111 protein-coding genes, 3 tRNA genes, 1 other RNA gene and 2 pseudogenes (2 of these 117 only partly in view) are annotated in these 112459 nt (G+C 61.2%); 47 read left to right on the top strand and 70 right to left on the bottom strand.

What is annotated here, in order from left to right; genetic code table 11:
- The 5 genes in view from BWR18_RS07060 to BWR18_RS07040 are tightly spaced (at most 3 nt apart) and all read right to left on the bottom strand, a layout consistent with a single transcriptional unit that may run on beyond the window.
- Positions 1 to 7 carry the 5' end (the start) of a trans-sulfuration enzyme family protein gene (locus BWR18_RS07060; protein ID WP_254684948.1) on the bottom strand. The gene continues 1181 nt to the left of window position 1, outside the view, so only the first 7 of its 1188 coding nucleotides appear in the window; the start codon lies at positions 5 to 7; its stop codon lies off the left edge, out of view.
- The gene (locus tag BWR18_RS07055; RefSeq protein WP_076627322.1) at positions 4 to 327 is read right to left on the bottom strand and encodes a hypothetical protein; all 324 of its coding nucleotides are present in this window, start codon (positions 325 to 327) and stop codon (positions 4 to 6) included. The genes BWR18_RS07060 and BWR18_RS07055 overlap by 4 nt, the downstream gene beginning before the upstream one ends.
- A complete protein-coding gene (locus tag BWR18_RS07050; protein ID WP_076627321.1) occupies positions 327 to 854 on the bottom strand; it encodes a gamma carbonic anhydrase family protein in 528 nt (175 codons plus the stop codon). Before BWR18_RS07050 ends, BWR18_RS07055 begins: the two co-directional genes overlap by 1 nt.
- The gene (gmk, locus tag BWR18_RS07045; RefSeq protein WP_076627320.1) at positions 851 to 1501 is read right to left on the bottom strand and encodes a guanylate kinase; all 651 of its coding nucleotides are present in this window, start codon (positions 1499 to 1501) and stop codon (positions 851 to 853) included. Before gmk ends, BWR18_RS07050 begins: the two co-directional genes overlap by 4 nt.
- A 3-nt stretch (positions 1502 to 1504) precedes the next feature.
- Positions 1505 to 2419 carry a YicC/YloC family endoribonuclease gene (locus BWR18_RS07040; protein ID WP_076630175.1) on the bottom strand — a complete coding sequence of 305 codons (915 nt, stop codon included), beginning with the start codon at positions 2417 to 2419 and terminating at the stop codon, positions 1505 to 1507.
- Between the two features lie 214 nt (positions 2420 to 2633).
- Between BWR18_RS07040 and BWR18_RS07035 the strand changes: the two genes are divergently transcribed.
- Positions 2634 to 3296, top strand: a complete 663-nt coding sequence (locus BWR18_RS07035; protein ID WP_254684947.1) for a PAS domain-containing protein — start codon at positions 2634 to 2636, stop codon at positions 3294 to 3296.
- A 59-nt stretch (positions 3297 to 3355) separates the two neighbouring features.
- Here BWR18_RS07035 and BWR18_RS07030 read toward each other — a convergent pair whose 3' ends face one another.
- Positions 3356 to 4729, bottom strand: coding sequence for a class II 3-deoxy-7-phosphoheptulonate synthase (locus BWR18_RS07030; protein WP_076627318.1), 1374 nt, complete (start codon positions 4727 to 4729; stop codon positions 3356 to 3358).
- 177 nt (positions 4730 to 4906) lie between these two features.
- Between BWR18_RS07030 and BWR18_RS07025 the strand changes: the two genes are divergently transcribed.
- The gene (locus tag BWR18_RS07025; RefSeq protein WP_076630174.1) at positions 4907 to 5911 is read left to right on the top strand and encodes a GlxA family transcriptional regulator; all 1005 of its coding nucleotides are present in this window, start codon (positions 4907 to 4909) and stop codon (positions 5909 to 5911) included.
- A 313-nt stretch (positions 5912 to 6224) separates the two neighbouring features.
- Here BWR18_RS07025 and BWR18_RS07020 read toward each other — a convergent pair whose 3' ends face one another.
- From BWR18_RS07020 to BWR18_RS07010, 3 genes are all read right to left on the bottom strand, one after another.
- Positions 6225 to 6950 carry an RlmE family RNA methyltransferase gene (locus tag BWR18_RS07020; RefSeq protein ID WP_076627317.1) on the bottom strand — a complete coding sequence of 242 codons (726 nt, stop codon included), beginning with the start codon at positions 6948 to 6950 and terminating at the stop codon, positions 6225 to 6227.
- Positions 6951 to 7070: 120 nt separating this feature from the next.
- Positions 7071 to 8195, bottom strand: a complete 1125-nt coding sequence (locus BWR18_RS07015) for a Ppx/GppA phosphatase family protein (protein WP_076627316.1) — start codon at positions 8193 to 8195, stop codon at positions 7071 to 7073.
- An 84-nt stretch (positions 8196 to 8279) separates the two neighbouring features.
- Positions 8280 to 8942, bottom strand: a complete 663-nt coding sequence (locus BWR18_RS07010; RefSeq protein ID WP_083957659.1) for a sulfotransferase family 2 domain-containing protein — start codon at positions 8940 to 8942, stop codon at positions 8280 to 8282.
- 205 nt (positions 8943 to 9147) lie between these two features.
- Here BWR18_RS07010 and BWR18_RS07005 point away from each other — a divergent pair, with 205 nt between their 5' ends.
- The 10 genes from BWR18_RS07005 (at position 9148) to BWR18_RS06960 (ending at position 16633) form a co-directional block, all read left to right on the top strand.
- Entirely contained in the window at positions 9148 to 9444 is a 297-nt protein-coding gene (locus tag BWR18_RS07005) for a virulence factor (protein WP_076627314.1), read from the top strand.
- A 31-nt stretch (positions 9445 to 9475) separates the two neighbouring features.
- Positions 9476 to 10417 (top strand): 5,10-methylenetetrahydrofolate reductase, encoded by a 942-nt coding sequence (locus tag BWR18_RS07000; RefSeq protein WP_076627313.1) that lies wholly within the window; start codon positions 9476 to 9478, stop codon positions 10415 to 10417.
- 153 nt (positions 10418 to 10570) lie between these two features.
- Positions 10571 to 11650: a methyltetrahydrofolate cobalamin methyltransferase gene (locus BWR18_RS06995; RefSeq protein ID WP_076627312.1), complete on the top strand. Its 1080-nt coding sequence runs from the start codon at positions 10571 to 10573 to the stop codon at positions 11648 to 11650.
- Positions 11651 to 11841: 191 nt separating this feature from the next.
- A complete protein-coding gene (locus tag BWR18_RS06990; protein ID WP_076627311.1) occupies positions 11842 to 12120 on the top strand; it encodes an STAS domain-containing protein in 279 nt (92 codons plus the stop codon).
- Positions 12117 to 12482, top strand: coding sequence for a response regulator (locus tag BWR18_RS06985; RefSeq protein ID WP_076627310.1), 366 nt, complete (start codon positions 12117 to 12119; stop codon positions 12480 to 12482). Before BWR18_RS06990 ends, BWR18_RS06985 begins: the two co-directional genes overlap by 4 nt.
- Before the next feature lie 8 nt (positions 12483 to 12490).
- On the top strand, positions 12491 to 14575 hold the full coding sequence (locus BWR18_RS06980; protein WP_254684946.1) for a chemotaxis protein CheA: 2085 nt from the start codon (positions 12491 to 12493) through the stop codon (positions 14573 to 14575).
- Positions 14572 to 15030, top strand: a complete 459-nt coding sequence (locus BWR18_RS06975) for a chemotaxis protein CheW (protein ID WP_076627308.1) — start codon at positions 14572 to 14574, stop codon at positions 15028 to 15030. Before BWR18_RS06980 ends, BWR18_RS06975 begins: the two co-directional genes overlap by 4 nt.
- A 26-nt stretch (positions 15031 to 15056) precedes the next feature.
- Complete coding sequence (locus BWR18_RS06970) at positions 15057 to 15893, top strand: CheR family methyltransferase (protein WP_254684945.1); 837 nt, start codon at positions 15057 to 15059, stop codon at positions 15891 to 15893.
- A gap of 9 nt (positions 15894 to 15902) precedes the next feature.
- Positions 15903 to 16289 (top strand): response regulator, encoded by a 387-nt coding sequence (locus BWR18_RS06965; protein ID WP_076627306.1) that lies wholly within the window; start codon positions 15903 to 15905, stop codon positions 16287 to 16289.
- 65 nt (positions 16290 to 16354) lie between these two features.
- Positions 16355 to 16633 (top strand): hypothetical protein, encoded by a 279-nt coding sequence (locus tag BWR18_RS06960; RefSeq protein ID WP_157598673.1) that lies wholly within the window; start codon positions 16355 to 16357, stop codon positions 16631 to 16633.
- A gap of 19 nt (positions 16634 to 16652) precedes the next feature.
- Here the strand turns inward: BWR18_RS06960 and BWR18_RS22050 are convergent, their stop codons facing one another.
- From BWR18_RS22050 to BWR18_RS06925, 7 genes and pseudogenes are all read right to left on the bottom strand, one after another.
- A complete protein-coding gene (locus BWR18_RS22050) occupies positions 16653 to 17024 on the bottom strand; it encodes a chemotaxis protein CheD (RefSeq protein ID WP_438873647.1) in 372 nt (123 codons plus the stop codon).
- A 137-nt stretch (positions 17025 to 17161) separates the two neighbouring features.
- Positions 17162 to 18196: a chemotaxis protein CheB gene (locus BWR18_RS06950; RefSeq protein WP_076627303.1), complete on the bottom strand. Its 1035-nt coding sequence runs from the start codon at positions 18194 to 18196 to the stop codon at positions 17162 to 17164.
- Positions 18197 to 18361: 165 nt separating this feature from the next.
- The gene (gene comE / locus BWR18_RS06945; RefSeq protein ID WP_076627302.1) at positions 18362 to 18916 is read right to left on the bottom strand and encodes a sulfopyruvate decarboxylase subunit beta; all 555 of its coding nucleotides are present in this window, start codon (positions 18914 to 18916) and stop codon (positions 18362 to 18364) included.
- On the bottom strand, positions 18913 to 19419 hold the full coding sequence (gene comD, locus BWR18_RS06940) for a sulfopyruvate decarboxylase subunit alpha (protein ID WP_076627301.1): 507 nt from the start codon (positions 19417 to 19419) through the stop codon (positions 18913 to 18915). The genes comE and comD overlap by 4 nt, the downstream gene beginning before the upstream one ends.
- 19 nt (positions 19420 to 19438) lie before the next feature.
- Positions 19439 to 20413 (bottom strand): zinc-dependent alcohol dehydrogenase, encoded by a 975-nt coding sequence (locus tag BWR18_RS06935; RefSeq protein ID WP_076627300.1) that lies wholly within the window; start codon positions 20411 to 20413, stop codon positions 19439 to 19441.
- A 54-nt stretch (positions 20414 to 20467) separates the two neighbouring features.
- Positions 20468 to 21774 (bottom strand): annotated as a pseudogene (gene hisD / locus BWR18_RS06930) (histidinol dehydrogenase).
- 203 nt (positions 21775 to 21977) lie between these two features.
- A complete protein-coding gene (locus BWR18_RS06925; RefSeq protein WP_076627299.1) occupies positions 21978 to 24203 on the bottom strand; it encodes an NADP-dependent isocitrate dehydrogenase in 2226 nt (741 codons plus the stop codon).
- Positions 24204 to 24536: 333 nt separating this feature from the next.
- Here BWR18_RS06925 and BWR18_RS06920 point away from each other — a divergent pair, with 333 nt between their 5' ends.
- A complete protein-coding gene (locus BWR18_RS06920; protein WP_083957658.1) occupies positions 24537 to 24881 on the top strand; it encodes a hypothetical protein in 345 nt (114 codons plus the stop codon).
- Here BWR18_RS06920 and BWR18_RS06915 read toward each other — a convergent pair.
- The 15 genes from BWR18_RS06915 to BWR18_RS06845 all read right to left on the bottom strand — a co-directional run bounded on the left by BWR18_RS06915 (position 24878) and on the right by BWR18_RS06845 (position 42700).
- Entirely contained in the window at positions 24878 to 25432 is a 555-nt protein-coding gene (locus BWR18_RS06915) for a pyridoxamine 5'-phosphate oxidase (RefSeq protein WP_076627297.1), read from the bottom strand. The two genes, BWR18_RS06920 and BWR18_RS06915, sit on opposite strands and share 4 nt — an antisense overlap.
- On the bottom strand, positions 25425 to 26465 hold the full coding sequence (locus BWR18_RS06910) for a lipocalin-like domain-containing protein (RefSeq protein ID WP_076627296.1): 1041 nt from the start codon (positions 26463 to 26465) through the stop codon (positions 25425 to 25427). Before BWR18_RS06910 ends, BWR18_RS06915 begins: the two co-directional genes overlap by 8 nt.
- The gene (locus BWR18_RS06905) at positions 26455 to 28797 is read right to left on the bottom strand and encodes an ABC transporter permease (protein ID WP_254684943.1); all 2343 of its coding nucleotides are present in this window, start codon (positions 28795 to 28797) and stop codon (positions 26455 to 26457) included. Before BWR18_RS06905 ends, BWR18_RS06910 begins: the two co-directional genes overlap by 11 nt.
- Positions 28798 to 28820: 23 nt before the next feature.
- On the bottom strand, positions 28821 to 29492 hold the full coding sequence (locus tag BWR18_RS06900; RefSeq protein WP_076627294.1) for an ABC transporter ATP-binding protein: 672 nt from the start codon (positions 29490 to 29492) through the stop codon (positions 28821 to 28823).
- On the bottom strand, positions 29489 to 30790 hold the full coding sequence (locus BWR18_RS06895) for an ABC1 kinase family protein (protein WP_368073643.1): 1302 nt from the start codon (positions 30788 to 30790) through the stop codon (positions 29489 to 29491). The genes BWR18_RS06900 and BWR18_RS06895 overlap by 4 nt, the downstream gene beginning before the upstream one ends.
- A 156-nt stretch (positions 30791 to 30946) precedes the next feature.
- Positions 30947 to 31036, bottom strand: a tRNA-Ser gene (locus tag BWR18_RS06890).
- Between the two features lie 58 nt (positions 31037 to 31094).
- A complete protein-coding gene (locus tag BWR18_RS06885; RefSeq protein ID WP_076627292.1) occupies positions 31095 to 31814 on the bottom strand; it encodes an alanyl-tRNA editing protein in 720 nt (239 codons plus the stop codon).
- Positions 31811 to 34237, bottom strand: a complete 2427-nt coding sequence (locus BWR18_RS06880) for a DUF3772 domain-containing protein (protein ID WP_076627291.1) — start codon at positions 34235 to 34237, stop codon at positions 31811 to 31813. Before BWR18_RS06880 ends, BWR18_RS06885 begins: the two co-directional genes overlap by 4 nt.
- A complete protein-coding gene (locus BWR18_RS06875) occupies positions 34237 to 35271 on the bottom strand; it encodes a cysteine synthase A (RefSeq protein WP_076627290.1) in 1035 nt (344 codons plus the stop codon). The genes BWR18_RS06880 and BWR18_RS06875 overlap by 1 nt, the downstream gene beginning before the upstream one ends.
- 68 nt (positions 35272 to 35339) lie before the next feature.
- Positions 35340 to 36446: an NUDIX domain-containing protein gene (locus BWR18_RS06870; protein ID WP_076627289.1), complete on the bottom strand. Its 1107-nt coding sequence runs from the start codon at positions 36444 to 36446 to the stop codon at positions 35340 to 35342.
- 4 nt (positions 36447 to 36450) lie between these two features.
- Positions 36451 to 36891, bottom strand: a complete 441-nt coding sequence (locus tag BWR18_RS06865; RefSeq protein WP_076627288.1) for a TrgA family protein — start codon at positions 36889 to 36891, stop codon at positions 36451 to 36453.
- A gap of 18 nt (positions 36892 to 36909) precedes the next feature.
- Positions 36910 to 38118 carry an SAM-dependent methyltransferase gene (locus BWR18_RS06860; protein WP_076627287.1) on the bottom strand — a complete coding sequence of 403 codons (1209 nt, stop codon included), beginning with the start codon at positions 38116 to 38118 and terminating at the stop codon, positions 36910 to 36912.
- 75 nt (positions 38119 to 38193) lie between these two features.
- Positions 38194 to 39591 carry a cryptochrome/photolyase family protein gene (locus BWR18_RS06855; RefSeq protein WP_172839417.1) on the bottom strand — a complete coding sequence of 466 codons (1398 nt, stop codon included), beginning with the start codon at positions 39589 to 39591 and terminating at the stop codon, positions 38194 to 38196.
- Positions 39592 to 39689: 98 nt separating this feature from the next.
- Entirely contained in the window at positions 39690 to 40916 is a 1227-nt protein-coding gene (locus BWR18_RS06850) for an aminotransferase class V-fold PLP-dependent enzyme (RefSeq protein ID WP_076627285.1), read from the bottom strand.
- Between the two features lie 89 nt (positions 40917 to 41005).
- Entirely contained in the window at positions 41006 to 42700 is a 1695-nt protein-coding gene (locus tag BWR18_RS06845; RefSeq protein ID WP_076627284.1) for a BCCT family transporter, read from the bottom strand.
- A gap of 445 nt (positions 42701 to 43145) precedes the next feature.
- On the opposite strand from BWR18_RS06845, the gene BWR18_RS06840 reads away from it, so the two are divergent.
- On the top strand, positions 43146 to 44987 hold the full coding sequence (locus BWR18_RS06840) for a BCCT family transporter (RefSeq protein ID WP_076627283.1): 1842 nt from the start codon (positions 43146 to 43148) through the stop codon (positions 44985 to 44987).
- A gap of 77 nt (positions 44988 to 45064) precedes the next feature.
- Here the strand turns inward: BWR18_RS06840 and BWR18_RS06835 are convergent, their stop codons facing one another.
- The 7 genes from BWR18_RS06835 to BWR18_RS06805 all read right to left on the bottom strand — a co-directional run bounded on the left by BWR18_RS06835 (position 45065) and on the right by BWR18_RS06805 (position 50402).
- Complete coding sequence (locus BWR18_RS06835) at positions 45065 to 45481, bottom strand: HIT family protein (protein ID WP_076627282.1); 417 nt, start codon at positions 45479 to 45481, stop codon at positions 45065 to 45067.
- Positions 45482 to 45540: 59 nt separating this feature from the next.
- The gene (locus tag BWR18_RS06830; RefSeq protein ID WP_076627281.1) at positions 45541 to 45924 is read right to left on the bottom strand and encodes a GNAT family N-acetyltransferase; all 384 of its coding nucleotides are present in this window, start codon (positions 45922 to 45924) and stop codon (positions 45541 to 45543) included.
- Positions 45925 to 46223: 299 nt separating this feature from the next.
- Positions 46224 to 47210, bottom strand: coding sequence for an acryloyl-CoA reductase (acuI, locus tag BWR18_RS06825; RefSeq protein WP_076630173.1), 987 nt, complete (start codon positions 47208 to 47210; stop codon positions 46224 to 46226).
- 85 nt (positions 47211 to 47295) lie between these two features.
- On the bottom strand, positions 47296 to 48399 hold the full coding sequence (locus BWR18_RS06820; RefSeq protein WP_076627280.1) for a dimethylsulfoniopropionate demethylase: 1104 nt from the start codon (positions 48397 to 48399) through the stop codon (positions 47296 to 47298).
- The gene (locus BWR18_RS06815; RefSeq protein ID WP_254684942.1) at positions 48399 to 48908 is read right to left on the bottom strand and encodes a DinB family protein; all 510 of its coding nucleotides are present in this window, start codon (positions 48906 to 48908) and stop codon (positions 48399 to 48401) included. Before BWR18_RS06815 ends, BWR18_RS06820 begins: the two co-directional genes overlap by 1 nt.
- Entirely contained in the window at positions 48905 to 49612 is a 708-nt protein-coding gene (locus BWR18_RS06810; protein ID WP_076627279.1) for a DUF1326 domain-containing protein, read from the bottom strand. The genes BWR18_RS06815 and BWR18_RS06810 overlap by 4 nt, the downstream gene beginning before the upstream one ends.
- Before the next feature lies 1 nt (position 49613).
- The gene (locus tag BWR18_RS06805) at positions 49614 to 50402 is read right to left on the bottom strand and encodes a DUF2182 domain-containing protein (RefSeq protein WP_076627278.1); all 789 of its coding nucleotides are present in this window, start codon (positions 50400 to 50402) and stop codon (positions 49614 to 49616) included.
- Positions 50403 to 50471: 69 nt separating this feature from the next.
- Between BWR18_RS06805 and BWR18_RS06800 the strand changes: the two genes are divergently transcribed.
- The 11 genes from BWR18_RS06800 (at position 50472) to BWR18_RS06750 (ending at position 58619) form a co-directional block, all read left to right on the top strand.
- Positions 50472 to 51227 carry a FadR/GntR family transcriptional regulator gene (locus BWR18_RS06800; protein WP_076627277.1) on the top strand — a complete coding sequence of 252 codons (756 nt, stop codon included), beginning with the start codon at positions 50472 to 50474 and terminating at the stop codon, positions 51225 to 51227.
- 73 nt (positions 51228 to 51300) lie between these two features.
- Positions 51301 to 52704 carry a selenium-binding protein SBP56-related protein gene (locus BWR18_RS06795; protein WP_076627276.1) on the top strand — a complete coding sequence of 468 codons (1404 nt, stop codon included), beginning with the start codon at positions 51301 to 51303 and terminating at the stop codon, positions 52702 to 52704.
- Entirely contained in the window at positions 52704 to 53357 is a 654-nt protein-coding gene (locus BWR18_RS06790) for a hypothetical protein (protein WP_076627275.1), read from the top strand. Before BWR18_RS06795 ends, BWR18_RS06790 begins: the two co-directional genes overlap by 1 nt.
- 70 nt (positions 53358 to 53427) lie before the next feature.
- On the top strand, positions 53428 to 54117 hold the full coding sequence (locus tag BWR18_RS06785) for a lysophospholipid acyltransferase family protein (protein ID WP_076627274.1): 690 nt from the start codon (positions 53428 to 53430) through the stop codon (positions 54115 to 54117).
- A 37-nt stretch (positions 54118 to 54154) separates the two neighbouring features.
- On the top strand, positions 54155 to 54505 hold the full coding sequence (locus tag BWR18_RS06780) for a DUF4345 family protein (protein ID WP_076627273.1): 351 nt from the start codon (positions 54155 to 54157) through the stop codon (positions 54503 to 54505).
- 52 nt (positions 54506 to 54557) lie between these two features.
- Positions 54558 to 54950, top strand: coding sequence for a DUF4345 family protein (locus tag BWR18_RS06775; protein ID WP_076627272.1), 393 nt, complete (start codon positions 54558 to 54560; stop codon positions 54948 to 54950).
- 77 nt (positions 54951 to 55027) lie between these two features.
- Positions 55028 to 55379, top strand: a transfer-messenger RNA (tmRNA) gene (ssrA, locus tag BWR18_RS06770).
- 87 nt (positions 55380 to 55466) lie between these two features.
- Positions 55467 to 55895, top strand: coding sequence for an ester cyclase (locus BWR18_RS06765; protein WP_076627271.1), 429 nt, complete (start codon positions 55467 to 55469; stop codon positions 55893 to 55895).
- Positions 55896 to 56058: 163 nt separating this feature from the next.
- A complete protein-coding gene (locus BWR18_RS06760; RefSeq protein ID WP_076627270.1) occupies positions 56059 to 56787 on the top strand; it encodes a rhodanese-like domain-containing protein in 729 nt (242 codons plus the stop codon).
- Positions 56784 to 58040: a chromate efflux transporter gene (gene chrA / locus BWR18_RS06755; RefSeq protein WP_076627269.1), complete on the top strand. Its 1257-nt coding sequence runs from the start codon at positions 56784 to 56786 to the stop codon at positions 58038 to 58040. Before BWR18_RS06760 ends, chrA begins: the two co-directional genes overlap by 4 nt.
- Before the next feature lie 75 nt (positions 58041 to 58115).
- Positions 58116 to 58619 (top strand): SspB family protein, encoded by a 504-nt coding sequence (locus tag BWR18_RS06750; protein ID WP_076627268.1) that lies wholly within the window; start codon positions 58116 to 58118, stop codon positions 58617 to 58619.
- A 4-nt stretch (positions 58620 to 58623) separates the two neighbouring features.
- Here BWR18_RS06750 and BWR18_RS06745 read toward each other — a convergent pair whose 3' ends face one another.
- Positions 58624 to 59193, bottom strand: a complete 570-nt coding sequence (locus BWR18_RS06745; RefSeq protein ID WP_157598671.1) for a hypothetical protein — start codon at positions 59191 to 59193, stop codon at positions 58624 to 58626.
- A 152-nt stretch (positions 59194 to 59345) separates the two neighbouring features.
- Between BWR18_RS06745 and fumC the strand changes: the two genes are divergently transcribed.
- Genes fumC through BWR18_RS06730 form a run of 3 tightly spaced genes read left to right on the top strand, consistent with a single transcriptional unit; the run spans position 59346 to position 61122 of the window.
- The gene (fumC, locus tag BWR18_RS06740; RefSeq protein WP_076627266.1) at positions 59346 to 60737 is read left to right on the top strand and encodes a class II fumarate hydratase; all 1392 of its coding nucleotides are present in this window, start codon (positions 59346 to 59348) and stop codon (positions 60735 to 60737) included.
- Positions 60734 to 60910 carry a DUF4169 family protein gene (locus BWR18_RS06735; protein WP_076627265.1) on the top strand — a complete coding sequence of 59 codons (177 nt, stop codon included), beginning with the start codon at positions 60734 to 60736 and terminating at the stop codon, positions 60908 to 60910. Before fumC ends, BWR18_RS06735 begins: the two co-directional genes overlap by 4 nt.
- The gene (locus tag BWR18_RS06730) at positions 60907 to 61122 is read left to right on the top strand and encodes a ribbon-helix-helix domain-containing protein (RefSeq protein ID WP_076627264.1); all 216 of its coding nucleotides are present in this window, start codon (positions 60907 to 60909) and stop codon (positions 61120 to 61122) included. The genes BWR18_RS06735 and BWR18_RS06730 overlap by 4 nt, the downstream gene beginning before the upstream one ends.
- A gap of 206 nt (positions 61123 to 61328) precedes the next feature.
- Here BWR18_RS06730 and BWR18_RS06725 read toward each other — a convergent pair whose 3' ends face one another.
- From BWR18_RS06725 to BWR18_RS06710, 4 genes and pseudogenes are all read right to left on the bottom strand, one after another.
- Positions 61329 to 62222, bottom strand: coding sequence for a fructose bisphosphate aldolase (locus BWR18_RS06725; RefSeq protein WP_076627263.1), 894 nt, complete (start codon positions 62220 to 62222; stop codon positions 61329 to 61331).
- Positions 62223 to 62307: 85 nt separating this feature from the next.
- Positions 62308 to 63647 (bottom strand): annotated as a pseudogene (locus tag BWR18_RS06720) (cytochrome P450).
- Positions 63644 to 64864, bottom strand: coding sequence for a hypothetical protein (locus BWR18_RS06715; RefSeq protein ID WP_076627261.1), 1221 nt, complete (start codon positions 64862 to 64864; stop codon positions 63644 to 63646). The pseudogene BWR18_RS06720 and the gene BWR18_RS06715 overlap by 4 nt, the downstream one beginning before the upstream one ends.
- A 140-nt stretch (positions 64865 to 65004) precedes the next feature.
- Positions 65005 to 65757 (bottom strand): cytochrome c biogenesis CcdA family protein, encoded by a 753-nt coding sequence (locus BWR18_RS06710; RefSeq protein ID WP_076627260.1) that lies wholly within the window; start codon positions 65755 to 65757, stop codon positions 65005 to 65007.
- 94 nt (positions 65758 to 65851) lie between these two features.
- Between BWR18_RS06710 and BWR18_RS06705 the strand changes: the two genes are divergently transcribed.
- The gene (locus tag BWR18_RS06705) at positions 65852 to 66082 is read left to right on the top strand and encodes a sulfurtransferase TusA family protein (protein WP_076627259.1); all 231 of its coding nucleotides are present in this window, start codon (positions 65852 to 65854) and stop codon (positions 66080 to 66082) included.
- Between the two features lie 48 nt (positions 66083 to 66130).
- On the opposite strand, the gene BWR18_RS06700 is transcribed toward BWR18_RS06705, so the two are convergent.
- The 9 genes from BWR18_RS06700 to purC form a co-directional block, all read right to left on the bottom strand.
- Positions 66131 to 68845, bottom strand: a complete 2715-nt coding sequence (locus BWR18_RS06700) for an Rne/Rng family ribonuclease (RefSeq protein ID WP_076627258.1) — start codon at positions 68843 to 68845, stop codon at positions 66131 to 66133.
- Between the two features lie 415 nt (positions 68846 to 69260).
- The gene (locus BWR18_RS06695) at positions 69261 to 70757 is read right to left on the bottom strand and encodes a hypothetical protein (protein ID WP_076627257.1); all 1497 of its coding nucleotides are present in this window, start codon (positions 70755 to 70757) and stop codon (positions 69261 to 69263) included.
- 111 nt (positions 70758 to 70868) lie between these two features.
- Positions 70869 to 71672: an endonuclease/exonuclease/phosphatase family protein gene (locus BWR18_RS06690; RefSeq protein ID WP_076627256.1), complete on the bottom strand. Its 804-nt coding sequence runs from the start codon at positions 71670 to 71672 to the stop codon at positions 70869 to 70871.
- 71 nt (positions 71673 to 71743) lie between these two features.
- Positions 71744 to 72424: an HAD family hydrolase gene (locus BWR18_RS06685; RefSeq protein ID WP_076627255.1), complete on the bottom strand. Its 681-nt coding sequence runs from the start codon at positions 72422 to 72424 to the stop codon at positions 71744 to 71746.
- A 111-nt stretch (positions 72425 to 72535) separates the two neighbouring features.
- A complete protein-coding gene (locus BWR18_RS06680; protein ID WP_076627254.1) occupies positions 72536 to 73870 on the bottom strand; it encodes a sigma-54-dependent transcriptional regulator in 1335 nt (444 codons plus the stop codon).
- Positions 73871 to 73890: 20 nt separating this feature from the next.
- The gene (locus tag BWR18_RS06675; protein ID WP_076627253.1) at positions 73891 to 75672 is read right to left on the bottom strand and encodes a sensor histidine kinase; all 1782 of its coding nucleotides are present in this window, start codon (positions 75670 to 75672) and stop codon (positions 73891 to 73893) included.
- A gap of 37 nt (positions 75673 to 75709) precedes the next feature.
- Positions 75710 to 76378 carry a phosphoribosylformylglycinamidine synthase subunit PurQ gene (purQ, locus tag BWR18_RS06670; RefSeq protein WP_076627252.1) on the bottom strand — a complete coding sequence of 223 codons (669 nt, stop codon included), beginning with the start codon at positions 76376 to 76378 and terminating at the stop codon, positions 75710 to 75712.
- Between the two features lie 127 nt (positions 76379 to 76505).
- The gene (purS, locus tag BWR18_RS06665) at positions 76506 to 76736 is read right to left on the bottom strand and encodes a phosphoribosylformylglycinamidine synthase subunit PurS (RefSeq protein WP_076630171.1); all 231 of its coding nucleotides are present in this window, start codon (positions 76734 to 76736) and stop codon (positions 76506 to 76508) included.
- A gap of 41 nt (positions 76737 to 76777) precedes the next feature.
- A complete protein-coding gene (gene purC / locus BWR18_RS06660; protein WP_076627251.1) occupies positions 76778 to 77539 on the bottom strand; it encodes a phosphoribosylaminoimidazolesuccinocarboxamide synthase in 762 nt (253 codons plus the stop codon).
- 150 nt (positions 77540 to 77689) lie between these two features.
- Between purC and BWR18_RS06655 the strand changes: the two genes are divergently transcribed.
- The 3 genes from BWR18_RS06655 to bmt all read left to right on the top strand — a co-directional run bounded on the left by BWR18_RS06655 (position 77690) and on the right by bmt (position 81100).
- Positions 77690 to 78007, top strand: coding sequence for a DUF1476 domain-containing protein (locus tag BWR18_RS06655; RefSeq protein ID WP_076627250.1), 318 nt, complete (start codon positions 77690 to 77692; stop codon positions 78005 to 78007).
- Positions 78008 to 78171: 164 nt separating this feature from the next.
- Positions 78172 to 80046: a phosphatidylglycerol lysyltransferase domain-containing protein gene (locus tag BWR18_RS06650; RefSeq protein ID WP_083957656.1), complete on the top strand. Its 1875-nt coding sequence runs from the start codon at positions 78172 to 78174 to the stop codon at positions 80044 to 80046.
- A gap of 37 nt (positions 80047 to 80083) precedes the next feature.
- Positions 80084 to 81100 (top strand): betaine--homocysteine S-methyltransferase, encoded by a 1017-nt coding sequence (bmt, locus tag BWR18_RS06645; RefSeq protein WP_076627248.1) that lies wholly within the window; start codon positions 80084 to 80086, stop codon positions 81098 to 81100.
- Here bmt and BWR18_RS06640 read toward each other — a convergent pair.
- Both BWR18_RS06640 and BWR18_RS21600 read right to left on the bottom strand, forming a co-directional pair.
- Positions 81097 to 82173: a PA0069 family radical SAM protein gene (locus BWR18_RS06640; protein WP_076627247.1), complete on the bottom strand. Its 1077-nt coding sequence runs from the start codon at positions 82171 to 82173 to the stop codon at positions 81097 to 81099. The genes bmt and BWR18_RS06640 overlap by 4 nt on opposite strands.
- Before the next feature lie 9 nt (positions 82174 to 82182).
- The gene (locus BWR18_RS21600; RefSeq protein ID WP_157598670.1) at positions 82183 to 82320 is read right to left on the bottom strand and encodes a hypothetical protein; all 138 of its coding nucleotides are present in this window, start codon (positions 82318 to 82320) and stop codon (positions 82183 to 82185) included.
- Between the two features lie 60 nt (positions 82321 to 82380).
- Here BWR18_RS21600 and BWR18_RS06635 point away from each other — a divergent pair, with 60 nt between their 5' ends.
- The 3 genes from BWR18_RS06635 to BWR18_RS06625 are packed head-to-tail and all read left to right on the top strand — an operon-like array spanning position 82381 to position 84281.
- The gene (locus BWR18_RS06635; RefSeq protein ID WP_076630170.1) at positions 82381 to 83082 is read left to right on the top strand and encodes a corrinoid protein; all 702 of its coding nucleotides are present in this window, start codon (positions 82381 to 82383) and stop codon (positions 83080 to 83082) included.
- A gap of 30 nt (positions 83083 to 83112) precedes the next feature.
- Positions 83113 to 83658: a thioredoxin family protein gene (locus BWR18_RS06630; RefSeq protein ID WP_076627246.1), complete on the top strand. Its 546-nt coding sequence runs from the start codon at positions 83113 to 83115 to the stop codon at positions 83656 to 83658.
- Positions 83659 to 83684: 26 nt separating this feature from the next.
- Positions 83685 to 84281, top strand: a complete 597-nt coding sequence (locus BWR18_RS06625) for a DUF1638 domain-containing protein (RefSeq protein ID WP_076630169.1) — start codon at positions 83685 to 83687, stop codon at positions 84279 to 84281.
- 86 nt (positions 84282 to 84367) lie between these two features.
- Here BWR18_RS06625 and BWR18_RS06620 read toward each other — a convergent pair whose 3' ends face one another.
- A complete protein-coding gene (locus BWR18_RS06620; RefSeq protein WP_076630168.1) occupies positions 84368 to 84772 on the bottom strand; it encodes a SufE family protein in 405 nt (134 codons plus the stop codon).
- 137 nt (positions 84773 to 84909) lie between these two features.
- Here BWR18_RS06620 and BWR18_RS06615 point away from each other — a divergent pair, with 137 nt between their 5' ends.
- Positions 84910 to 85443, top strand: coding sequence for a hypothetical protein (locus BWR18_RS06615; RefSeq protein WP_076630167.1), 534 nt, complete (start codon positions 84910 to 84912; stop codon positions 85441 to 85443).
- A gap of 21 nt (positions 85444 to 85464) precedes the next feature.
- On the opposite strand, the gene rnd is transcribed toward BWR18_RS06615, so the two are convergent.
- From rnd to purM, 3 genes are all read right to left on the bottom strand, one after another.
- Complete coding sequence (gene rnd, locus BWR18_RS06610; RefSeq protein ID WP_076627245.1) at positions 85465 to 86625, bottom strand: ribonuclease D; 1161 nt, start codon at positions 86623 to 86625, stop codon at positions 85465 to 85467.
- 66 nt (positions 86626 to 86691) lie between these two features.
- A complete protein-coding gene (purN, locus tag BWR18_RS06605) occupies positions 86692 to 87282 on the bottom strand; it encodes a phosphoribosylglycinamide formyltransferase (RefSeq protein ID WP_076627244.1) in 591 nt (196 codons plus the stop codon).
- Positions 87279 to 88325, bottom strand: coding sequence for a phosphoribosylformylglycinamidine cyclo-ligase (gene purM, locus BWR18_RS06600; protein WP_076627243.1), 1047 nt, complete (start codon positions 88323 to 88325; stop codon positions 87279 to 87281). Before purM ends, purN begins: the two co-directional genes overlap by 4 nt.
- Before the next feature lie 115 nt (positions 88326 to 88440).
- Between purM and BWR18_RS06595 the strand changes: the two genes are divergently transcribed.
- Positions 88441 to 88517 (top strand) — tRNA-Ile (locus tag BWR18_RS06595).
- Between the two features lie 15 nt (positions 88518 to 88532).
- Here the strand turns inward: BWR18_RS06595 and BWR18_RS06590 are convergent.
- Positions 88533 to 88979 (bottom strand): DUF4442 domain-containing protein, encoded by a 447-nt coding sequence (locus BWR18_RS06590; protein WP_076627242.1) that lies wholly within the window; start codon positions 88977 to 88979, stop codon positions 88533 to 88535.
- 77 nt (positions 88980 to 89056) lie between these two features.
- Positions 89057 to 90376: an ATP-binding protein gene (locus BWR18_RS06585; protein ID WP_076627241.1), complete on the bottom strand. Its 1320-nt coding sequence runs from the start codon at positions 90374 to 90376 to the stop codon at positions 89057 to 89059.
- 42 nt (positions 90377 to 90418) lie between these two features.
- Between BWR18_RS06585 and BWR18_RS06580 the strand changes: the two genes are divergently transcribed.
- The 3 genes from BWR18_RS06580 (at position 90419) to BWR18_RS06570 (ending at position 93701) form a co-directional block, all read left to right on the top strand.
- Entirely contained in the window at positions 90419 to 91330 is a 912-nt protein-coding gene (locus BWR18_RS06580; RefSeq protein ID WP_076627240.1) for an MBL fold metallo-hydrolase, read from the top strand.
- An 80-nt stretch (positions 91331 to 91410) separates the two neighbouring features.
- A tRNA-Asn gene (locus BWR18_RS06575) sits at positions 91411 to 91485 on the top strand.
- 152 nt (positions 91486 to 91637) lie between these two features.
- Entirely contained in the window at positions 91638 to 93701 is a 2064-nt protein-coding gene (locus BWR18_RS06570) for a hypothetical protein (RefSeq protein WP_172839366.1), read from the top strand.
- Here the strand turns inward: BWR18_RS06570 and BWR18_RS06565 are convergent, their stop codons facing one another.
- The 8 genes from BWR18_RS06565 to BWR18_RS06525 form a co-directional block, all read right to left on the bottom strand.
- The gene (locus BWR18_RS06565) at positions 93702 to 93893 is read right to left on the bottom strand and encodes a hypothetical protein (RefSeq protein ID WP_076627238.1); all 192 of its coding nucleotides are present in this window, start codon (positions 93891 to 93893) and stop codon (positions 93702 to 93704) included.
- Between the two features lie 89 nt (positions 93894 to 93982).
- Positions 93983 to 94273, bottom strand: coding sequence for a hypothetical protein (locus BWR18_RS06560; RefSeq protein WP_076627237.1), 291 nt, complete (start codon positions 94271 to 94273; stop codon positions 93983 to 93985).
- An 828-nt stretch (positions 94274 to 95101) separates the two neighbouring features.
- Entirely contained in the window at positions 95102 to 95407 is a 306-nt protein-coding gene (locus tag BWR18_RS06550) for a hypothetical protein (protein ID WP_157598668.1), read from the bottom strand.
- A 381-nt stretch (positions 95408 to 95788) separates the two neighbouring features.
- Positions 95789 to 97864, bottom strand: coding sequence for an AIPR family protein (locus BWR18_RS06545; RefSeq protein WP_076627234.1), 2076 nt, complete (start codon positions 97862 to 97864; stop codon positions 95789 to 95791).
- Positions 97865 to 97867: 3 nt separating this feature from the next.
- Positions 97868 to 98860: a PD-(D/E)XK motif protein gene (locus tag BWR18_RS06540; protein ID WP_076627233.1), complete on the bottom strand. Its 993-nt coding sequence runs from the start codon at positions 98858 to 98860 to the stop codon at positions 97868 to 97870.
- Entirely contained in the window at positions 98850 to 101558 is a 2709-nt protein-coding gene (locus BWR18_RS06535) for a Z1 domain-containing protein (RefSeq protein ID WP_076627232.1), read from the bottom strand. Before BWR18_RS06535 ends, BWR18_RS06540 begins: the two co-directional genes overlap by 11 nt.
- Positions 101555 to 103042, bottom strand: a complete 1488-nt coding sequence (locus BWR18_RS06530; RefSeq protein ID WP_076627231.1) for an ATP-binding protein — start codon at positions 103040 to 103042, stop codon at positions 101555 to 101557. Before BWR18_RS06530 ends, BWR18_RS06535 begins: the two co-directional genes overlap by 4 nt.
- Entirely contained in the window at positions 103039 to 104793 is a 1755-nt protein-coding gene (locus BWR18_RS06525; RefSeq protein WP_254684941.1) for a DNA cytosine methyltransferase, read from the bottom strand. Before BWR18_RS06525 ends, BWR18_RS06530 begins: the two co-directional genes overlap by 4 nt.
- Between BWR18_RS06525 and BWR18_RS06520 the strand changes: the two genes are divergently transcribed.
- Positions 104695 to 105147, top strand: a complete 453-nt coding sequence (locus tag BWR18_RS06520) for a very short patch repair endonuclease (protein ID WP_076627229.1) — start codon at positions 104695 to 104697, stop codon at positions 105145 to 105147. The two genes, BWR18_RS06525 and BWR18_RS06520, sit on opposite strands and share 99 nt — an antisense overlap.
- 275 nt (positions 105148 to 105422) lie before the next feature.
- Here BWR18_RS06520 and BWR18_RS21595 read toward each other — a convergent pair whose 3' ends face one another.
- Positions 105423 to 105563 (bottom strand): hypothetical protein, encoded by a 141-nt coding sequence (locus BWR18_RS21595; RefSeq protein ID WP_254684968.1) that lies wholly within the window; start codon positions 105561 to 105563, stop codon positions 105423 to 105425.
- A 160-nt stretch (positions 105564 to 105723) separates the two neighbouring features.
- Here BWR18_RS21595 and BWR18_RS06515 point away from each other — a divergent pair, with 160 nt between their 5' ends.
- From BWR18_RS06515 to BWR18_RS06495, 4 genes are all read left to right on the top strand, one after another.
- A complete protein-coding gene (locus BWR18_RS06515) occupies positions 105724 to 106176 on the top strand; it encodes a hypothetical protein (RefSeq protein ID WP_076627228.1) in 453 nt (150 codons plus the stop codon).
- Between the two features lie 135 nt (positions 106177 to 106311).
- The gene (locus BWR18_RS21590; RefSeq protein WP_157598667.1) at positions 106312 to 107280 is read left to right on the top strand and encodes a hypothetical protein; all 969 of its coding nucleotides are present in this window, start codon (positions 106312 to 106314) and stop codon (positions 107278 to 107280) included.
- 117 nt (positions 107281 to 107397) lie between these two features.
- Positions 107398 to 109512: an AAA family ATPase gene (locus BWR18_RS06500; protein ID WP_157598666.1), complete on the top strand. Its 2115-nt coding sequence runs from the start codon at positions 107398 to 107400 to the stop codon at positions 109510 to 109512.
- A gap of 56 nt (positions 109513 to 109568) precedes the next feature.
- Positions 109569 to 109922, top strand: a complete 354-nt coding sequence (locus BWR18_RS06495; RefSeq protein ID WP_157598665.1) for a DUF6634 family protein — start codon at positions 109569 to 109571, stop codon at positions 109920 to 109922.
- A 243-nt stretch (positions 109923 to 110165) separates the two neighbouring features.
- On the opposite strand, the gene BWR18_RS06490 is transcribed toward BWR18_RS06495, so the two are convergent.
- Positions 110166 to 111125, bottom strand: a complete 960-nt coding sequence (locus tag BWR18_RS06490; RefSeq protein ID WP_172839365.1) for a lanthionine synthetase LanC family protein — start codon at positions 111123 to 111125, stop codon at positions 110166 to 110168.
- Positions 111126 to 111819: 694 nt separating this feature from the next.
- Here BWR18_RS06490 and BWR18_RS06485 point away from each other — a divergent pair.
- Positions 111820 to 112047, top strand: coding sequence for a hypothetical protein (locus BWR18_RS06485; RefSeq protein WP_076627222.1), 228 nt, complete (start codon positions 111820 to 111822; stop codon positions 112045 to 112047).
- A 60-nt stretch (positions 112048 to 112107) separates the two neighbouring features.
- A protein-coding gene (locus tag BWR18_RS06480; protein WP_083957653.1) for a lantibiotic dehydratase crosses the window boundary here: on the top strand, positions 112108 to 112459 show its 5' end (the start). It continues 2645 nt past the right edge of the window; the window shows 352 of its 2997 coding nt (coding positions 1–352); the start codon lies at positions 112108 to 112110; its stop codon lies beyond the right edge, outside the window.

Genomic DNA, 112459 nt, shown 5'->3' with positions numbered 1-112459 from the left:
CAGTCATTCCAGGAATTCCGTGTGATAGGTTTGTGAACTGAAGGTGATGTCGACGCTTAGCCAGCAAGGGCGCGGCAGGTGGGCCGAGATCACGTCGACAAGGTCCTTTTGCAGCGCGGCGGTGAATTCCGCACCGCGATGCGGTTTGGCCAAGAGGGCGACCGACGCCTTGAGATGTGTGTGCAGGAACTCCGGCGCGGGATATGCCCGGCCCTTCGTCTCGCCCGCGCCGCCGTCATGGCGCAGAATGCAGGCTTCCACCTGCGCCAGCATGGCTTTGGCGTCGATCTCCAGATCGCTGGAATAGCTGAGTTCGCAATGCGGCATCAGCCTGACACCTTCACCATCCCGTCGCGGAACCTGCGCATATTGTCCTGATAATGCAGCGCCGAGGCGCGCAGGCCCTCGATCGCCTGTTCGTCCAATGCGCGCACCACTTTGCCCGGCACGCCCATCACCAGCGATCCGTCGGGAATCTCTTTGTTTTCCGTGATCAAGGCCCCTGCCCCGATCAGGCAGTTCTTCCCGATCTTGGCGCCGTTCAGCACGGTCGCGCCCATCCCGATCAGGCTGTTTTCGCCAATGTTACAGCCATGCAGCATGACCTTGTGCCCGATGGTGCAGCCCGGCCCGATGGTCAGGGGAAAGCCTGCGTCGATGTGCATGACGCAGTTTTCCTGCACATTGGTGCCGGCGCCGATGCGGATGTCCTCGTGATCGGCGCGGATGGTGCAGCCGAACCAGACGCTTGCCGCTTCTTCCAGAATGACCTTGCCGATCAGGTTGGCATCCGGCGCGACCCATGTGTCATCGGCGATCTGTGGGCGGTCGTCGCCCAAGGCGTAGAGGGTCATGTCAGCTCCTCGAATTCGGATTGCAAGGCGCGCACGTGGTCCGTCAGCTGCGGTTGCTGCAGGCGGCGCAGGCGCGTGGCGGTGATGATGGTTTTTAGCTGCGCTTCGGTGGTGTCGAGATCATCGTTGACCAGAACATAGTCGTAGCCGCCCCAGTGGCTGATCTCGTCCCAGCTTTTTTGCATCCGCCGCGAAATGGTGTCGGCGTCGTCCTGTGCGCGGTTTTCCAGGCGGCGGCGCAGTTCAGCAATGGAGGGAGGCAGGATAAAGATCGACAAGGTGTGCTGGCCGAGGGCCGAGTTGGTGATCTGCTGCGCGCCCTGCCAGTCGATATCAAACAGCACGTCACGCCCTTTGTTGATCGCGTTCTCGACCGGGCCCTTGGGCGAGCCATAGAAATTGCCGAAGACGTGCGCGTGTTCCAGCATCTCGCCCTGTGCAACATCGCCCTTGAAAGCGGTTTCGGTCACGAAGTGGTAATGCTCCCCATCGACCTCACCCGGGCGCGGTTTGCGGGTGGTAGACGACACCGAAAAGCCAAGGGCCGGGTCCCAGTCCCGCAGGCGCCGTGCCAGGGTGCTTTTGCCCGCGCCAGACGGCGAACTGAGGATGATCAGAAGACCGCGGCGGGTCGGGGCGTGTGACATCTCTTATTCCACGTTCTGGACTTGTTCGCGCATCTGGTCGATCAGGGCTTTCAACGCCAGCCCAACTGCCGTCAGTTCGGCGTTCTGCGCCTTGGAACACAGGGTGTTGGCCTCGCGGTTGAACTCCTGCATCAGGAAATCCAGCTTGCGCCCTACCGTCCCGCCATCGCTTAGCAGCGCGCGCGCCGCCTGAACATGGGTGTGCAACCGGTCGATCTCTTCGGTGACGTCCGCCTTGACGGCAAGCAGCGCGAGCTCTTGCGCGACGCGATCGGGGTCTGCGCCGTCCGTATTGTCCAAGACGCGCCCGAGGTTGCGTTTGAGGGTCGCGGCGACGTCGTCCTTGCGTGCCTCGGCCAGCTGGGCCGCCTGTTCTGTCAACGTTTCGACATCCGAGAGCTGGGCCAAAAGAACCTCTTGCAATGCGGCACCCTCACGGGCGCGCATGTCGTCGAAGGCATCAAGCAGCGCGGGCACCTCGGCCACCAGGGCCGCGCGCAAGGGCGCAGGGTCGTCCTGGGCAGACCCTGCATCCATGACGCCGCGCATCACGGCAATGTCGGTCGCCCGCGAGGGGGCCAGCGAGAGGCCCTGCTCCATCGCCTCAGCCTCAATCGCGAGCAGGTTTTTGACGACGATCCGCATCGTATCAGCGTTCAGCGACAGTCCGACAGATGCGTCGTCGCGGGTTATGCGCAATGACAGCGTAACGTTGCCGCGCTTGGCACGTTTCGCCACCAGCGGACGCAGCGCGGCCTCGAGCCCGTCAATCCAGTCAGGAACCCGCAGGCGCAGATCAAGACCCTTGCCATTCACACTGCGGATGTCCCACGCCCAGCGAAACGGTTGGGCTGTGCCGGTCAGAGCTGCAAACCCGGTCATGGACCGCAGCGCGGCGTCTTGGCTTTTTTTCGTCATGCTCATGCGTTTAGGGGGAAGTCGTGGGCGGAGCAAGCCACGAGACCTGTCCCCGCGGGGACGGACCGGGATTAACCATTTGTTAGCTTTCAGCGGGCGGAGCCGATCAAATTTGATATGTTTTGCATCAACGGCGCCACAGAACAGCGCTACGACGCAGCGAGAGTATGTACAGATGGACAAATCAGAGCGGAACCCGCACAATGTATTCGCTATGACAGAGTTTCGTGCAGAGATTGGTTTTTCCGCGATTTCGCAGGTAGAGGCGTATTGGGAAGGCTTGCGCGGTGTGCGGCTGATGCCCAAGCGATCCGAGATTGACCCGCGTGGAATCGAGTCTGCGCTGGAATACACCTTTGTTCTGGAGCGGGTCGCACCCGGCATGGCCCGCATTCGCATCGCAGGCAGCCATCTGGGCGATCTGATGGGCATGGAAGTGCGCGGAATGCCGCTGACATCCTTGATCACGCCGCCGTGCCGCCGCCAAATCTCGGACGCGATCGAAGATGTCTGCCAGCGCCCTGCTGTATGCGAACTGCGCATGAGCGCCGAGACCACAGTTGCAAAACCGCAGATGGATGCGCGGCTGCTGCTTTTGCCGCTCAAAAGCGACCTGGGCGACGTCAGCCGGATTCTTGGTTGCTTCGTGGCCCATGGCGACATCGGTCACACTCCACGCCGCTTCAACGTGGTTGGTGCGCGCATTCGGCCAATCTCGGCACCGTCCACGATGCCGGAGCCGGTCAAGCCCGCCCCGAAACGAGATGCGCAACTCGCGCGGATGGATGGATTTGCAGAAGGCCAGAAGACGTTTGAGACAACAACACCGCGGTCTGACGTGCCGTATCTGCGGCTGGTCAAGTCAGAAGACCGCTAGTCGGGCTGGTGAGTAAAGAAGTGCGCTCCGGATCAATCTGACCGGAGCGTTTTCTTTTGTCAGCTGGCCACGCGTGCCTTGGCCCGTGTGGCGCGCAGCTGCGACAGCTCTTCGGCCACCAGGAAGGCCAGTTCCAGCGATTGTGACGCATTCAGACGTGGATCACAGGCCGTGTGGTACCGATCGCTCAGGTCTTCTTCCGTGACGGCGCGCACGCCGCCGGTGCATTCGGTCACATCCTGACCGGTCATCTCGAAGTGCACGCCGCCTGGCACTGTGCCTTCGGCTGCGTGGACGCCAAAGAACTCGCGGACTTCGCGCAGTACGCTGTCAAACGGACGCGTCTTGTAGCCGGTCGATGACTTGATCGTGTTGCCGTGCATTGCGTCGCAGACCCAGACGACATTGGCGCCCTCCTCCTGAACCGCTTTGATCAGGCGCGGCAGGTGTTCACCCACCGACCCTGCCCCAAAGCGTGCGATCAGGGTCAAACGCCCTGCTTCGTTTTCGGGGTTCAGCTTGGCCATGAGAACCTTCAGATCCTCGGCCGTGGTGGTGGGGCCGCATTTCAGACCGATGGGGTTTTGCACGCCGCGGGCAAATTCCACATGCGCCCCATCTGGCTGACGCGTTCGGTCCCCGATCCAGATCATGTGGCCAGACCCAGCCAGCCACTTGCCGGTGGTGCTGTCGATACGTGTCAGCGCTTCCTCATACTCCAGCAGCAGCGACTCGTGGCTGGTGTAAAATTCGACCGACGAGAATTCATGCGTTGTGTCCGCATCAATGCCCGCAGCGGCCATGAAGTCGATTGTGTCCTGAATGCGCGTTGCAATCTCACGGTATTTCTCTGTCCCCTGCCCGTCGGCAAATCCAAGGGTCCAGGAATGCACCATGTTCATGTCAGCGAACCCACCGGTGGAAAACGCGCGCAGCAGGTTCAGCGTGGCTGCCGCCTGGGTGTAGGCTTGCAGCATCTTCTTCGGGTCCGGGATGCGCGCGTCGGGGGTAAAGGCCAGTTCGTTGATGATGTCGCCGCGGTAACTGGGCAGTTCCACACCATCCACCACCTCGGTCGGGGCCGAGCGCGGCTTGGCGAACTGGCCAGCCATGCGGCCCAGTTTGATCACCGGCACCTTCGCGCCATAGGTCAGCACCATCGCCATCTGCAGCATGACCTTGAACGTGTCGCGGATGCTGTCGGCGCTGAACTGGTCAAACGCTTCTGCGCAATCCCCGCCCTGCAGCAAGAATGCGTCACCACGTGAGGCATCGGCGAGATGTGCTTTTAGCCGCCGCGCCTCGCCTGCAAAAACCAGCGGAGGATACTTCGAAAGCTGCGCCTCGACCGCGTTCAGTGCCGCAGCGTCGGTATAATCGGGCATCTGGATCCGGGGCTTGGCGCGCCAGTCAGATTTCGTCCAATCGCTCATCTTCTCTCTCCGCAATAAGCTGTTAGCGGTCACGTGACCGCGGACCTCTATACAAAAGGTCTCGGGCGGACACCATATCACAATTGCGCCCTCTTGACGTGGCGTTTGCGCCGTGATCAGGCTGGCAAAACACCCGGGTCACTCACGCCCGGCAAAGACAACAGGATGCGTGCCGCGATGTCGCTTTCTCGCCCGGCCAAAGAGACCCGCCAAGAGGTCGACAAACCCAAGCGTTACGTGTTTGTCCTTCTCGATAATTTTACGATGCTGTGCTTCTCAGCTGCGCTTGAGAGCCTGCGGATTGCAAATCGCATGGCGGACCGTGAGCTGTACGCCTGGAAGATCATCGGCGAAGGCGGCGAGGCCGCCTATTGCTCGGCCGGGACGGGGTTCAAGCTGGACGGCGATCTGGACGAGTTGACGCGCGATGATGTTGTTATGGTGTGCGGTGGCATCGACGTGCAGGCGGCAACCACCAAACGTCTGTTGGGCTGGTTGCGTCGTGAGGCGCGCAAGGGCGTTCCGATGGCGGGTCTGTGTACCGCGGCGTATTCATTGGCGAAGGCCGGGCTGCTGGACGGCAAGAAGGCCACGATCCATTGGGAAAATCAGGACAGCTTTTCTGAAGAATTTCAGGACGTTGAGCTGACAAAATCCGTGTTTGTCGTGGATGAAAAGCGTTTGACGACAGCCGGCGGCACCTCCTCCATAGACTTGATGCTGAAATTGATTGCTGACGATCACGGCGAAGAATTGGCAAACGCCGTCGCCGATCAGTTAATCTATTCCTCGATCAGGACCGATCAGGACACGCAGCGCCTGTCCGTTCCGACGCGCATCGGCGTCCGCCATCCCAAGCTGAGCCAGGTCATCCAGATCATGGAGCAAAACATCGAGGAGCCGATCAGCCCGTCGATCCTGGCCAAGGATGTCGGCATGTCGACCCGGCAGCTCGAACGTCTGTTCCGCCGTTATCTGAACCGCAGTCCGAAGCGGTATTACATGGAATTGCGCCTGCAGAAGGCCCGCAATCTGTTGATGCAGACGGATATGAGCGTGATCAATGTGGCGTTGGCCTGTGGATTTGCCTCACCGTCGCATTTCTCGAAATGCTACCGGGCGCATTACGACACGACGCCGTACCGCGAACGCGGAACGCACGCGGCTCGTCTGTCGATCTGATCGCGCGGCGCCACGTCTTTGCCTTGTTGACTTCATCATTGGGCCGAATTGTGCGCGCATGTTTCGCGCATGAAATCGGTGCTTTCCCATACCACACCGCACATGCGGCTCTTTGAATTGATGCGCCAGCAACGTCTGGCGAAGGTCGCGGCATACCGCCCTGAACGAGCAGAGCGCGACTCCTGGGCGAGGTTGCAAGCTGCAGCTCTGGCGTCGCTCAGGCGGTGATGCTGTCAAAGCGCGAGCCAGCAAACAGGGTTGTGCACATTGAGGCGAAGACGGCACTGCGTAGCGCATTCCGCTTACCGCTCACCTAATCGACGCCACCGCGAAACCCGGTTGCAACCACGAACTTTTCCGAACTGTCCGCGCGTGATGCTGGCGGCTTGACGTTCGCCACTTTTGCAAAGCGCTGTTTGAGCAGCTGTTGCAAGCTGCCTTCCGCCCCACCCGCCAGCACTTTGGCGACGAATGTGCCACCATCATCCAGCACGTCGAAGGCAAAGTAGGCCGCCGCTTCGCAGAGCGAGATGATGCGCAGGTGGTCCGTCTGTTTGTGGCCCGAGGACGCGGCGGCCATGTCGGACATGACGACATCGGCCTTGCCGCCGAGCCAGTCCTTGACCTGCAAATCGGCGTCGTCCTCCATGAAGTCCAGCTGGTGCAGTTCGCAGCCTGCGATCGGCTCCATTTCCTGGAGGTCGATACCCAGGATCGTGCCGACGGACTTGCCGGATTTTTCACCCAGGGCATTCACCCGTTTGACCGCGACCTGACACCAGCCACCCGGTGCCGCGCCCAGATCGACGACCCGCGCGCCGGGCACGAGAAAGCGATACTTGTCATCCAATTCAAGGATCTTGAACGCCGCGCGCCCCCGATACCCTTCGGCCTGCGCCCGTTTGACATAAGGATCGTTCAGCTGCCGTTGCAACCAGCGCGTCGACGACAGCTTGCGCCCGCGCGCCGTCTTGACCTTGACCTTGAGGTCCCGTTGTCCGCGCCCGGATGTGTTTTTGCCTGTGGGAGTTTTGGCCACGGTGTCACCTGTCCTTTTGTCTGCGCGATATCTTGCCTTGGAGGTCGCATCAAGCGGCTGTCAGTTTAACACCATTTGCACTGTTTCACGATGCGATGACCCAAAGATGCAAGGCGCGCATCAGATCATCTGATCATCGAGCACGCCATCGGCACTCATCTGTGCGTAGAGCAGCCCTTCGCGCAGGCCACGGTCCGCGACGGACAGACGGTTGGTTGGCCAGCAGCGCATGAGGGCCTGCAAGATCGCAGCCCCTGACATGATCAGGGCGTGACGGTCCGATCCGATCCGTGGGTCAGCACGCCGCCCACCCGGCCCCATCGCCAGATAGGACCGGATCACAGTGTCGATCTGGTCCGATGTCATCCGCAAACCATCCACCTTGGTCCGGTCATAGCGCTTCAAACCCAAGTGGGACGCCGCGACCGTGGTCACGGTGCCGGATGTTCCGATGATCTGGAAGCGCTCGGTCGGTTCCGTGGCGTGGTAGGGTGAGAAGTCGGCCAGGTTTTCCTCGAAAAACCAGCTCATTAGGGCAAAGCGGGCGGAATCGTCGTCCACATCATTGAACTGCTCGCGCAGGGTGGCGACCCCAAGGGGGACGCTGATCCAGTCCACCACACGCGCCTCTGGAATATCCGAGGCCGCCTGTTTGAAGCCGGAATGCAACCGCATGATGGCTTGGGGGCGATCCGGGCGCGGCACAGCCGACAGGTCGATCCACACCAATTCTGTCGAGCCACCGCCGATATCGACCACCAGCAGGTTTTCAGTCTTGGGACTGACCAGCGGCGCGCAGGAGATCACAGCGAGCCGCGCCTCCTCCTCCGGCTCGATAATATCGAGGCGCAGACCCGTTTCACGATGCACACGTTGGACAAATTCAAGTGCGTTGACAGCGCGGCGGCACGCTTCTGTTGCAACAAGGCGCATGCGCTTGACCTTGTGACGCTTCAGCTTTTGCTGGCAAATGCGCATCGCCTGCACAGTGCGCGTCATGGATCCGCGTGACAGTTTGCCAGACCTTTCAAGGCCCAGACCCAACTGCACGGATTTCGAGAAACTGTCGACAACATGAAAGCCCGCGCCTCGCGGCTCGGCAATCAACATGCGACAACTGTTCGTACCCAGATCAAGCGCGGCGTAAAGCTCGGGCGATCCTGGGGCACGCGGCACGGGCTTGGCCCCCGCTGGGGGACCTTTGGTCTTTGTCGCGCCCGCACCTCGGGGACGCTGTGGCGCCATATTCTGCGCCTTTCATAACGGGTTAGTTTGACGATATGTCCTGCGACGCATTCACGCAAGTGGGTTCAAAACCCTCACCCGATATCAACGGGTTTGCGCGTAGTGGTCCTTTAAAAAAGCGTATTCCTCGCGCAACCAGGGGCCCAAGGACGCGAGGGTCTGGTCCGACAGATCGTCGATATCCAGTGAGATGTCGCTTTTGTTTTCGCTTGCGAACGCCACGTCGGTTTGTGTCCACTCGGCAAGATCGCCTCGCAGCGTCTCGAGGTCCTCGATTTTGTAGACTTTTTGGTACTTTTCCAGCTTTGGGCCGGTGAACAGCCAGATATGCATTGTGTGGTGCTTTATGACCGAAGACGCGTCACGATACGCCCCCAGATTTTGCAGAAAAAAATCAGGGTCAGGATCCGCAGGCAGATTGACCTGACCGCTTCTTATCCTGGGCGAATTATGAAGTTCGCGGCGCGTCACGACACGGTCGGTGTAACAAGCAATCAGCCGTTTCAGAGGATCCCGGACAACCGTAAATCCAAACCAGTCATCCGGAACCTTTTCCCAACGATGGGGGCGAAACCGCTGGGTTGGATAGACCGCGTGCCACTTGGAATTCTCATTGGATGTGGGAACTTCGAGCGACGCTGTGTCGATTTGTGGGTCGAGTTCTGCAAGCGCGCGTTTGACGCTCGAAGATGCACATTTCGGAACCGCCATATAGGCAATCCTGTACGCGTCTACTTGTATCACCATCAGTTTTCTCGCTGCCCTATCCCACTCACGACCCTCAGTTTTTCTGCCGCCAGCTTCAACAAGAAATCACGCTTGTGATGCTGGCCTGAGATATTACGGATCTTATGGATCGTTCACGCGTCGCAAACTCCGTTATCTTTGTCGAAAACGGGTCCTTGAGCAGCGGCATCCTGGCGTATGAGGGAAGCTGAATTGGAGGAATCACATGCCTGACGTCACGATTGTTTATTGGCGAGACATCCCGGCCCAGGTGATCGTGGGCAAAGGGCGTCGTGGTTCGAAACGTCAGCTCGAGGAACGGTTCGAGCAAGCCATTGACCGCGCTGCGATGAAAGTGAACGCCAAGGACGCTGACGCCTACCTCGCCGAATGGCGCAAGGCCGCTCCGTATCCGGTCGAAGGCGATCCGGCCGAAGTGGCCGAAGCCGAGGCTGTGCGGCTTGAAAAAGAGTATGATCAGGCGCGTATCAAGGCGCTGATCGACAATGAAGGGTGGGCCTGACCCCAGGTCCCGGCAACTGGGAGGTGCCGCCATGGCATTGCTGAACTTCAAACGCGACGACGGCCCGGTGGCTGGCACCCTTTCGCCCGAGGTCGAGGCGTTCCTGCGAGGGTACTCCATCGAAGTCATGCCGCGCACCGCGCAGAAGGTGGAAGATTTCCGCGCGATCCTGCCGGTCGGCACCCGCGTCTACATCGCGCATATCGAAGGCACGCCCATCGAGGACATGGTCGCCACCGCCCGGCGCTTGGCCGGTGAGGGCTTTACCGTCATGCCGCACTTTCCGGCGCGTATCATCAAGGACGCGGCTACGCTCGCGGACTGGATCGCCCGGTATCAGGGCGAGGCCGGTGTCGATCAGGCGCTTCTTCTGGCGGGCGGCGTTGATCAGCCTCATGGCGATCTTCACAGTTCCATGCAGCTCATGGAAACCGGTGCCTTTGATCGCGCGGGCTTCAAACGTCTTCACGTTGCGGGCCATCCAGAGGGAAACAAGGATATCGACGCTGATGGAAGCATGAAGAACGTCGATGAAGCACTTCAATGGAAACAGAAATTCTCTGAGCGCACGGATGCTGATATGGCCATCGCCACACAGTTTGCGTTTGAAGCACGTCCGATTATCACATGGGCCGACAGCCTGACGGCGGCGGGGATCGACTTGCCGATCCACATTGGGATTGCCGGACCGGCCAAGCTGCAGACGATGGTCAAGTTTGCCATCGCCTGCGGCGTCGGCCCCTCGTTGCGTGTGCTGCAACGCCGGGCAAAGGACGTGACGAAGCTGCTGCTTCCCTTTGAACCGACCGACGTGGTTTCAGAGCTTGCCGCGCACAAGGCGGCCAACCCTGATTTCAACATCGCGCAGGTTCACTTTTTCCCCCTTGGGGGGATCAAGACCAACGCAAACTGGGCAATCGAAAATGGCGGCGCGTCAGCAGTGCCCGCGGCGGCACGCGCGTCTGGCTCATAACGGTCCTGAAAAGGTTTCATCGCCACCCCTCTCGCGCAGATCGTCTATGCGCGGTAGGTGTCTTATCCAATCCGCGAGACGTCGTTTTGACCTGCGCAGCACTGCGGGAATCGGATCAACACTTCGCCAATCACATGCACAAAGGCAGCACCCATGACACGCACCGTCGTCGAATCCAAAACCAGGACAGCCCTCATTGGTTTTGACCAACCCTTTTGCGTGATCGGTGAACGGATCAACCCCACGGGCCGCAAGATCCTGAACGAAGAGTTGGAGCGCGGCGATTTCAGCCGCGTGCAAGCCGATGCTCTCGCGCAGGTCGCGGCTGGTGCGACCGTGCTTGATGTCAATTCGGGTGCCGTATTCTCAAACAAGATGGCCGAAGACCCGCGCTATGCCGATAATAACTTTGTCGAGCCCGAACTGATGAGGCAACTTGTCGAAACTGTCCAGGCGGTCACGGATTGCCCGCTCTGCATCGACAGCTCGGTGCCGGGTGCGCTGGAAAACGGACTTGCCGCGGCCGAGGGTCGCCCGCTGCTGAACTCGGTCACCGGCGAGGAAGAGCGGCTTGAACTGGTCCTGCCCCTTGTCAAAAAGTACAATGTCCCCGTGGTCGCGATTTCGAACGACGACACCGGTATCTCCGAAGATCCCGATGTCCGCTTTGCCGTCGCCAAGAAAATCGTTGAACGCGCTGCCGACTTCGGCATTCCTGCGCACGACATCGTTGTCGACCCGCTGGTCATGCCGATTGGTGCAATGGGGACGGCTGGGTTGCAAGTGTTCACTCTTGTGCGGCGCCTGCGCGAAGAGCTTGGTGTGAACACTACATGCGGTGCGTCCAACATCTCGTTCGGTCTGCCCAACCGCCACGGCATCAACAACGCCTTTCTGCCAATGGCCATGGGTGCTGGCATGACGTCGGCCATCATGAACCCTGTCGCCCTGCCCGTTGGCCCGAAGAAAATCGCTGAAAAGCGGGCCGAAGTCGAAGCGTCTGGTATTGTTTTGCCGGAGGGGATGGACGACGAAGCATTTGTCCAGGCGTTCGGCATGGGGTCGACCAAACCCCTTGCGGGCAAGGAAATGGAAGCGATCCGTGCCGCCAACTTTCTGACCAACAACGACGAAGGTGGCGGCGAGTGGATCAAGTTCAACCGCGCCCCTGCCAAGGCAGGTGAGGAAGGCCGTGGGCGCGGCGGACGCGGTGGTCGACGCCGTCGCGGCTGACCAGACTGAATCCTGATTGCAAGCTAAGTCCGCCCGGGTTTGTCGCCCGGGCGTTTTCATTTGCCACGCGCCATTTTGCAGCGCAGTTTCGGTAACCCGGTCTTAACGGAGCGTCCGCTAAACCGACGTTGTAGTCGTAACCCGGAGGGACAAGATGAGCCGTCATTCTCGCGCAGCTTGCCGCATATCTCATGAATGATGTGGTGTCCCTGCCAGCCCGACTGGACGCCACGACAGCGCCAGAGCTGATGGCAGAGTTACTGGCATACGATCATGCGGCTGACATCCGCCTTGATGCAGCGAAAACAGTCCATATTGGTGCGATGGGCGCGCAAGTCTTGCTGAGCGCATGTCGCACTGCGGACGCAAGTAACCGGACCTTGTCGATTGATAACTTGCAACCGCGCGCGCATCAGCAGCTTTCGCTGATGGGGCTGACCGAGCTAACGACACCGAAGGAAGCGACATGAGCCTTGAAATCCTTGCTGTGGATGACAGCCGCACGATGCGCGACATGATACGCTTGGCGCTGGAACCGGTTGGTTTCACCGTGCACACAGCCGACGACGGTGTGCATGGGACAGAGGTTTTGGCGGATCTGAATCCAGATGTGATTATCACTGATATCAACATGCCGCGGCTGGATGGCTTTGGCTTTATCGACGCCGTGCGTAACGGCTCCGATCACAAAACGACGCCGATCCTTGTTCTGACCACTGAAGCAGCACCCGAAATGAAGATGCGCGCTCGTTCTGCCGGTGCCACAGGTTGGATTGTAAAACCGTTCGATCCGACCAAACTGGTCAAGGCACTGCAAATGGTTGCCGGGTAGCAACGCTCATGACGGCCTCGGACCCAATGGCGGAAATTCGCGCCTCGTTTTTTGTGGAATGCGAAGAATTGCTGGAAGCCTTGCAAGACGGTCTTCATGCGTTGGAGACAGGAACCGACGATGGCGACGCCATTCACGTGATTTTCCGTGCCGTGCATTCGATCAAGGGCGGCGCGGGCGCCTTCGGTCTTGATCATATGGTAACATTTTCGCACCGGTATGAAACTGTTTTGGACGCTGTCCGCGATGCACGTCTGGCTGTCACAACGGACCTTTTGGGTCTGTTTTTCCGAGCGGCAGACCATCTGTCTGATATCGTTCGTGCCGCACGCGAAGACGAGGATTTTCCGGTAGCAACCAGCGCGGCGCTTCTGTCCGAATTGGATGCGCACGCCGCTGATCCGCAGCCAGCCGATCAGCCGCAAGAGCCTGATTTCGCGCCTGTGGCTCTCTCCTTGGATTTACTGAACGATCCAGAAACAAAAAATGAGACAGCGCTCAATCGCTATCAAATTTACTTCACCCCTGAGCCTGAACTTTTTGAGACGGCGAACGACGTACCTCATATCTTTGCAGCGTTGGCCGAACTGGGCGACCTCACTGTAAAGTGCGATACAAACCGCGTTCCAACTTTGAATCAATTGGCGCCTGAAGCCGTCTACTTGAGTTGGGCCTTGTCGCTCGACACAATCGTCGATGAAGCGGAAGTCGCATCCATCTTCGAATTTGTCGACGGGTTGTGCGAGTTGCAAATTCTGCCCGGTCCAACAACATCTGTCGCTGACGAAGCCGACACATCGGCCGAACCCGGGAAGTCAAACGCTTCGTCCGCACCTCTATCAGAACCTGAGGCATCCGCTCCGCCACGCGACACCAAGAACAAGACCTTCGTTCGCGTCGATATCGAACGTGTTGAGAGGCTTGTGAACCTGGTTGGTGAATTGGTGATCAATCAGGCCATGCTGTCACAAAGCATGCAATCCGCAGGGCTCTCTCCGCATTCCGACGCGATGAACGGCCTCGAAGAGTTTCAACGCCTTACCCGTGACATCCAAGACAGCGTCATGATGATCAGGGCGCAGCCGGTCAAATCGCTGTTCCAACGCATGTCGCGGATCGTCAGGGAAGCATCCGCATCGGTGTCGAAAGATGTGCGCTTGATCACCGATGGCGAAACAACCGAGGTTGATAAGACCGTTATCGAAAGGCTTGCCGACCCGCTGACGCACATGATCCGTAACGCGGTGGATCACGGAATAGAGCCGGCGCATGCCCGTGTGGAAAATGGAAAACCTGCGCAAGGTGCGATTCACCTGCGCGCATCCCATCGTTCAGGTCGCGTCATCATCGACGTTTCGGATGATGGTGGCGGCATTGACCGCGCCCGCGTATTTCAAACGGCCAAAGACAAAGAGCTTGTTTCCGCCGATGCGAACTTGTCGGACGCCGACATTGACAACCTGTTGTTTCTGCCTGGATTTTCAACCGCATCCAGCGTGTCCGACCTGTCGGGGCGTGGCGTCGGAATGGACGTGGTACGCACTGCAATTCACGCTCTTGGCGGACGTATCACAATCAGCTCCGAGCCGGGTCAGGGCACGTTGTTCAGCATCTCTTTGCCGCTCACACTTGCAGTTCTCGATGGAATGGTCGTCGATGTCGCGGGCGAAACGCTGGTCCTGCCTCTTAGCGTCGTATCGGAGACGCTTACATTGACCAAGGCGAACGTCGAAGCGCTTGGGCCGGGCCGATCTGTTGTACGTAACCGTGGCGCCTTCCTGCCGCTTTTGGATCTCGGTTCAGTCCTTGGATATCGCACTATCAGCGACAGTTTCGTTGACCGCATTGCACTCGTATTGACGCTTGAGGACGAAGTCAGCATCGCGCTTGTCGTGGATGAAATCCAAGATCAACGCCAAGTCGTCATCAAGGGGCTTGACGACAGTTTCTACCGGGCGCCGGGCATTGCTGCGGCAACCATCCTGGGCGATGGCCAGATCGCGTTGATCCTGGACCCGGCCGACATCGTCGCTCACGCAAACGCAGGCGGGGCAATCTCTTCCACATATCACGTACAGGAGGCGCGAGCATGAGTGATGGCAATGCTACACAGCCGATCGAATTGCTGACGTTCAAACTCGGAGATCAGGAATACTCACTTGATATCATGAGCGTTCGCGAAATTCGAGGATGGACGCGAGCGACTCCGATGCCCCTAGCCCCCAGCTTCATGCGCGGTGTGATCAATCTACGGGGAACAGTTCTGCCCGTGATTGATCTGGCGGAGCGTCTGGGCCTTCCAAAATGCGGCCAAAGCAGCCGCAATGTCATAATTGTGGTCAAGCATGGAGGGCAGATGACCGGCCTGCTTGTCGATGCGGTGTCGGACATCGTTTCGCTTGACGCCAATGACATGCAAGTCCCGCCCGATAGCGGAGGATATGACGGGCTCAACGTCATCAGGTCACTCACCGTGATCGACGATAGGATGATCCGCGTATTGGATCTGGCGCTTGTGGTGGCCCAATCGCAAAGTGACGCCGCCTGATGCGCCAATCACACGGCCATCCCCTGATGGATGATCAGCAGTTTGACCGTATCGCTGCGCTCACCTACCGCGAAAGCGGCATCACGTTGGTGCGCGAAAAGAAGTTGATGGTGCAATCGCGCCTGAGGCACCGGCTGCGGGCGCTCAGTATCGATACTTATTCAACTTACGCCGATCATGTGAGTTCAACGCGCGGGCTTGATGAACGACGGTTTATGATTTCCGCCCTTACGACAAATGTCTCTCAGTTTTTTCGCGAAGCGCAGCATTTCGATGTGCTTTGCCAGTCGCTTTTGCCGACGTTCCGTGAACGTATTGCAAAAGGAGAGCGGATAAGGATCTGGTCTGCCGGTTGCTCTAACGGCCAAGAGCCCTACTCCATCGCCATGCATCTGCTGTCACAGGAGCCGGCATTGGCCACGGCCGACTTCCGCATTCTGGCAACGGATATTGATCGCCGGGTCATCACATTTGCCCGCGAAGGACACTACTCTGCCTCGCAACTGAGCACTGTGCCAAAAGCTCATCTCGAGGTGTTTACTGTTGAGCATCCGAATGACGATGGCGACCGTATCGTAATCGATACGTTAAAAACCGTCGTTTCATTTCGCGAGCTGAACTTGTTCACGGATTGGCCAATGCAATTTCAATTTGATGCGATCTTTTGCAGAAACGTGGTCATTTACTTTGATCAGCCGATGCAAGAAAAACTTTGGCCGCGCTTCAATGACGCGCTGCTCCCCGGCGGACTGCTTTTTTTGGGGCATTCCGAACGTATTTCAGATCCTGGCGCGCATGGTTTTCGGTCCAGCGGACCAACTGCCTATACCAAACCAGCACCTTCCCTTCTTTACTCCCGATAGGAGACGAAAATGGCTCTACGAGACCAAATCCGTATTATGGTCGTCGATGATATGTCGACGAGCCGCGGGCTCCTTGTTCAAGGGCTGGAAGCGCTTGGTATCCGTCACATCTTCACCGCTTCGGATGGGATAAATGCAATCAATCTTCTCGGCAAGACACCTGCGCATCTCGTGATATCCGACTACAACATGCCGAACATGGATGGTCTGAAACTGTTGCACACCCTTCGCAGCGGCTCGGGCACCAAAGGCGTTGGATTTATCCTGATCACAGGTCGCGCTGAACATCAGATTATTGATCATGGACGCAAATTGGGGATGAACAACTATCTCAAGAAGCCCTTTGAGGCGGCACAGTTGCGCCAATGCATCGAGTCTGTTGTTGGCCCACTGTAGTGCGGGACGGACCAAATATCGCGGCCAGACGCGCCCTGTCGCGCATGTCCAACTTGTTGGTCGCAATGACGCACGACATGTCGTCGGTCACGAAGCTGGTCTCGGAATTGGCGGAACGTCATTGCGACGCGTTATCTGAAGCACAGATTTTTCAATTGCAAAGGTTGGACCACATCGTTCAGTCCCTACAGGACCTTTCGGTTGTATCCCAGATCCTGGCCGAGGAGGATCAAAGCACACCACATCAGGAGACGCGCCTGAAGCTTGCTGAAACGCGAGCGATCCTGTCACCGGACAGCGAAGCGGCGGTCACGCAAGAAGCCGGTTCTGTCGAACTCTTTTGAAGCTACAGGGCCGGCGAAATCAGAAGAGTTCAAGCCCGTTTCCATTGGAGATCGGAACGATCACGTCAGCCTCGCTTACGGCAGCATCCGTGATCTTTTGCATGACGCGGCCGGTACCCGGCCAAAATCGAATATTGCGCGCCATGCTTCCACCAAGCGAATGCGTGACCAGCGGTATGCTTTCCTGCTTGAGGTACTGCAGGGTGAATTCGGCGTTTTGGGCACCGATATCAGACAGCCCAGATATCATGCACGCGCCACCAAACGCCTTGGCACGCAACCGGTTGCGCGCAGCGCCTAGCTTCACAAGATCATTGATCAGCAACTCCATGGCGTTGATACCAGACAGCGTTCTGTGTGCATTGCGTCCCGGTGTGTGAGCCAGCAACATGTGGTTCATACCGCCAACATCCACGGTCGGGTCCCAAAGGCAGCAGGCCACACATGACCCGAGCAAAGTGGAAATCACCAGGTCTGACCCGGTGCCGGTGGCGTGCTCACCTTGGGTGATATGAACATGCTGTCGGGTCACACCAGCGTTTCATCCCGAAACAGCAGGTCTGTCATACGAGATGGCAGTTCGCCCAAGTCCCGCTCCTCATCAATGGCATCCATCGCAAGAGCCGCAGCCGGCATGCCGTAGACGGCACATGTGCGTTCCGACTGGCCCAAGGTCCGTGCACCGCTCCGGCGCAACATCAGCATACCTTTGGCGCCATCATTGCCCAACCCGGTCAGGATCATGGCGCCCACTTGCGTACCCCAAGGCGCGGCCGATCCAAAAAGCACGTCCACCGACGGGCAAAACATGTCGTGGCGTCCGCGTCTGATGGCCTGTATGTGCCATGCGCCACTGTGCCAAGTCAGGCCTGTTTGCATGTCTCGGGCGGCGGCCAGTCGAACCTGGCCTGTCGCCAACCTCTCCCCATGCGCAGCGAAATCCACACATTGTTCGAGATGCCGGTCAAGCCGTTCGATGAAGCGATTGAGAAACGTGTGCGGCATGTGTTGCGCGATGACGATAGGTGGGCCATCCTTTGGAAACAGTGGCAGAATGCTCTCCAGTGCCGTCACACCGCCCGTGGATGCCCCAATCAGGACAATTTTATCTGATGCTGCCCAGGTGGCGTGGTCACTCTGCCCGTCCTGCCGCGCGGCGGCGACGATATTGTCACAAAGCCTTGCCAATGCCTCCGGTGTCGGGATGGACGGTTTTGCAAGGCAGACCGCTGCACCCAATGCGCGCGCGCGCTGCGCCTTTTCCCCGTTCTTGCGCATCTGGCTGCTCAGCATCACAACCGGCATGGGGCGCAAACGCATCAAGTGTGACAAGAATTCGATCCCGTCCATTCCGGGCATCTCAACATCCAACGTAATCACATCGGGGTTTGTCTTTTTGATCACCTGCCGGGCTTCTTCGGCGGACGCAGCGGTTCCTGCCAGTTCAAGACGCGGGTCGCCGGAAATCATGCTGCCCAACCACCGGCGCATGACATTTGAATCGTCGATCACGACAACGCTGTGCGGTTTAAGTGCGCGAGGCGAAGAGACATGCGCAGCCATCACGCCCTGCCAGCGCGCCAGCGCGCTTTTTTTTCCAAGATCGAAACGGGCAAAGCGATCTGTCCACCAATATGCCTAACGCATTGGTGGACAGGTTAGGACGCCACGCATGAAGGTCGTGTTAATGAGAACACCCAAAAGCATCAGGGCGCCGCAACATGTGTATCAGGCGCTGACTGCTTTCATAAACCGGTCCTTAATGACGACCGGATCCATCGTAATCACTGGCATCTTGGCGTTGCCGCTGTCGCACTTGACCACCATCACGGTCATCTTCTGCTCTGCAATGGCCCTCTCCAGCGCAGGCCCGGTGTCCACATCCATCACCTCGACCACATTCTCGCAGCCGGCGGCGCGTGCCATGCCTGCAAGGGATGTCTTTTTCCCGGTATATGTAGGCTGATCGCCGGTCGAGCCATAGGACCCGTTGTCGATAATCATGAGAATGAAATTGTCGGCCACGTTGTTGGCGATGGTTGGCAGCGTGCACAGGTTGGTCAGGACTGACCCGTCGCCGTCAATCGAGATAACGGTCTTGCCCTGGGCCAACGCCAGACCGAGCCCGATGGACGAGGCAAGGCCCATTGTCCCAAGCATGTAAAAATTGGTCGGCTGATCGTCGATGGCGTGCAGTTCCTGGCTGGGGATGCCGATGTTGCAGACCACCAGTTGGTCACGCAGAATGGGTGCAATTTCCTTGAGGATTTCAGAACGGATCATTGGTCGCCATAGCCTCCCCAAAAGTTGGCGTCGGTCAGGATCGCCACGGGTTTGTTGCACATAAAGGTGTATTTCAGGATCATATCCAGCTCTTCCACGTCCTTCTGATGGTGGAAGTGGTAGGTCGGGATGTTCATCTGCGCCAGCAGCGCCTTGGTATGGATCGCCATTTCGACCTGGCAGGCGACGGGCTCGCGCAACTCACCGCGATATGAAATCAGCATGGGCAGCGGCATCCGATAGTACTGGATCAGTGTGGCCAGCGTGTTGATCGTCACTCCGATGGCCGTGTTCTGCATGATGATGGCCGGGCGCTTGCCCCCCATCCATGCCCCTGCGCACAGGCCCATCCCCTCGTCTTCCTTGTTGGAGGGGATGTGGAAAATATCGTTGCGCTGGTCGATCTCTTCAATGACACCCGCAAGCTGTTTGCAAGGTACGGTGGTCACGAATGAGATGTCGTTCGCGACCAGATCATCGGTGATCTTCTTGTCTATGTTCATTTGAATGATGTCTCCGGCATCAGGGGTGCAGAATAATCTTGGGGGCGGCGACACGGCCCGCACGCAAGTCGGCAAAGGCGGCAGCACCATTGGACAATGGCCGCTTTTCGGTCCAGTCCAGCGGGCCAAGACGCCCGTCGAACATCGCGGCGCAGGTGTCGCGGAAGTCTTGCGGTGTATATGCGTACGTGCCGATAAATGTGATCTCTTGCAGCGTTATGCGGCGGACATCAAGGCCGCCCAGATCTTCACCCAGACCGATATGAACAATGACGCCACCCGGCTCCGTCCGGGCCGAGGCGATCTCGCGCGTGGCGGCGTAACCGACGGCATCCACGACCAGCCCGTATGTGCCTGTCCCCGCGGGGACACATGTTTCGTTGCACTGGTTTTCCAGAAAAACGCGGCGTGCGTCACTGGGTTCGGCAATGGTGACGTCGGCCATGCCTTGCGCCTTGAGTGCCAGCGAAGCTGCCAGGCCGATGGCTCCGCCCCCGACGATCAGCGCCGATTGGGTTGCACCTGCATCCAGCGCCGCAAGGCCAAGCCGTGCGGCGTGCCAGCTGACTGACAGCGGTTCAGCGAGTGCGGCAATGTCCAGGGAGACATGATCGGGCACAGCAACAAGGTTTTGCGGTCGCATCGCGACAAGTTCGGCAAATGCGCCCTCTTTCGGCGGCATGGAGATAATCTTGCGGTCCGGGCACAGGTTCTCGCGTGTCGCGTTGCACGCCTGACAGGCGCCGCAACTTACCAGCGGATTGATTGTTACCCGCGCGCCGTCGCGCGCGCCGCCAACGATAGTGCCGGCCGCTTCATGCCCAAGGATCAGCGGCGCGGGGCGACGATCATCATGGCCAAGATAGGCGTGCATATCGGAGCCACAGATGCCCGATGACGCGATGCGCACCAAGTCTTGGCCCGCGTTAGGCTCTGCATCTGCCACATCGCGAAAACGCAGTGTTTCTACGCCGTCATAGACCAATGCTTTCATCTCACAGCCTCCCCACGCGCATCGTAGCAGTGAAAGGAAACGTGGAAAACGGCATCACTCATTGGCGCTAAGGTCAAAGTTCTCGCCTGGGAAGTACTTGGCCAGCCGCACGTCCGCTGAACGGGCGTGACCTTCCATCCCTTCCAGTCGCGAGATCCGCGCTGTCGCTTCCGCCACCGGTTTGGACCCTTCGCGCGTGGCGCGCTGCCAGGTGACAATCTTCATGTATTTGTGGACAGACAGGCCGCCGGTGTAATTCGCGGCGCCTGACGTTGGCAGCACGTGGTTGGTGCCCGACGCCTTGTCACCATACGATACCGTCGTTTCCTCACCAAGAAACAGCGAGCCGTAGCAGGTTAGGCGGTCGAGCCACCAATCCAGATCCTCGGCTTGCACCGTCAGGTGTTCGGGGGCGTAGTCGTCCGAACATGCGGCCATCTCTTCACGGTCGGCGCACAGGATCACTTCGGCATAATCGCGCCACGCGGCGGTCGCGTTTTCGCGGTTCACATCCGGCAGGTCGTCGATGAGTTTCGGCACCATCTCCATCACCGTTTCGGCCAGTGCGCGGCTGTCGGTGACCAGCCAGACGGGCGAGTTGTACCCATGCTCAGCCTGGCTCACCAGATCGGTCGCCACGATATGCGCATCCGCGTCGCCATCAGCAAGGATCAGGCTGTCGGTCGGCCCTGCAATCATGTCGATGCCCACACGCCCAAACAGGATGCGTTTGGCTTCGGCAACAAACTGGTTGCCCGGACCCACGAGGATGTTCGCCTTGGGCAGCCCGAACAGGCCAAAGGTCATCGCGGCCACGCCCTGCACGCCGCCCATCGCCATGATCTTGTCCGCACCGCAGATATGTGCGGCATAGACGATGGCCGGGGCAATACCCACGCCGGGACGCGGAGGCGAACAGGCGGTAATATGCTTGCAGCCCGCAACCTTGGCCGTGGTCACGGTCATGATGGCGCTGGCCACATGGCTGTAGCGCCCCCGGGGGCATAGCAACCTGCTGCATCCACCGGGATCGCCTTTTGACCAGCTATCAGACCGGGTACGATCTCAAGCTCAACATCGGCTACAGTGGCTTTCTGCGTTTCAGCAAAGCGGCGGACATTGTCGTGAGCAAACTGGATGTCGGCCTTCAACTTGTCCGGCACGAGGGCGCAGGCCGCTTCGATCTCTTCTGCGGTCAACAGGACGTTGCCCTCGTACTTGTCGAATTTTGCCGCGTATTCCAGGGCCGCCGCATCGCCGCGTTCTTCGATGTCGCTCAGAATGCCTGTGACAATATCGTGGACATCGGACGCGCCGGACGTCGCGGTCAGTGTTGCTTTCTTAAGGTATTCACGTGCCATGGAGTGCCCTGAAGGATGTTTGGTTGCGCGCACGCTAGGGCGAGGCTGTGGGCCGACGCAAGGTCATCTCCGGTGGCTTTCGCGAGTTTCAAAAACAGACCGACCCACCTTTCGAAAAACGAAAGATGGGCCATGGAATTGTCTCATTTATAGTGGCTTTGCAGCTGCAGCATTCACTTCCTGAATACTGCGTATCCACGGTATCAGCCGTCGATCAACGCATTCAGCGTGAGTGACGGGCGCATGACAGCAGCCACTTTCGCGTCATCGGTGTTGTAGTACCCACCCAGATCCACAGCCGCGCCACGGCCTGCCATCATCTCCGTCGCGATGGTGTCGGCCTGCCCGCTCAGCGCACCCGCCATATCGGCGAAGGTCGCGGCCAGATCGGCGTCATCCGTCTGCGCGGCGAGCGCCTCGGCCCAGTAGAGGGCAAAGAAGAAATGGCTGTCGCGGTTGTCAGGCTGACCAACTTTGCGACCGGGCGACTTGCCCTCGCCCAGCAGCTTGATGATGGCGGCGTCTGCTGCGTCGCCCATGACAGCGGCCTTGGCATTCCCATGCGCCTCGCCAAAGAAGCGCAGGCTTTCGGCGATTGCGCAGAACTCACCAAGCGAGTCCCAACGCAGATGGTTTTCCTCCATCAACTGTTGGACGTGCTTGGGGGCAGAGCCGCCCGCGCCGGTTTCGAACATGCCGCCGCCATTCATCAACTTGACGACGGACAGCATCTTGGCCGAGGTGCCGACCTCAAGGATCGGGAACAGGTCGGTCAGATAGTCGCGCAGAACATTGCCGGTGATGGCGATGCAATTGTCGCCCTTGGTGATCACCTCAAGCGCGTGGCGCGTGGCGGCGGCGGGTGCCATGATCTGGAATGTGTCGGACTTGCCCTTGGCCTCAAGGATCGGCGTGATCATCTTGATCAACTCTGCGTCGTGGCCGCGGGTGTCATCCAGCCAGAACACCGACGGGTAACCGGTCGTGGTCTCACGTGAAATGGCCAGATCGACCCAGTTCACAACCGCTTCGTTGCGGGTCGAGGCCATGCGCCAGATGTCGCCTGTTTCCACGTCGTGGCTGGTCAGCACGTCGCCATTGGCCGCAATCACCTTGACAGTGCCATCAGCGGGGATTTCGAACGTGGTCGGGTGCGAGCCGTATTCTTCGGCCTTCTTCGCCATCAGGCCAATGTTCTGCACCGTGCCTGCGGTCGTCACGTCCAGCGCGCCGTTGGCTTTGAAAAACTCCACCGTTTCTGCATAGACGGGCGCATACGAGCTGTCGGGGATCACGCAGTTCGTGTCGCCTTCCTTGCCATCCGGCCCCCAGCCTTTGCCGCCCGCGCGCAGCACGGCGGGCATGGAGGCGTCGATGATGACATCGGACGGCACGTGCAGGTTGGTGATGCCCTTGTCGGAGTTCACCATATACATCGGCGGACGGTCGGCCATGACCGCGTCAATCTCGGCTTGGATCTCGGCGCCCTTTTCCATCCCGGCGATCACGTCGAGCATGGCGCCCAGTCCGGAGTTCGGGTTCACGCCCGCCACCTTGAATTCAGCGTCGTACTTGTCGAAGACCGGCTTAAGATACGCGCGCACGGCGTGACCAAAGATGATCGGGTCCGACACCTTCATCATCGTGGCCTTCATGTGCAACGAGAACAGTGTGCCATCCGCCTTGGTGTCTTCGATGGCCTGCGCCAAGAAATCCATCAATGCTGCGCGCGACATGTATGTGGCATCGACAATGGCGCCTTCGGACATGTCGATCCCGTCCTTCAGGACCGTCACAGCTCCATCCACTGCCGTATGGTCAATCTTCAGCGCACCGGCCTGTGCAGCCGTCAGCGTGACGGATTTTTCATTCGAGCGGAAGTCGTTGGCGCCCATCGTGGACACCTTGGTCTTGCTGTCAGCGGACCAGGCGCCCATCGAATGCGGATTGTCCTTGGCATAGGCTTTCACGGCAGCAGGCGCTCGGCGGTCCGAGTTCCCTTCCCGCAGAACCGGGTTCACAGCCGATCCTTTGATCGTGTCGTAGCGGGCGCGGATGTCCTTTTCCTCGTCTGTCGACGGCGCCTCGGGGTAATCGGGCACGTCATATCCCTGCCCCTGCAATTCCTTGATCGCGGCCTGAAGCTGCGGAACGGAGGCCGAGATATTTGGCAGTTTGATCACATTTGCTTGCGCCGTCTTCACCAACTGGCCCAGAGCCGCCAGATCATCGCTTTGCGCCTGCTCTGCGGTCAGACGTTCGGGGAATGTCGCCAGGATGCGCCCCGCGACCGAGATGTCGCGCGTAGACACATCAATGCCAGCCGCAGAGACGAATTTGCGCACGATCGGCAAAAGCGAGGCCGCCGCCAGTTGCGGCGCTTCGTCGGTGACGGTGTAGATGATATCGGGTGCGGCGTCTTGGGACATAGGGCGATCTTTCGCTTGTTTCGGGTTCGGGCGCATGGCGCGCGTTTCTGCACACCATAGTATACCGTGCAGATAACGAGTCAGGCCCAAAGGCTCAATGCCAGTCATGCAGGCGCGACAATTGTATCCGATCTGCCTTTCGAGCGCGCATAAAATGTCGTCAATCAGGGTGCTCACATGCGAAATGGCACGGAGCTAGGACACGACGCGGAAACCTCCCGGAGCGGCTCAAACCGCTTAAAGTTTCCATACCGCACAGTTGACGCACAGATTTTCGAGCGCAATGCTCAACAAATGAGCGGATTGAAAATAATATTAGCTGCCGGAGCAGTTATGTTCGGCATGGCGGGTGCAGCCGCAGCGCACGATGGGCTTACATATACATTTGCCGAATGCGCGGGCCGGTTCTCTGCCGAAATGGAACATGCGTGGCTGACGAATGACCCCGCCGCGTCTGATATCGCAGCAGACCGAACATCCTTTGCCATGCTCACCTCCGCGACGATGGCGCCAGATGAGGGGCGCAACATCCTCAATCACAGGATTGAGGTGAAGCTGGCGCATGCAGCCCTGTTGCAACAGGCGTCCTTTGGCACAACACCGGCCCGCGCACGATCCGCGCGGCAGGTCGCCAACAAGCAGATCAGGGCGTGTCGCACGCTGCTTTTGGGCAGCTAGGGCGCACACCAGGTCCCGGCCCACCCGTCGCTGCGTACATATTCAGCGCGACGGTGCCGTTCCCCAAGATGAACAAGATCAATGTGATCAATCGTGCAGCGCAGAACCGCAAAGCGCGCCCGCTCGGGTGGCTTTTCATAGGCATAGACGTCTTCGATAGGCGTGCCCGGATCAGGCACCGTTCCATATGACACGCGTGAGGCAGGCGGCACCCTGGTCCAAGCCTCTTCCACCGCATCGCCGGTCAGGATCGCGACCGTCGTGGTCAGTCGAATTTGCAAATTCGACTTCGGCAGCCAGACATGAAAGGCGGCAACCGGCGACGCGCGCACGGCTGCAATCTTGGGAGTGTTGATATCGGTATGAACCTCGACCACTGCTTCTGTCTGCGCGGCGCGCCGCAACGCAACTGTCCGCGCTTCTGGCACGCCCGCCGGCGATACGGTTGCAAAGGTCGGGTAGCGAGCAGGCGACCGGCTGTCGGCCACGCCACGGCGCAAAAGCTGCCACGCCTCCTCAAGAAACGCAGCCAAATCGCCTGGATCACTCATATCCCGTCATCTCCAAGTAACCGACACCCACGTGACTGCCGGAGATGCGCACCGGGCCCTCCCAATAGGGAATGGTCAACGGCATCCACGCCTGCCCGTTCAAGGCCTCGACACGTGCGTGCACGCCCCTGTCGGGCAGGCGCACGCGCCATGTGGTCGGCACGTCCCGGCCCGCAACGGACGTCATCTCAAGCGGCTCTGCGACAAAGGCACCATCGGGATAGGCGGTTGTCGATCCGTCGGCACCAATCCAGGTCGAGGCGCTGAATCGGGTGCCGTCACGCTGGCGCAATTGAAAGCCCATCATCTTGTCGCCACTGTCAAAGGACAGCGAAAACCAGTCCCACCCCGTCTGGTTGTCCGACAAGGGTTGAGACGACCACTCGCGGTCCAGCCACGCCCGTCCCGTCACATCGACTGGTCCGCCCGGCAGCAATAGCGTGCCTGCGATGTCGTAGAATGGCTGCGAATAGTAGTAACTCGCCTGCCCGTCCGCAGACTTGACCGAAAAGCCGTCCTGCCCCTGGAACACCAGCGGGCCTCGCGCTTCAAGAGCCATATCATAGCTGAACTCCGGACCCTGGGCGCGCAATGTCACAGCGTCCAGCGTCGGTCCCTCCATCACCCATTCGTCGATCCAAGCCCGAAACGGCTCGGCTTCGATACCGGCGACCCCCGTTCCTCCCCGCGCGAACCGTTCCGTGGCGAAATGCGCGTCGGGTGTGGTCACGGCGGCATGGGCGAACCACACTTGCGGCGACTGCCACCCGTCCGCGTCACCCGGCGCAAGGGCGGAGCGAAACAGCGTCCATTGCAGGCCGTAGGCCGTGCCCTCAGCGTCCGTCAGATTGGCGGTCAGATACCACCACTCGATGCGGTAATCCGGATGCGGCCCGTGATCCGCCGGAAAGTCAAAGACCGGATCAGGCTGCGGGATCGCAAAGCCTTCGGCATCGGTCCCCAGCCCGGCAAACCCCTGCGCCAGCGCTGCGAAGGGCCACAGGAAAACAAGAAAAAGCACCCTAGCGTTCATGGGCAAACACCTTCAGCAGCGCATTGGGCGGCGTCCGCATCAAGCGCCAAGCGGGCCAAGCAGCCGCTGCGACCGCGGCCAAAAGCGCATAAAGACCCAACCGCGTGTAATCACCGGGGAACAGGAACATCGGCAAACGCCAGCCAAAGGCTTCGACATTAATGATGGCCAGCAGCACCCAGGCCAGCCCAAGCCCTACAGGCATCGCAAAGAGAAACACCACCGCAGCAAACACCACCGTACGCAGCAACTCCAGCCGTCCGATGCTGCGCCGTGTCAGGCCAAGCGCCCAAACCGGCGCCAATTGCGGGACACGCAGGTCGGCCAGGGTCAGCAGGCTCATCAGCATCGCAAATCCAGCCACTGTTAGCGTCAGCACATTCAGGGCGGCAGTCACTGTAAACGTGCGCTCAAACACTTGCAGCGAAAACGCCTTGAGGGCCGCCTGATCCGTAATTGCACTGTCAGACACGCCCAGATCATCGGTCAGCACGCGGCGCATGGCCTCTGTGTCATCCGTTCGCACCCCGAACTGCCGGGCGCGCACTTGCGGATGCAGAGTGTGAAACAAATCCTCGCTCACAATCACCTGCCCTTTGGGATTGCCGTAATCGGCGACGATCGCGGCGATGGGCAGCGGCACACCAGGCACCAGCTCGATCACATCGCCCAGCCACAGACCACTCCGACGTGCCAGCTGCTCGTTGACGACGGCTGCCTGGGCGGCATCTACCGCATCCCAGGCCTCGCCGTGTTGATCCAGAAACACCCAATTCTCGCGATATGTCGGCCCGACCCGAACCCCAAACAGGCGCACGGGCTGGCTGGCGATCTGCGCATCAACCATCAGTAACGGCAACACAGTGGCACCCGCTTGGGCCAACCCCGCCTCCACGGCCTCGGCCTGCATCGCGCTTTCGGTCTGCACATAAAGCTCAGGCGCCAGACGCTGATCCAGAAAGGATACAAAAGTCAGCCGAAAGCTCGACACCATCGTCGCGACGCCGATATTTGCCGAAATGGCGAGCAACAGCGCCATGAGTGCCAGGCTCAGACCGGGCAATTGCTGGCGTGTGTCGGCCCAGAACCAGCGTGCCACCGGCGAATGCGCCCGGCGTTCCGCCACCCGCAAAAGCGGCGCGATCAAAACCGGCAGGATCAGGGCAGCACCGATCAGAAAACAGCCCAAAAGGGCAAAACCGGCAAGCAGCCCCTGCCCGCCCAGACCCAGCACAAACGCCGCCGCAAACAATACAGCCGCGCACAGTGTCTGCACCCGCTGCGCACGGCGCGATGACATCGCCCAGGCGCGTGGACGCGCACTGGCCAAAAGCGGCATCCGGGCGATCTGCGCCAGCCGGACACCCGCCGCCGCAAGTGCACCCAGAACTGCAATGGCCAGCCCGGACCCCCACCAGGACACCCGAAACTGCAAACTGCCCGACACGTCGGCCCCGTAGAGCCCGCGCAACGTCACCGCCACGTCGGGCAAAAGGGCCGCAGCAATGACGTAACCCAGAACAACGCCGAGGCCCGCGCCGATCAGTGCGAGGATCAAGACCTCAACAACCATCAGCGTGATCAACCGCGGCAACGGCACGCCAAGCGCGCGCAGGGTCCGCACCACGCCGCGCCGCTGCTCAAAGGCAAGGCCGATGGTGCTGTAAACGATGAACAAACCCACGGCAAAGCTGAGCAGGCCAAAGGCCGTCAGGTTGAGGTGAAAGCTGTCGGTCAACTCGCCCACATCAGCCGTCTGGCTGGCGGGTTGCAGCCGCAAGTGCGGCGCGATCTCCGCCAGCGCTGGCTGCACAAGCGGTTGGTCGGGCTGCACGAGCAGTCGGCTTAGATCTGCCCGGCCCAGCACCCGTTGCGCCACGCCGATATCCGTCACGGCAAGGTTCGGCGCGATGTCGGCATCCACAACGACCGATAGGTCCGCCGGCAGGTTCGCAGCCGTCTCTTCATTGGCAAAGACGCGGTCCTCACTCAAGAGCCCCGTCAGGTCACCATCCTGTCCCGCACCAAAACCCGCGGGCGATGACAGCGGGTCGATCCCCAGCAGACGTACGTCGCCCAAGCGTCCCTCAATCACCGGCGCCACCAGCCAGCCTGCGCGCCGCAAATTAACGAAGTCAGCTTGTGCGATGCGGTCGCCCGACACCGGCACGATCTGGTCGAACTGCCCCTCCCCCAGCGTCGACGCGGCGGCGTCATAGCTGGCGCGCGCCTCGGCGTTGATGGCCTGCACGCCGGACCAGAGCGCGGTTGCCAGGGCAAGGCCCGCAAGAAAGGCAAAAAGCTGGAGCGGATTGCGCCGCCAATGCGACATGAAGGCTGAAAGGCAGGCGCGCGTCACGCGACCTGCCCCCGGCTCAGATGCAGGCGGCGGTCCATACGCGCGGCAATGCCCGGTGAATGTGTGACCAAGAGCAGCCCCGCGCCGGTATCCGCAACAAGCGCCAGCAGCTGCTCCAACACCTCGCTTGAAGTGCCCTCATCAAGGTTGCCCGTGGGTTCATCCGCCAGCAGGACACGCGGGCGCGCCGCCAAGGCACGGGCAATGGCCACCCGCTGTTGCTGGCCACCCGACAGGGCCTCTGGGTATTTCGTCAGCTGCTCGGACAGGCCCAGCTTTGCCACCAAATGACCCACAACCTGTGCGTCGAGGCGTCCCGCAAGGCGCGCCTGAAACGCGATGTTGTCCGCCACGTTTAGCGACGGGATCAGATTGAATTGTTGAAAGACCACAGCGACGTCCTTGCACCGGATGGCCGCGCGCTGCGTGTCCGTCATCGGCACCAGATCCTGGCCCGCCACGCGCACCTGCCCGGCATCCGCCGTCTCCAAGCCGCCTGCGATGTGCAAGAGCGTGCTTTTGCCACTGCCGGATTCACCAGTGAGGGCAAGCGTCTCACCGGGGTTGAGGTGCAAGTCCACGCCGCGCAACACGGGCACTGCATCGGTGGCAACGGAATAGGACTTCGTGACACCGCTCAGGTGCAGGACGGGTGCAATCTCTGTCATGCACGCTCCGCGTAAGATGCAATCAGGTCGGCGACCGGTACACGTGCCCGCAAGCGGCGCGCCAGAAGGAACATGCCAGCCACCTTGCGTTGCACATAGAGCAGATCCATCGGCACCGGCGGCGGTACAAAACCGTCACGCGCCAGGTTCTCACCCATGTGCTGCAACCGGCGCGACAGGTCAGACGCCGCGAGGTCGAGAACGGGATGCGCGCGCAACTCGTCAAAGACTAACATGATCATGTCGAGGATAGGTGTGCGGAACTCTGGCGCCACTGTCAGCGGGACCAATTCCATCTCTGCAACAATGTCCGATACCTCGTCGCGCGCGTCCCGCATCCCGGCACGGATCAGCGCCCGCATCTGGTCGGTCAGTCCAGACGGCACCGTTCGGGTTGCGCCAAAGTCCAGCAATACGATGCGGCCCGATGTCTGATCAAATCGGTAATTGGCAAAATTCGGATCGGTCTGCATCACGCGGAACTCGAACAACTCTCGCAACACAAGCGTGCAAAGGTCGCGCATCACGCGGTCCCGTGTCTCCTGCGCTGCGCCCTCCACGCTTTCGATGGGGTCGGACGCAACAAAGGTCATGGCCAACACGCGCCCGGTGCTCAGCGGCGCGTGCACCCGCGGCAGTACAAAGCTTTCGTGGTCGCCCAGCAACCCGACAAAATGCTCCAGATGCGCCGCCTCTGCGCCATAGTCCGCCTCTTCCCGCAGCTGCGCGCGCGCCTCGTCCAGATAAGGCTCCAGCGCGAAACCCTCGGGCAGCAGACCTGACAGGCGGATCAACCGCCCGATATTGGCCACATCGCTGTCAATGCTGCGGGCGATGCCGGGATATTGCACCTTGATCGCCAGTTCCGTGCCATCTGGCAGGCGGGCCCGGTGCACCTGCCCGATAGAGGCGGCCGCGATGGGTCGCACATCGAACGCGGCAAAGAGCGCGCGCCAGCCGCCGCCCCACTCCGCATCCAGCACATCACGCAATTGCCGCGGCGGCATGAAATCCGCATCCGCCCGCAGCCGCGCCATGATCTCGGCAAGCTCGGGCGGCAGCACGTCACCGGTGTCCATCGACACAAGCTGGCCCACTTTCATAGCCGCCCCGCGCATCCGCGCCAATTCGTCCGCCACGCGGCGCATGTTTGCGGGTGTCAACAGCAGGTCGCGCGTGTTCGGACGCGCGCCCTGCCCCAACTGCCGCACCCCGTCAAAGGCCATGCGCCCCGCCACGCCCGCCGCCATCGACCCCATACGGCCAAAGCGCGACAAGCGCCCCGCCGGTACCGCCAAGGGGCGGGAAAGATGTGAATGGTTTGCCATCTGCGTCGTGTGTCCTTGCCTCCCACCGTAGCTAAGCGGCGCGGGGCGGAAATCAAACGCTGTGACAACGCCTTGCCCGGAAAATGCACGATCATAGCGCGCGCTATATCATCCGTCGGGAGGGGGTGGCGGACAGGAAGGGATTCGAACCCTCGAGACGGTCTCCCGCCTACGCACTTTCCAGGCGCGCGCCTTCGACCACTCGGCCACCTGTCCACCGCCGTCTCTATCCAATGTAGGCACCGGGATGCAAGCAGGTTCGTCGCGAAAAATCTCAGCTGCCCAGATGCAGATAGACGCGTCGGTTCACGCGCCCTTTCTTTTCAATCTTGCCGATGCGCAGGGTACCGATCTCACCGGTCCGGGCCACATGCGTGCCGCCACAGGGTTGCAAATCAATGGTCGCTGGCCCTTCGCCAATGCGGATCAACCTGATCTTGCCCGCCCCGCGCGGGGGCTTCGCCGACAACGTCTTTACCATGTCGGGGTTGGCATCCAGGTCGGCTTCGGTGATCCACTCAGCGCTGACGCGCGCGTCAGCGGCCACATGGTCATTCAGAACGGCGGCAAGCGCCTCCCTGTCCTCGGGCGCGTCGGCCATGTCAAAATCAAGCCGCCCCCGCCCGGCAGAAATGGACCCACCCGTCACACCGAATGGCAAGGCAACCGACAACAAATGCAGCGCCGTGTGCACACGCATATGGGCATAGCGGCGGTCCCATTCCAGCGATTGGGTCACCTGTGCACCGACAGGGGGCAACGCGCGCGGTTCGGACGGCACCAGCACGATACTGTCACCCTCCCCCTTCACAGTGGTGGCGATGGTCAATGCACCGCCGTTCCAACGCAGCGTGCCGCTGTCACCGGGCTGCCCGCCGCCAGTGGGGTAAAAAAGCGACTGGTCCAGGATGATACCGCCTTCGGGTGTATGTGCCACCACTACGCCGTCCGCATCCCGGGCATAGGCATCCTCGCGAAACAGCGGCTCGGTCATCTCCCGTCTCCATCCCCATCTTCCGCCGGGGCGTCGGGCTCAAGGTCGCTATGGTCCATATGCTCAACCACCGGCTTTTCCACATCGGCAGAGGCACTTTCGGACGGGACAGGCTCCGCCTTCGCTTGCAGAACCTCCGGGTTACGCAGCCACACATCCCGCTGGGCAAAGGGTATCTCGATCCCCTCCTGCTGGAACCGGTCGTTGATCTGGTGGTTGATCTCGTTCTTGACGGACAGCATCCAGTTCACGTCGCGCAAGATCATCCGTATCTCGAAATCCAGACTGTCGGCGCCAAAGCCCATGAACAGGATCGCGGGCGGCGGGTTGGCCAGCGCCATGGGATGCGCCTCTGCAATCTCTTTCAGGATCCGTTCGACACGGCGGGTGTCGGTGCCATAGGCCACACCGACAGGAACGATCACGCGCCCAACAGTATTGCCGCGGGTGTAGTTCGTCACAGTGCCGGAAATCAGGTCCGCATTGGGCACGATGACGTCCGTTCGGTCAAATGTCTCGATCCGCGTCGAGCGGACCGAGATCGAGCGGACATATCCCATCTGCCCGCCCACCTCGATCCAATCGCCCTCTGAAATGGGGCGTTCAATCAGCAGGATGATACCAGAGACAAAGTTCGACACGATGGTCTGCAAACCAAAGCCGATCCCGACCGACAGCGCACCGGCCACGATGGCCAGGCTGGACAGGTCGATCCCGGCCGACGTGATGGCGATCAGCGCTGCCAGAAAAATCCCGACATAGCCCAGGCCAGACACAATCGCGACCTGACCGCCGGGATCCAGCTTGGTCTTGGGCAGCACCGAGGTTTTCAGAGCGTTCTGAACCGCCCGCGTCAGCACGTAACCAATCGTGAAAACGATGATCAGTGTCAGGAAACTGCCCGGCGAAATGGTCATGTCGCCGATGGTCAGGCCCGACCGCAACCTTGCCCACACCTCGGTCAGGTCGGTGACACGCGCGCCCCAGATCAGCGACAGGGGGATGATGGCGATCAGAACCAGCAGGAAACTGATCAGGGTCGGCACCAGACTTTCGCGCGCGCCCTCGCCCGGCCGCAACGCGGCGTATACGTCGCGCACAAAGCCTTGCAGCAGCACCACGGTGCCGATCAGCGCAAGGGTCAGAATGGTCGGATAAATCAGGAACTTTGATGCCGCGCCAAAGCCAAAGGCAGCAAGGAACGGGGCCAGCATCCCCACCGCGATCAAGCCGCGCCCGATCGTGCCGGCGATCCGGTCTCCATACGCCACAGTCTTCTCTGGATCGTCCCTGCGTGCCCGCACTTGGCGCCGCAGAAGCCACCCGAACCGGACGAGGATTAGACCCGCAACAATGACCAGCGGGAAATGCAGGACCGCATCCGACCCGGCATCGTACCGGTCGAAATCAGACACGCCTGTCAGCAGAACAGCCAGCCCGAACACGCAGGCAAGGATGACGGCATAAACACGCCCTTCCGCCCGTCGGTTGTCCGGTATGGCCACCGGCGCGCGCAGCACATCGTCCTTGGGGAACAAGCGACCGGCAAGCCAGCGCGAAAAGAACAGAACCAGCCCAAAGATCTCCAGCCCGTCCAGAAGCAAATCTCCACGCGGCCCAAAAAGCTGCGTAGCGCGCACCGCCCGGATAAAGGCAAACAGGCCCAGCATGGGCAGGATGATCTGGCCAAGCGACACCACGAAACTGGCCACGCCAGCGCTCGATCCAGTCCCACCACGCTGGATCCTGACCGCCAGCAATTCCGACCAATAGCGCGACCGCGCAAGCAACACCCCGCCAATCACCAATAAAACCAGGACCAAGGGCAGGTTATCGCTGGCATTCGATCGGCGTGACGGGTTTTGCCACGCCTGCTGTGTGCCCGAAACAAGCGCCGCTATAGAGTCCTGCGCCTGCCGCAACGCCGTGGGCCAGTTGCCAGGATTGACCGGCCATGGCCCCATATTCAATAATTCTTCAGTCTGCCTGTCGCGCAGAATGCCGTCGATCTCCGTGATGATCCCGTTGGCGCGGCTGAATGCCTCTTCTGCCGTGCGGCGCGGGGTGCTGAGCCGTTCAAGCTGCGCGTTGAGTTCGGCACGACGGTTGGCGATTTCCGTTGCTTCTTCCTGCCCCTCCTCAGGCGCAGGGCCCAATGCCGCGATCTGCTCGCGCAGGGTTTGCAGGCGGCTGTCATTGGCGTTCAGCTGGTTCTGGAACTGCGCCCGCCAATCGGCGATTTCACCCCGCAGTGTCTCAAACGCCTGGTTCGAGGCTTCGGCGACTTCCACGGCTTGCTCGGCCCTTGTGGCCGTCGATTCCCACGCCGCATAGTCCGGCCCATTGCCCTGCGCGCCCGCCAGGGCCGCAAATAGAACGAGACAGACCGTCAGAAGCGCCGTGCGCATCCAGGCAATGATCATCAAACGTCCTCGAACACACCAGGGATGCTGGACGGCCCTTGTTCAAGCCAATCCGGCACCGGCAGATCCTTGCTGCGCAGAAAGTCGGGGTTGAAGAGCTTGGATTGATAGCGGGTGCCAAAGTCACACAGGATCGTCACGACGGTGTGGCCCGGTCCCAGGTCCTTGGCCAACCGGATCGCCCCCGCCACGTTGACGCCCGAAGACGCGCCAAGGCACAGCCCCTCATGCTCAAGCAGGTCAAACACAATCGGCAACGCCTCGGCATCCGACACGTTGTAGCTGAAATCGGGTGTGAACCCTTCCAGGTTCTTTGTGATGCGCACCTGCCCGATCCCTTCGGCGATGGACCCGCCCTGCATCGCAATCTCACCGGTGGTGTAGTAGCTGAAAAGCCCTGCGCCGTCCGGATCGGCAAGTCCGATCTTGACACCCTTGGGTTGCAACACCTCGGCCACGCCTGCAAGCGTGCCGCCCGAGCCAACCGCACAGATGAACCCGTCGACCTTTCCGTCCGTCTGCTCCCAGATCTCCGGCCCCGTCGTCTCGATATGGGCCTTGCGGTTGGCCACGTTGTCGAACTGGTTGGCCCAGATCGCACCGTTCGGCTCCGTCTTGGCCAGTTCCTCAGCCAAGCGCCCGGAATAGCGCACAAAATTGTTCGGGTTGCGATAGGGTGCCGCGGGCACCTGCACCAGTTCGGCACCGGCCAGCCGCAGCATATCCTTCTTTTCCTGGCTCTGCGTCTCGGGGATCACGATGACGGTCTTGAACCCCATCGACGCGCCCACCAACGCGAGCCCGATGCCGGTATTGCCAGCCGTCCCCTCGACGATGGTGCCACCGGGGCGCAACGCGCCGCTGGCCACCGCATCCTGAATGATCGACAGCGCCGCGCGGTCCTTGACCGACTGCCCGGGGTTCATGAACTCGGCCTTGCCCAGAATGGTGCAGCCTGTCTCCTCGCTCGCCTGCCGCAACTTGATCAAAGGCGTGTTTCCAATGGCCGCGGCCAGATCAGATGCGTAGCGCATGAGGGCATTCCTTCCGTCGTTCCCCAATGGTGTAGCGGTGCAATCACCCGACCTCAAGCCGCGTCCGGCTAGGACATCCCACGCAACCGATCGCGGTGGCGATGCAACCAATAGGTCAGCATGCCAAGGGGCGCGTTCGCAATGCGCCGGTCATCGGCCATGGCCAGCAAGGCGTCGAACCCGATGACGTGGCTGCGGATGTTTTCGCCCTCGGCCTCTTCCCCGCCGATGCCCGCCACGCCATCCGGCAAATCGCAAAGACCGACAAACATGTGAAAAAAGTCGGTTGTCGCACCGGGCGAGGCATAGCATTCGCCCACCGGCTCCAGCGCGCCAAAATCCAGGCCCGCCTCCTCCTGCCCCTCACGGCGCGCCGCCTCTTCGGGAGTCTCACCGGGATCGACCAACCCGGCCACCGGCTCCAACTGCCAGCGCACCGGATCGTCGCGACCGATTGGACCCATGCGGATTTGCTCGACCAGCAAGACCCGATCCCGCGCCGGATCGTAGGGCAGAACAAGAGCGGCATCCGACGACACGAATACGCCACGCTCCATCGGTTCAGACATCCCGCCGTCAAACGTCTCGTGCCGCAGCACGACATCCTCCAGCGCAAAAAAGTTCACATAGCCCTGGCTGCGCGACAGGACCTCGACACGCCCGTCCAGAACATCGCGACCATGCCGACCCGATTGGGCGAGAACCTTGCTCCAGGCCCGCGCGCGAATGCGGGGAAAGCGGGCGGCGATGACGGCCGGGCTCAGATGACCATAGCCCGCCATGACCTCGCGGGAGGCCCACAGGGTCATCTGGGCCCACTTTGCCTGCCACGCATCAAAGTCCCAAACCGCGTCCGTCGCAGAAACGCCCTGCCCGGGCACATAGACCTGCGCCTCTTCCCCGGACGCAAGCACAACGGACCTAAGGTCGTAGTCGAAACCGCCCTCGTAGTAATTGAGCCGTGCAACTTCCGCATCCGTGAGACCACGCACGACCACTCCGTGGGCCAGCGCACCGGGCGCTTCCCGCAAGACAGGGTAAAGGCCGTCCAGCGACGCGCGCGCCACATATCCCGGCAGCGCCGCCGTCTCTGTGTCAAGCGGCCCATCCCGCCCCGACACGCAGTCAAGAAGGGGCGCGTATCTCAACGTGCCATAGAAAAACAGAGGTGCCATCGCCCTATCGCCAGGTGCGCCAGGCGTATTCGGTCAACACACCCGTGATCGCCCCACCGGCAAGCAAGGTCACCCAAATCGGTATCGTGGCCATCAACAGCGCCCATTCCGCCCCGATCTGAAAGATGGCGACGACGGCCTCGAACGCGCCGTCATAGCGGTTCTTCATGGCAACGCGCACCATCTCGTTGCACGATTGGATGAACAGCGCCCAGAACACCATGACGACCGGGCCCGTCAGGCCGACGTTGATCGCAGACGTCATGCCGCGCCCTGCCCGCGCGCCGATCACCATCCAGCCACATATGAACCCGACGGCAACATTGACATGTGTGAACCAGCCGAAATTTGTGTCTTCCTCGAACAGCGGCATGATCATGCCGGACACGACAAAGGCCAGGATCGCCAGGCACACGCCACCGACAAGCTTGGCTGCGTCAGGCATCGTTCAGGTCTTTCATACTTATCCGGGTCGTTTGATCGTGATCTGGGTCACATCGCAGTTGGCACTTTCAAAGGTGGCCGCGCAAGAGGTCAGGTAAAAATTCCACATCCGCCGAAAACGGTCGTCAAAACCCATCTCGGCAATCTCGTCCCACTTCTGGTTGAAGGTTTCGTGCCAGCGGCGCAGCGAGATGTTGTAGCTTTCGCCGAATTCGATGGACCGCTCGATACCCAGACCGGCCTTGGTGATCTGTTGGCGCAGCACCGACGGGCTGGGCAACATGCCACCGGGAAAGATGTACTTCTGAATGAAATCCACGCCGCGCTTGTAGACTTTCCACCGCCGGTCCGTGACTGTGATGATCTGAAGCGTTGCGTTCTTGCCGGGCTTCAGGCGCTCTTTGACAGTCTCGAAGTAGACGGGCCAGTATTTCTCGCCCACAGCTTCGAACATCTCGATGCTTGCGATGCCATCATAGGTCCCACGCTCGTCGCGGTAATCCTGCAACTTGAAATCGACAAGATTGGAAAGTCCAGCCTTCTCAATCCGTTCCCGGGCATACTTGATCTGTTCTTCGCTGATGGTCAGGCCCGTGACCTTCAGCCCCCGCTCCTTGGCGGCATATTCCGCAAAGCCACCCCAACCGCACCCGATCTCAAGGATGTGATCGCCGGGCTGCGCGCCCATCTGGTCCACCATGCTGGCGTATTTCGCGATCTGCGCCGCCTCGTGGCTTTCCTGCCCCGTCTCAAACAGGGCCGAGGAATAGGTCATCGTGTCATCCAACCACAGGCCATAGAACTCGTTGCCCAGATCATAGTGGTAGCTGATGTTCTTTTTGGCCTGCACACGGTTGTTGCGTTGCAGCCAAAAGCGGAACTTCTCAAAACGTCGCACCAAGCCCATGCCGGGAAACCCGTCATAGATGTCGTCGTTGTCCGCATGTACCCAGTCCATAAAGGCCTGAAGGTCCGGTGTGCTCCACCATTCATCAAGATAGGCGTCGCAAAATCCCAGATCGCCCTCGCGGATCAAACGGGCAAAAAGGTCATCGTTGTGGATGTGCACCTCGGCCACCGGGCCGGGGTTCGGGCCCTCGGCCCGAAACTGCCGGCCATCCGGCAGCACAAAATCAACACGTCCGTTGTTCATCCCCTGCGCCATGTCAAAGACACGGGCAAAATATCGCGGCAAGTTTGTCTGGCCGTCCGTCTTTGTCAGGATCATACACGCTCCCCATAGGCGTTTTTGTCAAGTTAACTAGACACTTTCACTGGCGCAACCATTCCCACGCGTTTGCACTCAGAAATCACGGTTTTCATAAGCACTTAGCGCCCGTTTGCGCCCTTGGTCAGCGGCGACGATCGGGTCCGGATAACCGTCATCCGGCGACATGTTCCACGACCGTGGGATCGCGTCGAAATAGGATAGCGCCTCGGATGCCTTGTTGCTGCGCCCTTCGGCGATCCAGCGGCTGACGTAGTCGCGGTTCTTGTCGAACTTGTCGAGTTGCGTGACCGGGTTGAACACTCGGAAATAGGGCGTCGCATCGGGACCAGAGCCCGCCGACCACTGCCAGCCCATCGCGTTGCTGGCGGGATCCCAGTCAATCAGGCAGTCGTCGAACCACCGCTGCCCAATCCGCCAATGACACATCAGGTGCTTGCACAGATACGACGCGACGATCATGCGCCCACGGTTGTGCATGCGCCCCGTCACGTACATCTCGCGCATGGCGGCATCGACGAACTGGATGCCGGTCCGCCCCTGTTTCCAGGCTTTGACCTCGGCCCTGCGCTCGTCCTCGTTCCAGGGAAACGAATCCCAATCCTCTTTCCAGTTCTGGTCCACGATGCGCGGCGTATGGTGCATCAGGTGATACGCAAACTCGCGCCAGACCAATTCTTTCAGGAAGGTTTCCGCACCGGCCTTACCCTCGTCCAACGCCCGCACCCCTGCGTGCCAACACTGGTGCGGGCTGATCTCTCCAAGAGCCAGGTTCTCCGACAGGTTCGACGTGCGATCCTCGGCCGGGATGTCCCGTCCGTTGTCGTAGCTTGCGACTTTGGAGGCCATGAATGCCCCAAGCCGCGACTGTGCCGCACTCTCGCCCAACCGCACATAGGGGCGGACGATCTCCGCGCCGCGGTTCATCGCGGAACCAAGCGCCCAGTCATCCAGCGCCTCGCTGTCGGGCCACGCATCGGGGGCGGGAATGCGGCCCGGTGTGGACAAGGGCGCGTCCACCTCGCGGTCCTTCACCGACCGCCAAAAGGGTGTGTAAACCTTGTAGAAGCCGCCCGTCTTGGTCTCTGCCGTCCAGGGCTCGAACATAAGATGGCCGCCGTAGCTGCGCGCGTCAATGTCCTGTTCCTTGAGCGTCGCTTTGATCGTGCTGTCGCGCTCAACGGCCTGCGGATCATAGAGGCGCGACCAATAGACGGCCCCCGCCCCGGTTTCTTCGATCAGTTTTTGCAAGACTTTCAGCGCGTCGCCCGACCGGAAAATCAGCTTGCTGCCCTTATCGGCCAGCGATTGCGCGAGATGCTCGACCCCCAAACCCCAACGCCATTTTGGTGCTGCGCCCAAGTCGTCGACGCTGCCGTCGCGGATGACGACGGGGATCACGGGACAGCCGCTGTCGCAGGCAGCTTTGAGCGCCGGATGGTCGCTCAGTCTCAAGTCCCGCCGGAACCACATGATGATCGGTGTGCTGCTCAACGCCCCGTTTCCTTTTGTTACCGAGGCTTACGTAGCGCGCACGCAGTTGGATCAAGATGTCGCAGGGTGTCCTTGCGTCAAAGAACAGCGTCTAGGGCGGTCAGCATTTGATCAATCTCGGCATCGTTCGTGTAATGCGTGAAACTCAACCGCAGAACGCCGCGCTCCGGGTCCACGCCCATGGCCTGCAAGGCGCGCCCGGCGTAGAAATCACCGCCGCCTGCCATGATCCCGTCGTCGGCCAGCTCGGCCGCGACGGCGACGGGATCACGGCCCAGATCGAGGGCGACTGTTGGTGCCCTGACTGACGCATCCGTCGGGCCAATCACGCGCAGGTCATTGCGGTCCTTGAGCGCGTCCATCACGCGGGTCAGTGCCTCGACCTCGCGGGCGCGCATCAGGTCGTGGACGATCTGTCCCCGCGGGGACACTTGTGTATCACCACCGCCTATATGGTGATCGTAAAGAGCGTCAACATAATCTGCCATGCCCGCACAGGCCGCCACTTGCGCGTGATCGGGGCCTGCGGGTGTAAAACGTTTGTAGAGGGAGCCCGCGTTGAAATGATGCCCCTGGTTCGGCAGCAATTCCCCTAACGTGCGGCGGATGGTCATGAGGCCCTGATGCGGCCCGTAGGTTTTGTAGGCGGAGAAGAGGTAGATGTCCGGCCCAAGCGTGCCGACATCGGGAAAGCCGTGCGGCGCATAGCTGACGCCGTCGACGCAGACAAAGGCACCGGCGGCATGGGCAAGTGCGGTGATCTCGGTTACGGGATTGATCTCGCCGACCACGTTCGAGCAATGGGGAAAACAGACCAGCCGGACGGTTTCGTCCAGAAGATCCTCAAGTGCTGCCGGGTCCAGATGGCCGGTGGCGGGATCGACCTGCCATTCGCGGATCTCGAACCCGCGCTCGGCCAGACGGCGCCACGGGCCGGAATTGGCCTCGTGATCCTGATTGGTGACGACGATGGCCTCACCCGGCTGCATCATTCCGGCAAAGGCCTGCGCCAGCACATAGGTGTTTTGCGTGGTGGACGGGCCGAAACTCAGTTCATCTGTTTCTACCCCAAGAAGGGCGGCCATGCGCATGCGCGCCTCGTCCATTTCTTCCCCGCCCAGCCGAGAGGCGTCGTAGTCGGCATAGGGCTGCACCTTGCGCTGGGTGTAGAAACGGAACAGCCGGTCGATGACGTGGCGACAGGTGTAACTGCCGCCTGCGTTCTCGAAAAACGCCTGCCCCTGCAGAGATGGCTCGGCAAAAGCCGGAAACTGGGCGCGGACAAAGTCGAGATCAAGGGACATGGGCGGGCCTTTCGCAGTCCTGCCCAGCTTAAGAAAAAGGCCCCGGCGCGCAAGCGCCGGAGCCCGTGATTTACGCGTGTGACTGCGTATTATTCGGCAGGCGTCAGACCGTTGCCCGTGGCGCCCGGAATTTCCGAATGCACGGCGGGCACGCCCGCGGCCTCACGACGACCGTCGTTGTAGATCGCCTTGATCAGGGCAACACACATCAGCGCCATCACGATCGAGAATGGCAACGCCCCGATCACCATGGCTGTCTGAATGGCCCCGGTCCCGCCGGAAATCAGCAAGCCAGCGACCACAAGGCCTAGGGCTGCGCCCCAGAACAGGATGTGGGGACGCGCCTTGGGACCTTCGTCACCGGCGGCGTTGATGGTGTTCACGATGAGCACAGCTGAGTCAGCCGATGTCACGAGGAACGTCATCAACAGCACAACGATCACGACCGCCATGGCCCACGCAAGAAGCTGCGCGATGGGCGCCAGCATGAACTCGGTCATGGCAAAGATCTTGTCACCATTGGCCGCGTCCAGGATGACACCGTTTGCATCGCCGTTCAGTTCGAGGTCAATGGCTGTGCCACCCGCCCATGCGAACCAGACAAAGCACATCAGCGACGGAACGATCATGGCACCAAGCACGAATTCACGGATGGTCCGACCCCGCGAGATGCGCGCCAGGAACAGGCCCACGAAGGGGGCAAATGCGATCCACCAGGCCCAGTAGAACACCGGCCACCAGCCCTGCCATTGGGCCAGCAGGAACGCTTCGGACCCGTCGACACCGTCAGAGGCGTAGACGTTGAAGCTGAGCCATGGCAGCGCAACGAGGTAATCCCAGATGCCCACGAAGAAGGCCGCGGCGCCAAAGAACGTGGCCCCGAAGATGATGAAGAAGCCCAGAAGGAAGATCGACAGCACCATGTTGATGTTCGACAGCCACTTGATGCCCTTGCCCACACCGGAGAGTGCCGACAGAGTCGAGGCCCCCATGATGACCAGAAGGGCCACGATGATGCCAAGCGTTGTTGCCGAGCCGTCATCGAGCACAAGGCCACCGATCCCGATCCGGGTCAGACCCGCCACGAACTGTTCCACGCCAAAGCCTAGCGTTTGCGCCACACCAAGGATGGTCGCAACCACGGCCACGATGTCGATGAGGTTGCCCAGGAACCCCGACAGCTTGGCGCCGAAAAGCGGTGTCAGCGACGACCGGATCGTCAGCGGCAGACCACGGCGGTAGCTGAAGAATGCCAGCGCCAGACCGGCGATGGCGTAGCACGCCCATGCGCCCAGCCCCCAATGCAGGAACGACCAGACATAGGCCTCGCGCACGTTGTCCGCGCCAAGCGCTGTGGTTGCCCCCTGGATGACGGAGGGGTTGTTTTTGAAGTGGGCCACGGGTTCAGCCACGGCCCAGGTGAGCATCCCGACACCGATCCCGGCGCCGAACATCATGGAAAACCACGAAAAGTTGGTGAATTCAGGTTTTTCACCCGGCTGACCCAGGTTGAGGCGCCCAGCCGTTGGCCAGATCGCAAGGCCAAGGCACACAATCACGAAAAAGGTTACAACCCAGATGTACCAGGCGGCAAAGTTCTCGAGAATGACGCTGTTCCAGTCGCCCAGGATCGTACCGGCTTCGGTTGGCCAGACGATGCACCAGACGACAAGCATACTGATGATGATCTTACTGATCACCGCAACATTGACACTGAACCCACGATAAAACCCCGTGTCGGCGGTTTTGATCGGCAGCTCCGTCAAAGGAGGTTGAATAGACATGGTTACCTTCCTGTTGTCATTTTTATGACAAAAGGAAAGCACGGCTCCGCTTATTGGCGAAGGGTTAATTGTCGTGTTTTGCGTCGCAATCGGCGTCAAATGGCCGTTTCCGTCGCTTTTGTGAAATTGGCGACTGGAATTTCAAATTTTGTATCCCATACGACGCAAAAAACACACCGATACCGCCTGTCTGATCGGCGCGTTTGTCTCATTTTTTCAAGATTCGGTCGTGATTTCGCGCGTGGACCGACAAAAAACGTCAAATCCGGGCGCGCCGCTGTCGCAGAATCACCAGTTTTCGCAAGCAACCCTGCCACTTTTAAGGGAAGAAGCGCGCGCAGACGCGTTCCCATGTGAGCGACGTGCACATCCACGGGATTTTTCGCCCACAGCCTTGCCGGTCAGACAGACGCCGGGTCAAACAACAAAACAGGGAGCCAGTTCAATGGCGATACGAGAACCGTTTACGGATCTTGAGATCAACACTCAGGAGTCCGGATTTTATGAGGGACATAGCCTGCCCATCGCGCTGATTTCGAAAATCACGATGGTGGCTTTGGTGTTGTGGGCGATCCTTTGGCCCGCCGCAGCCACCCAGACGCTGGACGCGTGGAACTGGGCGACTTTGCAGGGCTTTAATGCCTTCTACATCATTTCCGTCGGCTTTTTTGCGTTCTTTCTGTTTGTGCTGGCCGCGTTGCCGGTCGGAAAGCGCAAGTTGGGCGGTGCTGACACGCAGACCGAGTTTTCGACCTTTTCATGGTTTGCGATGATGTTCGGTGCTGGTCTGGGCGTGGGCCTCATGGTCTTTGCCACGGCGGAACCGGTGGGCCTGTGGGGGTCGAACCCTGTGATCGTGGCGCAAGGTGCCGATGCCAACAGCCCCGAAGCGGTGCAATCCGCATTTCGCTACGCGCTGTGGCATTTCGGGATTCACGCCTGGGCCATCTATGTGATCACCGGGCTGAGCCTGGCCTATTACGCCTATACCCGCGACATGCCGCTGACCATCCGGTCGGCGTTGACCCCGCTTTTGGGTCGGGCGGCCAACGGCTTTCTGGGTCATGTCGTTGACGTTCTGGGCGTCGTGGCGACGATCCTGGGCGTGGCCGTGACCATTGGTTACGGCGTGAGCCAGTTTGTCGATGGTGTCTACAACGTGACCGGCATGGAGTGGTTGATGGGTGATGCCGTTGATGGTGCGGCGCCCAAACCCTCGACCGTGGGGCTGATCACGGCGCTGGCGATCATCATGGGTATGTCGATCCTGTCGGCGGTGTCCGGCGTGGGGCGCGGGATCAAGTACCTGTCGAACCTGAACCTGGTGCTGTCGATGCTGCTTTTGCTGACGTTCATCGTTTTCGGCTCATTCATCTTTGCGCTGACGACCTACGGCACGGCGCTGGCCGATTACATCTGGAACTTCATTCCCCTGAGTTTCGAAGCCTATAGCCCATTGTCGCAAGAGGCGTTCACCGCCGCCCTTCCGGCGGAGGCAGAACCAGTCGCCGGTGCGCTGTACAGCGGGGCCACGAATGCCTGGGGCAGCTATGACGGCTTTGTCGCCGGGCTTGAGGGCGATGCCGCAGCGCTTGATCCATCCGTGCAGGCCGCCGCGTATGAGGCTGGAACGCAAGGGCGCCTGTTTGGCTGGCAATCGGGCTGGACGACCTTTTACTGGGCCTGGTGGATCGCGTTTTCACCTTTTGTCGGGTTGTTCCTCGCCCGCATCTCCAAGGGGCGCACCGTGCGCGAGTTCATCCTGGGCTGCATGATCGCGCCTGCCCTCGTGTGCTTTGCCTGGCTCACCATCCTGGGCGGTACGGCTGTCAATAACGAACTGCTGGGCGTGGCGGACGGGGCGATTGTAGGTGCATCAAACACCAACAAGCTGTTTGTATCGCTCGCGATGATTGTGCCGGACTGGCTGCTGGGGGCGGTCATCGTGATGTGCGTGGTACTGATCATGACCTTTCTCGTGACGTCGGCGGATTCCGGGATCCTTGTGATGAACACCATCATGTCCGGCGGTGCCGCGGAAACCGGGATAAAACACCGCATCATCTGGGGTCTGATCCTGACCGGCGTGATCGGCAGCCTGCTGGTTGCGGGCGCGATTGATCCGAACAATGCGGACGCGCTGGCGCCGCTTCAGGACGCGATGATCGTGGGTGCCCTGCCGTTCACCTTTGTCATGGTGCTGATGGCCGTGGCACTGGCCAAGGCGCTGATCAATGACAGTCGGCGTGAAAGGGCGAATGACGCCGTGGGCCAACCCGCCGAGTAGGTAGGCGGAAAAAGACTGGGACGCTTTGACCTGCGCCCCGTCAACGTCACCTCAACGTCACGTCACGTCACGTCACGTCACAGGGCCGCGCTGATCTTTTTGGCGTGGCCCTTGATCGCGTCCATATCCCCCATTTGGCCAGCCGGACGCATCGGCACGCCGTCATGCCGTGGATGGATGTGGAAATGCAGGTGAAACACCTCCTGCCCGCCCGCCGTTTCGTTGAATTGCTGCAAAGTGATGCCATCGGCGTCAAAGGCTGCCTTGGCTGCGTTCGCGACTTTCTTGACTGTTGCCATGACGGCAGCCAATTGCGCGTCGCTTGCATCAAGCACGTTGCGGCACGGGGTTTTGGGGATCACCAAGCAGTGCCCGTCCGTGCGCGGCATGATGTCCATGAAGCACAAGGTGTCATCGTCTTCGTAGACTTTGAAAGACGGGACTTCGCCCCGCAGGATCTGGGCGAAAATGTTGCTGTCGTCATAGGCGGTCATCTCTGGCTCCCTTTGCCCTTTGGGCACATCTAGGCCGCAGCGGGCCGCGCTGCCAACCCTCAAAGCGCTCTTTCAAGGTGCGGACCCAGCGCAGGCCGGTCGACAAATCCAGACGCGCGGCACAGTGCAGTTGCGTCAGCGTCACCCAAACCTGTTTGGACAAAAAGGGCGCGGCACCCTGCAAGCCCGGCCTCAAGGCAGGCACCGTCGATCAGCGCCCTGCCGATGCCTTGCCGCCGCAACTGCGGAATGACGTAGACATCCGTCAGCACCATCGCTTTGATCGCCCGCTGCAGGTCAAGGGTGCGCTGCAGGGCGGCGTAGCCAATTGGTTCCTCCTGCAGCGTCGCGACAATCACGTCGACCCAAGGCCGTGGCTCCAGTGTCAGCGTGCTAAAATCCTGTGCAGTGAACCCGTCGCCTGCGCCAGCGGGCCTTGCCATCGCGCAAAGTGCTGCGTGGTCTGACAGGCGGGATGGTCGAATTCTCAGGTCTTCTGGCGGTAACACGGTGTCCTCCGTCCCCTTGTCATTGCCCCGGAGACGTATCGACACAAAAAAACCGCCCCTCGGGGCGGCTGCTGTCCTGCACAGGAATTGGTCCGCCCGGTTATGTCACTGTCGTGCCGTAGAACCATGTATGTATATGCAGTTGTGTCATGACGCGGGGCTTAGCCGACGGCGCTGCCAATTGGCAAGAGAAGATATGGGCACGGTTGTCACCAACCATGCCCGATGCCCGATCAGGCGTTAACGTCCACAACGACGCGGCCCTTGACCTGACCCTTGAGGATGTCTGCGCCAAGCTGCGGCAGATCGGACAGGGTGGCGGGCTGGACCATCGCCTCGAGCTTGTCCATGGGCAGGTCCTGGGCGATGCGGGTCCAGGCACGCACACGGTTGTCATAGGGCTGCATGACGCTGTCGATGCCCAACAGGTTCACACCGCGCAACAGGAACGGGATGACGGTCGCGGGCAAGCCTGCACCCCCGGCCAGACCTACAGCGGCAACGGACGCCCCATATTCCATCTGTCCCAGCACACGGGCCAGCATCGCGCCGCCTACGGCATCGACGCAGCCGCCCCAGGTTTCACCCTCAAGCGGGCGTTTGGTGGTCTCATTGATCTCTTCGCGCGCCACGATCTGGCTGGCCCCAAGCGAGGTCAGGTAATCCGCCGTTTCAGGCCGCCCCGTGACGCCCGCGACGGTGTGGCCCAGATTGGCCAGAATGGCGGTGGCGACAGAGCCCACACCGCCAGCAGCACCGGTGACCAGTACGGGGCCAGATTTGATCCCGTGATCTTCCAAGGCCATCACTGCAAGCATGGCGGTGAACCCGGCGGTGCCAACGGCCATGGCCTGACGGGTATCCAGACCGTCGGGCAGCGGCACCAGCCAATCGGCCTTCACCCGGGCCTTTTGGGCGTACCCACCCCAATGCGCCTCGCCCACACGCCAGCCGGTCAGCACGACCTTGTCGCCGGGCGCATAGCGGTCGTCATCCGACGCCTCGACCGTGCCGGCAAAGTCGATGCCTGGCACGTGCGGATACTTGCGCACCAGACCGCCGCCAGGACCGATGCACAGGCCGTCCTTGTAGTTCACGGTGGAATACTCGACCGCAACGGTCACCTCGGCCTGGGGCAGATCATCCAGCGACAGTTCGGTCACTGCAGCGGATGTCTTGCTGCTCTCTTCGTCCTTGTTGACCACCAGTGCCTTGAACATGTCGCTCTCCATTTTTTGGGGACGATCCCCTGCTTCATTTCGCAAAATAAACCGCGGGGTCCGGGGCAGTGCCCCGGTCCGACCGTTATAACCAGAACGCCTTTTGTACGGTTGCGCGGCGCATCCCGTCCAGGGTCTCGACCTCCAGATCGGTGCCCGGGTCCCAATGGGTCATGCGGACCATACCGATAGACACGTTGGTCTTGAAATCCGGCGACCACGCAGCCGAGGTGATCTGCCCGACACGCTTGCCACCTGCGCGCAACGGCCATGGCCGGTCGCAGGTCGGAACAGGCTCACCGTGAATTGCAATCGGCCTGATCTGCTGCACCGGGCCTTCCTTGGACACGCGCAAGAGTGCATCCCGACCGATACAGCCGATTGCGGTCTGCGTGTCGCAAAACCGGCCCAACCCGCATTCGTGGGGCGTGTTGTCGTCGGTCATGTCATTGCCGTAGGACATCAACCCACCTTCGATACGCTCGATCCCGTTCGGGCAGCCCGCGCGCACCTGCAGGTCTTCGCCTGCATCAAAAAGCGCATTCCAGAGCGGCATGCCGATGGCGCTGTCTGGCACGTAAATCTCGAACCCGCCCTGCTTGGAATAGCCCGAGCGCGCAATGGCCAAGTCGTAACCCTCGAACTGAAACATGTCGAAGCGGAAAAAACGGATGTCGCGGATGCGCTCGCCAAAGACACGCGACACGAGCTCTTCGGCCTTGGGACCCTGGATGGCAAGGGGTGACACATCGGGTTCGTCCACCAGCACGTCCAGTCGGTAGCCATTGGCGATCCCCTTGACCCACAAGAGCAGGTCGCTGTCCGCAATGGAGATCCACCACCGATCCTCGCTCAGCTTCACAGCGACAGGATCATTCAGCATACCGCCGGTCTCGTCCACGATGGGCACATAGTAGCACTGGCCGGGCAGCATCCGGCGCAAATCGCGCGGAGTCAGCATTTGCATCAGGCGTCCGGCATCGGGGCCGCGCAGTTCGACCTGGCGTTCGACCGACACATCCCAGACCTGTACGTGATCTTTCAAATGGCGGTAATCGGCTTCGACACTTTCGAACACTGTGGGCAGCAGCATCCGGTTGTAGATGGTGTAGGCTTTGACCCCTGCCGCCTCGACCCCGTCCGAAAACGGGGTGCGGCGCAGGCGGCGCGATGGAGAGATAACGGCCATCACTCGTCCTTTGGCATGAATACGATATCAGTGACGGGCGCAGGCAGACCTGCCGCCGTCATCATGGCGTGCACCTGACCCCGGTGATGGGTCTGGTGGGTGAACATATGCGTCACGCAGGTCTCAAGCGGCATCTGGAAGTCCTGCTTCAGCGTGCCGGAGTACCACGACAGATCCCCTTTGAGATCGACCGTGTCGAGCCGGTCGCCCCACAGGCGGATCGTGCCATCCATGCGGAAGCGTTCCGCGCTCCAGACAGCGAACGTCTGTGTAAATTCTTTGTGCTGCTGCGGAGGGACGGCGGGCGGCGGCACCTCGTTGGTAAAGCGGCTCATCCACATCGTGTCGCCCCACAGGATGTGGTTCAACGTTGCCATGATCGAGCCGAAGAACGCCCCGCGATCCTTGCGCAATTCGTCGTCCGGCACGCCTGTCAGCATCTCCGTCAGCTGGCTGTTCTGCCAGGCGTTGTAACGGGCCATGATGCGTACATAACCCGCGTCGATCACGGCTTGGGGCCTTTCCAGTCGATCGGGCAGATCTCGGCCGACTTGCCGCCGAAGTCCCAGATGCGGCCATAGTCGCGCACCTTGGATTTCACGCCGCGTGCCGCAATGATGTCGGGGCCCATCCAGTACTTGGAGTTCGAGATCATCACCGGGTGATCCGGCGACTTTCCGTCGATCATCTCGATCTCGCCCTGGATCTTGCGCCCGATATAGAGACCGCGTTTCTTGCCCTCGCGCACGATCTCGACTTTTTCGCGCTCTGCGCCCACTATGTCGCTCACCAACATGGTGAAAAGACCCGTGGTTCCGCCAGCAGCGCCAGAGAAGATTTGCAGGATGCCGTTATAGGCCTTGCCGCTGGCGCGCTCGTCCACATAGGCGGCGACTTTCCAGCCGCCCTCGCCCATACGACCCGGAATGTCGACCATCAGGCCCACGTTCAGGCCCGACAGGTCTTCGCCCTCGAAGTGCCCCTCGTCGATGGCGATGGCCATCCACGCGTGACAATGCCCTTCGGTCGGAGGGTGCGCACCCAGCGACACGACGCAAGGGCAGAACACTTCGCAAGAGCAGTTGAGGAACAACTCGCCCTTGATGGCCCATTCGGTGGGCGACATCTGGCGGCGGCCCGGATTGGGCATCCGGCTGTCGATGCGCTGGCTGACGGGCAGCTTGTCGGCATCGGGGCGTTTCTTGACGGCCATCTTATCCTCCGTTCACAAAGGGCCAGGCCAGCACGGCCAGCCCTGCAAGGGTCAGAACGACCCCCATGGGTTTGGTGACGACGTGCCCGATCTGGGGCAGCTTTTCGATCACCATGAAAAGCGTGGCGAGGCCCATCCACAACAGGCTCATCACCCCACCGACAAATCCAAGCGCCATGAACCCCCAGCAGCAGCCCACGCAGAACGCGCCAAGGCCCAGCCCCATGCGCAGCCCGCCCGCAAAGCCGGTGCGCCAGTGTCCAAGGAAATAGGTCATGGGGCTATGGCAGACGCCATGGCAGATTTCCTTCGCTCGGGTAAATTGAAACAGACCAACGGCGATCAAAAGCACGCCCGCAAATGTGGTGGTCTTGGATATGCCCAGCATGTCGATGACACCGCCAAAAAGCAAGGCCAGTTGAACGCCCGTGATCAGGGCGGCAAATGCGACCCAGACGATGGAGTAGCCCGCGAGAACACCTAACCACCCGGCCCGCGTGCCATCGGCACTGACCATCAGATCCTCGTAACTGCGCAGCGTCGGCACCAGCGTCGGCAGCATCATGGCGGCCATCATAATGGCCCACATTGCGAACAGCGGCACGAAATTCGCCATGGGCATGTACATGGGCATCCTCGGGTCCATGGCCGCCATGCGCGCGCCCATCTCTCCGGGCCGCCCGAACAGGTCCACATCCATGTCCAGCGACATGGAGTACATGACCCACCACGACGCGAGGATCGCCCCGAAGAACGCCAACCACAGGGTCGAACGAACAAGATGCGGCATGTGTCCTCCCTGAACGCACACGACTCAATGCTTGCCAGATTAAATGTCAGACAATAAAATGTATGACAAATGAAAATTGATCCCGACAGCACAGTTGATCTCTCTGCCCAGATTGCCAAGGCGATCCGGGACGCGATCATCTCGGGGGATTTGATTGTGGATCAACGGCTTCCCAGCGAGGCGGAACTGGCCGATCATTTCGATGTGTCCCGGCCCACGGTGCGTGAGGCACTAAAGCGACTCGCCGCGCAATCGCTGATCCGGACCCAGCGTGGTGCCTCTGGCGGCGCCTTCGTGAACCGGTTGCGGTTCGAGGACGCCTATGCGCAGCAGGTCACCACCTCGACCTTGCTTCTGTCCATGAACGCTGTCAGCTTCGATGTCGCCTGCGAAGCGCGCTATGCGCTGGAGCGCGCCTGCGCACCGCTCTCGGCCCAACGCCGCACACCTGACCAACTGGCCACCATGCGTGCAGAAATCCACCGCCAAGGACAACCGGGCCTGACCGACGAGGCCTTTTGCGCCTCGGACGTCACCTTTCACCGGGCCCTTGTGGACGGCGCGGGCAACAAGGTGCTCAGCTACCAGCTTGCCGGTGCGGTCGAGGCGATGCAGCCCTTGATGAACATGATCACATTCACCGCCCGCTCGCGCGAAGCGATCGTGGCGCTGCACACGGATATCGCGGATGCGGTCGAGGCACAGGACGGCGCCAAGATCGACGCAACACTGATCAAACTAGAAGCCTACACGCGCGAACTGGCCCATTCGGTGGTGACGGCCCGCGCCCAAAAGGCCGCAGAAAAGGAGCACAAGACCGCCTGATCCCTCCCCAAAAAGTCGCAAAGGCATTCAGAGGGGTCTGGCACCGATTGACACATGCTTCAGGGAGGAAGCCATGAATTTGAGACCTGATCCTACATTTTACCCGTCCCCCAACGACGCGATCCACGCGCCGGTGGAAAAGCTGGCCTTTACGCTGATGCTCAGCCCCGATGGCACAAAACCCGATGGCCTGGCCGTCGTGGACGTGGACCCGGAAAGCAAAACCTACAGCCAGATCGTCCATGAGCTTTATGTTGATAACTTGGGCGACGAATTTCACCATTTCGGCTGGAACGCCTGTTCCTCGGCCCTGTCGCCGCTCACCGGCCATGCCTTTCTGGAACGCCGTTACCTGATCATACCCGGCATCCGATCCTCGCGCATCTATATCATCGACGTGAAAGAGCCGCTGAACGCCAAGGTTCACAAGATCATCGAACCCGAAGAGCTGTTCGCCAAGACGGGGTATTCCCGCCCGCACACGATCCATTGCGGGCCTGAAGGCATCTATGTCTCGACCCTGGGCGGCGGCGGCGAGGATGGCACAGACGGCCCGCCCGGCATCTTCATCATGGATTGCGAGAGCTTTGAGATCCTGGGCCGGTACGAGATGGACCGCGGCATTCAGGACAAGCATTACGATTTCTGGTGGAACCTGCCGCGCGACTACATGGTCAGCAGTGAATGGGGCCTGCCGCCGCAATTTGAAAACGGCGTGGTGCCCGAGGATCTGCTGAGCAACAAATACGGCCATACGATCCATTTCTGGGATCTGCGCGGGCGCAAGGTGACGAAATCCATTGACCTTGGCGCACATCATCAGATGGCCCTGGAAATCCGCCCCGCCCACGACCCGGTCAAGGAATACGGCTTCTGCGGCGTGGTCGTGGACACCACCAACCTGCAAGGCGCGATCTTCACCTGGTGGCGCGACGACGACGGTGAATGGCAGGCCAAGAAGACGATCACCATTGACCCGGTGCCCGCAGATGCCGACGACCTGCCCGAGTTGCTGAAAGGGTTCGGGGCCGTGCCGCCGCTGGTGACCGACATCGACCTCAGCCTTGATGACAAATACCTCTACGTCGCCTGCTGGGGCCTGGGCGAGATGCACCAGTACGATGTGTCCGACCCGATGAACCCGGTGCTGGCCGGCAAGGTCGAGATTGGCGGGATTGTCGCCAAGCACAAGCACCCGAACGGCAAGACATTTGGTTACGGCCCGCAGATGGTCGAGGTCAGCCGTGACGGAAAGCGGGTCTACTGGACCAACTCGCTTTATTCCACTTGGGACGACCAGTTCTATCCCGGTGAGCGGGGCGCGGCCATGGTGATGGCGCGTGTGGGCGACGATGGCGGCTTTGCCCTTGATCCCGACTTCTGGATCGACTTCCCCGAAGGCTACCGCAGCCACCAGATCCGGCTTGAGGGGGGCGACTGTTCGACCGACAGCTTCTGCTACCCGTCGGTGGGCTGATGGACCTCGGAACCGCGGCGGGCCTTTGGCTCGCCGTGATCCTATCCGGCCTCTATCACGGCCTGAACCCGGGCATGGGCTGGCCGCTGGCCGTGTCTTCGGCGCTGTTCGAGCGGCGGCGCAGCGCGCTTTGGCCTGCGCTCGGCGCCCTGTCGCTCGGCCATTTCGCAGCGATGCTGGGCATCCTGCTGCCCTTTTCGATGATGACCCTGCTCATCGACTTCGAAAGCCAGATCCGCATCGGCGCCGGTCTCATCGTGATCTTCATGGGCCTCTACCTCGCCATTACCCGCAAACATCCGCGCTTCCTCGCCCGCATCCCACCGCACAAGCTGACGCTCTGGTCGTTCCTCGTGGCGCTTGCCCATGGTGCTGCGCTGATGCTGGTGCCCATCTACCTCGGCCTCTGCGCGATCGAGGAGTTGGACGCAGGCCACCGCGCCGCCTCCGCGCTGATGGCCACAACCGCCCTCGCCCTCGGCGTTGCTGTCCTACACACGGCCGCGATGATGGGATCGGGCGGCGCTGTTGCCTATGCCGTACACCGCTGGCTGGGGCTCAATTTCCTGAAACGCGGCTGGTTCGATCTGGAGCTTGTCTGGGCGCTCAGCCTGATCGTCGTGGGCGGCATCGGCCTCTGGACAGCGTTCTGACAATTCCCATTGACCTAAGGAAACCCACCCGTAACTGTCGGCACACGGGACAGGTTTAGGTACAAAAGGCATGGTGCGGTTCATCGACAACACGCTGGGCAAATGGCTCAGGCACTTTTTCTTCGCCATCGTGCGCACCTACTTTTCGCTCTTCTACAACGTGAGCTGCTCCGGCAAGCACCTGCTGCAGGACGCATCCGGGACGCTGATCCTCGCCACACATGTGAGCCGCTTCGACGGCCCGCTGATCGCCGCCATCCTATACACGACCCAACGCATCCGTCCCGTCGTGCATTACCGTGAATTCTACAACTGGATGCAGTGGTTCCCCATGTTCGTGGCCCGCGCCATTCCAGTCAGCTCGCCCAAGAGCTGGGCGCCGGAGAAACGGCAGGCCCGCAAGGAAGAAAGCATGGCGCGCATCCTGGCTGCACTGGATCGCGGCGAAAGCGTCCTGCTGTTCCCCGCAGGCCATACGCGCCAGCAAGAGCCCGAAATCATCGCCCCACACCTGTCGGGTGCCCGCGACATCCTGCAGACCAATCCAAACCGCCCCGTGCTGATCCTGCGCATCGAAGGGCTGGGCCGGTTACAAACGGCACGGCACGACTATTTCTGGACATTCATTGGACGCAACAAAGGGCGGCGGCACATCTCGGTCGATATCAAGACGACGACGCTCGATCCGTCTGCCGACCTCACAGCGTTCAACCAAGCGCTCGAAGACAAGCTCAACACGCCCATCCGCGACCACTTCTAAGCTTGCCTCTCGCAACGCATAGCCTTACCTGCCGCCCATGATTGACATCCTGAACATCATCGCGGCCCTGCTGACGATCGCCTTCGGCCTCTTCGGCTTTCTGGCCCCGCGCTACACCGCCTCCGCGCTCGACCTGGCCCCGACAACCAGCACCATGGGTCTGAGCGAGATGCGCGCCTCGGTCGGCGGGCTCTTCGTGGTGGCGGGGCTGGCAGCCCTCTGGATCGGGGCACCGCTGGCCTATGCCATGATCGGCTTTGCCTTTGCAGGTGCCGCGTCGGGTCGCGCGCTTTCGCTGATCTTTGACAGCCCCCCCATGAAAAAGGTGCTGGTTTTCGGCGGCATCGAGGCCGCGCTCGCCACCTGGTTCATCGCGGCGAATATGTGAACCAAACCGCGTGCCGGGGCGTTGGCCCTCGAACCACTGGCGCGAGGACCCCATGGACTGGATCACTTTCATCAATATCGGCATTGCCCTGCTCACCATCTTCTTCGGCGCGCTGGGATGGCTCGCCCCACGCTACACGATGCAAACGGTAGACCTGCAAGACGGCGGCTCGACCATGGGCCGTTCAGAGGTGCGGGCCGCATCCGGCGCCCTGTTCGTGGTGGCAGGCATCGGCGCGCTTTGGCTCGCCAACCCGGTGGCTTACGCCATGCTGGGCTTTATCTGGGCGGGCGGTGCGCTGGGGCGGGTGACATCGCTGATTGCCGATGGCACGACGCGGCTCAAATGGATCTTCTTTGGCTCGGAACTTGCCGTCGCCGCTGTGGCGCTCACCCTCAATCTGGGCGCGATCAGCGCTGCCAATCTGGCCATGCGTGCGTTATAAATCAATACGCTATGCGCTGATCCTCACGCAATGCGTCTCTCTTCGCCGTTTGAAAAAATCCCCGCCGGAGGCTTCCACAGATTGCAAAAGGCGAACCACCCGCATATGTAGACAGTGTCTTTCGGGACTATGGACATAAACGCGCTCGTAATAAACGGATCGGACCCGGGGGCGGTACCCGGCGGCTCCACCAAATATCCTTTCGTTTGGGGGATCATGGGGCCGAAACAGGATCGACGGACGTCTAAAGGGGTTAGCTTTGTCTCGGCTGTCTGCCACCGTTACCGGCGAAAACAGTACAATTGCAAACGACAATCGTGCTCCGGTTGCTATGGCTGCGTAAGCAGTCCTAGTCGAACCGACTTTAAGCCCTTGCGCCTAGCCGCGTAAGGCGGGGTTCGCAGGCACCTGGCAACAGAAGCCTGCACTACACCTTCTTTTTTCCAGGGACTTCAACGGTTGTTAACAACCCGGCGCTACCTGTGAAGGCCACAGAGGCTATTCAGGACAAAACGCATGCCGCACAAGGTCAAAACGCTGCAAGGCTGGTACGACGAAGTGTGGATCGAGGGAAATCTCGATGCGATCCCCAAGTTCCTTGCCCCGAATGCGCGGTCCCGGGGGATCATGGGCGACATGCCATTCTCCATCGAGGATCTGACCGAGCTTGTGACGATGGTGCGTGAACTGCTGGGCGACATCGAAATCACGCTGCCCATCACAATGGAACAGGATGACTGGTTATCCGCCCTGGTCGAAATCAAGAGCCATTCGGCCGACACCGGTGATCCCGTCCACGTCTTTGGCCAGGTCATCGCAAGGTTTGAAGGCAATCAGATCGCCGAAGTCTACACCGGCACCGATTCCCTGACCCTGTTCGAGCAACTGGGCCTGCTGCCTGAAAATGCCATGGCCATAATGCTCAGCGGCAACCGCCTGCGCTAAGGCTGCGATACCGCCGCCAGCCTTGCGCCTGATCTGCCGGGCTTGACCCGAACCATCAGTTCCCGCTACGCAACATGCGGGGCCAACGCGACTGCCCCATCAGGCGCTGCACACCCGCTGGCCCAAGTGTCGCATCCTTTTGTTGTGCTCAAAGGATGCCTTCATGGACCACGCCAAGTACTCTCTTCACGCCGATCAACTGTTGCCCCTTTTGGGCACGCATCAGACACCGCAACTGATCGACATTCGCCTGCCCGAGGACATTGCCGACGATCCCTATCGGCTGCCCACGGCGCAACACGTGCCGCATCGGAATATCATAGCACAGCTGGACACGTTGGACCGCACCCGCGCAGTCGTGACCATTTGTCAGAAAGGCCTGAAACTGTCGCATGGCGCAGCAGCCATCCTGCGCAGCGCAGGATTTGACGCACGCGCCCTCGAAGGGGGAAGCGTGGCTTGGCGCGGCAACGGCAATACAGTCGTCGCGCTTGATGCCGCACCAGCATGTGGTACGCCTTGGGTGCTTCCCGCAACACACGACCGGCGCGCGGCGCTTCGCGCCTGGGTGATCCGACGGTGGTTCGATCCAGACGCGCCGCTCCTGTGGGTGCCCGTACAGCATGTCGATGCGGTTGCGCACCGCTTCGATGCCCATGCGTTTGCAGACGACACACCTTTGGCCCCGGCTTGTGCTGCACGCGGTTTGTCGGACCCATCATTGCTTGCGTATGTCGCCTCCATCGACACCGGACAGGCCCCCGGCACAGCCTGGATCGACATGTTGCCCAATCTTCACAAAACTGATGAAGAGTTGGCTGATGCCGCCTTGGCCGTTCTGGACGCCGCATGGGCTGCACATCGCCACCACACCGGGCAGGAGGCCGCATGATGGTACATAGCTGGTCTCGGATGACCCGGGTCTTTGGCCGCATTGGCCTTTTGTCCTTTGGCGGTCCTGCCGCACAGATCGCGCTCATGCACGATGCGCTCGTTACCCGTGAAAAGTGGCTGAGTGAAGACCAATACCTCCGCGCCCTGTCGCTCTGTATGCTCTTGCCGGGGCCGGAAGCGATGCAGCTGGCTACCTACGCGGGTTGGCGCCTGCGCGGTGTTGCGGGTGGTGTGTTGGCCGGTCTGCTCTTCGTCGTGCCGGGCGCGTTGGTGATCCTGGCCCTTGCCCTCGCCTATGTGCAGGTCGGCGATGTCCCGCTGGTGCAGGCGGCGTTTTTGGGGGTCAAGGCCGCAGTGATCGTGGTCGTCTTGCAGGCTCTCTTGCGTCTCGGACAAAAGGCGCTGACCGGCCCCGTCGCCTGGGGCCTGGCCGGCACTGCCTTTGCCGCGCTGTTTGTCTTCGGGATCCCGTTTCCGATGGTTGTGCTGGTGGCAGGGCTGTTCGGCGCCATGCGCAGCACCGCGGCGCCGTCGCTCGCCCCTCCGCCCAAGACAGCCCATGGGCGCATTATTGCGCCGGTCCTGATCTTTGCGGCGCTTTGGGCAGCACCATTGGCTGCGCTCTGGATCACGGCGCAGGACTTCCTGCTCGAGATCGGCCTTTTCTTTTCAAAGCTGGCCATTGTCACCTTCGGCGGCGCCTATGCGGTGCTGGCCTACATGACACAGGAAGTCGTCCAGGATCACGGCTGGATCACCACGGGCCAGATGATCGACGCGCTGGGATTGGCCGAAACCACGCCCGGGCCCCTGATCCTCGTGACCGAGTTTGTGGCCCTGCTGGCCGGCTATGTCCAGGGCGGCCTGGCCCTCGCGCTGGCCGCCGGGGCCGTGACCCTTTGGGTGACGTTCGTGCCCTGTTTCCTCTGGATTTTCGCCGCCGGTCCCTATCTCGATCACATTTCTGCCCGGCCGCGCCTGTCAGCCGCCCTGTCCGCCATCACTGCCGCCGTGGTCGGCGTCATCCTGAACCTGTCTGTATGGTTCGCCCTGCACGTGATCTTTGGCACCGTCCGCAGCGACGGCACCTTGGCGCTGCCCCGGCCTGTTCTGTCAACGCTCGACGTCTGGGCCGTGGCGCTGACGCTTGTCGCGGCCTACCTCATGCTGCGGCTCAAGCTTGGACTGCTCACAACATTGGCGATTATGGCGGGCGCGGGCTGTGCGCTGTCGCTGTTCGGGCAGGTTTAGCGTGATCAGGGCGCACGGCCCCTTCCCTCCACGACAAATTGGGATATGGTTGAACCACGCACGACGGGGGATACCATGAGCCGCAGCATTGATTACGGCAACCTGATGCACGAGGCCATGCGGGGGCTCATCCGCAAGGTCCTCACCGATGTGTCTCAAAATGGCCTGCCCGGCGCGCACCACTTCTTTATCACCTTCGACACCAGCCATCCCGACGCCGAACTGGCCGACTGGCTGAGCGACCGGTATCCGGGCGAGATGACCGTGGTCATGCAACATTGGTATGACAATCTGGACGTCGGCACCGAAGGGTTTGCCGTCACGCTCAACTTCGGTGACGCGCCAGAGCCGCTCTACATCCCCTATGACGCGATCAAGACATTCGTCGATCCGTCCGTGGAATTCGGACTGCGATTCGAAACCCAAGGCGAAGAGGATGACGACACCGTCCCGGCCACCCCGCCTGAAATCCTGCCCAGCCGCGCGCCTGCTGCCCCGAAACCAGCGGATGAGCCCACGAACGAGGCCAAAGACGGCAAGGACGCCGACATCGTCTCACTCGACAGTTTCCGAAAATAGGGGTCTAGCTGCGTTCGAGGAAGGTATCGACCGCCCGCAGGATGCGACCATCACGGATCGTCTGGAAGCGCAAATCAAGCCCGCCACCGGTCAACGTCCGGTCGTATTGCTGGAGGTTGTATCCCCCATCCACATCCACAAACAGCGAAAACACGGTCAACGTGGTTCCGTCGATGCGCGCCCAGACATATGGCTCGCCCTTCATCGGATCAAGCTGCACCTCGTGCCCGAACACGTTCTTCTTCTGGGCCGCGGCATAGACCTGCCCGCGCCCACTTGGCACGAAATCCACCGTATATGACTTTTCCGAAACCTTGCCCGACGCGCGGTATGTCACAGACGTCCAAGTGACGGTGAACCCCTCGCGCGTCTCGCTGATCTCAACGCTCATGTCGCGCGGCACGCTCGTGCCATCAACCTGCACAACCTCGGCACTGCCGGAATACGCGCCGACGAACGGGGCAATGTCGGCCCGCGCGCCCCCTGCGAACGCCAACATGGCAACGCCCAGAACCATTAAAGCGGTCCAGACACCCTGTGGCGAAAAGCGTGCATTGCTGCGTGATACGGTCATGGATCGGCCCTCGTTCCTCCGGTTCCTTCAATATAGGCGCACCCGCCGCAGGATGCACCCTGTGATCACATGTGTCCCGTGCGCTTGTCTGGCGGGCCCGCGCCCGGTACATGCAAGACACAAGACGACACTGCGCAACAAGGAGCCGCCCGATGGCCGACACCCGCACCGAATCCGACAGCTTTGGCCCGCTGGAGGTCCCTGCCGACAAATATTGGGGCGCGCAGACGCAACGCTCGATCATGAACTTCCCCATCGGGTGGGAAAGGCAGCCTGTTGCCGTGGTGCGCGCGCTGGGCGTGATCAAGAAAGCCTGTGCGATGCAGAACAAGGCGCAGGGCACGCTGGACGCAAAGCGCGCCGACGCCATCATCGAGGCAGCGGGCGAAGTGGTCGAGGGCAAGCTCGACGACAACTTCCCCCTCGTCGTGTGGCAGACCGGGTCTGGCACCCAGTCGAACATGAACGCCAACGAAGTGATCGCCAATCGCGCCATCGAAATCCTGGGCGGTACGATCGGGTCCAAAGATCCGGTCCACCCCAACGATCACTGCAACATGGGCCAGTCCTCGAACGACACGTTCCCGACGGCCATGCACATCTCGACCGCGATGACAGCCCGCGACGTGCTGCTGCCGGGGCTGGAAAAGCTGCATAAAGCGCTCGAGGCAAAGGTCGTCGCCTTCGATGGCATCATCAAGATCGGGCGGACGCACACCCAGGACGCCACACCGCTGACGCTGAGCCAGGAGTTTTCCGGCTACAGCCACCAGGTCGCCATGGGCATTCAGCGGGTCAAGGACGCGCTGGGCCGCATCTACGAATTGGCCCAAGGCGGCACCGCCGTGGGCACCGGCCTGAACACCCAGATCGGCTGGGCCGAGGCCGTCGCGGGCCACATGGCCGACATCACCGGCCTGCCCTTTATCACGGCCCCCAACAAGTTTGAAGCACTCGCCGCTCATGACGCCATGGTCGAGATGTCGGGCGCTTTGAAAACGGTCGCGGCATCGCTCTTCAAGATCGCCAACGACATCCGCCTCTTGGGCTCCGGCCCCCGCTGCGGTCTGGGCGAATTGGTGCTGCCAGAGAACGAGCCCGGTTCGTCCATCATGCCGGGCAAAGTGAACCCGACCCAGTGCGAGGCGCTGACGCAGGTCTGCGCTCACGTGATGGGCAACGACGCGGCGGTGGGCTTTGCCGGGTCTCAGGGGCATTTCGAGCTGAACGTCTACAAGCCCATGATGGCCTATAACGTGCTGCAATCCATGCAGTTGATGGGCGATGCCTGCTCGGCCTTCACCGACAACCTGATCGACGGGCTGCAGGCGGATGAGACGCGAATCGACAAGCTGATGCGCGAATCGCTGATGCTGGTCACTGCACTGGCGCCGGAGATTGGCTATGACAACGCCACCAAGGTCGCCAAGACGGCGCACAAGAACGGCACGACGCTGATTGAGGAAGCGGTCAAGCTGGGCTTTGTCACCGAAGACCGGTTCAACGAAGTTGTGCGCCCCGAAAACATGATCGGACCCAAGTGAGCACGCCGATCAATCTGAACAAGGCCCGCAAGGCCCGCGCGCGCGCTGAAAAGAAGGCGCGCGCGGATGCGAACGCGGTCTCATTCGGATTGACCAAAGCCGAAAAAGATCGCGTCAAGGACGCCAACAAGCGCGCCAAGCGCGACCTGGACGGCAAGAGGAAGAGGCCGTGAGCGCGCGGCCGCAAAAACACTCGCTCACCCTCAAAGGGCACCGCACCAGCGTGTCATTGGAACCCGAGTTTTGGGACGCATTTCGGAGCATAGCAGCCAAAGAAGGTCGCCCTATCAACGACTTGGCCGCCGAAATTGATGTGGGTCGCGGGGATGTTGGCCTGGCGTCCGCCATTCGGGTCTACGTTCTGCGGCACTTCACGGAACGTTAACCACCATCCGGACAGGCTCACCGAATGACGCGACATGCGCTGCCCCGACCGCGCGATCCCGAAACATATATGCCAGACCTTTTCCGGTCAAAAGCGATGCGCGATGGCGCCGTCATCCGCCGCAAGTCTCGGGACATCGACCGCTCACCGGTCGCGACCGCTTTCTTGCAGAGGTGAAACGACGTGGCTTTCGCGCCGAAAACCGATCAGGCCACCGACGCGCGGTAAATCTGATCAATGTTACCCCCCAGCGCCGCGTGGAACCCATCATCGCTCATGTCCCGCTGCAGCCCTTCCGTTAGCGCCCGGCTAAAGCTCGCAATCATCTTGTGGTTCTGCGCCAAACGCGCACTCGCATCATCCGTCGAATACCCGCCCGACAATGCCACGACGCGCTGCACGCGCGGATGATCCGCCAGGGCGTCATAGATGCCCGGCTGCTCCGGCAGCGTTAGCTTCAGCATGATGTCCTGCCCGTCGCCCAGGGCTTCGGTCTGCGTCATCAGCGCCTCTGCAAGCATCGCCTCGGCCTCGGCCTTGGTCTCGGAGTGAATGTTCACCTCCGGTTCGATAATCGGCACCATGCCCGCCGCGATAACCTCGTGCGCCACCTCGAACTGGTTGTCGACAATGGCCTTGACGCCGTCCGCGTTGGCCTGATGTACAACCGACCGCTCCTTCGTCCCGTAGATGCCCATCGGTCTGGCGGCCGCCAGCGTCTCGGCCAGTCCCGGAATCGGCTTCAGCAACTGCACGCCGTCCGCTTCATCCTGCAATCCCTTGTCGATCTTCAGAAACGGCACCACGCCGCGCTTTTCCCACAGATAGGACGGCACCGCCTGCCCCTCGATCTGTTCATGCAGCGTCTTTTCAAAGAGGATCGCACCAATAACCTTTTGATTGGTGAAATCGGGGCTCAGGATAATCCGGGCGCGCATCCGCTGAATTTCGGCGAACATCTCGTCTTCGGACCCGTAATCCGACGCATCCACGCCATAGAGCGCCAGCGCTTTTGGCGTCGATCCCCCCGACTGGTCCAAGGCAGCGATAAAGCCGCTCCCGTTTTCCATCTGGTCCCGCATCTTGGCAAAGTCGGTCATACCGTGCTCCAAAGTCATCGCTTCAATTGCGACAGACCTACCGCATTCGTCGCACCAACGTCATCCCGCCAAGTTACTGTTTGCGCTACCGTTTGGCGAGATTCAGCCAAATACCGTCCTTGGCCCGCACCGTCAGGTGCGCCACAGGCACAGGCACCCGCCCCTCGACCGGCGACACAGCCATATCGCGCAACACCCGCGCCAGAATCAGCGGCCCCTCGACCATGGCAAAGCCCGCCCCGGTACAGACCCGCGCCCCGGCAGAGAACGGAATATAGGCGTCTCGCCCGCAGGCACGCCCATTCTCCGTCTGCCAGCGCCCGGGGTCAAAATCATCGGGCCGCTCCCACAGCCGTTCGTGGCGATGCAGGTGCCACGGGCTCAGCACCAATTGACTGCCCCGTCTCACATCGCGGTCCCGAAACCGCTCGGGACAGGTGGCCTCCCGCACCATCATCGGCACCGGGGGATAGAGGCGCAGCGTCTCGCGAAACACATCGCGTGTGACGGGCAACTGCGACATCACCGCAAAATCACAATCCCGTAACGCCTCCGCTTCCTCTGCCACCTTGTCCTGCCACTCGGGATACAGCGCCATAAGGTACAGGGCCCAGGCCAGGGCGGACGCGCTTGTCTCGTGCCCCGCCAGGAAAAAGATCGCGACCTGATCCACCATCTCCTCAGGCGAAAAGGTCTCGCCCGTCACCGGATCACGCGTCGTCATGATCTTGGTCGCCAGATCGTCCGGGGCCGTGCCCGCCGCAATCTCCTGCGCCCGCCGGTCCACCAACTGCCCGATCAGCGCGCGAATGCGGGCCGCACTGGCGCGCGTATCCCGGCGAAACAGGCGCGGCATCCAGCGCGGCAACGGGACAAAGGCAGCCAGATTCAGGATCGGCTGGCTGCGCTGATAGATGCGAAATTCGTGAAAGACGGCGCTCGCCAGCGCGTCTTCGATGGGAATGGAAAACAGGGTGCGAAAGATCACATCCGCCGCCGCATGGCTTGTCTGCGCCTCGATCTCGACCACACCTTCGGGCAACCGGGCCGCCGCCGCCTCGGACGCGTCCCACATGGCTGGAAAGGTCTCACGCAGCCGCCCCCCTTCAAAGGCCGGATCAATAATCCGCCGCTGCCGCTTCCAGACGTCACCATTGGTCAGAAAGACAGAATTGCCCAACAGCGGGCGCAACCCTTCACCCACCCGCGCAGACTTTGGGAAATCATCGGGCCGATCTTTCAACACCGTCTTTACCAGTTCGGGCTGGTTCATCAGGTAACTGCGAAAAAACGGGGTGCGAAATTCGGCCATCCACGCGCGATAGAGCCGCGCAGGCTGCGCCGACAGGATATCCTGGCGAAACAGCTGCATGTACCGCCACAGCGACACACGGTCCGGACGGCTGGGGGTTTGGGCGGGATCATGCGGCGACGCTTGTGTATTTCGACACGGGCACGTCGATGCGCGACTTCGACGGCCGGCGATCGGCATAGCGGTCGGCCAAGGTCACCGGACCAGCCGTAATCAGGAAATAGTCGTAGTCCTTGGGCCGGTCGAAGGCGCAGAGATACTGGAAATGCAGGCGGAAAAAGCGCCAGCGCAGCTCCTTCCACCGCGCCGGGCTCAAGCTCTGGGTGAAGGCGGCAGAAAACACCAGCGGCCAGCGCTTGCCCTCGGGGGCCACACCGGACACCGCGACCGGGTCACACAGGGCAAAGGCGCAGCCGTCGCCTGGGGCCGTCACATCAACCCAGGTCAGGTCATCGCGCGCGGACAGATATCGCAGGTCTGCCCGCAACCGATGCGCATCGGGCAAGAAAGACACCATCGGCACCACCTGACCCAACGACAAAAACGCCAGGGCAGGACCGTCTGCAGACACGCGGCCCGCGCGGATCAGGTCCGACAGGATCGACACCGCCAGATGCGCGCCCGAGGAATGGCCCACCACCAACACCTCGTCCACATCATCCGCCAGCGCTGCTGCGACACTGTCCTGAAAGACACGCATGCGCGCCTCGAGCGCAGGCGGATTGGCCCCGTTCGACGCCGCCGAATAGGCGTAGTCATGCATCAGGTAGTAGGCAAAGATCTTGCCATCCTTCGCCTTGAACCAGCGCAACAGCGCAACAAAGGCCATGACGCCCAAGGCGGCACCGGCCCACGCGCCAACGGCACCGAAAAGGCCGCCGATACGCCAAAACCCGTACCACAGCGCCAGCGCCAGCAATGCCTGCCCCAAAAGCATGCCAACCGGGTAAAGCGCCGCAATCACCGGCCCCTTGCGCAGGCGCATCAAGCGGCGCAGCGCACCCGACGCGATATAGGTCCAGGCCGTACGCACCAGTTGCAGATAGGTGCCGGGAATGGACGCCTCCATACTGTCACGAACGATGTCGGACCAGACCAGCACCTCGATATCCGCGCGGACCGCATGCCCGTCGATCCGCGCATCGACCTGCCAGCCGAAATGGGCCGACTTTGGCGCCGGGGTCAGCGCGATCTCATAGCCTGAAATCGCGGACTGCGCGGCACCCTCCTTGCGGTACAGCTCCCGGTAGCGGCGGGGATGAATCGGGTCGTAGCCGGGAATGTAGAACACCCGGCGCCGTGTCACTGATTTTGGATGCGACCTGCTCATTCATGCACCTCTTGGGCGCATCCTAGCGTGGTTCTTGGACCAAAGTAAGGCGAAGAGCGACGGCGACTCCGTCTGGTTTTCGACACGAAAACTGCTGGAAATCACGCCGATATCCAAACGGTCTTTGCGTCAACGACCGCCTAGCCCAGCGTCGCGAGGGCAGGAAACTGTTCCAGCAACCAGAACGAAAACCGTGTGAACAGACCAAACAGCATTGCCGCACCCACCAGCAGCAACAACGCGCCCATCACCCTTTCGATCAGCGCCATATGCCGCTTGATCCGATTCATCAGCCCCATGGCGCGGGACATGAACATCGCGGCCAGCAGAAACGGAATGCCCAGACCGGCGGCATAGATGCCCAGCAGGAACGTGCCCCGCGTCACCGATGCCTCCGTTGCGGCCAGTGTCAGGATTGCGCCCAACTGCGGCCCGATGCAGGGCGTCCAACCGAAGGCAAAGGCAAGGCCAAGAATGTACGCGCCAAAGGACGATCCGCCCTGATCCCCCGCCTCCATCCGGGCCTCGCGGTCCAGGAACGGAATGCGGAACACGCCCAGGAAATGAAGGCCGAAGATCATGATGACCACGCCCGAGATCTGAGCGAAAAGCACCTGGTTCTGTAGGAAAAACGCCCCAAACGCCGAGGCAGCAAAGCCCAGGAAGATAAAAACAGTCGACAGGCCCAACACGAAGAAGAGCGCGGTGATCGTGGCCCGGTTGCGCCCCGACCGCCCGTCCGACATCTCGCTCACACTCATGCCGGACATATAAGCCAGATAGGGCGGCACGATCGGCAGCACACAGGGGCTAAGAAAGCTGATGATGCCCGCCAGAAGCGCCACGCTCATGGCAGGGATCAGGCTTGCGTCGATGATATCGATTCCGAACATCCCTCTCACCTAACCGCCCCGGCCCCCTGCGTCACGGGGGCCAACGGTCACATGTCTGTGGACAGAATGTAACATCGCGCCTAATTCTGCACCTATGGACGACAACGCACATGAACTCGATGCGGTGGGGCTGCTCTGTCCCCTGCCCGTGCTGAAAGCACGCAAACGCCTGCAAGCCTTGGCCAGCGGGGATATCCTGATCATGGCCGCCGACGATCCCGCAGCCGTGGTGGACGTGCCCCATTTCTGCGCAGAGGCCGGGCACACGCTCGTCTCTGCCGACACGAACGGCCCCGTCCAGCGCTACGCTATCCGCAAAGGATAAGGGGCGCGCCACAGGCACGCCCCCTCACAATCCGTACAGTGTATTGGCTTACTTGCCCAAGGACCACCAGCCGCGCTTTTTCGGCTTGGGCGGCTCGTCCGGCGCAGGTGCAGGCGCTTCGGCCACGGGTTCCGGGACCTTCACCTCTTCGACGGGCGCAGGTTCGGGCGCCGCCTCTGCTGCCACCGGTTCTGTTGTGGTCACGGCGGCCTCCTCGGCGCTCGCCTCCGCAGCAACAGTGGGCGTCTCATCGGTCTTCGCCGTCTTCGACTTTGTGCTGCGCGACCGGGTGGAGCGGGTCGTTGTCTTCGGTGTCGCGTCTTCCGCAGGCGCATCTGTCGTCTCGGATGCACTCTCCGCGTCAGCTGACACCTCTTCGGCAACGGTTTCGGCCCCCGCCGCTTCGGCTTCGGCTTTGGCCTTGGTCGAGGACCGCGAACGCGTTGAACGGCTGCGGGTCGTCTTCTTCGGTGCTTCCTCAACCTGCTCAGGCACCGTCTCGGCTACAGGTGCTTCGGCAGGCTCGGCGCTTTCGGGCTGCTCGGCTGGCTCGTCGGATGCTGCATGTTCGGACGATGCGTGGGCGCTCTCGCCCTCTGACGTCGCATCATACGTCTCTGTAGAGGACGATTTGCTCCGGCTCCGGCTGCGACGACGCCGACGGCGGCGCTTGGGCTTGGGCTCTCCCTCCTCGACCACGGGCGCTTCAGGCGCCTCGGCCTCAACCACCGCGTCCTCATCCTCGTCCACCTGATCCATGATAGACGTGTCGACCGACACAACAGGCATATCAACGGCCTTCACCACGCGGGTCGCCGTCTTGAACTTCTCCAGCGAGAAATCCGGGCTCACCAGATGCGGCTCGCCCTCGATACGGACCGACAGACCGTAGCGGCCTTCGATCTGCGCGATATGCTCGCGCTTCTGGTTCATCAGGAAGTTGGCAATGCCGACGGGTGCCTTGATCAGCACCTCGCGCGAGCGACGGCGGGTGCCCTCCTCCTCGATCTGACGCAGGATAGACAGGGCCAGGTTGTCATCCGACCGGATCAGACCCGTGCCGTGACACGCCTGACAGGGCTGGGTCGTCGCCTCGATCATGCCAGGGCGCAGGCGCTGGCGGCTCATCTCCATCAGGCCAAAGCCCGAGATGCGACCGACCTGAATGCGCGCACGGTCGGTCTTGAGCCGGTCTTTCATCCGCTTTTCAACGGCCGAGTTGTTCTTGCGCTCGTCCATGTCGATGAAGTCGATGACGATCAGACCGGCGAGGTCGCGCAGACGCAGCTGGCGCGCCACCTCGTCGGCAGCCTCCAGGTTGGTCTTGAGCGCGGTTTCCTCGATCGACCCCTCCTTGGTCGCCCGGCCAGAGTTCACGTCGATGGCCACAAGCGCCTCGGTCACGCCGATCACGATGTAACCCCCCGACTTCAACTGGACGGTCGGGTTGAACATGCCCCCCAGATAGGTCTCGACCTGATAGCGGGCAAAGAGTGGCAGGCTGTCCTGATATTGCTTCACGTTCTTGGCGTGGGACGGCATGATCATCTTCATGAAGTCCTTGGCGATGCGATACCCGCGTTCACCCTCGACAAACACCTCGTCGATCTCGCGGTTATAGAGATCGCGGATCGACCGTTTGATCAGGTCGCCCTCTTCATAGATCTTGGCAGGCGCGATGGACTTCAACGTCAACTCGCGGATCTGCTCCCACAACCTTTGCAAATATTCGTAATCGCGCTTGATCTCGGCCTTGGTGCGCTTGGCACCTGCGGTCCGCACGATCAGACCGGCACCCTGGGGCACCTCGATCTCATTGGCGATTTCCTTCAGTTTCTTGCGGTCGGTGGCGTTGGTGATCTTGCGGGAAATGCCGCCGCCACGGGCGGTGTTGGGCATCAGCACGCAGTAGCGCCCGGCCAGGGACAGGTAGGTGGTCAGGGCGGCACCCTTGTTGCCGCGCTCTTCTTTGACGACCTGCACCAGCAGGATCTGGCGCACCTTGATGACTTCCTGGATCTTGTAGCGGCGCGGGCGGGGCTTGCGCGGCGGACGGATGTCCTCGCTGTCGTCCTCGTCGGCCACGGATTCGATGCTGTCATCCTTTGATGTCGCGTCGGATCCCTTGGCTGTCACATCGTCATCATCATCGGGCGAGGCATCGTCTTCGGCGGCCACGTCTTCAACAGACGCATCCTCGGTCTCGGCTTCCGCCACCTCTTCACCGGCTTCGGGGGTCTCGACCGGGGTCTCCCTGACGGTCTCCATCGGGGACGCGGCCTCACCCTCGGGCACGGCCACATCGGCACCCGCGTCCGCCTCCGGTTCCAGGTCGATGGTCTCCATCCCCTCGATCTCGGTCGATGCGGTGGCATCGGTGTCCGCCGCCTTGGCGGCCTTGGATTTCGACCGCGAGCGGGACCGTTTCGGCTTGGGCCTGTCCTCTTCCTCGTCGCGCGCCTTCATCGCCTCGGCATAGGCGCGCTCTTCCTCCATCAACGCCTCACGGTCGGCGACGGGGATCTGGTAGTAATCCGGGTGGATCTCGGAAAAGGCCAGGAACCCGTGGCGGTTGCCGCCATAGTCCACAAACGCCGCCTGAAGCGACGGTTCAACCCGTGTTACTTTTGCGAGATAGATGTTGCCAGCAAGCTGGCGCTTGTTTTCGGATTCAAAGTCGAACTCCTCGACCTTGTTTCCGTCCACCACCACGACGCGGGTCTCTTCCGCGTGGGTGGCGTCGATAAGCATTTTCTTTGGCATAAAAGTCCATTGCGCGCCCGCAATTGTCTGGCACCAGGCGGCGCAAGGGCGTTGGGGGCGTGTCTTGTCTGGGCGATCGTGAATGCGCTGCAGATCAGGCCGGGTGGGCCGTCTGCCGGGATCAGTGATGTCCTCACGCGCGTCATCGCGGTTCTTCTCCGACACACGCGCAGCGTGCGCGGTGTCCGTTCATACGCTGCGCCAAACCTTGGTCCGCGTCAGCAACTCGTGGCCATTTCTGGCCCAATCGGTCTGTCGAAGGCGGCAGGGTCCCTGCCCGGATCAATCAACAGCGAAACTCATATGAAGCGGCGCAGGTATACGCCGGTGCTTCATCCCCTTAGATAAGAGCAAGGGGTGGCAAATGACAATGGGCAATCGCATGGACGGGCACAACCGCGCGGGGTCTGCTGCGTCACTCCGCATCTTTTTGCGACCGCCGACCAGCAATCCGTTCAAAGAAATGCATCGGGCTACGCGGTGGGGCGCCGAAATCAATCTGGGGTGAAATGAATTCGTCCCGCCAACGCGCCATATCGGCATCCGTGTCTGTGGCAAGCACCAGCGATGCAGCCCGGCTTTCAAAGAATTCGGCCTGCCGCATCGAATAGCGATAAATGCCCACCAGAATCTGCACAAGGTAGATGATCACGAACAGAATGCCGAACCGGGTCAGGCCCGAGGCGAGCAACTGTTGCGTTAGAAACCCTTCGGGCGGCGTGGGCGGCGACACCAGCACATCCATCTTGTCCGTCAGATACCCGCGAATGCCGTTCTGTGCGTCCCGCACGGTCTGCAACTGGATGTCGTTTTCAACATGTGCGTCTCGCAGATTTGCATCTTCGCGCAGCAGCGCAGACACATCTATTTCCTCATTGCAAAAAACTGTATCACCCATCAAGTCATCCCATTGGCTCATTCGCAATTGAAAGCGTTCGTTGACTTGTGCCCCGGTGCTGCTGGCCACGCTGGCCCTGAACGAACATACTCCAGGGTCGAACACCAAAGGCTCGGACGGCGTTGCGGGACGCTGCGCATTCTCGATACCGATTGCAACAAGAACGCCATAGATCCTGTCGCGCCGCTCTTCGATCCGCGCCATTTCGCCCGCCAGATCCGCCTCACTGGTCAAAAGGCGCGATTGCAGCTGCAGCGTTTGCTCCAAAGGATCACGACTGACATCCGAAGACACAAGATCACCCGCGGTAAAATACAGGTTGATCCCCAATCCGATCAGGCAAAAAATCAAAATCAACAGCAGACCACCGCGCGTCTTGTGCATCTGAGCGCGGCGATGCAAGCGCTCCGCCACAAAACGCCGGTTTTCGGTCAATCCAAGCGTGTCCCATGCCGACGACGGTTGCGTCTCGGGGACCGTGCGCCAAGTCTGTACAATCAGGTAGGCGCGCCAGCATACAGCGGCAAAAACGACGACGAGAAACATGTACAAGATCGTTGAAGTCACTGACCAGAATGTGTCTTCAAGAATCACAATCGGCTCGAGGACCGGCACGACTGGAAGACTGGTATCACCCGAAAAAGTCGGGCGTATTGATGGCTCAAATGTGGGTAACGGGTCATCCACTACCTCGTTCGTGGCATTCGAGCTGAACCATGAAGATGCCAAATTTTGCAATTCGAAAGGGTCGGCAAACAGCAAAACAACGGCCAAAAAAACGCCGATCCGAGACAACACGCGCGTCCACGCCCCGCGCGCATACCGCTCACCAATTTCAGTGGGATAGAGCATTTCCAGCACATGCGGCGCGGCCAGGACGACCACAGCGCCAATCCAGATCACTAGAGTGATCCGCCCTGCATCCAGATCAAGGTCGGTGTCCCAAGCAATCGCCAGCAGGTTCAGCCACATCAAGGGCGCGAATAGGCACAAAAACGTATAAAACCGAAGCATTCTGAAATCCGTTCGAAAAGCACGAAGCGTAAACGCAGCCCGCGCCATCGGGCAAGGGTTGTCTCACGCCCGCACCGGGAACAGCGACCCGCGCTCCGACGCACCAAAATCTCATGTCGTCAGGATCAGTGCCCTATGGTCCGACACCACGGGCTCCGCTGGCACGTCAAATCCCGCACCCAGCAGTCCCGCGCTCACCAGCATGTAATCGGCAAAGCGCTGGTCTTTCTCATACAGCACCGTCCGCGTATCGGTGATCCCGTGATGGGCAATCAGATCGTGCAACCCCACCTCCCGAAAGCGGGGGAAGGCTGCGCTGCCCGGCAACAGGTTGAAATCTCCCGCCAGAACAGCCGGCGCGTGCCCATCCCAGACCCGCTGAAAGACTTGGATTGCCCGTTCGGTCTGCGCATCCCGCGCGGGCGTGTCGCCTTTGCCCGCAGGGTCGCGCAACCCGTGGAAATGCCCCACGCAAACATGGGCGTCCGTCGCGGGGTCCGTGACCTGCGCGACCTGCATCGTGCGCGGCACCGGCTCCGGTCCCCACCCGTCCGGGCGGAATGTGCCATGCACAAAACCCTGCGCGATCTGGGTGAGGGCCAGTTCCCGCCGCACCCACATGCCCAGCCCGTGTTCCGATGGCACGGCGACGCCGTCCGCGTGCACCAGCGTGCCGCGTGTGGCCGGTGCAAAGACCGCCTGATGGTCCGGCAGCAGGTTTGAGACATCGCCAAAGAGGTCCGCCCGCTGCGCAAGGTCCCGAAAGGGATCGACATAACGCAACCACTCCGGGCTCGGCACAGGGGCGCGTGTGACCTCCTGCAGGCACAGCACATCCGGCTCCAGCGTGCTGAGCCAGAGAGCCAGCGCATCCCAGACCTGTCCGCCCCAGGCATTCAGACTTATGATTTTCATGGCACACCTTGGATCATGCAGGTGCACCAATCACCACTTGCCTTCGCCGACAAGCGCGGCAACAGGCAAGATCATTCTGCCACATTGCGCTGAGCAAACGCGCCGACCATCTCCAGCGCCGTCGCCAGATCGGGCGCGACCAGCTGCCCAAGCGCGGGTAGCGGCAGGTCGGCGGGCCGCATGTCCGGCACCTGCACCGCGCGGCAACCGGCGTGAACGGCAGATGTGATCCCGCGATCACTGTCCTCGAACGCCGCGCACATGTCTGGCGCAAGACCCAGCAGCGCTGCCGCTTCAACATAGGGGGCGGGATCCGGCTTGCGCGCCGACACCTCGTCCCCGCCCAGAACCGCCTCGAAATGATCCAGCAGGCCTGCACCGCCCAGATGCCGCCGCGCGGCCTCTCCGCTGGTCGAGGTCACCACGGCCATCCGCGCGCCCTGCCCGGCAAGCCGCGCCACGCTGTCGCGCACCGTGGGCCGCAAGGGCACATTGGCGCCCACGCGCTTGGCAACCTCGGCATGCCAGGCGCCATTGAACCCGTCGACATCCGCGCCCGCGCCCAGAAACATCTCCAGCCGCCGCACACTCTCGGCCCCCGAACACCCCACCATGGTCAGGAAAAACGCGTCCACAGCCTCAACCTCAAAGCCCTGCGGCACCAGAATGTCCCGCGCCACCGCGCCATAGATCCGCTCGCTGTCCAGCAGCAGACCGTCCATGTCGAAAAGATAGGCGAGTGGAGGCGTCATGGGGAAATTCCTTGTGTGACTATGGCCCCCTCATGCCACGCCAACGCCCCACATGAAACGACCGCCGGGGGCACCGGCGGTCACATGTTCCAACAGGCTGTTACAGCCGGATCAGAGGTAATCCGACCGCTGCAAGCCGTACTTGGCCATCTTCTCGTTCAGCGTCCGGCGCGGCAGGCACAGCTCTTCCATCACACTGGCGATAGACCCCTTGTGACGGCGCATCGTGTTGTCGATCAACATCCGCTCAAAGGCTTCCACATATTCCTTCAACGGCTTGCCCTCGGTCGTCATCACCGGCTGCATCTCTTCGTGGTCGTTCATCAACAGCGACGCGATCGAGCCCGTGCCGCGACGGGCCTGCAACACTGCGCGCTCGGCAATGTTGATCAACTGACGCACGTTGCCCGGCCACGGGGCCTGCAACAACTGCGCCGCTTCCTGGGCGGACACCTTGGGCGCCTCACACCCGTATTCGTCAGCAAACTGATCGCTCAAACGGGTGAACAGGGTCAGGATATCCTCGCCCCGCTGACGCAACGGCGGGACCGTGATCTTCAAGGCCGCAAGCCGGTAATACAGATCCGGGCGCAGCGCATCCTCGCAGGTGCGACCGGCCTCCTGCATGTTGCAGATGCCGACAATGCGGGTCTCGGCGGGGGTGCCTTGCTCGTTGATGATGGACAACAGACGGGCCTGCAGGCTCTCGCTCAACGCCTCGATATCCTCCAGCAGCAGGGTGCCACCACGGGCCTCCTCGACCGCGGGCAACGCAGAATCCTCAGGCAGCATCGGACCAAAGAGACGCTTGGCCAGCGCCTCTTCCTCCCAGGCCGAACAGCTGACAAGCACGAACTTCTTGCCCGCACGGCTGCCCACGGCATGCAACGCATGGGCGACCAGCGTCTTGCCGGTGCCGGTCTCGCCATCAATCAACACATGACCGTCGGCCTGACCCAGATCCAGAATATCCTCGCGCAGCCGCTCCATGACCGGGCTCTGACCAATCAGCTTCTTCATCAGCTGACCACCATCGCTCAACTCGCGGCGGAGCAGACGGTTGTCCATGGTCAGGCGGCGGGCCCCGGTGGCACGCTTGGCCAACTCACTCATCCGGTCGGGGTTAAAGGGCTTTTCAAGAAAATCGAACGCCCCCACCCGCATGGCCTCAACCGCCATGGGCACATCCCCGTGGCCCGTGATCATGATGACGGGCAAGGCGCTGTCATTGCCCATCAGCTTCTTGAGAAACTGCATCCCGTCCATGCCGGGCATCTTGATGTCGGAAATCACAATGCCGGGGTATTCCGGCCCCAACACCTTCAGCGCGTCCTCGGCGCTGGCAAATGTCTCGGTGTCGTAGCCCGACAGGGCCAGCCACTGGCTGATGGATTGGCGCATGTCCTGTTCGTCATCGACGATGGCGATCTTCATGGCTTGGGTCATCTCATGCTCCTCGCGGGTCTCTACTGGGCCGCGCTGATCTTGTTGTTGTCACCTTCCGTGTCCTCGTCACCAAGCACCGGAAGCTGCATTTCGAATACGGCGCCGCCCATCTGTCCGTTGCGGGCAACAAGCCGTCCGCCCAAATCGTTCACAATGCCGGACGAGATAGCAAGGCCCAGACCAACCCCGTCGCCGGGCTGCTTGGTTGTATAGAACGGCTCGAACAAACTGTCCAAATCCTCGATCCCCGGACCATTGTCGCGCACGGTCAGCGTGGCGGTTTCCCCTGCGGACAGGATGATATCGACCTGTGGCTCGCGTTCCGACTTGGTGGCGTCAATCGCATTGCGCAAGAGGTTCACCATCACCTGCTCGATGCGCATCCGGTCGCCCAGCACCTCGATGGGCTCGGGCGGGACAACGCGGTTGATCAGCACCTGCCGCTGGCGCAATTGCGGCTCCATCATCGACAGACTGGACGCCAGCGCATCGCCCATGTTTACAGGGCTTAGCGCGTCCTGACCCTTGCGGGCATAGGACTTCAGCTGGCGCGTGATCGCGCCCATCCGTTCGATCAGATCGTCGATGCGGCCAAAGCTGACCAGCGCCTCGTCGGGACGGTTGCGGCGCAGCAGCAGACGCGCACCGGCAAGATAGGTTTTCATCGCCGCCAGCGGCTGGTTCAACTCGTGACTGACCGCCGCCGACATCTCGCCGAGGGCGGCCAGCTTTGACGATTGCTCAAGGGTCTGTTCGGCCTGTGCCAGGTCCTCCTGAACCCGTTTCCGCTCGGCGATTTCCCGCTGCAACTGGATGTTCAGATGGCGAAGCTCTGCCGACTCGCGCGCAAACAAGGCGACGCGCAGGGCCGACCGACGGCTCATTGCATAAAAAGCAAGCGCCAGGAAAATGGCGAATCCCATGATTTCAAGGGCCAAAACCCCGTTCACGCGCTCGCGTACGGATTCGTATGTGGTAAAGGACGTCATCCGCCAGCCGCGGAACGGGATCCGCGCCTCCAGCCGCATCACACCCTCGCCCTGCAAATAGGCGTCGGGGGGCAAAGCGGTCCAATCAGCCGTGGCACGAATGGCGCGTTCAATGGCGCTTTGCGGTGTCTGGCGCGCCAGCGCCACCTCCTCGGTCCGCCCGCGCCAGCGCGGTTCAGTCGCAAGGATGATCTGCCCGGCACTGTCGGTGACCAGAACCGCCGCCGAAATCCCGGCCCAGGCGCGTTCGAATTTCTGCAGATCAACCTCGACCGCGATCACACCCAGCACATCACCGCCCGCCGTCACACGGCGGGAATAGGTAAAGGTAAAGCCACCCGCCTCGCGCTCCGCGACCGTGAATATGGTGTTGTTCGCCCGCAGCGCATCAATGAAATAGGGTTCGGTGCGGTGGTTCGATCCAAGCCTGTTGCGGTCCGTCGCAGCGACCGCGCGCCCGTCACTGTCCAGCAGGATCAGGTTGGCGGCGCCAATCTCTTCGACAAAGGAAATCAAGCGCTGCGTGGATTGCTGATAGTCTTGGCTGTTCAGCGCGCCAATCAATGTCGGATCCCGCGCAAGCAGCTGCGGCACAATCTGGTTCTGGCGCAGCTCGCTCAGCAGATTGCCGGAATAGAGTGCAAGCCGCAGTTCGGCCCGGTTGCGCGTTGTTTCCGTAAACCGATCTGTCAGCAGGCGGTTGGTAAAGAAAACGGTGACGACCGCAGCGATTGTCAGAACCACAAGCGCGATGCGCACACGCCAACTGGTCGTGGACGTCCGGGGTTCCTTGTTACGCACAGCACCTGACATAACGCCGACCCTACGGCCTCGGTCGGACTGGCTCAAGTCATGCCGACGTCAGCTGCCCCGCCACTGCGCGGAAGAGCGCCTGTCCGTCCGTGCCGCCATGGCCGGCATCCGCTGCCCGTTCGGGGTGCGGCATCATCCCGAGAACCCGGCGGTTGGGGGACAGGATACCCGCAATGTCGCGCTGCGATCCATTCGGGTTGTCGGTGTAGCGGAATGCCACGCGGTCCTCACCCTCAAGTGCTGCGAGCGTGGCGTCATCCGCGAAATAGTTGCCGTCATGGTGCGCAATCGGGATATCGACCACATCACCCGCGTTATAGCCCTCGGTGAACGCCGATTGCGACGTCTCGACCCGCAGGCCAACGGTCTTGCAGATGTATTTGAGCCCCGCATTGCGCAGAAGCGCGCCGGGCAGGACGCCCGTCTCGGTCAGCACCTGAAACCCATTGCACACGCCAAGCACATAGCCGCCCCTGTCTGCATGGCCCTTCACCGCCTTGCAGATGGGCGAATGCGCCGCGATGGCCCCACAGCGCAGATAGTCGCCAAAGGAAAACCCACCCGGAACCCCGACGATGTCGACGCCCTCCGGCAGGTCCGTGTCCTTGTGCCAAACCATCTCCACATCCGCGCCCGCCGCCCGGAAGGCAACGGCAAGGTCCCGGTCACAATTCGATCCGGGGAAGACAACAACGGCAGCTTTCACGTCACACACTCCTTGAGCGTTAAGGTTCTGGCAAGGTCTCGCGGGGGCTTTTGGTTGAGGTTCACGTGGTAATAAATTGTTTTACAACAATTTAATCCCCTGTTAACCGTTCACAGCTGTGAACTCTTCACCCCATCTCCACCCGGTAGCTTTCAATCACGGTATTGGCCAAAAGCTTCTCGCACATTGCGGTCACATCCGCTTCGCTGGTGCCGTCGGCCAGGTCCAGTTCGATCACCTTGCCCTGCCGCACCCCGTTGACCCCGTCAAAGCCCAGGGCCCCCAGCGCATGGCGCACCGCCTCCCCCTGCGGATCCAGCACTCCGGTCTTCAGCATCACATGCACGGTCGCTTTCATGCCCTGCCCTTCATTGTTCTTCAAATATGCAATTCCGACGCTCAGTTGATGAGCGTCGGCTTGGTGATCGGTGCGGCGTTCTTGGGCATCACACCCAGGCGCCGGGCCACTTCGGTATAGGCATCCGTCAGGTTGCCCAGATCCCGGCGAAACACGTCCTTGTCCAGCTTCTGACCGGTCTCGATATCCCACAAACGGCAGCTGTCCGGGCTGATCTCGTCGGCGATGATCAGGCGCATGAAGTCGCCCTCATAGATCCGCCCGATCTCGATCTTGAAGTCCACGAGCCGGATCCCGACCGCCAGCATGACGCCGGACAGAAAGTCGTTGACCCGCAGCGCAAGGGACAGGATGTCGTCCATATCCTGCTGGCTGGCCCAGCCAAAGGCGGCGATATGCTCTTCGGTGACCAGCGGATCGCCCAGCTTGTCGTCCTTGTAGCAATATTCAACGATGGGACGCGGCAGCTGCGTGCCCTCCTCGATCCCCAACCGCTCGCTCATGGTGCCGGCCGCATAGTTGCGCACGATGATCTCAAGCGGCACGATCTCACAGGACCGCACCAGCTGCTCGCGCATGTTCAGACGCTTGAGAAAGTGCGTCGGCACGCCGATCTGGCCGAGGCCCGTCATGAAGAATTCGCTCAAACGGTTGTTCAGCACGCCCTTGCCCTCGATCACGTCCTTTTTCTGGGCGTTGAAGGCGGTGGCGTCATCCTTGAAATACTGAACAACCGTGCCGGGCTCGGGACCTTCGTAGAGAATCTTGGCCTTGCCCTCGTAAATCTTTTTGCGTCGCGCCATGGGCGTCCTTTCGCGTGTGCGGGCGGCTGAGTCTGCCCTGCAATGGGCACCTCATAAGCAATCGACCCAAATGCCGCAAGCAATGGGGTTGCATGGGCCATGCGTGCCTGCCTATCTGATACGGAAACATTGCCAATGAGGGGGGAGCCGATGAGCACCTTTGACGATCGCGAAAACGCATTTGAAAACAAGTTCGCCCATGACGCCGAAATGCAATTCAAGGCCGACGCCCGCCGCAACAAGCTCTTGGGCCTCTGGGCCGCAGAGCTGATGGGCAAGACGGGAGACGAGGCGGCGGAATATGCCCGGGAAGTGGTCAAATCCGACTTCGAGGAAGCGGGCGATGAGGATGTGTACCGCAAGGTGTCCGGCGATCTGGGCGCCAAGGCGGAAGAAGCGACAATTCGCGCGAAAATGGTTGAGCTGATGGCAGAAGCCAAAGCGCAGCTGATGAAAGAAATCGAATAACTGCGGTATGGTACCGTAAGACGTTAAAGTAAATCGGGCGCGCATCCTGCACGGTGCGCGCCCGTTTGAATTGTATTGTCTGCACGTCCTTCAGCCGCGTTAACACTTGACTTACCCAGACGCCCTAACTGTCTGTGCGGGCGTTTGGGACGGGGGTAACGCAAATGTATAGATCACGGGCCGTGGTCGTCTGGCGGGCGGCGCTGCGTATCAGCTTTCCGATCCTGATCCTGATCGGCTGCGCCACGCTTTTGGCCCGGCAGGTGCCCATGGATGTGGTCGCGACGCTGCCCCGCCAACTGGCCGACATCACGGCGTTGCAATGGACCCTGGCCGCGCTTTTGACCGCGGGCAGTTTCCTGGCCGTGGCGCAATATGACGTGCAGGCGCATCGGACATTGGGCACGGACGTGTCCGCGCGCCGCGGGCGGATCACCGGTGCCGTGGGCATCGCAATCGGGCAAACCGTCGGCTTCGGGCTGGTATCCGGCGCAGTGGCGCGCTGGCGCATGTTGCCCGAGATGGGCGCCGGACAGGCATTGAAATTGTCCACCTTTGTCTCGCTCAGCTTTGTGATCGCGTGGGCCTGCGTGACGGGTCTGATCTGCGCGCTTCTGCCTGCGCCGGCCTGGACGATGGCGCTGTCGCTGGCTGCGCTGATCCTGTTGCCTGTCGGTGCCGCGCTGCTTTTCTGGTGTCCGACGCTGCGGGTCGGCAAACACCGCATACCGTTGCCCAGCCTGCGGGTGTCGGGCGCGATCCTGTTCTGGGCGATGATCGACATGGTGCTGGCAGCGGCAGCGCTTTGGGTCCTGCTGCCGGCTGGCACCCTGAGCTTCCTGACCGTTCTGCCGCTGTTCATGGTGGCGCTTGGCTGCGGCTTGATGTCGAACACGCCGGGCGGCGTTGGCCCGTTCGAACTGGTGCTTGTCTCTGCGCTGCCCCTGGCCGCAGAGGCCGGTGTTCTTGCGGCCATTCTGGCCTTTCGCATCGTATATTATGCGGCACCCGCCTGCATTGCCATGGCTGCGATGTTGCGCCCTCTGCCCGCGCCGCACCGCAGTGTCGCCCATGCGTCTGACTGGCAGCGCATGCCGCGCAGTGAGGTGCAGGCCCTGCGGCAAAACGGCGGAAGAATCGAGACGGCAGGCTGCGCCCCCGCCCCGATCTGGCGGACGGCACAAACCGAGACGCTGTTCACCGATCCGCCGCGGCTGAGGAAGGACGCGCTGAAGGGCTTGAAGCAGGTCGCGGCGCGGCACGGGCGTGTGCCCGTCGTCTACAAATGCGGAGCGCGGTTGGCGCGCATGGCGCGGCAGGCAGGCTGGGCGGTGCTGCATATTGCCAATGACGCCATCGTCGATCTGGCCGATTACGACATTGCGAGCCCATCGCGCGGGCGGTTGCGCCGCAAGCTGCGCGCAGCCGACAGGGCCGGGATCATTGTGCGGTCGAACCTGTTGCCCGATCCGGATGCCGCAGCGCAACTGGATGCCGATTGGCAAGCGCGGTGCGGGATGGCCCGGGGCGGAAGCATGGGACGATATTGCCCCGATTACGTTTCAAGACAATGGGTTGTGAGCGCTTATTCAGGTAACATATTGGTCGCCTTTGCGACGTTCCACCGTGGTTCGCGCGATTGGTGCCTGGACATCATGCGCCACAGCGATGCCGCGCCCGATGGCACGATGCAGGCCCTTGTCCATCACGCATTGCAGGAGGCGCAGGCGATGGGTGTGACGCGAGTCAGCCTTGCCTCTGTCATTGCGTGCCCCGACCCGGCCCGTGCGGCGTGGCGGTGGGCGGCAGAGCGGGCCATGCTCCACGCCGGGGGCACGGGTTTGCGCCAGTTCAAGTCCGCCTTTGCACCGCGTTGGGTGCCGCGATATGCGGCGGCGCCAAGCTGGTTTGCGCTGGCGCTTGGGTTGGCGGACATCGCCCGAAGCGTTCGTGCGCCGGGTCCTTTGCCGGATGCGAATGCAAGCGCACCTCATCAAGAAGATGAGAATTATGAACTGGCCTCACCTTCAGCCGCGTGAGACACGAGAAAATCATCGCGCGCGAGAGGTTTTGACCATGTCCGATCCACTGACCACCCTTCTGGCTGAAAAAGGCACGCTGTTGGCCGATGGTGCCACCGGCACGAACCTGTTCGCCATGGGCTTGATGTCAGGCGATGCGCCGGAGCTGTGGAATGAGGAGGAGCCCGCCAAGGTGCGCGCCCTCTACAAGGGTGCTGTCGATGCAGGCAGCGATGTGTTCCTGACCAACTCATTCGGTGCAAACGCATCGCGGCTGAAGCTGCATGACGCGGGGCATCGGGCCTTTGAGTTGAGCAGGATCGCGGCCGAGATTGGCCGGGATGTGGCGGATGCGGCGGGTCGCCGGGTGTTGGTCGCCGGATCCGTTGGCCCGACCGGAGAGATCATGGAACCTGTGGGCGCTCTGACCCATGCCGATGCTGTCGAGATGTTTCACGAGACCGCCGCCGGGCTGAAGGCGGGTGGCGCCGATATCGGGTGGTTGGAGACAATCTCGGCGCCCGAGGAGTATACGGCGGCGGCAGAAGGGTTTGCCCTTGCCGGGTTGCCCTGGGTCGGAACAATGAGTTTCGACACGGCGGGGCGGACCATGATGGGTGTCACCAGCACTGATATGGTCGCTTTGGTGGCCGGTCTGGACTTTCCGCCCGTGGCCTTTGGCGCCAATTGCGGTACGGGGGCGTCTGATTTGCTGCGCACCGTCTTGGGCTTTGCCGCGACGGGCACCGAGTTGCCCATCGTGGCCAAGGGCAACGCGGGCATTCCCAAGTATCACGACGGCCATATCCACTATGACGGCACGCCGGAATTGATGGCCGATTATGCCGAGATGGCCCGCAATTGCGGGGCCAAGGTGATCGGTGGCTGTTGCGGCACAACGCCCGCGCATTTGGAGACGATGCGCGCCGCCCTCGATGAACGGCCCATTGGCCCTGCGCCCACGCTGGATCAGATCGTGGCGGCCCTGGGGGCGTTTTCGTCGGCCAGTGATGGTACGGGCGATGATGGCGGGCGGCCTGTCCGCAAGCGTCGCGGCCGGCGCGCCGCCTAGAACAGGCTGAGTTGTGCGCTGTCTTGTGCCGGGGGCCGGAAGAGGTCCGTGCGCATGGGCGGCGCGGTTTCCCGCAATCCGAGGCGTTTGAGCGCGATTTTGAAGCGATGTTGCACCAGTTCGGCATAGGCCCCCGTTCCCCGCATGCGGTGACCCCAGCGCGCGTCGTAGTCGCGCCCGCCATGCATGTCGCGCAGCTTGCTCATGACGCGGCCCGTCCGGTCGGGATTGTGCACGGCGAGCCATTCCTGCCAGAGCGGAGAGACCTCGCGCGGGAGCCGCAGCATGATCCAGCTGGCGGTGCGGGCCCCCGCCTGTTTGCCCGCGTCGAGGATCGCTTCCAGTTCCGGGTCGGTGAGCGCGGGCACCATGGGCGACGCCATTATGCGCACCGGTATGCCCGCCTCGGCCAGCCGCCGGATCATGGTAAGCCGGCGCTTGGGGTTGGGCGCCCGCGGCTCCATCCGGCGCGAGAGGTCTGGATCCAGCGTGGTGACAGAGATGCCCACCCGCGCCAGCCCGCGCCGCGCCATTCGGGCAAGGATGTCGATATCCCGCTCGATCAGCGTGCCCTTGGTCACGATGGCGACCGGGTGGTTGCAGGCCTCCAGCACCTCGAGGCAGGCGCGCATGATGCCGTGATCCCGCTCGATCGGCTGGTAGGGGTCGGTGTTCGTGCCGATCGCGATGGGCGCCGGTTTGTAGCTCTTGCGTGCCAGTTCGGCCCGCAGCACATCCGGCGCGTCGGGACGCGCCACCAGCTTTGTTTCGAAATCCAGCCCCGGCGACAGGCCAAGGTAGGCGTGACTGGGCCGTGCAAAGCAATAGACGCAGCCGTGTTCGCACCCGCGATAGGGGTTGATCGACCGGTCAAAGGGCAGATCGGGCGATCGGTTGTAGGTGATGAGGCTGCGGGGCCGTTCGACACTGACCTCCGTCCGCAGGGTGGGCAGATCGTCGTCCCGGTCCCAACCGTCGGCTTCGGCGTGCCGCGTCACAGGCTCGTAACGGCTGACCGCGTTGGTCACAGCACCGCGCGCCTTTGGTCGATGGCTTTGCAGGTCGGGTTTCATGGCGCGACACTAGAACACAACGGGAACATTGGCCAGTGCCCCGCCATGACCCAAGGTCTTTCCGGCATGCAACGGCACACAAAACAGCGCATCCGCGTCGCACCAGATGCGGGCCATGTCGCAATCCGGACAGTCCGGGTGCGACATTCTGAACGATATATTGGAAAATAGGCACCGGGTCCGGCACCCATGCAAAAGGATTGCACCATGTCCGAAGAAGACGACATCATCCTGTCCGAGCTGGATGACGAAGAGCTGGTCCAGCAGATGTTCGACGACCTGTACGATGGTCTCAAGGAAGAGATCGAAGAGGCGGTCAATATCCTGCTCGAACGGGGCTGGGCGCCCTATGACATCCTGACCAAGGCACTGGTGGGCGGCATGACCATCGTGGGCCATGACTTCCGCGACGGCATCCTGTTCGTGCCCGAGGTGCTGCTGGCCGCCAACGCGATGAAGGGCGGGATGTTCATCCTCAAACCCCTGCTGGCCGAGACCGGCGCACCGCGCGTGGGCAAGATGGTGATCGGCACGGTCAAGGGCGATATCCACGACATCGGCAAGAACCTCGTGTCGATGATGATGGAGGGCGCCGGGTTCGAAGTGGTCGATCTGGGTATCAACAATCCGGTCGAAAACTATCTCGACGCCATCGAGAAGGAAGGGCCGGACATCCTGGGCATGTCGGCGCTGCTCACGACCACGATGCCCTATATGAAAGTCGTGATCGACACGATGGTCGAACAGGGCATTCGCGATGACTATATCGTGCTGGTCGGTGGCGCACCGCTGAACGAAGAGTTCGGCAAAGCCATCGGCGCGGACGCCTATTGCCGAGACGCGGCCGTAGCGGTGGAAACGGCCAAGGAATTCGTGGCGCGCAAACACAATCAACTGGCGGCGGGATAACCCTGTCGCCCCCGACATCCGGAGGACGACATGCTGCTTGAAACGCCCGGTTGTGACTTTGGCGATGCTGCGCCGCCGTTCCGACTGCCCGACGCCCATGGACAGATGCACGATCTGAACGATCTTTTGGGGCGGAACGGCATCCTGGTGGCGTTCATCTGCAACCACTGCCCCTATGTCGTTGCCATCGCAGACCGGCTGGCAATGGACGCCAAGACCTTGCAGGCAGAGGGTATCGGCGTGGTTGCGATCAACGCCAACGACTACGTCGCCTACCCGGCCGATGCGCCGGACAGGATGCCGGGCTTTGCCGCAAAACACGGCTTCGATTTCCCCTATCTGATTGATGAGGACCAGTCTGTCGCCCGCGCCTATGGCGCCGTGTGCACGCCGGATTTCTTTGGCTTCAGCGCCGATGGCCTTCTGCAATATCGCGGACGGCTGGATGACGTGCGCATGGGCGATGCCAAGGACCGCACACCGGACCTGCTCAACGCCATGCGCCATATTGCAGAGACAGGGGTTGGCCCGCGCGATCAGACGCCGAGCATGGGCTGTTCAATCAAGTGGCGCTGACCGACGCGGCACTGACGGAAGAGGGCATGGCGGCGACGGGCGCAGGGCGCATCCTCCTCATCGCCTGCGGCGCCCTCGCGCGCGAGATTCTGGACCTCAAGGCCGCGAATGGCTGGGAGCACATGGACCTGACCTGTCTGCCGGCGAAACTCCACCTCTACCCGGATCAGATCACGCAAGCCGTGCGCGACAGCGTGACCAAACACAGCGATAGGTACGACACCATCTTTGTCGTCTATGCCGATTGCGGCACCGGCGGGCAGCTGCAAGCAGCCTGCGCGGACATGGGCGTCGAGATGATCGCAGGCCCACATTGCTACAGCTTTTTCGAAGGAAATGAACGCTTTGCAGCGCAAAGTGAAAGTGAAATCACCACCTTTTACCTCACCGACTTTCTGGTGCGCCAATTCGACGCCTTCGTGATCAAACCCATGGGCCTCGACCGGCACCCCGAACTGCGGGACATGTATTTCGGCAATTACGAAAAACTCGTCTACCAGGCGCAAACGGACAACCCCGACCTGACGGAAAAGGCACGCGCCGCCGCCGACCGGCTGGGCCTGACATTCGAGCGCCGCATTACCGGCTACGGCGACCTGCACAAGACACTCGCGCGCCTCTGATCGCTTCTTCTGACCAGAAATACCACGGGGTTTGGGGCAGCGCCCCAATCAGGAAAAATGAATCGCGTCGCGCAGCGCCCTTTGGATCAGGCAGCAGCCACCAGTTGAATACGCTCGATCATCGCACGCAGCCCGTTTGACCGCTGGGCGGACAGGTGATCATTGAGCCCCAGCCGGGCCATCTCTGCCCGCGCGTCGACGGCGCGCACCTCGGCCAATGACAGCCCATTATACAAGCGCCGCAGCACCGCAATCAGCCCCTTGACGATCATCGCATCGCTGTCACCGTCAAAGCGAAACACCCCGTTCTCGACCTGCGGGTGCAGCCAGACCTGGCTGGCGCAACCGTCCACCTTGGTCGCCGGCACCTTGAGCGCGTCCTCAAGCGGATCCATCGCCTTGCCCTGTTCGATGACATAGCGATAGCGGTCTTCCCAATCTTCCAGGAACTCGAAATCCTCGACAATCTCTTCGAAACTCGGCGTTGCCATCTGCGGCCCTCGGGTGTGATCGGTGTTGCCTGTCACCTAGGCCCCCGCACGCCAAAGGTCCAGTGCGGCAAAGGATGCTTTTCAAGTGCCGCCGCATCCGTTACCACACTTGCCAAAAGCAGAGACGCGAGCGGATGATGCCCAAGATCCTTCCAGCCCTTTTGGTGGCCACCCTGACCCTGTCGGCCTGCGCCACGGTTCGTGACAGCCGGGTGAACCCGTTCAACTGGTTTGGCGGCAGCCGGTCCGAACCCGTCCAGCCCGATCCGCGCGCCGCCACCAACCCCCTGATCCCCGAACAGACCCGCGTGGGCCTGTTTTCGAACCTGCGTGAGCAGGCGGACATCTATGTGGGCACCCCCATCGACCAGGTCACCGATCTGGTGATCGAGCGCGTGCCCGGCGGGGCCATCGTTCGCGCCACCGGGATTGTGGACGAAGACCGCGCCTATGACGTGCGTCTGACCACCGAAAGCGACGAAAACGTGCCGGTCGATGGGGTGCTGACTTATCAGATGCGCGCCATTCACACAGATCGCCCGACCCGCACGCTCAGCCAGCGCGTGCGCACGGTTACGGCGGCGCGCCGTCTGACCGATCAGGAGCTGGCCGAGATCCGTGTGATCCGGGTCGAAGGGCGGCGCAACGCGCAATCCACCACCCGCCGCTGATCCGCCCCGGTGCGGTCCCGGTCAGTCCAGCGGGATGATCTGAACGTCGGCGCCCTTGGCTGTCAGAGCCACCTGCCCGTCGCAGAGCCGCAGCGCATCCGTGCCGAACACTTCCGACCGCCACCCCTTGAGCGCGGGCACGTCCCGCACCCCTGCCGCCAGCGCGTCGAGGTCGGCGGCTGAGGCGATCAGCTTCGCCGCGACACCGGCGCTTTCCGTCTTGGCCTTGAGCAGGACCCGCAGCAGATCGGCAAGCGCGGGGTTCACCTGCAGCTTTTCACGCGATCGGTCGGGGCGCGGCATGGTGTCGGGGTCCATCTCGACCCCGCGTTTGACGGCAGCGAGGATCCCATCGGCAATGTCGCCCTTGCGCGCTTCGCGCAACAGCAGGCGTGAGCGGCCCAGGTCTTCGTAGCTTTTGGGTTTGTTGCTGGCCAGTTCCACCAGCGCGTCGTCCTTGAACACCCGGTTGCGCGGCACGTTCCGGGACTGCGCATGTGCCTCGCGGAACGCGGCCAGTTCCTTGACCACGGCCAGAAAGCGGGCGGAATTGGTGCGCGTCTTGACCCGTTTCCAGGCGTGTTCGGGGTCGATGATGTAGGTGTCGGGGCTGAGCAGGATCTGCAACTCTTCGGACACCCAGCGCGCGCGCCCGCTGTCGGCCAGCTTGGCGGCCAGGAATTCATAGATCTGGCGCAAATGGGTCACGTCCGCGATGGCATAGGTTTTCTGCGCGTCCGTCAACGGCCTGCGTGACCAGTCGGTAAAGCGCGATGTCTTGTCCAGCGGCTGCTTGGCAATCTTGCGCACGAGGGTCTCATAGCCCACCTGCTCGCCAAATCCGCAGACCATGGCGGCGACCTGGGTGTCAAAAAGCGGCTCGGGAAAGACCTGGGCATCGACATAGAAGATCTCGAGGTCCTGGCGCGCGGCGTGGAACACCTTGACCACCGATGTGTCGCGGAAAAGCGCGTAGAGCGGCTCAAGCGACAGGCCCTTGGCCAGCGGGTCGACCAACACGGCGGTGTCGTCCTCCGTGCCGGGCATCGCAAGCTGCACAAGGCAGAGTTTGGAGTAATAGGTGCGTTCGCGCAGGAATTCAGTGTCGACAGTCACATACGGGTGGGCGCGGGCCCGGGTACAGAATTCGGCCAGCGCGTCCGTTGTCGTGATGGTTCTCATATGCGGTTCTTTTTGTTGCTTTTCACCGTCTGGTTGTTTGGTCCTACACCAACTCGCGAGCGGTGGCTAGAGCATCAGGGGCGCGCGGTCTCCGGCGGCATAGCGGCGCAGCACAGCCGGGTACAATCTGTGTTCCTGCACCAGAACACGCGCCGCGAGGTCGTCGGGCGTGTCACCCGCATGGATGGGCACCCGCACCTGGCCCAGCACCGGGCCGTCATCCAGTTCGGGCGTGACAAGGTGAACGGTGCAACCATGTTCCGTATCGCCCGCCTCAAGCGCGCGCGCGTGGGTGTGCAAGCCGCGATACTTGGGCAGCAACGACGGGTGGATGTTGAGCATCCGGTCGCGCCAGTGCGTCACGAACCCGGCCGTGAGCACGCGCATGAACCCCGCAAGGCAGATGAGGTCCAGGTCGTGGGGCGCAAGCGCTTCGGTGATCGCGGCCTCGAACGCCGCACGATCGCGGCCGAAGGGGTAGTGGTCGACCACGACAGTGGCAAGACCCGCATCCTGCGCCCAGGTAATGCCGCGCGCGTGCGGATTGTTGGACACCACCACCACCGGTTCGGCCGGATGATCGCGACCCATATCCTCGACCAGCGCCCGCATGTTCGAGCCGCCGCCCGACACGAAAATCCCGACGCGTTTTTTCAAAGAAGCGATCCGGTATAGGTAACGCCCTGCCCCGTGCCAACCGTGCCGATGCGCGTGACGCGCTGGCCCTCGGCTTCGAGCGCCCGGGTCACGGTGGCTTCGGACGCATGGTCCACAACCACGACCATGCCGATCCCTGCGTTGAAGGTCTTGAGCATCTCGGCCTGATCCATCCCGCCTTGGGCCGCCAGCCACTGGAAAACGGGGGGCAGCGTCCATGTGTCCAGATCAACCGCCACGGCCAGCCCCTCGGGCAGCACGCGCGGCAGGTTCTCGGTCAAGCCACCGCCGGTGATATGCGCGAACCCGTGCACGCCACCCGCCTTGATCGCGGCCAGCGCCGCCTTGACATAGAGCCGCGTGGGCGTCAGCAGGGCCGCGCCCAGCGTCCCCTCACCCCAAGGGCAGGCATCGTCCCAGCCCAGGCCAGAGGTGTGGACAATCTTGCGCACCAGCGAATAGCCATTGGAATGCACCCCGTCCGATGCAAGGCCCAGCAGCACATCGCCCTCGGCCACGTCAGCGGGCAGCGCCGTGCCCCGCTCCATCGCGCCCACGGAAAAGCCCGCAAGGTCGAAATCACCCGCCGGGTACATGCCCGGCATCTCTGCCGTCTCACCCCCGATCAGGGCGCAGCCAGACGCCTCACAGCCCCGCGCGATCCCTTCGATGATGCGCGCGGCCTGGTCCAGTTCCAGCTTGCCGGTGGCGAAATAGTCGAGGAAAAACAGCGGCTCCGCCCCTTGGCAGACCAGATCATTCACGCACATGGCCACCAGATCGACGCCCACACCGTCCACATTGCCGGTGTCGATCGCGATGCGCAGCTTGGTGCCGACCCCGTCGGTGGCCGCCACCAGAACCGGGTCGACAAAGCCCGCAGCCTTGAGGTCAAAAAGCCCACCAAAGCCGCCCAGACCCGAGGCGACGCCGGGCCGTTTCGTGGCCGCTGCGGCCGGTTTGATGCGGTCCACCAGCGCGTTGCCGGCGTCGATATCCACGCCCGCCTCGGCATATGTCATCCCGTTCTTGCCCTGCGCCATTGCTGTCCCCGATCTGCCCCTGTCCGCTGGTTGCGCATCTGCTAGACGAACAGGCGCGTGGGTGCAACGGACGTCTTGACGCCACGCTGCGTGCCGCATACCCATCGGGCATGGCGGGCCTGTAGCTCAATTGGTTAGAGCAGAGCGCTCATAACGCTTTGGTTGCGGGTTCAAGTCCTGCCGGGCCTACCACATTCGCCGAAGACCCTACGCCTTGCGCACATGCCAGCCGACGGTCATCGTCACCACCGTATCACCCTCCGCATCGCGAATATCGACATTGATGTCGAAGGCGGTCTTGCCGACCTCTTGCAGTTCCTTGACCAGGTCGGACCCGGGCCGTTCGGTTTTGGCGTGCGCCTCAAGCCGCCCCTTGGCAATCTTGACGTAGGAAATCTGCGCACCCGAGGCCACGGGCCGGGCCTGAAAGATCATCGGACCGAACGCACCCGCAAGGGCTGCGCCCGACGCCGCCTCACCCAGCGTGAACATGGCCCCCGCGTGCTGGGTCTGGATATGGTTCGACGTCTCCGGCCGCTGGTCAAGCGCCGCGACGCCCAGCCCGTCGCCCACCTCGATCAGGTCGATCCCCACGTGATTGGCAAAGGGCACCGCCTTGCCCAGCTGGTCGCGGATCATGTCATAGGGGGTCATGTGGGGCGCTCCTGTTTCTGTGTCGCCGCCAGTAAGTCCCGGTTTGGCCCATGCGGCAAGCGTGCCGCTGCGGCAGGTCAGCGGGCAATCACGATGTCGGCGCGCAGCCCACGCAGGGCGCTGCTGCGCCCCAGCCTGAGCGTGCCGCCATGACCCCGCGCGATGTCTGTCGCGATGGCAAGGCCAAGGCCCACCCCCGATCCCTTGTCCTGATTGCGCGCCAGGTCCAGCCGGGTAAAGGGGCGTTGGGCGTCGGCGCGCTGATCCTCGGGAATACCGGGGCCGTCATCTTCAACCCGAAAGCGCAGGGACTTGTCGGTGATCCGCACAGAGACTTCGGCCCGCCCGCCGTAGCGGACCGCGTTGGACACCAGATTGTCCAGCGCGCGGCGCATGGCCAGCGGGCGCAGGCGCACGGTGCCCTGCCCTTCGACCTCTTTCAATGTCACAGGTTGGCCTGCGCGCTGTGCGTCCTCGACCACCGTGGTGGCCAGCGCGATGGGGTCGGTGCGCTCGGGCTCGCCCTCACCGTCCCCCTTGGCAAAGTCGAGGAAGGCGTCGATCATCCCCTGCATGTCGTCGACATCCTGTTCAAGCGCCTTGCGCTCGTCATCATCCAGCATCGACAGCGACAGCCGCATCCGGGTCAGCGGCGTGCGCAGGTCGTGGCTGACCCCCGACAGCATCAGCGTGCGTGTTTCGATCTGCCGCTCGATCCGGTTGCGCATGTCGACAAAGGCGGTGCCGGCGGCCCTCAGTTCCGTCGCGCCGCCGGGTGTGTAGGGCATGTTGCGCCCCCGCCCGAACGCCTCTGCCGCGCGCGCGAGCCGCCGGATGGGCCGCAGCTGGTTGCGCAGGTAGATGAAGGACACCATCGTCGTCAGGACCGAAAAGAACACCATGTAGACAAGCAACTGGTGCGGGTTGCGGGCCGAAATGCGCCGCCGGTCAAAGGTGATGGCCACCGGGCCTGCGTCGGACGCGACCGCCAGCCGAACCGTCGCGCCGCCTGTCAGGTCAAAGGACCGGATGTCAGGCACCTGTTCGCTCAGGCGGCGGATCACGACCAGGCCCGAAAAATCGTCCCAGTCCCGCCTGTTGGGCGCGTCCAGGTCACTGGCGGGAATGCGCTCCACACCCATGTCGAGCGGATCGGCCACATCGGCCACGGCAAACTGCAGGTCAGCGTCCGCAGGCAGGTCGGCCAGCTCTTGCAGGACAAGCCTGATCTCACGCTCGACCGTGTCGGCCATCTGCACGGTCACGCCCTCAAAATGGCGCTGCGCAAAAAGGACGGACACCACGATCTGCACCACCACCACCGGCAACAGCAGGATCAGCGCCGCCCGCGCGTAGATGCCGCGCGGCATATAGTGTTTGAGCCAGGCAAAGGACATGGGCTAGACCCTATCGGGCCGGGAACGGGGACGAAAGACGCCATGCAGCCGCCAGATGATTTTGATCCGCCCATCGGTGTCGCCGAGGTGCTGGAGCCGGGCCTGCGCCGCATCCTGGCCCCGAACCCGTCGCCGATGACCTATCGTGGCACGAACACCTATCTGGTGGGCGACACGGCCCTTGCCGTGGTCGATCCGGGGCCGGACAGCGCGGCGCATCTGAACGCACTCCTCGGCGCGGTTGGACCCGGCCAGCGCGTCTCGCACATCATCGTTACGCACAGCCATCTCGACCATTCCCCCCTCGCCTACCCGTTGGCGCAGGCAACCGGTGCGCCTGTGCTGGCCTTTGGCGGGCCCACAGCCGGGCGCAGTGCGGTCATGCAGCGCCTCGCGGATTCAGGGCTTTCGGGCGGTGGGGAGGGCATTGATACAGGGTTCGCCCCCGATCAACAAGTCGCGGATGGCGATGTGATCACAGGCGCCGGATGGCGACTGGAGGTCATCCACACTCCCGGTCATCTGGGCAACCATATCAGCCTTGGGTTTGGCGACGCCTGCCTGACAGCGGACCACGTGATGGGCTGGGCCAGTTCGCTCGTGTCCCCGCCGGACGGCGACCTGACGGCTTTCATGGCCTCCTGCACAAAGCTCATGCAGCGGGACTGGCGGGTGTTCTACCCCGGCCACGGCGCGCCCATTGCCGATCCGCACGCGCGGCTGCGATGGCTGGTGGATCACCGGATGACACGCGAAGCGGCCATCCTCGGCGCCCTTGACGCGGGTCCGGCAACGGCCGACCAGATCGCCCGCATCGTCTATACCGACACGCCGCCCGCGCTGCTGCCCGCCGCCATGCGTAACGTCCTTGCCCATCTCATTGATCTGATGGGGAAATCCCGTGTCCAACCGCTTGATCCCCTGAACGGAGACACCCGGTTCGCCCGCCTCTGACCGGCCCGCAATTTTTTCCGCTCCGCCGCGTAAATCCCTCTGGACGACCTGAATCGCCCTTGCTATACGGCGCAAACCGTTCCGGCGTAGCTCAGCGGTAGAGCAGTTGACTGTTAATCAATTGGTCGTAGGTTCGATCCCTACCGCCGGAGCCAATTTCCCCTCAAGATACTGAAAACGTATAATTTTCGGATTTACCTCCGGCGGTTTTCGCCCGGTTTAGCGTTCCGGTGGCACACAGATGTCACACGGCGCGCACTTCGGGCGCACAAGGTCGGGCTCGGGTGTCCTCCAGACGGAGGGCGTCATGCCATCTCATAGCTACCTTTACCAAAGCGGTCGCCACTTCCATTTCCGGCGGCGTATTCCGGGGTTATCCACATCTATCGGCCCAGTGCGCATCGCCTTGGGGACGACAGACCCAAAAACGGCGCATACGTGGCTCAGAACACTGATAACAGAGTTCGACGCCGTGCTGGACGACTTCATCTTCATCATCGACCCGCTCCCCGAGGAGGTGATCGCGCACTACATGCGAGCGCGTCTGCTGGACACCATCAACCGCGTCAGGCGCAGCCAGCGAATGGAAGCGTACGCGGGGCGGAGAAAGGCATCGCACGCAACAACGCCCGTTCAGCGGGTCGTCTTGGAGGCCCTGCTAATCGATGGGTTGAACACGGCTTTTCCGCCTGTGCGTCTCGATGCGTCCTGGTCCGTAGAAGACGTCGAGGCGGCCGTTTCGCTTCATGCGCATGAGGCGTCGGCGTTGAAGTCGTCTGAGATGCGTCGGAAGCTCTTTGCGGAGTTCGAGGCCGTGACCGGCGCGAAGCCCGGCTCCCGTGAGCATGAATGCCAGATTATCGAGGCCTATCTGCATGCACGGTTGGCGGCCCTCGGAGCCCACGAAGATGCCGCGAAGTTGCGCGTCAACGCTTTTTCGGAACAGGCAAGGAAACTCGTGGAAGGCAGCGCGATTGCGCCATGGACCACCACGGAACCGGTCGCGCCTGCAGGACCACCAGCGCCGGCGGAATTTTCAGCGACGCAGACCATCGCGGTTCCTTCCATCGAAAGATCCTCATCTTCGACCGAGCAAGCCGCATCGCCCCCGTCCCGCGCAGCGTTCACCGAAGGTGTGGGCGAAGTTTCCGGAACCCTGACGAATGACGCGTTGTGTTTGCAGCAGGAGCAGGCAAAGGCCGTCGCCTCGAGCCATGAACCAGTGTCAGACGGCGCCGACATCGCGAGCGTGTTCTGGCGCATGGCCCTCACGGAAGGCTTTTCACCCGAGACGATCGCGCAGCGCGCCACGAGCGTCAGGCTCTTCTGCCTCATATCCGGAGTGCAGCGGGTAGACGAGATCCGACAGCACCACCTGTCCGGGTTCCGGGATGTCCTGACGCGTTTTCCGACGAACTTCATGAAATCCGCATCAGACGGCCAGAAATCGATCGAAGAGATCATGCAGCAAGCACGGCTCCTTCCCAAGGACAGGCAGGGCCTCGGGGTCACGACACGGCAGAGGCACGTCAAGTCGATCGAACTGCTCCTTGAGCGCGCGGCGTCGGAGGGACATCCGCAGGATGGCGACCTGAACGTCAAGAAAATTAAGCCAAAGGCCAAGGGAAAGGGATCCCGGCACAATCAGCGATCAGTGTTTACCCTGCCAGAGTTGACCACGGTGTTCGGACACAGCCTCTGGCAGGGCGCACGGAGCAAGGGTGACCGTCACAAGCCCGGTACGGTGATCGTGAAAGATTCGCGGTATTGGATTCCGCTCATCCTCGCCTACACCGGCGCCCGCCGCGCGGAAATCGCAGGGCTCGAGGCGACAGATGTGCAGGAGATCGAGAGACACGCATGCATCGTCATTCAGGCAAACAAGTACCGGGGCCTGAAGGGGGAGGAACAGGGCGAGACGGATCCTCGGTACAAGAAGACCCGTGTCGTTCCGATCCACCCGCACCTGATCGAGCTTGGCCTGCTGGACCATGCAAGCGATATGCAGCGTCGCGGCCACGGTCTCTTGTTCCCGGATGTCGTTCCAAAACCGCAAAAGGGATCGGCCCGGGCGGATGTCCCTGACCCCGCATTGATGGTCAAGAAGTTCGGAGCCAGCATCGACCATATGTGGAGCACGTCGCTAAAGCGCAGACTGGACGGAAATCCGAGGAAGCTCTGCATGCATTCAATGCGGCACTACGTGAACGATTTCTTCCTGTTCAACTCTGACGTCCTCGGCGCAACGCGTTTCGATCTCGTCGGCCACGTGAAATCGGAAACCGAGGACGTGAACACCGCCGTCTATCGCGGAGAAGCCCCGATGAGACTGAAGGTCGCCGCGATCGAGCAGCTGCCCCGGCTCTTCTGATCAGAAGGGTTCGGGAGAGTCTTCGGCTTTCAGTTCCGATTCAGGCGATCGGCTTTCCCTGAAGATGCGGGATCCCGTCGCCTCCCCCAAGGTCTGGATGAACGTCTTCCACTCGTCTCCGGTCTGGCCCGCTCCATCGACGATCTCGCAGGCGATCAGATCGACGGCGGCCCGGGCGTCATCCGGTCCCATGATCAGGATGATCGATCCGCTGGCGGCGAAGCGATGACGGACGGGGAGCCCCTCTTTCCGGGCGGACCGGTAGAGCGCGGCAACCCAATCTACTCGCGTTCGGGAACGCCTTTCAGGAATGCGATATCGGTCCGCATCTCCTCGAGTTTCTCGCTGAGACGGTCCATCTTGTCCGCCAGCCGGGTGAAGGCGTCCGTCTGCTGCGAGAGCCTTTCCTCCACGTCGATCAGGAGACCGATCAGCCGTTCGGCGAATTCGACCGTCACGTCCGTCTCCTCCGAGTCCAGGAGCTGCAGGAGCGGGTGGAGCTTCCGCACGTCCTCCCGCGTGGTGTCGATCTTGCGATGTGTCAGGTCGTGCTCGCTGATCATTTTGGGCATCGGATGTTCCTTCGGGTTGATTTATGAGGTTCGGAGTGTTTCGGAGCAGATCGGCGACCCGACGCAGCAGAATTGCTATGCCGAGCAGTCTCAATCGGGCGGCGAGCGCGAACCGCCGCAGGATCATGCGGGACGAGAAGGCAACCCCGGCATCCCGCGGGTTCACCCCCTTGCTGGTCAGGAGATTGGTCGGGACCAGCAACCCGGGCCGATCGGGCGATGGTTCGACGCGCCAGGGAGAACTCCGGCCACTCAACGCGTCGTTCAGTTCGCCCATGGTCGTCGGACGGGCCGCCTTGATCGCAGCGTTGAGGTCGGAGGCGAACCAGGCGGCCTGTCCTGCGTTCCTACGAGCGCGCCTGGCGATCGGCGGCGCAAGGACGAGCCTTGGATCGGGACGCCATTTTGGTTCCGGCAGGTTCAGGCGCTGGCACAGGTCCCTCTCCAGCCAATCCGTGAAGGCCACTGACGTCGGCATCTCCAGCTCGCGGCCGGTGGCGGTCTGCCGCGCGGAGACGATATGCACATGATCGCACCGGGTGGCCTCCCCACCCCACATCGTCCATGGCACCAACTCTGACGGCAGTCCGCTTGCGGTCAGGGTGTGGCGCGCGACGGCGACCCAGCTCTCGAAGGTGAGCCTGATGTCGGCCGGCATCGAGAGGGTCATGTGAACGAGGCCCCAACCTTGGGGTGCCTCGAAGGGCCGGAACATCTCGCAGGCCTGCCGCCATGTCCGGACCGGAAGAGAACCGGACAGGATCATCCCGTCCTTCGAGAGGTAGGTCATGATCGGGACCGCTTGATCATGGAATGTCGTATGCCGCCTCATCCGACGTTCCGTTCGATGACGGCCGTGAGGGCGGCGCGTGCGGTGCGCTCGATCTCGCGGATGTTGCGTCTCTTCAGCAGGTGGACGCGCCCGGTCTCGGCCCGGTCGAGTTGGCGGAGGGCGAAGCTGATCCGGGCAAGTTCGACGGCGACTGCCTCGTCATCCTCCTTCTTGTAGTTGAGGGCCGCGTGGACCATGAACTTCGCGCGCGTACCAAACCCATTGGAGGCGGCGATCGCATCGATTTCCTCGGCGACTTCCCGAGTGTGGCGGACGGGGTAGGAGATGGTTTTCGGTGGCATGGCAGGAACCTCGTTTTCGATGGTTCGTTTTACCCCCCTGCACTGATCGGCCATAATCAGAATGCCCGCGTGAATGACAGATGGGACTACGCCCCAGCGAAATCGTTCAGTGAAATATGGCTCAATGGACGTTCCGGGTGATCGGTAAAAAACGAAGACGAAGGGCGCAGCTATTTCACAGGACTCTGGCCAAGAAATTCAATTTCACAAATAGAACAGGAAATGACGTCATCTCTTAGGTTCCTAAGATCAGGTACGCCGCGGATTCTTGTTAACTGATAATACAAATTGGAACCCATTAACCAATTTCTCTGGCGCAGAGGAAACTAACTTAACGGCCTGACGATTGCCGGAGCAGCAACCCATGATCGCTTTTTTTTGCTATCCGCATCTGCTCTCGGCATATCCTAGCTGTCGCGCCCGCTCCATCACAGCAATCGCCTTGATCGACTGTGCCTCCGACAATGGCCGCAGCCGAAGCTGGGTAGCGGCTTCTAGGATACCATTCTCGGTGGGTGTGAGACGCATGCCTGACTTGCGCGCCCAGTCCCGTAGGTATGCCCACTCATCCGACCCGATCTCCGCAACCGTTGCCTGCGCCTGTATACCGTCTACCATGCGCTGATCTTTGCGCCCCTCGGCAACCCTTTCGCGACGTTCCGCCGTACCGATCAGTATTTCGGATAGGTCGCTGCGGAACTCCAGTTCAACTTTCATCGCGGCCTCGGCGCATGCCTTTCTCTTCGCCCATTCCGTCGGATTGCTGCCACCGGCCGGGGGAGACAGGAGATGCATGTGCATGGCCTCCCCGTATTGGTCGAGAACACCAACCAGCTCGTCGGGCACATCCTGCTCATTCCAGATCTTCTTCAGGTCGATCGACTGTTTCCGTTCCTCGACATCATGGACGAGCTTGGCGATCGCATAGCAGACCGTGTTTGCACGGAGACCGCCGGTATACCAGGAACCGGCCGCGTCCGAGACGATCCGCTCGGTCTTGCGGAAGATGATCAACTTTGAGATCGCGTTCCGGAACCACTCCTCGGAGAACACCTCGTCGCGCTTGTCCCATTCCTTTCCGATTGCGTGCGCGAAATGAGCAAAGTTCTTCTGCGCTCCAAGGCTCACGATCTCGGGACGACCTCGCCATGTCATCTCGGCCTTGGCCAAGTCGGTCTTGGTGAAGAGCTGTGCCCGTGGATGTTCGAGGTCGAACTTGCGGCGCTGCGACGGTGTGAGGCGGGATCTGCGATCAGCGAACTGGCCGCGGGCACGTTCGTAGAACCAGCGGCTCTGCGTGAAATTCCCGTCCTTCGCCGGTGCGTAGAGCCTACGCGAAACTTCCTCCATCCGGACGTGGAAAGGATGGTTCGAGAAGAAGTCCGCCGCCGCGATCCGGTTCTGGCTATTCGCATACCGTGAGATGTCCGGCACGATCTTCTCTGCCTTCTCGGCATCGACGATCGACAGCTTCATCTGGATGAACGTCTTCGATAGGTCCTTCCCCGCGCGCAGAGCCGCGTGGATGGAGGCACTGGTTTGCCCGCCATTCACGATCTGCAGGTTCGTCAGGCGGGTCATCATCGGGGCGCCATCACGCTGTTCGATCTCGACCGCATCGGCCGTCGCCGTGATCCCATTGTTGTAGGCGAAGAACATCTCGGGGTCCTCCTCGATCGTCTTGCGGATACCCTTGTTCACGTTGCCACGTGCCTGCAGGAACACTCGCACATTCTGCTCGAGAAGCCGCGCCTCCCACCGATCATAGATCGAGGCGAGAGCCGGACCCGGAAGTGCCGCAAGATAGGCCTCGTACGGTGAATTCGGCATGTGGGCAGGAAGGACCGGGATCGCGCCCCCATGCTGTTCTAGATCGACGATGATGTCCTCGCGTCCCATGGCGGAGCTCTCTATCCGTTCGAGTCGAGTGACATCCCACACACTGTAGCTGACCGGACGTTCCATGAATTCTGTCATCTCGCGCCCATCGACGCGGCTACTGAGCTTGCGATCTGTTAGAAGGAGCAGCCGGATCTTCTTCACCGATGCCCAGCGGGCCGCGACCATGTCGGCCAGCTCGAACCCCGGCGACGTCTCCTCCAGCCGGTCTCGCCATTCCTCATCTAGGGCCGCCTTGAGAAACCGGAGCGGGCGCTTGAACTGGTTGTTCAGTTCGGTACCGGTCAGTGTCGGTGAATCCGGATCATCCGCATGATCTATGACGAGAAGCGTCAATTGCTTCGACTTCTTGGGATCGCCACCCCATCCATCCACCCTGATGCCGGATTGTTGCGTTCCCCGGTGATGGAAATATTCCAAGGCGTCGATCTCACCCGATCCGGTTATCGTGTCGGTCACGCGGGCAAAGAAGGCTTCCTCCATCGACGTCCCGTTCGCCTCGGAGAGCAACCGGACGTCCTCGCGGAGCATTTCTGCATATTGGTCTGTTTCGCTCATGTCTCAGCCTTCGCCTACAAGCTGACGTTGGAAATCATGTTCGCCCATATGGAACGGTGCGAGGTCTGCAAGTGGCAAGTCGTAGGCCACCTCCAATGGACCGTCCGGGTAACTCCCGGGAGTAATCCTCGGAAATCTTTCTTCGACATGATAGGCATCGAACGCGCGATGCAGGACGATCACCTCGTATTCATGAGTGTCGTCGTATCCGGCCTCGTCGAGGGAAGCTTCGAATGCCCTCGAGGCGTGCGGTGCGTCGGACTTGATCGCGGATCGTGCCTGCTCGACGATCCCATGCAGATCGAGGCTGCCCACATCGTCCTTGCTCGCGGATGCGAAGGTGTGGACGAGCAGGATTACTTGATGACCGGGCACATCAGCTAGTTGATGCTCGGATGTGATTCGTACATTGTTCCTTGACGCCGCACCGCGCGACTTGCACTCGATGCAAAGATCGGAAAGCTCGAAGTCCTTGGGGGCCAGCTGAGCGCCCCGCCACCCTTCGACAGCCGTGTCGAGACCCCTTGCGGGTGTTATGACATTCAGGATTGTCCACAGCTCGCCGATCAATCCAAGTTGGGCCTCGCGGCTGAGAGTTGCCCTCCTTCCGCCCTTGAGTAGTGCGTGCCATTTCCATGTCCGCCCGACAAAGGACTGGACCGCCGTCACCTCGTCACCGGCGGACGCGACAGTCTGGATGATGTCATCCGTGAAGCGCGTGAAAATGTCCCCGTCATCGGCATTCTCTAACGTTACGGACATGATGGCCTTGTCGTCTTCGGTCCGCACACGCGCCTCGACGTCAAGGCCGGCCATCTTCGGAAGCACGATCCCGGAGGCCGAAGACGGCGCGTGAACAAGGAACAGGATGCGTCGTCCAAGATAGTCGATCGCCCGAAAGATCTCCCAAGGCCTGCTTTCGGAGACTAGTCTACCATTCAGCTTGGAGCCGGCCGACGATATTGGAATGTCCGACCATGGATCGTCACTCTTCACGGTCAAGAGCCTCTCCCACTTCCTCGTCTATCTCGCCGCGGTTCTGCTGCCACCAGATCGTGTTCACTTGGTAACTCACCGTCTTTCCCTTCTTCTGCGATGTCGGAAAACCGATGGTCCATGCCGTCACCGGTGGCTCGTCGAGCAGATCACCGGTGCCCTTGTCGAGAAGCGCGATGACGTGGATTGCCAAGACCGGTCGAGACCGCTTTGCGAGGTATGCGCTGTCTGCGATGTTCTTCGTGCCTTCCGCTGCAGCTTCCTCCCGGACCTCGGACAGAGCATCCCCGCTCATGCCGAACCGAACCACTCCGCGAGATGAGAAACGGCGGCTGGTCGCGACAATCCTGCCGCCTTCACGGGCTGCAGGCGTTCGGCCCTGCATGCGGAGTGGGTAGCCGAGGCCATCCCAATTTGCGGCATCAGCCTTCTCGCTACCGACGAAGACGACATCCCATTTGTCGAGGTTCTCGTCCTCCCGCTCCTCGATGTATCGGATCACCGGTCCTGTCTGCGTCCGCTCCGCATCCGGATGGTTGCGGAAATCCTGAAGGTAGTCCTTGACGATATCCGAAGGGATTGCCTCGTATAATTTGCTCTCCCCGGCCATCTTAGACGAATAATCGGCAAGGCTTTCGTGCAGCCGGATCACCGCTTGCCGGTTCTCCTCGGCTTCATTGCCGTGGCCGTTGTCGTGGATGACCGTGGTTTCGATGCGGCTTCGTGACAGGCTGATATCCACGATAACTTCCTGACCTGCACCGGCCTTGTTGCGCGCCGTCACCTCAAGGGCGGATGGGTGACGTTGAACTCGCAGGCCGAAATCCCGCGGACTTGCCCCCGAGGCCGCCATGTAACGCAAATCTTGGCGCAGTTCCTCCGACGCCTCGGCGATATGGGAATACCAGCGCCGTGCCTCGTCCTTGATCCAAACTCGGCATAGGTCCTCATAGTCGGGCCGGTAACCGAACCAGCGTGCCATCTGCAGAAGTGTGTCGTAGGCCTTCGAATTCCTCAGGAAATAACTGATGGTCAGCCCTTCAAGTGTTAGACCGCGCGACAGGGAATACCCCCCGACGGCAATCGCAGTGACCTGATCGTTCTCGGGATCCTTGACTTCCGGATATTCGAGTTTCTCGCCCGACTTGCTGTTCACTTCATAGACGGCGGCGCGTCCAGCCACCCGGTCTAGGAGCGGCAGGATGTTCTCCCACTCGACGCCTGAATCCCCATACTCTTCATCGAAGATCTCGCGCATTGCGGAGATTTCGTCGTTCATCTCCGCCTCATCAGGTGACAGATTGCAATGCAGGTTCAGCGCGGGTCGGATGATCTCGTTCAGGCGGTGCCGGATCAGGTTTGCTACATCGGTCTGGACGGATGTCAGGTGCGAGACGTTCACCAGCATCGAGTGATGCTTGTCACGTTGCCCCCGGAAATCGCGGATCGCGCCAGCCACGATGAACGTCCGGATCGCCGTCATCAGGCTCTCTGGGAGGTCGCGAACCTGATGGCCCTTCGGCATCTTCAATGGCAGATGCGGCTCGTTGTCCTCGATGTCACGTGTCGGGCGTCCGCTTTCATCTTCAGTCTCGCCCAAGAAGACCTTTTCCGCCCCGTAGTAGTTTCCGGGCCGGTCGAGAGCGATGAGGAAGTGCTCAGGGAACAGGTCGCGCCCGGCTTCCTCGTGCTGGAGGTCCGGGTCAATGAAGATGTTCGCGAAGGGCGTCGCCGTGAAGGCAACATAGGAACTCTTGCTGAACAGGTTCAGCAGTGCGCGGATCTGCCCGTTGATCCGTGAAACAGCCTCGGGTCCCTTGGCGACGTTGATGGATGCGTTGTCGGCCTCGTCGTCGATCAGGATCATCGGCTGGTCGATCGTCGCGCCGCCATGAGAAAGATTGAAGGCCTTCAACCAGTTGAGGAAATTCTTCAGGACGCTTGCGTTCTTCTTTATGACGAAGACGATAGGCTCCTTTTCCATGTTCACCAGAGGAATGCGCTGATCCGCCTGTCCTTTCCGGAAATCGGCCTGGCGCGTAGTCATAGCACTCGGCTCGCGGGAGGGATCTATTAATCCGACGCCGACGCGGCCATCGTCACGGGCATTTTCCAGCCGCGAGAAATCGCTGTTCCGTCCGATCAGTCCTTCGTCGATCCGCGTCTGGGTCTGGCTTCTAAGGTTCTCATGGATGCCGGCGATGATGATGATCACCTTGTAGCCGACATCGGCGGCCTTGCTAACAAGCGCCGTGTAGTTGCCTGTCTTGCCCGCCTGGACGTCCCCCATCACCATGCCGCGGCGGTCGAATGGCGAATCCGCCCGCGGGTCGCCGCAAAGCTCGATGACCCGGTTCGTCTTCTCGTTCATGGCCTCCAAAACCGGTCCCGGAAAGCCGGAATTGGCGAGCTGTGTCCGATAGCGGTCCCAGTAGAACCAGTCCGTGTCATTCCGCCTTCTTGAATCGAACCACGGCTCGAAGCCCGGAGCCACGAGCGCCGCTCCGGTCTCTATCAGGACTCCATGGCGAATGCGCATCTCGTCATAAAGATCGTTAAGATCATCGCTTGTTACCTCTTCACGCGCGAGCGGTGCATACTTCTCGATCTCGGACCTCAGCTCATCCTCGGTCCTGTGGGACACGATCATGAAATCCCGGATCAGACCGCGGATGTTTTCTAGCGTCAGGATATTCATGGTTCCGAGCCCCCCTGTCCGAGAAGTTCGCCGATAACCCGCTGATTACCCGCGAAGGGCGGGACGACTTTCATCATGGCCGCGATATCTTTGTCCTCATGCCCCATCTCCCGCAGCTGATTGATCAACTGCCTACCGCTCGACCGAAGCTCGGTCTCATCCAGACTGTCCTGCTTGATGTCCGAGAAGTGCTCCGCCATGTCGTGGTAGAGCGCCTCGATCGGCAATCCCGCCGCGAACAGCCGCATTACTTCGCCAAACGCGTTCTCTTGCGCTTCGGTGAGGGTGTCCGCGAATGCCGCAACGGAAGGATGATCGCCATTCAACGTGTAGCTGATCCTGTTGTCGATCTTTGTCCGCTGCCAGAGCGGAAGAGGATTCTCATCCGTCAGCTTCGCGCCGCGCTTGCGATAAACACGCTTGGACTTACCACCGAGGCCCTCGATCAGCCGTCGGAGATAATCTCGCAGCCCGGGCGGTGGCGATGCGGACGCTTTTAGGACATCGATCTTCCATGCTGCATCGCTATCATTCCCGATATCGATCCGGACCCGGGCAAGCTGCGTAAGCCTGTGCTGTGGCGCCATCCTGAACCACGTCGCGTGCCGGATGAGTCGTCGGTTGCGATATAAGTAGAAGCCCTGCGATCTCATATGGCCATCGGCCAAGCCCATCTTTTTCCACTCCGTCTCGGAAGACACCTTGTTGCGGTGCGGCAGTATGAATGCCTGAATAGTGACAGCGCCACCTGCGACAACACGGCGATCCTCGGCCTGCCTGATCGTCGCATCATGCCACTCGGCAAACGGGTCAACCGGCGCCAGCTTTCGTCCGTTGACATCGAAGGAAACGGCCGTCCGGCCCTGTTCCGACTTCATGAACCGATGGAACACCAACTCGAGATGTCTTGACGCCTCATTCATTATCCGGAGGAAATTCTGGCTACCCAGTTCAAGGCCGACCCTGTCTAATTTGTCCCAGAGGATGAGCGTGCCGTTATGTTTCAACAATTCGGCGAAGCGGATACCGTCGGCGCTCTCGCGCGTCTCGACGACCCAAGCATCTCGTTTCACCACGACATCGAGGTCCCAGACCGCCACGGCCGTAACACGCTGCCGGCGCGTCACCACCGTCAGTCGCCGACACTGCGAGAAAGATGCCGTTTTAAGACCGAGGCCAAACCTGCCCAGGTCGTCGGCGCTTCGCGCTTCAGTAGGCGAGCGCGACCCGGGGCGCATTGCCTCGACCAATTCCTCTCGCGTCATGCCCGCCCCGTTGTCGACGATGCCGATGGCGGCATCGTCGGGGTTGGAGTGAACCCGAATCGAGAGCTCGGTCGCACCCGCAGTCAGGGAATTGTCGACGATGTCCGCCAGCGCGCTCGACATGGTGTAGCCGATGTCACGAAGACTCTCGATCAGTGCCCCGGCATTCGGGCGAACCTCATGATATGAGGCATCTCCATCACCGGGCCGTTCAGTCATGCAGGTATCTTCACCTTCCCGGCTTCACGGACGAGTTTTGCGGGCGCGTGGACGAGCTTCGCCAATACCGGATGCAAAGCCGTCGCGATCTTCCATGCGAGGAAGGGTGGCACGGCGTTCCCGACCTGGACATATTGCTGAGTGCGGTTTCCTTTGAAATGGTAGTTGTCCGGGAATGTCTGCAACCTTGCCGCCTCACGGACGGTCATGCTGCGGCACTGGGCCGGGTCAGGATGAATGAAGTAGTGTCCGTCTTTCGACAGATGACACGTCACTGTAGATGAAGGCAGATCCCAAGGTTGGACTCGAAAGCGGTCGTTGAACTTGCCCGATTTCCAGTTGTCGTGCCGGGGGGCGAGTTCATCGGGAAAGTCCTTGGCTTTAGGCGAAGCACCCGTCGCAGTGGCCCACGATGAGGCGAAAAGATATCGCTCGAGGTCACCAACCATGTGCCCGCGAGTTTCATGCAGCGAGAGGCTGTCCAGACGATCATCTTCTAGCCACGTGCGTAGATCTTCAGGACAGGTTTCCGGCAACAGCGTACCGCCTGTCGTACCCTTGCGTTTCTCGACAGTAATCTTCTTCGACCTGTCAACGGTGCCGAGAGCCTTATCGAAATTCCCCGCGGCCTCTCCCTGCAAGCCGTGCGACATCGCGGCGATCTTCGATGCCCCGAGCGCGACCGTCCGCTTCCAGTTCATGACATCGTCAACGTGTCCGCCCCGGGCACTTATTCCGCTTCGGAGCGGAGGCATCTCGGAGAGGACATCGCGAACCGTGGTTCGGCGCGCGACACCAGCCAGTTTAGGCGGCTCGAATCCATCCACATCCGAAATCAAGTCGCGCCGCACGCCGACGATAATCACGCGGTGACGTGCCTGCGGGACGCCATGATCCTCTGCTGCGACCACGAAATCCTTCGGCTGGGCATGTCCATGTAGGTCGGTGTTGCCGCTCAGTGGAAACAACGCGTATTCTGCCGCTCCACCGCCCGATTGGAGGTCTTCCGTCACCAGATCGAAGACCTTGCGCTTCTCAATACTGGACGAGAGCATGCCCTTGACGTTCTCCATAACGAACGCCGCTGGACGCAGCTTTCTCAAGACATTGATGTATTCTTGGTAGAGCAGATGGCGATTCTCGTCGTGCGCCACATATCCAAGCTCACTCGGCTTCCTGCCCCTGCCCGCAAGGGAGTAGGCCTGACAAGGTGGGCCACCGATCAGGATGATGCGATCACCGCGCCGTTTCCGGATCTCCGCGATCCGCTTGTCTAGGACGGCAGTGGTCTCGGCCTCTCCCAGCGTCAAGTTCAGCGTCTCCTGTTCGGCGAGCGCCCATTCGCGGGGATAGAGGTCTGCCCAATCCGGCTCTTCTCCGCCTTCGTTCAGGAAATCGATGTACTCCGTCGGAAATTCATCGTCGAACTGGCGCAGGAACGCCCGCAACCTCAACGTACTGTGCGCAACAGGATCCTTTTCCACCGAGACATCTATCTCGAACGGCCTAAGACCCTCCTCTCGATAGGCACAAAATCCCTCGCCGAGGCCACCAGGCCCCGAGAATAGATCTATAATTCCAAATTTCCCCTTCATTCCCCGCACATTGAACCTCAAGATCGGGAAAGGAAAGATGCGAAAGGAGGCATCTTCATGACAGATATCGTCAACTCGGCCATCAGGTCGAGGATGATGGCGGCGAACACGCGCAGGAACACGAAGCCCGAGCTGCTGGTTCGCCGACATCTTCATGCTCGAGGTCTACGCTTCCGCGTTGATGTTCGAAGACTTCCCGGGAGCCCGGACGTTGTCCTAGCGCGACACAACGCGGCGATCTTTGTCCACGGCTGTTTCTGGCATCGCCACGAAGGATGTCGACACGCCACGATACCGAAGACCAACATCTTATTTTGGAAAGAAAAATTCGCACGCAACATTGAACGCGACCGAAACGCGACAACCGCCCTGATGGAGATGAGGTTTCGGGTGGCCGTAATCTGGGAATGTGCGCTCGGAAAAGGTGTGCGCGCTGAGAACTTGTGCGCATTGGCATCATGGGTTCGCGAGGGAGAGGATTATCTGGAGCTCCCACGTCGTGGAGGCTAGGTTAACGCCGAGCGCGTTCGCGACCGAAGCCCGGGCACAAATTGTATCGAGTGTCTTCTTGTGACTTGTCTCAGTAAAACAACCTGTCGGCCCATTGGGCCATTCAGGTCTTCCTCCGCTGTCACTCAGGAGGCGTCGCAATAGCTATACCGAAAACCATCGATTCAACATGGAATTCGGATGTGCAGCTTTAAGCCTTAAACCGAATAGCTTGTCCAAAAAGATGCTATGTCTCTCATTTAGCTGAGCTGCTGAAGTTCGTTTTTCGCAAATTCTCAACCGCTGTCTCCGTCAGCTTGCTTAAGTCGGCCGTCAGCCCAATCGGCCACAACTCTGCGGACAACTTCGGGACGGCTCGGAAGATCATCTTGTTCTCTACGGAATTCGTCGATTGCATCCAAAAGCTCTTGCGGCATGCGAACCATGACCGGTTGACTATCCTTCGGCGGACGACCTCTTGATTTCATGATATCACTTATTGACAGCCCACAAATTTGATATTAAGTAATCACATGGGCGACGGAGGTGCAACTCCGCTGCCCATGCTGACCACACCGATCTATAGGAGAGATCACCATGGCTGAGAACGTCACTACCATTAAGCAACAGGCCGCGAAAGCGTGTGACCGCGTTGCCCTCGGGGCGATCAATGACTTGTTTCAGGAGGCGATGCGGGCCGATTGGACGCTGCACGTTAGCCGGGCTGGTATCGATACCCTGGTCGGGCGGACATTGGGCGACGCGGCCGCATTGGCTTGGGCGGAATGCTCCAATGCGCTGCAGGACCTCCGCTCGATGTCGAAGGTCGATCCGCGCATCTTGGAAGCCGCGGCCAGGCTGAACGACCTGATGCCCCCGGAGATCCCGGAGGACATCTCGCTCGGACGGCACTCGGCGGAGCTTGTCAATCGGGCCAAGGCCATCCGCAAGGCTGATTCCGAGCTCGCCGAGTTGATCCAGACGATGGGTCTGCTGATCAATATCTACGAGGCGAACCGCCAGTTGATCATGGCGCGTCCAGCCGCCTGACTTCACCGCAACTCGTATCGCGGACATCGCCCCCCGGCTTGGAACTCGGGCCGGGGAACGGCTTCGGCCGCGCGATCCCTCGCAATCTAGCGGGCCGCGCGGCCATCCCGCCTGTCCATATGAAAGGTTTCCGTCATGCCTTCCCTGCCCCTATTCTACCCCTTTCAGATCAAGGGGGAATATCCCCGCTACCACTCTGGCCCGATCCACCCGCACTGGAGGCGGGCCGCCGAGCGCAAAGGCTTCGTCGTGCTCGGTCGCGGCGGCAAGGGTCGTCAAACGCTTGTCCTCGGCTGCCGAACATGCGGAGAGCCACTACTGCGCCGAACCGGCGTTGTTCTGGAAAGCGGCATCGATTGTCGCTCCTGCATCCGTCAACCTTACGACGACGAAGCCGCCCGCTTTGGCGCGGTTCGCGTCGGATCTGACCCGCAAGGCGACCGGCACTATGCGCTGTGGAAATTGAAATGCGGGCATGTCGTTCGCCTCCAGTATGGACAGATCCTCAGGATCGGACGGGGTGAGGTCGATGCCGATTGTCTGACGTGTCGACATGCTCGTTATGGTGCAGAAGCAAAAACTCAGGATTGGACCTTTCTAAGCACTTCAAAAAACCGCCTTGGCTATGCCCTCTACCGCCATAGATGCGGCGTCGAGCATGAAGTCAGTATCGGCAACATGCGCGTCGGCCAATGCGCTTGTCCGGAATGCGGACCGAAGAAAGGCCCGGTATCATCTGGGATTTACATCTACAGGATCGACTTGCCCGGACTCCCCGTTGTCAAACTCGGACACAGCCATCGGCACCTCGATCGCCTTCGTCGGGATCTCAAGATCGCCACCGATGTCCACGCCGAGGTCCTTAGATACCATCCCTTGCGGACCAAGTATCTTGCCCGGACTCAGGAACAATCCGCACATGATTTCCTGAAGGCTCGGCACCCGGAGTGGGTCGTGCCCAAACATCTCTTCGGCGACACGATCGCCGTAAAATCGGAAATCTACTGGCTCGAAGCGCTGCCCACGATCCATCGGCTCCTCGACGAGATCGCAGCGCGCCACCCGGCCCCGTCCCCTTCTCCGGACACCTCTGCCAAGTCCTAACCTTCTCCTTTTTCGGAACCTTCACCAATGTCTCCTTCATCATTGAACACGTGCGGCAGCACGTCCTCGTCGCATGCCCGGACCCGGGCCCTTACCCTCCGCCTTACCAAGGCGATCATGGATCGCCATCGAGAGGGCCATTGCGACGCGCTTTCCGAGTCCTGGGGCGCGGACAACGCGCCTCGCCCCGCCCGCCTGCCTGACATCGCGCGCTTGCTCGCGGTGTCCGGACAGGGCGTGCCGATTGCGTCCCAGATGACGCCGAAAGAAATCGCAGATGTGATCAAATCCGGCATCGACCCTTACGCCGCCGCGATCGACGGCACCGCCGTGCGCCAGGCTCTCCACCCACCCCTGACCGACCTTCTATGCGCCATCCACCTTGCGCAGTGGTTCTCGGATTGCGACCCGGACATTGGGCCCTTCGCGCCCGGCGTGACGCTGATCCGGGTCGCGGATGACGCGCTTCGAGAACGACTAGAAGACCCGATGGGCTTCGTCCTGCCGTTTGCCTGGGAAGCGCTGACGCGAGGAAGCAAAAAGTATCCCGACCACGTCGCGCTCGTGTGCCTCGAGAAGGCGAGTGCATTCTCGAAGTCCGACCCAAGGGACAAACTTCGCGAAAGCCTCGACGAGGCGCTGGCGAAAGGCCTCGGCGTCGTCGCCCTGGCCGCCGATCCAAGCGATCTTTCGGAGGGTGGCCGCATGCTCATGGTCGGGGACGTCACCTGGCCGAGTCTTGATGGTGAGGCGCTTATCGACCTTCTTCGCGCGACGCACAGCGCGACCGGCGAAGTCGCAGAGGCCGAACTCCGGACACGACTGCGCGGGAATACCCGGATCGGCGCGCTGCCATGGCCAGTGGTCAACCATGCCTTCCACGCATCGACGACCCTTGCTGTCGCGGACCGTGTTGCCAAGGCGCGCGTGCCAACCCCACCTGTGCCGCGCCGTACGCTGGACGATGTCTGTGGTCTGCCCAACGTCACCGAGGAGCTGCGGCACCTCGTCGAGGACGTCCGGCAATGGCAAGCCGATGAGCTCGACTGGTCAGACGTCTCCGCCAGCATCCTCCTCCACGGACCGCCCGGCGTGGGCAAAACTATGATCGCTGAGGCCATCGCCGGAAGCACCGGCGCGACATTCATCTCAACGTCTTACGCCGAGGCGCAGAAAGCCGGACATCTGGGAGACTATCTCCGGACAATGAGCGCGCATGTGAACCGGGCCATTTCCAGCGCGCCCGCCGTGTTTTTTGTCGACGAACTTGACAGTTACGTTTCTCGCCAAGGATCTGGAAAGAACTTCTCGACCTATATGCACTCGGTCGTCAACGGACTGCTGGAACAGCTGACCAAACTCAATGACGCGCCTGGCGTCATCGTCGTGGCGGCCACCAACCACCTCAACGTCATTGATTCCGCCCTGATCCGAGCAGGTCGTTTTGACCGAAAAATCTCCGTCGGACTTCCAGACAAGGACGGCATCGCGGCGATCCTGTCTGGGCATCTTGGCAACGAAGCGCTTCCCCTCCACGACCTGTCGCACCGCCTCGTTGGCCTCTCGGGCGCGGACGTCGCGGCTATTGCCCGCACTGCGAAAGGAGCCGCGCGGCGGGCGCGGGAAACGGTCGCCCTTTGCCATGTGCTCTCGGCGATCGACCAGCGCGTGCCGAGGGCCGACCCGGAGCATATCCGCCGCAAGGCAATCCACGAAGCCGGTCACGCGGTCGTCGGCCATGTCCTTGGCCTAAAGCCCGGACACCGGATCTTCGTGGCTGCAGTTGGTGGAGGCTACGACTCGCCCGTTCCCCCGATCATGACGCCGGACGTTGCCGACAAGGAGTTGGCGATGAGGTTCGGAGGACGTGCGGCGGAAGTCGCGTTTCTCGGAACTCTCTCGACGGGATCTGGCGGCAGCGAGCACTCCGATCTTGGCGGCGCCACTGACCTCGCCATCGACTTGGAGCAGGCATACGGCTTTGGACCTTCTCTCATTTACAGCCCGGTCGCCCCTGCGGATCGCCACCGCATGCCGGACGATCTCCTTGAACGTGTCGAGCGGCGTCTACATCTGGCGGAAGACCGCGCCCGTTCGGTAATCAACGCCAACCGGCACCTCGTTGAACGCATCGTCGACGCACTGATTGAACATCGCGAACTCGATCAGGACGCCTTGCTCGAACTGCTTGCACCCGATGCATGCGACTGCAGTGTTCAGGAGGCCTCCTGATGCTCGACCCGCGCCCATTCAGAAACCATGAACTCCTTATCCGCATGCACGACTGGATGACCGATCCCGTACCGGACCTCGCGGATGCCCCCCTGTTGGCAGATTACACCATGGGCCTCGATGAGCTAGGCCTGCTGCATCTGGTCGGTCAGGTATCCGGGCATCCCAAGCTCGGCGATCGCTGGATCACGACCAGCCCGGTCTGGCAGATCGACCCCGACGGAGGATACGCCCGTACATCCAGTCGGTGGTATCGCCTCGCCCGCAGCTTCCGGGAGACCATCGCCTCGACCGACAACACTGATGTCTCGGACATGCAGACCAAGTTCCCGTCCACGGAGGACGCAATCACCCATCTCCGCTACATCAGGACAATCGTCGAACGCGAGTTGACCAAGCGGGCAAACTGACAGGAGCAGCCCCCCGCTTGCCTTCCATCTGGACGCTTGCCAGTATCACTCCGGTGGCACACAGATGTCACAAATGTAAACAAGGACACCCATTCTGACTTAGAAAACCCCTTGTTTTCAGTCGCCTTCGAAGGCATAGGAGAATTTAACTCCGGTCCCTACCGCCGGAGCCATAATTCCTTACAGACCGATTACGGGCGTGCCTGTGCAGTGACCTGCACATCCTCAGGCTGATACCGCGGGTCACGTCAAAAACAGCGTTTGCCAGGGCAAGCGGCGACCTGTTTGTGACGACAGCAGCGCCAGACCAACACCGGACATTCCGTTCAGAAGGTCGGTTGAACAATTGTCCTGCTCCAAAACCGGCCTCAGTTGCGCATCAAGCGTCTCATGCAAGGCCGCGCGCAGGGTTGCCAGGCGCGGTTTGCCCGCGCCTTGCAGGAACACGCTGATGGCGATCAACCCGGCTGTGCCGTGGCACAAAAACGCGTCTTCCAGCGCGGCCCCTGCGGCCAATCGATCCAGCAACGCCTGTTCGACGCGGTCGAACAGTGCCGGGTCCTTTGGACCAATGCCCGCGGCGGCACATTGGGTCAGGCCGATGAGCATCGACAGATCTCCGTAACACCAGCCGATCCGGGATGGGCCCGCCTGCCCCGCAAAGTAGGGAAACCGCGACGGGCCATCCGGCAACTCGTGCGCCTCAAGCTGGCAAAGCAGTGCCTGCGCCATCGCCGTAACCTCGGGCACTGTCCGACCGCACAGCGCCAGGACAGAGAGCAGGCCGATATTGCCATGCGCCAGTCCAAGGTCGATCACCGGATGTTCCGTATCATCACGCGGAAAGCAACACAGCGGTGCCGCCGCCGGATCAGCCACCGTGCCGGCCAAAGACGCCAGATGTGCCAACGCGCCGTCGTCCCCCAAGCCTGCCGACAGAAAAGCATGCCCTGTCCAGCCTGTCAGAAAATCCAGGTCATCCTTCGCCAGTGCGCGCGCATCGGCAGCCAGTTCTTGCAGGGCCGCCTGCCTAAGCCGGTCATAGAATGGCAAGGCAGACAACCGGCTGTCTTGCGCCAGGACCAGGGCGATCGGGGCCAGCCCGTCATAGACGTAAAACGACCGCGATTCTGTACGGTTCTCCAGACTGGCGCCAAGAAGGTTCTGGAAAAGAAGAAGCGCATTCTTTTCACCAGTTTCCAAAAAATAGGCATGCAGGAAGAGAATTTCACCAACCGGCGCGCGTCTGGCGATTACATCGCCTGATCGGGCGCGGCGTGCAATGATTTCATATATCCGAGATATTGTATTTTCTAGCATATCGCATATTGAAATACGTTTGAGTTATGATGCTTCATGCTTTCCGTAAATATTCAGGTTTGCGATAAAAAATTCCCCAACGATATCAAAAGACCGCATGACTGCACGGACAATCGAGAGCCGCGAAAATTGCGCAGGAGATATAGGGTACTGCATATTGCCTCTTGCAAGATTCCTCTTTCAATCAATGTGTTAAACGCAATTCAAGGCAACACAATTAACGCCCCGCCGCGCATAGAACGGCAAACCCATGCCGCAATATTCAAGCCCTTCGGCGCGCTGTCGTCCATTCACCTACACGAAACACCACCTCCGGACTTTCTTTCTGATTCCTGTTGTAGGCGCCGAAACGATCTCTGACAACGTTGTATGCGGCTGGATGACATCACTGTCGGAATACCGCTCAAAACGCCACCGAATGCTGGCGGGTTTCGGCTTAAACAGTCCACCAAGATATCAACGCCGTTGTGCTGTCATTTTTTAATTGTACGCCTTGTCCGGCGAAATGATGAATCAGTTTCAAATCCGCTGATGCTTCAATTCGCCCAACTCGACAAAGCACAATTGGAGAATACGAATGCTCAAGACTGATCTCGAAGATCTTTTTGCGTCATACGGATTGGACGCTCCAGCAACAGAGGTGACCTCTTCGATCAACGCCCCCGTCAGCTTCGGTGGCGGTGGTGGCGGCGGCGGGGGCGGCGGCGACGATGACGTCGCGGTGACAGCTCAGTCGAAAAACTGTTCTTCCGGGGTGTGCGGCAGCAGGGCGTGCACAGGTCCCGAGCCCGTCATTGTGACCTGACGGTCAGTGCATCAAGGGGTCACGCGCAGGTCGCGTGGCCCCGTCCGTGACGGCGTTACAATGACATCTCAGTCTCCCTCTTCGGCGCAATTGCACTGGCACGATCCGGTGTGGCGGTTGCCAGGCTGCGCGGCCTTGACCGCAGAGGCGCAGGCGCATCTGGCACGGGCAGTCGCGGACTACCTGCTGTCCTCCACACATGCGGACCGGACCCCACCCCAGAGCGAGACCTTCGTGCGCGACATCGCACACAGCATCCTCGTGACGCGCCCTTCGGTGATCGACGATCTGGCTGCCGGGCGGCCTGTCGGGGCGATCGCGCAATTTGTCAGACGCACCGCACAGCGTGCAACGCCGCGCGCCGCTTTTGCGGCAACCTGCGTCGCGCAGAACGGCCCCGTACAGCGCCGGA

Origin of the sequence: Tateyamaria omphalii (assembly GCF_001969365.1) — a bacterium.
GTDB lineage: Bacteria > Pseudomonadota > Alphaproteobacteria > Rhodobacterales > Rhodobacteraceae > Tateyamaria > Tateyamaria omphalii_A.
The sequence above is the reverse complement of the archived record's forward strand: the minus strand, read 5'-3'. Positions and strand labels throughout refer to the sequence as shown.

Coding starts and splice junctions, on each gene's coding strand:
- BWR18_RS07055 (WP_076627322.1), bottom strand. CDS start 327: ATGCCGCATTGCGAACTCAGCTATTCCAGCGATCTGGAGATCGACGCC.
- BWR18_RS07050 (WP_076627321.1), bottom strand. CDS start 854: ATGACCCTCTACGCCTTGGGCGACGACCGCCCACAGATCGCCGATGAC.
- gmk (WP_076627320.1), bottom strand. CDS start 1,501: ATGTCACACGCCCCGACCCGCCGCGGTCTTCTGATCATCCTCAGTTCG.
- BWR18_RS07040 (WP_076630175.1), bottom strand. CDS start 2,419: ATGACGAAAAAAAGCCAAGACGCCGCGCTGCGGTCCATGACCGGGTTT.
- BWR18_RS07035 (WP_254684947.1), top strand. CDS start 2,634: ATGACAGAGTTTCGTGCAGAGATTGGTTTTTCCGCGATTTCGCAGGTA.
- BWR18_RS07030 (WP_076627318.1), bottom strand. CDS start 4,729: ATGAGCGATTGGACGAAATCTGACTGGCGCGCCAAGCCCCGGATCCAG.
- BWR18_RS07025 (WP_076630174.1), top strand. CDS start 4,907: ATGTCGCTTTCTCGCCCGGCCAAAGAGACCCGCCAAGAGGTCGACAAA.
- BWR18_RS07015 (WP_076627316.1), bottom strand. CDS start 8,195: ATGGCGCCACAGCGTCCCCGAGGTGCGGGCGCGACAAAGACCAAAGGT.
- BWR18_RS07010 (WP_083957659.1), bottom strand. CDS start 8,942: ATGGTGATACAAGTAGACGCGTACAGGATTGCCTATATGGCGGTTCCG.
- BWR18_RS07005 (WP_076627314.1), top strand. CDS start 9,148: ATGCCTGACGTCACGATTGTTTATTGGCGAGACATCCCGGCCCAGGTG.
- BWR18_RS07000 (WP_076627313.1), top strand. CDS start 9,476: ATGGCATTGCTGAACTTCAAACGCGACGACGGCCCGGTGGCTGGCACC.
- BWR18_RS06995 (WP_076627312.1), top strand. CDS start 10,571: ATGACACGCACCGTCGTCGAATCCAAAACCAGGACAGCCCTCATTGGT.
- BWR18_RS06990 (WP_076627311.1), top strand. CDS start 11,842: ATGAATGATGTGGTGTCCCTGCCAGCCCGACTGGACGCCACGACAGCG.
- BWR18_RS06985 (WP_076627310.1), top strand. CDS start 12,117: ATGAGCCTTGAAATCCTTGCTGTGGATGACAGCCGCACGATGCGCGAC.
- BWR18_RS06980 (WP_254684946.1), top strand. CDS start 12,491: ATGACGGCCTCGGACCCAATGGCGGAAATTCGCGCCTCGTTTTTTGTG.
- BWR18_RS06975 (WP_076627308.1), top strand. CDS start 14,572: ATGAGTGATGGCAATGCTACACAGCCGATCGAATTGCTGACGTTCAAA.
- BWR18_RS06970 (WP_254684945.1), top strand. CDS start 15,057: ATGGATGATCAGCAGTTTGACCGTATCGCTGCGCTCACCTACCGCGAA.
- BWR18_RS06965 (WP_076627306.1), top strand. CDS start 15,903: ATGGCTCTACGAGACCAAATCCGTATTATGGTCGTCGATGATATGTCG.
- BWR18_RS06960 (WP_157598673.1), top strand. CDS start 16,355: ATGACGCACGACATGTCGTCGGTCACGAAGCTGGTCTCGGAATTGGCG.
- BWR18_RS22050 (WP_438873647.1), bottom strand. CDS start 17,024: ATGTTGCTGGCTCACACACCGGGACGCAATGCACACAGAACGCTGTCT.
- BWR18_RS06950 (WP_076627303.1), bottom strand. CDS start 18,196: ATGGCTGCGCATGTCTCTTCGCCTCGCGCACTTAAACCGCACAGCGTT.
- comE (WP_076627302.1), bottom strand. CDS start 18,916: ATGATCCGTTCTGAAATCCTCAAGGAAATTGCACCCATTCTGCGTGAC.
- comD (WP_076627301.1), bottom strand. CDS start 19,419: ATGAACATAGACAAGAAGATCACCGATGATCTGGTCGCGAACGACATC.
- BWR18_RS06935 (WP_076627300.1), bottom strand. CDS start 20,413: ATGAAAGCATTGGTCTATGACGGCGTAGAAACACTGCGTTTTCGCGAT.
- BWR18_RS06925 (WP_076627299.1), bottom strand. CDS start 24,203: ATGTCCCAAGACGCCGCACCCGATATCATCTACACCGTCACCGACGAA.
- BWR18_RS06920 (WP_083957658.1), top strand. CDS start 24,537: ATGTTCGGCATGGCGGGTGCAGCCGCAGCGCACGATGGGCTTACATAT.
- BWR18_RS06915 (WP_076627297.1), bottom strand. CDS start 25,432: ATGAGTGATCCAGGCGATTTGGCTGCGTTTCTTGAGGAGGCGTGGCAG.
- BWR18_RS06910 (WP_076627296.1), bottom strand. CDS start 26,465: ATGAACGCTAGGGTGCTTTTTCTTGTTTTCCTGTGGCCCTTCGCAGCG.
- BWR18_RS06905 (WP_254684943.1), bottom strand. CDS start 28,797: ATGTCGCATTGGCGGCGCAATCCGCTCCAGCTTTTTGCCTTTCTTGCG.
- BWR18_RS06900 (WP_076627294.1), bottom strand. CDS start 29,492: ATGACAGAGATTGCACCCGTCCTGCACCTGAGCGGTGTCACGAAGTCC.
- BWR18_RS06885 (WP_076627292.1), bottom strand. CDS start 31,814: ATGACCGAGCCGCTGTTTCGCGAGGATGCCTATGCCCGGGATGCGGAC.
- BWR18_RS06880 (WP_076627291.1), bottom strand. CDS start 34,237: ATGATCATTGCCTGGATGCGCACGGCGCTTCTGACGGTCTGTCTCGTT.
- BWR18_RS06875 (WP_076627290.1), bottom strand. CDS start 35,271: ATGCGCTACGCATCTGATCTGGCCGCGGCCATTGGAAACACGCCTTTG.
- BWR18_RS06870 (WP_076627289.1), bottom strand. CDS start 36,446: ATGGCACCTCTGTTTTTCTATGGCACGTTGAGATACGCGCCCCTTCTT.
- BWR18_RS06865 (WP_076627288.1), bottom strand. CDS start 36,891: ATGCCTGACGCAGCCAAGCTTGTCGGTGGCGTGTGCCTGGCGATCCTG.
- BWR18_RS06860 (WP_076627287.1), bottom strand. CDS start 38,118: ATGATCCTGACAAAGACGGACGGCCAGACAAACTTGCCGCGATATTTT.
- BWR18_RS06855 (WP_172839417.1), bottom strand. CDS start 39,591: ATGTGGTTCCGGCGGGACTTGAGACTGAGCGACCATCCGGCGCTCAAA.
- BWR18_RS06850 (WP_076627285.1), bottom strand. CDS start 40,916: ATGTCCCTTGATCTCGACTTTGTCCGCGCCCAGTTTCCGGCTTTTGCC.
- BWR18_RS06845 (WP_076627284.1), bottom strand. CDS start 42,700: ATGTCTATTCAACCTCCTTTGACGGAGCTGCCGATCAAAACCGCCGAC.
- BWR18_RS06840 (WP_076627283.1), top strand. CDS start 43,146: ATGGCGATACGAGAACCGTTTACGGATCTTGAGATCAACACTCAGGAG.
- BWR18_RS06835 (WP_076627282.1), bottom strand. CDS start 45,481: ATGACCGCCTATGACGACAGCAACATTTTCGCCCAGATCCTGCGGGGC.
- BWR18_RS06830 (WP_076627281.1), bottom strand. CDS start 45,924: ATGGCAAGGCCCGCTGGCGCAGGCGACGGGTTCACTGCACAGGATTTT.
- acuI (WP_076630173.1), bottom strand. CDS start 47,210: ATGTTCAAGGCACTGGTGGTCAACAAGGACGAAGAGAGCAGCAAGACA.
- BWR18_RS06820 (WP_076627280.1), bottom strand. CDS start 48,399: ATGGCCGTTATCTCTCCATCGCGCCGCCTGCGCCGCACCCCGTTTTCG.
- BWR18_RS06810 (WP_076627279.1), bottom strand. CDS start 49,612: ATGGCCGTCAAGAAACGCCCCGATGCCGACAAGCTGCCCGTCAGCCAG.
- BWR18_RS06805 (WP_076627278.1), bottom strand. CDS start 50,402: ATGCCGCATCTTGTTCGTTCGACCCTGTGGTTGGCGTTCTTCGGGGCG.
- BWR18_RS06800 (WP_076627277.1), top strand. CDS start 50,472: ATGAAAATTGATCCCGACAGCACAGTTGATCTCTCTGCCCAGATTGCC.
- BWR18_RS06795 (WP_076627276.1), top strand. CDS start 51,301: ATGAATTTGAGACCTGATCCTACATTTTACCCGTCCCCCAACGACGCG.
- BWR18_RS06790 (WP_076627275.1), top strand. CDS start 52,704: ATGGACCTCGGAACCGCGGCGGGCCTTTGGCTCGCCGTGATCCTATCC.
- BWR18_RS06785 (WP_076627274.1), top strand. CDS start 53,428: ATGGTGCGGTTCATCGACAACACGCTGGGCAAATGGCTCAGGCACTTT.
- BWR18_RS06780 (WP_076627273.1), top strand. CDS start 54,155: ATGATTGACATCCTGAACATCATCGCGGCCCTGCTGACGATCGCCTTC.
- BWR18_RS06775 (WP_076627272.1), top strand. CDS start 54,558: ATGGACTGGATCACTTTCATCAATATCGGCATTGCCCTGCTCACCATC.
- BWR18_RS06765 (WP_076627271.1), top strand. CDS start 55,467: ATGCCGCACAAGGTCAAAACGCTGCAAGGCTGGTACGACGAAGTGTGG.
- BWR18_RS06760 (WP_076627270.1), top strand. CDS start 56,059: ATGGACCACGCCAAGTACTCTCTTCACGCCGATCAACTGTTGCCCCTT.
- chrA (WP_076627269.1), top strand. CDS start 56,784: ATGATGGTACATAGCTGGTCTCGGATGACCCGGGTCTTTGGCCGCATT.
- BWR18_RS06750 (WP_076627268.1), top strand. CDS start 58,116: ATGAGCCGCAGCATTGATTACGGCAACCTGATGCACGAGGCCATGCGG.
- BWR18_RS06745 (WP_157598671.1), bottom strand. CDS start 59,193: ATGACCGTATCACGCAGCAATGCACGCTTTTCGCCACAGGGTGTCTGG.
- fumC (WP_076627266.1), top strand. CDS start 59,346: ATGGCCGACACCCGCACCGAATCCGACAGCTTTGGCCCGCTGGAGGTC.
- BWR18_RS06725 (WP_076627263.1), bottom strand. CDS start 62,222: ATGACCGACTTTGCCAAGATGCGGGACCAGATGGAAAACGGGAGCGGC.
- BWR18_RS06715 (WP_076627261.1), bottom strand. CDS start 64,864: ATGAGCAGGTCGCATCCAAAATCAGTGACACGGCGCCGGGTGTTCTAC.
- BWR18_RS06710 (WP_076627260.1), bottom strand. CDS start 65,757: ATGTTCGGAATCGATATCATCGACGCAAGCCTGATCCCTGCCATGAGC.
- BWR18_RS06705 (WP_076627259.1), top strand. CDS start 65,852: ATGGACGACAACGCACATGAACTCGATGCGGTGGGGCTGCTCTGTCCC.
- BWR18_RS06700 (WP_076627258.1), bottom strand. CDS start 68,845: ATGCCAAAGAAAATGCTTATCGACGCCACCCACGCGGAAGAGACCCGC.
- BWR18_RS06695 (WP_076627257.1), bottom strand. CDS start 70,757: ATGCTTCGGTTTTATACGTTTTTGTGCCTATTCGCGCCCTTGATGTGG.
- BWR18_RS06690 (WP_076627256.1), bottom strand. CDS start 71,672: ATGAAAATCATAAGTCTGAATGCCTGGGGCGGACAGGTCTGGGATGCG.
- BWR18_RS06685 (WP_076627255.1), bottom strand. CDS start 72,424: ATGACGCCTCCACTCGCCTATCTTTTCGACATGGACGGTCTGCTGCTG.
- BWR18_RS06680 (WP_076627254.1), bottom strand. CDS start 73,870: ATGACCCAAGCCATGAAGATCGCCATCGTCGATGACGAACAGGACATG.
- BWR18_RS06675 (WP_076627253.1), bottom strand. CDS start 75,672: ATGTCAGGTGCTGTGCGTAACAAGGAACCCCGGACGTCCACGACCAGT.
- purS (WP_076630171.1), bottom strand. CDS start 76,736: ATGAAAGCGACCGTGCATGTGATGCTGAAGACCGGAGTGCTGGATCCG.
- purC (WP_076627251.1), bottom strand. CDS start 77,539: ATGGCGCGACGCAAAAAGATTTACGAGGGCAAGGCCAAGATTCTCTAC.
- BWR18_RS06655 (WP_076627250.1), top strand. CDS start 77,690: ATGAGCACCTTTGACGATCGCGAAAACGCATTTGAAAACAAGTTCGCC.
- BWR18_RS06650 (WP_083957656.1), top strand. CDS start 78,172: ATGTATAGATCACGGGCCGTGGTCGTCTGGCGGGCGGCGCTGCGTATC.
- bmt (WP_076627248.1), top strand. CDS start 80,084: ATGTCCGATCCACTGACCACCCTTCTGGCTGAAAAAGGCACGCTGTTG.
- BWR18_RS06640 (WP_076627247.1), bottom strand. CDS start 82,173: ATGAAACCCGACCTGCAAAGCCATCGACCAAAGGCGCGCGGTGCTGTG.
- BWR18_RS21600 (WP_157598670.1), bottom strand. CDS start 82,320: ATGTCGCACCCGGACTGTCCGGATTGCGACATGGCCCGCATCTGGTGC.
- BWR18_RS06635 (WP_076630170.1), top strand. CDS start 82,381: ATGTCCGAAGAAGACGACATCATCCTGTCCGAGCTGGATGACGAAGAG.
- BWR18_RS06630 (WP_076627246.1), top strand. CDS start 83,113: ATGCTGCTTGAAACGCCCGGTTGTGACTTTGGCGATGCTGCGCCGCCG.
- BWR18_RS06625 (WP_076630169.1), top strand. CDS start 83,685: ATGGCGGCGACGGGCGCAGGGCGCATCCTCCTCATCGCCTGCGGCGCC.
- BWR18_RS06620 (WP_076630168.1), bottom strand. CDS start 84,772: ATGGCAACGCCGAGTTTCGAAGAGATTGTCGAGGATTTCGAGTTCCTG.
- BWR18_RS06615 (WP_076630167.1), top strand. CDS start 84,910: ATGCCCAAGATCCTTCCAGCCCTTTTGGTGGCCACCCTGACCCTGTCG.
- rnd (WP_076627245.1), bottom strand. CDS start 86,625: ATGAGAACCATCACGACAACGGACGCGCTGGCCGAATTCTGTACCCGG.
- purM (WP_076627243.1), bottom strand. CDS start 88,325: ATGGCGCAGGGCAAGAACGGGATGACATATGCCGAGGCGGGCGTGGAT.
- BWR18_RS06590 (WP_076627242.1), bottom strand. CDS start 88,979: ATGACCCCCTATGACATGATCCGCGACCAGCTGGGCAAGGCGGTGCCC.
- BWR18_RS06585 (WP_076627241.1), bottom strand. CDS start 90,376: ATGTCCTTTGCCTGGCTCAAACACTATATGCCGCGCGGCATCTACGCG.
- BWR18_RS06580 (WP_076627240.1), top strand. CDS start 90,419: ATGCAGCCGCCAGATGATTTTGATCCGCCCATCGGTGTCGCCGAGGTG.
- BWR18_RS06570 (WP_172839366.1), top strand. CDS start 91,638: ATGCCATCTCATAGCTACCTTTACCAAAGCGGTCGCCACTTCCATTTC.
- BWR18_RS06565 (WP_076627238.1), bottom strand. CDS start 93,893: ATGGGACCGGATGACGCCCGGGCCGCCGTCGATCTGATCGCCTGCGAG.
- BWR18_RS06560 (WP_076627237.1), bottom strand. CDS start 94,273: ATGCCCAAAATGATCAGCGAGCACGACCTGACACATCGCAAGATCGAC.
- BWR18_RS06550 (WP_157598668.1), bottom strand. CDS start 95,407: ATGCCACCGAAAACCATCTCCTACCCCGTCCGCCACACTCGGGAAGTC.
- BWR18_RS06545 (WP_076627234.1), bottom strand. CDS start 97,864: ATGAGCGAAACAGACCAATATGCAGAAATGCTCCGCGAGGACGTCCGG.
- BWR18_RS06535 (WP_076627232.1), bottom strand. CDS start 101,558: ATGAATATCCTGACGCTAGAAAACATCCGCGGTCTGATCCGGGATTTC.
- BWR18_RS06530 (WP_076627231.1), bottom strand. CDS start 103,042: ATGACTGAACGGCCCGGTGATGGAGATGCCTCATATCATGAGGTTCGC.
- BWR18_RS06520 (WP_076627229.1), top strand. CDS start 104,695: ATGACAGATATCGTCAACTCGGCCATCAGGTCGAGGATGATGGCGGCG.
- BWR18_RS06525 (WP_254684941.1), bottom strand. CDS start 104,793: ATGAAGATGTCGGCGAACCAGCAGCTCGGGCTTCGTGTTCCTGCGCGT.
- BWR18_RS21595 (WP_254684968.1), bottom strand. CDS start 105,563: ATGCCGCAAGAGCTTTTGGATGCAATCGACGAATTCCGTAGAGAACAA.
- BWR18_RS06515 (WP_076627228.1), top strand. CDS start 105,724: ATGGCTGAGAACGTCACTACCATTAAGCAACAGGCCGCGAAAGCGTGT.
- BWR18_RS21590 (WP_157598667.1), top strand. CDS start 106,312: ATGCCTTCCCTGCCCCTATTCTACCCCTTTCAGATCAAGGGGGAATAT.
- BWR18_RS06500 (WP_157598666.1), top strand. CDS start 107,398: ATGGATCGCCATCGAGAGGGCCATTGCGACGCGCTTTCCGAGTCCTGG.
- BWR18_RS06495 (WP_157598665.1), top strand. CDS start 109,569: ATGACCGATCCCGTACCGGACCTCGCGGATGCCCCCCTGTTGGCAGAT.
- BWR18_RS06485 (WP_076627222.1), top strand. CDS start 111,820: ATGCTCAAGACTGATCTCGAAGATCTTTTTGCGTCATACGGATTGGAC.